This is a genomic window from Klebsiella sp. CN_Kp091 (assembly GCF_040065095.1).
Taxonomy (GTDB): Bacteria; Pseudomonadota; Gammaproteobacteria; order Enterobacterales; family Enterobacteriaceae; genus Klebsiella; species Klebsiella aerogenes.
This window is the reverse complement of the sequence record NZ_JBEAIO010000003.1, coordinates 170,188-261,523: the sequence shown is the minus strand read 5'-3', so window position 1 is coordinate 261,523 and position 91,336 is coordinate 170,188. Positions and strand designations below refer to the sequence as shown.

The 91,336-nt window shown below is 54.3% G+C and carries 88 protein-coding genes, 1 pseudogene and 1 other annotated feature (1 of these 90 cut by a window edge); of the genes and pseudogenes, 58 read left to right on the top strand and 31 right to left on the bottom strand.

Translation table 11 applies throughout. From position 1 onward, the window contains the following. The first annotated feature begins 405 nt into the window (after positions 1-405). Together ABLV17_RS03375 and mdtD are read left to right on the top strand one after the other, a co-directional pair. Entirely contained in the window at positions 406-1,107 is a 702-nt protein-coding gene (locus ABLV17_RS03375) for a FadR/GntR family transcriptional regulator (protein ID WP_087858855.1), read from the top strand. Positions 1,108-1,120: 13 nt separating this feature from the next. Then, positions 1,121-2,518 (top strand): multidrug transporter subunit MdtD, encoded by a 1,398-nt coding sequence (gene mdtD, locus ABLV17_RS03370; protein WP_087858856.1) that lies wholly within the window; start codon positions 1,121-1,123, stop codon positions 2,516-2,518. Here the strand turns inward: mdtD and rbsR are convergent. The 7 genes from rbsR to kup form a co-directional block, all read right to left on the bottom strand. After that, on the bottom strand, positions 2,515-3,507 hold the full coding sequence (gene rbsR, locus ABLV17_RS03365) for a ribose operon transcriptional repressor RbsR (RefSeq protein WP_087858857.1): 993 nt from the start codon (positions 3,505-3,507) through the stop codon (positions 2,515-2,517). The genes mdtD and rbsR overlap by 4 nt on opposite strands. 3 nt (positions 3,508-3,510) lie before the next feature. Then, a complete protein-coding gene (gene rbsK / locus ABLV17_RS03360) occupies positions 3,511-4,443 on the bottom strand; it encodes a ribokinase (RefSeq protein ID WP_183269082.1) in 933 nt (310 codons plus the stop codon). A gap of 98 nt (positions 4,444-4,541) precedes the next feature. Continuing rightward, positions 4,542-5,432 carry a ribose ABC transporter substrate-binding protein RbsB gene (gene rbsB / locus ABLV17_RS03355; protein WP_015368990.1) on the bottom strand — a complete coding sequence of 297 codons (891 nt, stop codon included), beginning with the start codon at positions 5,430-5,432 and terminating at the stop codon, positions 4,542-4,544. Positions 5,433-5,459: 27 nt separating this feature from the next. Beyond that, positions 5,460-6,425: a ribose ABC transporter permease gene (gene rbsC, locus ABLV17_RS03350; RefSeq protein ID WP_015368991.1), complete on the bottom strand. Its 966-nt coding sequence runs from the start codon at positions 6,423-6,425 to the stop codon at positions 5,460-5,462. A gap of 5 nt (positions 6,426-6,430) precedes the next feature. Further along, positions 6,431-7,936 (bottom strand): ribose ABC transporter ATP-binding protein RbsA, encoded by a 1,506-nt coding sequence (gene rbsA / locus ABLV17_RS03345; protein WP_015368992.1) that lies wholly within the window; start codon positions 7,934-7,936, stop codon positions 6,431-6,433. Between the two features lie 10 nt (positions 7,937-7,946). Next, on the bottom strand, positions 7,947-8,366 hold the full coding sequence (gene rbsD / locus ABLV17_RS03340; protein ID WP_087858858.1) for a D-ribose pyranase: 420 nt from the start codon (positions 8,364-8,366) through the stop codon (positions 7,947-7,949). Positions 8,367-8,552: 186 nt separating this feature from the next. Continuing rightward, complete coding sequence (kup, locus tag ABLV17_RS03335; protein WP_015368994.1) at positions 8,553-10,421, bottom strand: low affinity potassium transporter Kup; 1,869 nt, start codon at positions 10,419-10,421, stop codon at positions 8,553-8,555. A gap of 217 nt (positions 10,422-10,638) precedes the next feature. On the opposite strand from kup, the gene ravA reads away from it, so the two are divergent. Then, entirely contained in the window at positions 10,639-12,138 is a 1,500-nt protein-coding gene (gene ravA / locus ABLV17_RS03330; protein ID WP_087858859.1) for an ATPase RavA, read from the top strand. Then, positions 12,135-13,583, top strand: a complete 1,449-nt coding sequence (gene viaA / locus ABLV17_RS03325) for an ATPase RavA stimulator ViaA (RefSeq protein WP_015368996.1) — start codon at positions 12,135-12,137, stop codon at positions 13,581-13,583. The genes ravA and viaA overlap by 4 nt, the downstream gene beginning before the upstream one ends. Before the next feature lie 3 nt (positions 13,584-13,586). Here viaA and asnA read toward each other — a convergent pair whose 3' ends face one another. Beyond that, positions 13,587-14,579: an aspartate--ammonia ligase gene (gene asnA / locus ABLV17_RS03320; RefSeq protein WP_047044566.1), complete on the bottom strand. Its 993-nt coding sequence runs from the start codon at positions 14,577-14,579 to the stop codon at positions 13,587-13,589. A gap of 152 nt (positions 14,580-14,731) precedes the next feature. Here asnA and asnC point away from each other — a divergent pair, with 152 nt between their 5' ends. The 13 genes from asnC to ABLV17_RS03255 all read left to right on the top strand — a co-directional run bounded on the left by asnC (position 14,732) and on the right by ABLV17_RS03255 (position 26,237). After that, a complete protein-coding gene (gene asnC / locus ABLV17_RS03315; protein WP_015368998.1) occupies positions 14,732-15,190 on the top strand; it encodes a transcriptional regulator AsnC in 459 nt (152 codons plus the stop codon). A 98-nt stretch (positions 15,191-15,288) separates the two neighbouring features. Then, positions 15,289-15,729 (top strand): FMN-binding protein MioC, encoded by a 441-nt coding sequence (gene mioC, locus ABLV17_RS03310; RefSeq protein WP_087858860.1) that lies wholly within the window; start codon positions 15,289-15,291, stop codon positions 15,727-15,729. Positions 15,730-16,112: 383 nt separating this feature from the next. Then, the gene (gene mnmG / locus ABLV17_RS03305; RefSeq protein WP_015369000.1) at positions 16,113-18,002 is read left to right on the top strand and encodes a tRNA uridine-5-carboxymethylaminomethyl(34) synthesis enzyme MnmG; all 1,890 of its coding nucleotides are present in this window, start codon (positions 16,113-16,115) and stop codon (positions 18,000-18,002) included. Between the two features lie 112 nt (positions 18,003-18,114). After that, on the top strand, positions 18,115-18,738 hold the full coding sequence (rsmG, locus tag ABLV17_RS03300) for a 16S rRNA (guanine(527)-N(7))-methyltransferase RsmG (RefSeq protein WP_087858861.1): 624 nt from the start codon (positions 18,115-18,117) through the stop codon (positions 18,736-18,738). A gap of 616 nt (positions 18,739-19,354) precedes the next feature. Next, positions 19,355-19,735 (top strand): F0F1 ATP synthase subunit I, encoded by a 381-nt coding sequence (gene atpI, locus ABLV17_RS03295; RefSeq protein ID WP_015703918.1) that lies wholly within the window; start codon positions 19,355-19,357, stop codon positions 19,733-19,735. 8 nt (positions 19,736-19,743) lie between these two features. Further along, positions 19,744-20,559: a F0F1 ATP synthase subunit A gene (gene atpB, locus ABLV17_RS03290; RefSeq protein WP_015369004.1), complete on the top strand. Its 816-nt coding sequence runs from the start codon at positions 19,744-19,746 to the stop codon at positions 20,557-20,559. Between the two features lie 48 nt (positions 20,560-20,607). Beyond that, complete coding sequence (atpE, locus tag ABLV17_RS03285; RefSeq protein WP_000429386.1) at positions 20,608-20,847, top strand: F0F1 ATP synthase subunit C; 240 nt, start codon at positions 20,608-20,610, stop codon at positions 20,845-20,847. Between the two features lie 54 nt (positions 20,848-20,901). Next, the gene (atpF, locus tag ABLV17_RS03280; RefSeq protein ID WP_004107293.1) at positions 20,902-21,372 is read left to right on the top strand and encodes a F0F1 ATP synthase subunit B; all 471 of its coding nucleotides are present in this window, start codon (positions 20,902-20,904) and stop codon (positions 21,370-21,372) included. 14 nt (positions 21,373-21,386) lie between these two features. Then, the gene (gene atpH / locus ABLV17_RS03275; protein WP_015369005.1) at positions 21,387-21,920 is read left to right on the top strand and encodes a F0F1 ATP synthase subunit delta; all 534 of its coding nucleotides are present in this window, start codon (positions 21,387-21,389) and stop codon (positions 21,918-21,920) included. Positions 21,921-21,932: 12 nt separating this feature from the next. Next, positions 21,933-23,474 (top strand): F0F1 ATP synthase subunit alpha, encoded by a 1,542-nt coding sequence (atpA, locus tag ABLV17_RS03270; RefSeq protein WP_015369006.1) that lies wholly within the window; start codon positions 21,933-21,935, stop codon positions 23,472-23,474. Between the two features lie 50 nt (positions 23,475-23,524). Continuing rightward, positions 23,525-24,388 (top strand): F0F1 ATP synthase subunit gamma, encoded by an 864-nt coding sequence (gene atpG, locus ABLV17_RS03265; RefSeq protein WP_015369007.1) that lies wholly within the window; start codon positions 23,525-23,527, stop codon positions 24,386-24,388. Positions 24,389-24,414: 26 nt separating this feature from the next. Continuing rightward, entirely contained in the window at positions 24,415-25,797 is a 1,383-nt protein-coding gene (gene atpD, locus ABLV17_RS03260) for a F0F1 ATP synthase subunit beta (RefSeq protein ID WP_015369008.1), read from the top strand. 20 nt (positions 25,798-25,817) lie between these two features. After that, a complete protein-coding gene (locus tag ABLV17_RS03255) occupies positions 25,818-26,237 on the top strand; it encodes a F0F1 ATP synthase subunit epsilon (protein WP_015703917.1) in 420 nt (139 codons plus the stop codon). A gap of 71 nt (positions 26,238-26,308) precedes the next feature. Here ABLV17_RS03255 and ABLV17_RS03250 read toward each other — a convergent pair whose 3' ends face one another. Next, a complete protein-coding gene (locus tag ABLV17_RS03250) occupies positions 26,309-27,562 on the bottom strand; it encodes a TerD family protein (RefSeq protein ID WP_348854078.1) in 1,254 nt (417 codons plus the stop codon). A 591-nt stretch (positions 27,563-28,153) separates the two neighbouring features. Continuing rightward, positions 28,154-29,521 carry a DKNYY domain-containing protein gene (locus tag ABLV17_RS03245; RefSeq protein ID WP_348854077.1) on the bottom strand — a complete coding sequence of 456 codons (1,368 nt, stop codon included), beginning with the start codon at positions 29,519-29,521 and terminating at the stop codon, positions 28,154-28,156. 446 nt (positions 29,522-29,967) lie between these two features. On the opposite strand from ABLV17_RS03245, the gene glmU reads away from it, so the two are divergent. The 12 genes from glmU to ABLV17_RS03185 all read left to right on the top strand — a co-directional run bounded on the left by glmU (position 29,968) and on the right by ABLV17_RS03185 (position 43,025). Further along, the gene (gene glmU / locus ABLV17_RS03240) at positions 29,968-31,338 is read left to right on the top strand and encodes a bifunctional UDP-N-acetylglucosamine diphosphorylase/glucosamine-1-phosphate N-acetyltransferase GlmU (protein ID WP_271032420.1); all 1,371 of its coding nucleotides are present in this window, start codon (positions 29,968-29,970) and stop codon (positions 31,336-31,338) included. A gap of 185 nt (positions 31,339-31,523) precedes the next feature. Then, complete coding sequence (gene glmS, locus ABLV17_RS03235) at positions 31,524-33,353, top strand: glutamine--fructose-6-phosphate transaminase (isomerizing) (protein ID WP_087858862.1); 1,830 nt, start codon at positions 31,524-31,526, stop codon at positions 33,351-33,353. Positions 33,354-33,520: 167 nt separating this feature from the next. Continuing rightward, a complete protein-coding gene (locus ABLV17_RS03230; protein ID WP_032709505.1) occupies positions 33,521-34,099 on the top strand; it encodes a hypothetical protein in 579 nt (192 codons plus the stop codon). A 226-nt stretch (positions 34,100-34,325) separates the two neighbouring features. Continuing rightward, on the top strand, positions 34,326-35,366 hold the full coding sequence (pstS, locus tag ABLV17_RS03225) for a phosphate ABC transporter substrate-binding protein PstS (RefSeq protein WP_015369012.1): 1,041 nt from the start codon (positions 34,326-34,328) through the stop codon (positions 35,364-35,366). 125 nt (positions 35,367-35,491) lie between these two features. Beyond that, positions 35,492-36,451 (top strand): phosphate ABC transporter permease PstC, encoded by a 960-nt coding sequence (pstC, locus tag ABLV17_RS03220; protein ID WP_015703914.1) that lies wholly within the window; start codon positions 35,492-35,494, stop codon positions 36,449-36,451. Further along, positions 36,451-37,341, top strand: a complete 891-nt coding sequence (pstA, locus tag ABLV17_RS03215; RefSeq protein WP_045395998.1) for a phosphate ABC transporter permease PstA — start codon at positions 36,451-36,453, stop codon at positions 37,339-37,341. Before pstC ends, pstA begins: the two co-directional genes overlap by 1 nt. Before the next feature lie 46 nt (positions 37,342-37,387). Then, on the top strand, positions 37,388-38,161 hold the full coding sequence (pstB, locus tag ABLV17_RS03210; protein WP_015369015.1) for a phosphate ABC transporter ATP-binding protein PstB: 774 nt from the start codon (positions 37,388-37,390) through the stop codon (positions 38,159-38,161). Between the two features lie 49 nt (positions 38,162-38,210). Continuing rightward, a complete protein-coding gene (gene phoU / locus ABLV17_RS03205) occupies positions 38,211-38,936 on the top strand; it encodes a phosphate signaling complex protein PhoU (RefSeq protein ID WP_004145007.1) in 726 nt (241 codons plus the stop codon). 166 nt (positions 38,937-39,102) lie between these two features. Next, entirely contained in the window at positions 39,103-39,336 is a 234-nt protein-coding gene (locus ABLV17_RS03200) for a hypothetical protein (RefSeq protein WP_308958309.1), read from the top strand. A 76-nt stretch (positions 39,337-39,412) separates the two neighbouring features. Next, positions 39,413-41,047, top strand: a complete 1,635-nt coding sequence (locus ABLV17_RS03195) for a carbohydrate porin (RefSeq protein WP_087858866.1) — start codon at positions 39,413-39,415, stop codon at positions 41,045-41,047. Between the two features lie 42 nt (positions 41,048-41,089). Beyond that, entirely contained in the window at positions 41,090-42,256 is a 1,167-nt protein-coding gene (locus ABLV17_RS03190; protein WP_308958308.1) for an alpha/beta hydrolase-fold protein, read from the top strand. A 49-nt stretch (positions 42,257-42,305) separates the two neighbouring features. After that, entirely contained in the window at positions 42,306-43,025 is a 720-nt protein-coding gene (locus ABLV17_RS03185; RefSeq protein ID WP_308958307.1) for a glucosamine-6-phosphate deaminase, read from the top strand. A gap of 69 nt (positions 43,026-43,094) precedes the next feature. Here ABLV17_RS03185 and yieH read toward each other — a convergent pair whose 3' ends face one another. Continuing rightward, on the bottom strand, positions 43,095-43,760 hold the full coding sequence (gene yieH / locus ABLV17_RS03180; RefSeq protein ID WP_308958306.1) for a 6-phosphogluconate phosphatase: 666 nt from the start codon (positions 43,758-43,760) through the stop codon (positions 43,095-43,097). Between the two features lie 170 nt (positions 43,761-43,930). On the opposite strand from yieH, the gene ABLV17_RS03175 reads away from it, so the two are divergent. Next, positions 43,931-45,268: an NCS2 family permease gene (locus ABLV17_RS03175; protein ID WP_015369021.1), complete on the top strand. Its 1,338-nt coding sequence runs from the start codon at positions 43,931-43,933 to the stop codon at positions 45,266-45,268. Positions 45,269-45,313: 45 nt separating this feature from the next. Here ABLV17_RS03175 and ABLV17_RS03170 read toward each other — a convergent pair whose 3' ends face one another. The 9 genes from ABLV17_RS03170 to rpmH form a co-directional block, all read right to left on the bottom strand. Then, complete coding sequence (locus tag ABLV17_RS03170; RefSeq protein WP_045378124.1) at positions 45,314-45,880, bottom strand: NADPH-dependent FMN reductase; 567 nt, start codon at positions 45,878-45,880, stop codon at positions 45,314-45,316. Between the two features lie 37 nt (positions 45,881-45,917). Continuing rightward, the gene (locus ABLV17_RS03165; RefSeq protein WP_161798780.1) at positions 45,918-46,502 is read right to left on the bottom strand and encodes a hypothetical protein; all 585 of its coding nucleotides are present in this window, start codon (positions 46,500-46,502) and stop codon (positions 45,918-45,920) included. 309 nt (positions 46,503-46,811) lie between these two features. Beyond that, positions 46,812-47,771: an HTH-type transcriptional regulator YidZ gene (gene yidZ, locus ABLV17_RS03160; RefSeq protein ID WP_047044600.1), complete on the bottom strand. Its 960-nt coding sequence runs from the start codon at positions 47,769-47,771 to the stop codon at positions 46,812-46,814. Then, a complete protein-coding gene (locus ABLV17_RS03155) occupies positions 47,740-48,924 on the bottom strand; it encodes an MFS transporter (RefSeq protein ID WP_271032426.1) in 1,185 nt (394 codons plus the stop codon). Before ABLV17_RS03155 ends, yidZ begins: the two co-directional genes overlap by 32 nt. Positions 48,925-49,121: 197 nt before the next feature. Further along, entirely contained in the window at positions 49,122-50,486 is a 1,365-nt protein-coding gene (mnmE, locus tag ABLV17_RS03150) for a tRNA uridine-5-carboxymethylaminomethyl(34) synthesis GTPase MnmE (RefSeq protein ID WP_087858872.1), read from the bottom strand. Positions 50,487-50,626: 140 nt separating this feature from the next. Beyond that, complete coding sequence (gene yidC / locus ABLV17_RS03145) at positions 50,627-52,273, bottom strand: membrane protein insertase YidC (RefSeq protein WP_015369027.1); 1,647 nt, start codon at positions 52,271-52,273, stop codon at positions 50,627-50,629. A gap of 2 nt (positions 52,274-52,275) precedes the next feature. Continuing rightward, positions 52,276-52,533, bottom strand: coding sequence for a membrane protein insertion efficiency factor YidD (gene yidD, locus ABLV17_RS03140; RefSeq protein WP_015703903.1), 258 nt, complete (start codon positions 52,531-52,533; stop codon positions 52,276-52,278). Next, positions 52,497-52,856, bottom strand: coding sequence for a ribonuclease P protein component (rnpA, locus tag ABLV17_RS03135; protein WP_015703902.1), 360 nt, complete (start codon positions 52,854-52,856; stop codon positions 52,497-52,499). The genes yidD and rnpA overlap by 37 nt, the downstream gene beginning before the upstream one ends. A gap of 15 nt (positions 52,857-52,871) precedes the next feature. Then, positions 52,872-53,012 carry a 50S ribosomal protein L34 gene (rpmH, locus tag ABLV17_RS03130; protein ID WP_015369029.1) on the bottom strand — a complete coding sequence of 47 codons (141 nt, stop codon included), beginning with the start codon at positions 53,010-53,012 and terminating at the stop codon, positions 52,872-52,874. A 619-nt stretch (positions 53,013-53,631) separates the two neighbouring features. On the opposite strand from rpmH, the gene dnaA reads away from it, so the two are divergent. The 13 genes from dnaA to ABLV17_RS03065 all read left to right on the top strand — a co-directional run bounded on the left by dnaA (position 53,632) and on the right by ABLV17_RS03065 (position 69,609). Beyond that, the gene (gene dnaA / locus ABLV17_RS03125; protein WP_015703901.1) at positions 53,632-55,032 is read left to right on the top strand and encodes a chromosomal replication initiator protein DnaA; all 1,401 of its coding nucleotides are present in this window, start codon (positions 53,632-53,634) and stop codon (positions 55,030-55,032) included. Positions 55,033-55,036: 4 nt separating this feature from the next. Beyond that, positions 55,037-56,137 carry a DNA polymerase III subunit beta gene (dnaN, locus tag ABLV17_RS03120; protein WP_308958541.1) on the top strand — a complete coding sequence of 367 codons (1,101 nt, stop codon included), beginning with the start codon at positions 55,037-55,039 and terminating at the stop codon, positions 56,135-56,137. 138 nt (positions 56,138-56,275) lie between these two features. Further along, complete coding sequence (gene recF, locus ABLV17_RS03115; RefSeq protein WP_045378107.1) at positions 56,276-57,349, top strand: DNA replication/repair protein RecF; 1,074 nt, start codon at positions 56,276-56,278, stop codon at positions 57,347-57,349. A gap of 28 nt (positions 57,350-57,377) precedes the next feature. Then, positions 57,378-59,792 carry a DNA topoisomerase (ATP-hydrolyzing) subunit B gene (gene gyrB / locus ABLV17_RS03110; protein WP_087858873.1) on the top strand — a complete coding sequence of 805 codons (2,415 nt, stop codon included), beginning with the start codon at positions 57,378-57,380 and terminating at the stop codon, positions 59,790-59,792. Between the two features lie 202 nt (positions 59,793-59,994). Next, positions 59,995-60,807 carry a sugar-phosphatase gene (yidA, locus tag ABLV17_RS03105; protein ID WP_015369035.1) on the top strand — a complete coding sequence of 271 codons (813 nt, stop codon included), beginning with the start codon at positions 59,995-59,997 and terminating at the stop codon, positions 60,805-60,807. Positions 60,808-61,126: 319 nt separating this feature from the next. Then, on the top strand, positions 61,127-62,140 hold the full coding sequence (locus tag ABLV17_RS03100) for a hypothetical protein (RefSeq protein ID WP_087858874.1): 1,014 nt from the start codon (positions 61,127-61,129) through the stop codon (positions 62,138-62,140). 5 nt (positions 62,141-62,145) lie between these two features. Next, positions 62,146-63,273 carry a BamA/TamA family outer membrane protein gene (locus ABLV17_RS03095; RefSeq protein ID WP_162750194.1) on the top strand — a complete coding sequence of 376 codons (1,128 nt, stop codon included), beginning with the start codon at positions 62,146-62,148 and terminating at the stop codon, positions 63,271-63,273. Positions 63,274-63,505: 232 nt separating this feature from the next. Beyond that, positions 63,506-64,195, top strand: a complete 690-nt coding sequence (gene dgoR, locus ABLV17_RS03090) for a D-galactonate utilization transcriptional regulator DgoR (RefSeq protein WP_015369039.1) — start codon at positions 63,506-63,508, stop codon at positions 64,193-64,195. Further along, on the top strand, positions 64,192-65,070 hold the full coding sequence (locus tag ABLV17_RS03085) for a 2-dehydro-3-deoxygalactonokinase (RefSeq protein ID WP_308958540.1): 879 nt from the start codon (positions 64,192-64,194) through the stop codon (positions 65,068-65,070). The genes dgoR and ABLV17_RS03085 overlap by 4 nt, the downstream gene beginning before the upstream one ends. Next, positions 65,054-65,671: a 2-dehydro-3-deoxy-6-phosphogalactonate aldolase gene (locus ABLV17_RS03080; protein WP_004181595.1), complete on the top strand. Its 618-nt coding sequence runs from the start codon at positions 65,054-65,056 to the stop codon at positions 65,669-65,671. The genes ABLV17_RS03085 and ABLV17_RS03080 overlap by 17 nt, the downstream gene beginning before the upstream one ends. Continuing rightward, positions 65,668-66,816 (top strand): galactonate dehydratase, encoded by a 1,149-nt coding sequence (gene dgoD, locus ABLV17_RS03075; RefSeq protein ID WP_016946147.1) that lies wholly within the window; start codon positions 65,668-65,670, stop codon positions 66,814-66,816. Before ABLV17_RS03080 ends, dgoD begins: the two co-directional genes overlap by 4 nt. A 177-nt stretch (positions 66,817-66,993) precedes the next feature. Next, positions 66,994-68,331 carry an MFS transporter gene (locus tag ABLV17_RS03070; protein ID WP_047037691.1) on the top strand — a complete coding sequence of 446 codons (1,338 nt, stop codon included), beginning with the start codon at positions 66,994-66,996 and terminating at the stop codon, positions 68,329-68,331. Positions 68,332-68,382: 51 nt separating this feature from the next. Beyond that, positions 68,383-69,609: a DUF3748 domain-containing protein gene (locus ABLV17_RS03065; protein ID WP_308958539.1), complete on the top strand. Its 1,227-nt coding sequence runs from the start codon at positions 68,383-68,385 to the stop codon at positions 69,607-69,609. Between the two features lies 1 nt (position 69,610). Here the strand turns inward: ABLV17_RS03065 and ABLV17_RS03060 are convergent, their stop codons facing one another. After that, complete coding sequence (locus tag ABLV17_RS03060; RefSeq protein ID WP_162750188.1) at positions 69,611-69,940, bottom strand: YceK/YidQ family lipoprotein; 330 nt, start codon at positions 69,938-69,940, stop codon at positions 69,611-69,613. Positions 69,941-70,173: 233 nt separating this feature from the next. Continuing rightward, positions 70,174-70,248, top strand: a sequence feature (ROSE (Repression Of Heat Shock gene Expression) occurs in the 5'-region of heat shock genes and acts as an RNA thermometer to modulate expression.). On the opposite strand from ABLV17_RS03060, the gene ibpA reads away from it, so the two are divergent. The 6 genes from ibpA to ABLV17_RS03030 all read left to right on the top strand — a co-directional run bounded on the left by ibpA (position 70,242) and on the right by ABLV17_RS03030 (position 74,277). Further along, the gene (ibpA, locus tag ABLV17_RS03055; RefSeq protein ID WP_015703892.1) at positions 70,242-70,655 is read left to right on the top strand and encodes a small heat shock chaperone IbpA; all 414 of its coding nucleotides are present in this window, start codon (positions 70,242-70,244) and stop codon (positions 70,653-70,655) included. It overlaps the preceding feature by 7 nt. 116 nt (positions 70,656-70,771) lie before the next feature. Next, positions 70,772-71,200: a small heat shock chaperone IbpB gene (ibpB, locus tag ABLV17_RS03050; protein WP_015369047.1), complete on the top strand. Its 429-nt coding sequence runs from the start codon at positions 70,772-70,774 to the stop codon at positions 71,198-71,200. A gap of 123 nt (positions 71,201-71,323) precedes the next feature. Beyond that, complete coding sequence (locus ABLV17_RS03045) at positions 71,324-72,985, top strand: putative transporter (protein ID WP_308958538.1); 1,662 nt, start codon at positions 71,324-71,326, stop codon at positions 72,983-72,985. A gap of 107 nt (positions 72,986-73,092) precedes the next feature. After that, a complete protein-coding gene (locus tag ABLV17_RS03040; RefSeq protein WP_015369053.1) occupies positions 73,093-73,440 on the top strand; it encodes a DUF202 domain-containing protein in 348 nt (115 codons plus the stop codon). Then, on the top strand, positions 73,430-73,792 hold the full coding sequence (locus tag ABLV17_RS03035) for a DUF202 domain-containing protein (RefSeq protein WP_015703888.1): 363 nt from the start codon (positions 73,430-73,432) through the stop codon (positions 73,790-73,792). The genes ABLV17_RS03040 and ABLV17_RS03035 overlap by 11 nt, the downstream gene beginning before the upstream one ends. Continuing rightward, positions 73,789-74,277 (top strand): regulator, encoded by a 489-nt coding sequence (locus tag ABLV17_RS03030; protein ID WP_348854076.1) that lies wholly within the window; start codon positions 73,789-73,791, stop codon positions 74,275-74,277. The genes ABLV17_RS03035 and ABLV17_RS03030 overlap by 4 nt, the downstream gene beginning before the upstream one ends. Here ABLV17_RS03030 and dsdA read toward each other — a convergent pair. Both dsdA and dsdX read right to left on the bottom strand, forming a co-directional pair. Further along, positions 74,274-75,602, bottom strand: a complete 1,329-nt coding sequence (gene dsdA / locus ABLV17_RS03025; protein ID WP_308958536.1) for a D-serine ammonia-lyase — start codon at positions 75,600-75,602, stop codon at positions 74,274-74,276. The two genes, ABLV17_RS03030 and dsdA, sit on opposite strands and share 4 nt — an antisense overlap. A gap of 16 nt (positions 75,603-75,618) precedes the next feature. After that, positions 75,619-76,956: a D-serine transporter DsdX gene (dsdX, locus tag ABLV17_RS03020; protein WP_045389052.1), complete on the bottom strand. Its 1,338-nt coding sequence runs from the start codon at positions 76,954-76,956 to the stop codon at positions 75,619-75,621. Between the two features lie 223 nt (positions 76,957-77,179). Here dsdX and dsdC point away from each other — a divergent pair, with 223 nt between their 5' ends. Further along, entirely contained in the window at positions 77,180-78,103 is a 924-nt protein-coding gene (gene dsdC / locus ABLV17_RS03015) for a DNA-binding transcriptional regulator DsdC (protein ID WP_213794868.1), read from the top strand. A 143-nt stretch (positions 78,104-78,246) separates the two neighbouring features. Here dsdC and emrD read toward each other — a convergent pair whose 3' ends face one another. The 5 genes and pseudogenes from emrD to ABLV17_RS02990 form a co-directional block, all read right to left on the bottom strand. After that, complete coding sequence (gene emrD, locus ABLV17_RS03010; RefSeq protein WP_047044642.1) at positions 78,247-79,431, bottom strand: multidrug efflux MFS transporter EmrD; 1,185 nt, start codon at positions 79,429-79,431, stop codon at positions 78,247-78,249. Positions 79,432-79,606: 175 nt separating this feature from the next. Beyond that, complete coding sequence (locus ABLV17_RS03005) at positions 79,607-80,440, bottom strand: DMT family transporter (RefSeq protein ID WP_047046121.1); 834 nt, start codon at positions 80,438-80,440, stop codon at positions 79,607-79,609. A gap of 67 nt (positions 80,441-80,507) precedes the next feature. Next, the gene (locus ABLV17_RS03000; protein WP_308958079.1) at positions 80,508-80,954 is read right to left on the bottom strand and encodes a GNAT family N-acetyltransferase; all 447 of its coding nucleotides are present in this window, start codon (positions 80,952-80,954) and stop codon (positions 80,508-80,510) included. An 89-nt stretch (positions 80,955-81,043) separates the two neighbouring features. Next, positions 81,044-81,163 carry a type I toxin-antitoxin system toxin TisB gene (gene tisB, locus ABLV17_RS02995; RefSeq protein ID WP_004145059.1) on the bottom strand — a complete coding sequence of 40 codons (120 nt, stop codon included), beginning with the start codon at positions 81,161-81,163 and terminating at the stop codon, positions 81,044-81,046. 370 nt (positions 81,164-81,533) lie between these two features. Continuing rightward, a pseudogene (locus ABLV17_RS02990) lies at positions 81,534-81,702 on the bottom strand (hypothetical protein). A gap of 12 nt (positions 81,703-81,714) precedes the next feature. Between ABLV17_RS02990 and ivbL the strand changes: the two are divergent. The 7 genes from ivbL (at position 81,715) to uhpT (ending at position 89,017) form a co-directional block, all read left to right on the top strand. Next, complete coding sequence (gene ivbL, locus ABLV17_RS02985; RefSeq protein WP_016162016.1) at positions 81,715-81,810, top strand: ilvB operon leader peptide IvbL; 96 nt, start codon at positions 81,715-81,717, stop codon at positions 81,808-81,810. Between the two features lie 104 nt (positions 81,811-81,914). Continuing rightward, a complete protein-coding gene (gene ilvB, locus ABLV17_RS02980) occupies positions 81,915-83,603 on the top strand; it encodes an acetolactate synthase large subunit (RefSeq protein ID WP_087858887.1) in 1,689 nt (562 codons plus the stop codon). Positions 83,604-83,606: 3 nt separating this feature from the next. Next, positions 83,607-83,894 (top strand): acetolactate synthase small subunit, encoded by a 288-nt coding sequence (gene ilvN, locus ABLV17_RS02975; protein ID WP_016162014.1) that lies wholly within the window; start codon positions 83,607-83,609, stop codon positions 83,892-83,894. A 150-nt stretch (positions 83,895-84,044) separates the two neighbouring features. After that, complete coding sequence (uhpA, locus tag ABLV17_RS02970; RefSeq protein WP_015369064.1) at positions 84,045-84,638, top strand: transcriptional regulator UhpA; 594 nt, start codon at positions 84,045-84,047, stop codon at positions 84,636-84,638. Positions 84,639-84,655: 17 nt separating this feature from the next. Continuing rightward, positions 84,656-86,140 (top strand): signal transduction histidine-protein kinase/phosphatase UhpB, encoded by a 1,485-nt coding sequence (gene uhpB, locus ABLV17_RS02965; protein ID WP_213317703.1) that lies wholly within the window; start codon positions 84,656-84,658, stop codon positions 86,138-86,140. 11 nt (positions 86,141-86,151) lie between these two features. Beyond that, positions 86,152-87,480, top strand: coding sequence for an MFS transporter (locus ABLV17_RS02960; RefSeq protein WP_308958080.1), 1,329 nt, complete (start codon positions 86,152-86,154; stop codon positions 87,478-87,480). A gap of 145 nt (positions 87,481-87,625) precedes the next feature. After that, on the top strand, positions 87,626-89,017 hold the full coding sequence (uhpT, locus tag ABLV17_RS02955) for a hexose-6-phosphate:phosphate antiporter (RefSeq protein WP_015369067.1): 1,392 nt from the start codon (positions 87,626-87,628) through the stop codon (positions 89,015-89,017). An 80-nt stretch (positions 89,018-89,097) separates the two neighbouring features. Here uhpT and ABLV17_RS02950 read toward each other — a convergent pair whose 3' ends face one another. Then, complete coding sequence (locus tag ABLV17_RS02950; protein ID WP_308958081.1) at positions 89,098-89,946, bottom strand: DUF6708 domain-containing protein; 849 nt, start codon at positions 89,944-89,946, stop codon at positions 89,098-89,100. A gap of 270 nt (positions 89,947-90,216) precedes the next feature. On the opposite strand from ABLV17_RS02950, the gene ABLV17_RS02945 reads away from it, so the two are divergent. After that, positions 90,217-90,669: a DUF1198 family protein gene (locus ABLV17_RS02945; protein WP_004901545.1), complete on the top strand. Its 453-nt coding sequence runs from the start codon at positions 90,217-90,219 to the stop codon at positions 90,667-90,669. A gap of 90 nt (positions 90,670-90,759) precedes the next feature. Here ABLV17_RS02945 and ABLV17_RS02940 read toward each other — a convergent pair whose 3' ends face one another. Both ABLV17_RS02940 and ABLV17_RS02935 read right to left on the bottom strand, forming a co-directional pair. After that, the gene (locus tag ABLV17_RS02940; RefSeq protein WP_004173862.1) at positions 90,760-91,083 is read right to left on the bottom strand and encodes a DNA-binding transcriptional regulator; all 324 of its coding nucleotides are present in this window, start codon (positions 91,081-91,083) and stop codon (positions 90,760-90,762) included. Further along, a protein-coding gene (locus ABLV17_RS02935; RefSeq protein ID WP_087858890.1) for a type II toxin-antitoxin system RelE/ParE family toxin crosses the window boundary here: on the bottom strand, positions 91,067-91,336 show its 3' portion. Its footprint extends 90 nt past the window's final position; the window shows 270 of its 360 coding nt (coding positions 91-360); its start codon lies beyond the right edge, outside the window — the gene reads right to left on this strand; its stop codon occupies positions 91,067-91,069. Before ABLV17_RS02935 ends, ABLV17_RS02940 begins: the two co-directional genes overlap by 17 nt.

The window sequence follows — 91,336 nt, the reverse complement described above, 5'->3', positions numbered from 1 at the left end:
TCCATGTCACTTTGAGTGCCCACACAGATTGTCTGATAAATTGTTAAAGAGCAGTTGCAACGCGGCTTTCAGCTCACCGTTGCGAGGTCCCGTATATTACGTTTTCCTCATTCAGAGTCAAGCGTTTATTTTCACTTTTCTCTGTCGGTTTTCAGCGTTGTTATTTACCGCTGAAACCCTGCTGACCCGGCGGCTTGCTTGCCGTTGTTCCGTGTCAGTGGAGGCGCATTATAGGGAGTTCTGAGACGTTGACAAGCCCTGTTTTCAAAAAACTTTTCAACCGTCTCTTTTTTCGCCAAAGGCGGTGTTAAAACCGTAAAAAAACGCCCTTTTGCTGTTTTAACCACCGAAACAAGCCGCCAGATGGCATACTGATGAAGTAGAAAAGAGAAAGGAACGGCATTCATGTCTATAAGCGCACAGCAGCTGGCGGCACAAAAAAACATCTCCTGGGTCATCGCGGAGAAGATCGCCCAAAAAATCCTCACCGGCGAATATCCGCCAGAGAGCATCCTTCCTGGTGAAATGGAACTGGGTGAACAGTTTGGCGTGAGCCGGACGGCAGTGCGAGAAGCGGTAAAAACGCTGGCAGCTAAAGGCATGCTGCTTCCGCGTCCGCGTATCGGTACTCGCGTTCTGGCGCGCAGCAGCTGGAACTTTCTGGATAAAGAGCTGCTCGCCTGGTGGCTGACGGAAGATAATTTTGCCGAGGTGGTTAGCCATTTCCTGGTGATGCGCAGCAGCCTGGAGCCTCAGGCCTGTTTTCTGGCGGCGATAACCGGCACCTCCGAGCAGAAAGCGCAGCTCAATACGCTAATGGAAGAAATGATCGAACTAAAAAGGCATTTTATCCGCGAACGCTGGATTGAAGTTGATATGGCCTGGCATGAACATATCTATGCGATGAGCGGCAATCCGTTTCTCACCTCTTTCGCGTCATTATTCCATTCGGTATACCAGACCTATTTCACCTCGATTACGCAAAATGAAGTCGTTAAACTCGATCTGCACCAGGCTATTGTTGACGCCATTCAGGAAAGCGACGGCCCGCGCGCGCAGCTTGCCTGCCAGACATTATTGAATACCCCAAACCACACAGGTAAATAAAGAAGGAAATGGCATGACCGGGAAGAAAGGGCTGAGTATGGCCGGACTGCCGTGGATTGCGGCCATGGCTTTCTTTATGCAGGCGCTGGACGCCACTATTCTTAATACCGCGCTTCCCGCGATTGCGCATAGCCTCGGTCACTCCCCGCTGGCGATGCAATCAGCCATTATCAGCTACACCCTGACGGTAGCGATGCTGATTCCGGTGAGCGGCTGGTTAGCCGACCGCTTTGGCACCCGCAAGGTCTTTATCGTTGCCGTTAGCCTGTTTACCCTGGGCTCCCTCGCCTGCGCGCTTTCCACTTCGCTTCCCGAATTGGTTGTCTTCCGCGTTATCCAGGGGATCGGCGGCGCGATGATGATGCCGGTTGCGCGCCTGGCGCTGTTACGCGCCTATCCGCGTAGCGAACTGCTGCCGGTACTCAACTTCGTTACCATGCCCGGACTGGTCGGCCCCATCCTCGGTCCTGTACTTGGCGGCGTGTTAGTTACCTGGGCCAGTTGGCACTGGATTTTCTTGATTAATATCCCGATTGGCATCATCGGCATTCTCTACGCCCGCAAATATATGCCGGACTTCACCACGCCCCGCCGTCGTTTCGACACCAGCGGTTTTGTGCTTTTCGGTTTAAGCCTGGTGCTGTTCTCCAGCGGTATTGAGCTCTTTGGCGAGAAAATTGTCGCCAGCTGGCTAGCGCTGGCCGTCATCGCCCTGAGCGTCGTGCTCATGCTGGCCTATATTCGACATGCTCGTCGCCATCCCACTCCGCTGATTTCGCTCTCTCTATTTAAGACCCATACCTTCTCTGTCGGAATCGCCGGTAACCTGGCGACACGGTTAGGTACCGGCTGCGTGCCGTTCCTGATGCCGCTGATGCTACAAGTCGGTTTCGGCTACCCGGCCATTATCGCCGGCTGCATGATTGCGCCGACGGCCATCGGCTCAATTATAGCCAAGTCGACCGTCACGCAGATCCTGCGCTGGTTTGGTTATCGCAAAACATTGGTGGGAGTCACCATCTTTATTGGTCTGATGATCGCGCAGTTTGCGCTGCAGTCGCCGGGAATGCCGCTTTGGCTGCTACTACTGCCGCTATTTGTACTGGGGATGGCGATGTCCACGCAGTTCACCTCGATGAACACCATTACGCTTGCCGACTTAACCGATGACAATGCCAGCAGCGGCAACAGCCTGCTCGCGGTAACCCAGCAGCTGTCGATTAGCCTGGGCGTGGCCATCAGCGCGGCGGTCCTGCGCTTTTATGAAGGGTTTGATAACGCCAGCACCATCGAACAATTCCACTATACCTTTATCACGATGGGTGCGATCACCGTGGTGTCAGCGTTGATGTTTATGCTGCTCAGAGCCAAAGATGGCCGCAACCTGATAACGGAGCGGCACAAGCATTAAGCTGAACCGCGAATCACCAGCTCGGGGGTAAGCTGCACGCGCTGTTGTTTTTGCCCGGGTTCCGCCATGCGGTGAATCAGCACATCGATAGCCAACTCCCCCAGTTCATCTTTGGGTTGATGAATGGTGGTGAGCGGCGGGGTCATATAGCGCGCCAGTTCAATATCGTCATACCCCACCAGCGCCATATCCTGTGGAATACGCAACCCGGCCTGATACAGCGCCTGATAAGCGCCGACCGCCATCGCATCATTACCGACAAATACCGCCTGCGGCCGTGGCGTTAACGCCAGCAGTTGCTGCATCGCAGTAAAACCGCCGCCAAATTCAAAATCGCTGGTAATGACATAACCTTCGGCGACATCCAGCCCGGCGCGCGCCATCGCCGCATGATAACCTTCCAGGCGCAGTCGCGACGGCGTCTTATCCAGCGGCCCGGCAATGCAGGCAATACGGGTATGACCGCGATCGATCAGATACTGGGTCGCCATATCGCCACCGAGCAATGAATTATCCTGAATCAGATCGCTGTCGCCGTCGAAAGGCGCCCAATCCATCATCACCGTCGGCACCGACGGATAACGCTGCATGATCTCCTGGGAAGGTTGATGCGTTTCGGTGCACAGCAGCAGCAGACCATCGACGCGTTTTTGCATCAACGTTTCCAGATTGCGATTCATCCGCTGCTCATCGCCTTCGGTATTACATAGCACCAGGCTGTAGCCGCGCTCGAAACAGCTGCGTTCCACGCCGCGCACCAGCTCCGAATAAAACGGGTTAGTACTGGCGGTGATCAGCATGCCGATGGTTCGCGTCTGATTTAACTTGAGGCTGCGCGCCAGCGCCGAAGGCGCGTAGTTAAGACTTTTGATCGCCGCATCAACTTTGGCGGTAATCGCCTCGCTGACAAAGCGGTCTTTATTAATGACGTGAGAAACGGTCGAGGTGGAAACGCCCGCGACGCGGGCCACATCCTTCATGGTAGCCAAGCATTACCCCTGTTGACGCAAGAATTCGTCGATCTCTTTGCGCCACGGCACAGACGGTTGCGCCCCCTTACGGGTGACGGCAATCGCGGCGGCGGCATGGGCAAAACGGATGGCGTCTGACACTTCACGGCCTTCCAGCAGCGCGGTGACAAATGCGCCATTAAAAGTGTCGCCAGCGGCAATCGTATCGATGGCCTGAACTTTAAATCCTGGAACCCGGCGGCTTTCGCCCTCGCAGCTTAACCAAACGCCGCGGCTGCCGAGAGTAATCATCACCGTACCAATTCCCTTCGCATGAAGCGCACTGGCGGCTTTCGCGGCATCGTCGTCGCTCTCAACGCGAATACCGGTCAGCTTTTCCGCTTCGGTTTCATTGGGCGTAATGACATCCACCAGCGCCAATAGCTCATCCGAAAGTTCACGCGCCGGTGCGGGGTTGAGTACCACCGTCGTCTGATGCTGATGGGCGATTTTCGCGGCGGCCATCACGCTCTCCAGCGGCGACTCCAGCTGCATTAACAATGCCTGCGCGCTGGCGATACGTTCTTTCTCCGCCTCAACCTGAGAAACCGATAGCGCCGCATTAGCGCCGGCATGAATACCGATGACATTCTCACCTTCCGCGTTAACGAAAATTAACGCGACGCCAGTAGATTCACCAGCAACGGCGCGCACCGGCGCCACGTCGATATTATCGCTCGCTAGCTGGCGGCGGACGCGTTCGCCAATGTCGTCATCGCCGGTACAGGCAATGAAGGCAATATCCGCGCCGCTACGCCCGGCAGCCACCGCCTGGTTAGCGCCTTTACCGCCGAATGCGACCTGATAGTGGTTTCCGGTGACGGTCTCACCTGGAGTAGGGAAGGATTCAAGGTTAAGAATGTGATCGGCATTGATGCTGCCAAGGACGACAAGTTTGCCTGCGGTTTTCATCATCTTTATTCCCGGGAAAGCGCGCCACCGGACTCCGGTGGCGCATGCCCTGCTTTTCTTTTTATGTTGTCCCTCGGGCCGTTGCCGGCCCGAATCGCATTTTACTGCTTAATGACCAGTTTCAGCTCAACCGGATAGCTGGCATCCACTTTTTCGCCCTTCAGCACTTTATCAGCGGTTTCGACGCCTTTAACGCCGATCTGCTCCGGCAACTGGGCGATAGTCGCTGCCAGTTTGCCACTATTTACTGCTTTTTCGCCATCCGGAGTGCCGTCAAATCCAACCACCATCACATCAGATTTTCCTGCAGTCTGCAGCGCACGCAGCGCGCCCAGCGCCATTTCGTCGTTCTGCGCAAACACCGCCTGCACGTCCGGATGCGCCGTCAGCAGGTTCTGCATAACGTTCAGACCTTTAGTACGGTCGAAGTCAGCGGGCTGGCTGGCCAGTACGTTGAACTTATGCGCCGCCACGGCCTGTTTGAAACCTTCGCCGCGCTCGCGCGCCGCAGAGGTACCAGCAATACCTTGCAGCTCAATCACTTTCGCGCTTTCGCCGACTTTCTTCGCAATATAGTCGCCGGCCATTTTACCGCCCAGCACGTTATCGGAAGCAATATGGCTTACCACATCGCCTTTAGAAGCCTGGCGGTCAAGGGTAATGACCGGGATTTTAGCCTGGTTCGCCATCTTCACCGCATTGCCGACAGCATCGGAGTCGGTTGGGTTAATCAGCAGCAGCTTAGCGCCGCGCACCGTTAAGTCCTGTACGTTCGCCAGCTCTTTTGCCGGGTTATTTTGGGAATCCAGCACCACCAGGTTGTAACCCAGCTTATCGGCTTCTTTCTGCGCGCCGTCTTTCAGAGAAACGAAGAACGGGTTATTCAGGGTAGAGATAACCAGTGCGATGGTATCTTTCGCCATCGCGTTTGCGCTAACGGTCGCGCTTAGAGCAACAGCAGAGACCAGGGTCGCCAGTTTTTTCATATTCATAGTTAAGATGTCCTGTAGAGTTCTCAGTTACTGCTTTTTGTTATCTACCAGTACCGCCAGCAAAATCACCACCGCTTTGACGATCATCTGGTAATAGGAAGAAACGCCTAAAAGGTTCAGACCATTGTTCAGGAAGCCAAGGATCAACGCGCCAATCAGCGTGCCGACGATGCGCCCCTTACCACCGGCCAGGCTGGTGCCGCCAAGTACGACCGCTGCAATCGCGTCTAATTCATAGCCTGTCCCCGCCGTTGGCTGCGCAGAGGAAAGACGCGCCACTTCGATGATACCGGCCAGTGAAGCCAACATCCCGCACAGCGCATAGACGATGATTTTCACTCTATTCACGCTGATGCCGGAAAGCCGCGTCGCCGCTTCGTTACCGCCCAGCGCGTAAATATAACGGCCCAGGCGAGTATGGTGCAGCATGTACCAGGCCGCCAGGAAGACAATCGCCATAATCCATACCGGCGTCGGGATCCCCAGCGGGCGTCCGATACCGAACCAGCCAAATAGATCGGCGTTATCGCTAAAGCCGGTGTTGATCGGGCTGCCGTTGGTATAAACCATCGTCACGCCGCGCAGCAGCAGCATCATCACCAGGGTGGCGATAAACGCCTGCACGCGACCTTTCGCGACAATTACCCCGGTCACCGCGCCAATAGCCGCACCGAGCGCCAGCGCTGCGGCAACGGCCACCAGCGCATTCACTTCGATACCGACGATAGACGCCGCGACGGCGCCGGTCAATGCCAGCAGAGAACCGACGGACAGGTCGATTCCCGATGTCAGAATGACCAGCGTCATCCCGACCGCCATGATGGCGTTAACGGAAGTCTGCTGCAGAATATTGAACAGGTTATTGACGGTAAAAAAGTTGGGGCTCATGGTCGAAACGATCGCGATCAGCACCAGCAGGGCGATCAGCGACTTTTGCTCCATCAGCCACGCTTTAGTGAAATAGCGGCGACCAGTAACAGCCTGGGTAGTCATCTTTTTTACTCCTGATTCACACGGTTAAGCTTGCCCACAGCGGCAGCCATCAATACTTCCTGGGTGGCCTGCTCGCGTGTGAATTCACCGCCGAGATGCCCTTCATGCATCACAATGATGCGATCGCTCATGCCCAGCACTTCCGGCATCTCCGAAGAGACGAGAATGATGCTCAGGCCATCGGCTTTAAACTGGTTAATCAGCTGGTAGATCTCTTTCTTCGCCCCGACGTCGACGCCACGGGTTGGTTCATCAAGGATCAGCACTTTTGGCCGGGTCATCAGCCCGCGAGCGATAGCGACTTTTTGCTGGTTACCGCCGGAAAGCAGACCTATTGCCTGCTCCATTGAAGGCGTCTTCACATTAAACAGCCGAATGAAATCACTGACCGCCTGCTGTTCATCTTTATGCTTAAGGCTGCCGCCCGCCCGGCTGAAGTAGCGCAGCGCGGTCAATGACATGTTCTCTTTGACCGACATTCCGAGCACCAGGCCATCACGCTTACGGTCTTCGGAGATATAGACAATGCCGTTAGCCAGACCATCCTGCGGTGAACGGGTGACAACTTCATGGCCATCCAGCGTCACGGAACCGCTGCTACGCGGCAGCGCGCCGTACAGCACTTTCATCAGTTCAGTACGTCCGGCCCCCATCAGCCCAGCGACGCCAAGGATTTCGCCCTGACGCAGGGTAAACGTCACGTTTTCCACACCGGAGCCGCAGAGATTATCGACCTTCAGACGGACCGCGCCCGGCGCCTTATCGAGATGCGGATATTGATCTTCCAGCTTACGGCCAACCATCATCTCGATCAGTCGGTCTTCATCCAGCGAAGCCACTTCGCGCTCGGCAATAAATTGCCCGTCGCGGAATACGGTGACGTCATCGCAGATTTCGAAGATCTCTTTCATGCGGTGAGAGATATAGACAATGCCGCGCCCCTGCGATTTCAATTCGCGAATGACGCGGAACAGCGATTCGGTCTCGGTATCGGTCAGGGCATCGGTGGGCTCATCCATAATGATGACCTTCGATTCGAAGCTCAGCACTTTGGCGATTTCCACCATTTGCTGATCGCCAATCGAAAGATCGCCCACCAGCTTCTGGCTGTTAAAGCGTAAATTCAGCTTCGCCAGCAGCTTGTCCGCTTCGGCATACATCTTTTTCCAGTCGATTTTGCCAAAGCGGTTCACGAACTCGCGGCCGAGGAAGATGTTCTCGGCAATCGTTAATTGCGGGATCAGGTTGAGTTCCTGGTGAATGATGCCGATACCGGCTTCCTGTGAGGATTTTGGGCCGTTAAAGGTCGTTTCTTTACCTAACCACAGCAAAGAACCGGCATCACGGGTATAGATGCCGGTCAGTACCTTCATCATTGTAGATTTACCGGCGCCATTTTCCCCTACCAGCGCCATTACCCGGCCGGCATAGACATTCAGCGCCGCGCCCGAGAGCGCTTTGACGCCAGGGAACGCTTTATCGATCCCTTTCAGCTGTAATAAAGCTTCCATGACGGCGACCTCAGAAAGTGACGCCGGCACAGAGAATAATATTCGCAAACGGGGAACACTCCCCGCTGCGAATTACCGCCTGACTATCTGCGGTTTGTTTTTTGAACTGCTCATGACTGGTGTAACGAATTTCAATCGTATTTCCCTGGTGCTGCTGCAGCTGCTCAAGATGATTGAGCAACGTCGCGTGGAGTTGCGGATTATGGGTTTTAATCTCTTCCGCGATGACCGCCGCCTCAACCTGCATTTCCGTCGTTACGACTTCCAGTACCTGCATAAAAGAAGGTACGCCCTGAGTAAGCGCCATATCAATGCGCGCGCTGCTGCGGGGAACCGGCAACCCGGCATCGCAAACAACCAGCGTATCGGTATGACCGAGGCGGGAGATAACGGAAGAAATATCAGCGTTAAGTACGGTGCCTTTTTTCATTTTTTCTCTTTTGCTCCACTAGCGAAACGTTTCGCTGGACTAAGTATTGTCAATCAGCGAACAGAAAACCACCGGCAGAAGAGAGAAATGTGATCGCCATCGAAACGTTTCGCAAGACATGGACAAGAAGTTACATCAAGATGTGAGAGACAAAAAAGCCCTTCGTTATTGAAGGGCTTTTTAACATCAGATTTCCACCTGCGTACCGAGTTCGATAACCCGGTTCGGCGGGATTTCAAACTGATCCGGCGCGCGCAGAGCGTTACGCTGCAGCAACAGATACAGTTTGCCGCGCAGGCGCAGATACCATGGCCGTTTGCCGATAATCAGCGACTCGTGGGACATAAAGAACGACGTTTCCATCATTCGACAGCTCAACCCTTCCAGGCCGCAGCGATGGAACACCTCTTCGACGTTCGGCGTTTCACGCCAGCCATAGCTTGCCACGACTCGCCAGAACGACGGCGACAGTTGCTCAATCTGCACGCGGCGAACGTTATGCACATACGGAGCATCTTCGGTGCGCAGAGTCAGCAGGATCACGCGTTCATGCAACACCTTGTTGTGTTTCAGGTTATGCAGTAGAGCAAAAGGGATCACGTTCAGGGCGCGAGACATATAGACCGCGGTACCCGGCACGCGCACCGGCGGCGATTTTTCCAGCGAGGAGATCATCGCTTCCAGCGAGTTGCCATGCTCATGCATTCGGCGCAGCAGGCGGAAACGCTCGCTCTTCCAGGTAGTCATCACCGTAAACATCACCAGGCCCAGTGATAACGGCAACCAACCGCCGGAGACGATTTTATCGAGGTTCGCCGAGAACAGCGGAATATCGATACACAGGAAGGCCACCAGCATCAGGCCGACAAACAGCTTATTCCAGTGCCAGTTTTTGCGCGCCACGGTCGCCGACAGAATGGAGGTCAACACCATGGTGCCCGTTACCGCAATACCGTATGCCGCCGCAAGATTAGAAGAGTGCTCGAAGCTGACAATGACGATGACCACAGAAACGTACAGCAGCCAGTTAATGAACGGGATGTAAATCTGCCCGGACTCCATTTCCGAAGTATGGATAATGCGCATTGGCGACAGATAGCCCAGACGCACGGCCTGGCGAGTCAGCGAGAAGACCCCGGAAATCACCGCCTGCGAGGCGATAACCGTCGCCAGGGTCGCGATAATCAGCATCGGGATCAGCGCCCATTCCGGCGCCAGCAGGAAGAACGGGTTTTTAATGGCTTCCGGGTGCTTCAGCAGCAGCGCGCCCTGGCCAAAATAGTTAAGCACCAGTGATGGCAGCACCACCGAGAACCACGCAACGCGAATCGGTAGTTTGCCGAAGTGGCCCATATCGGCATACAGCGCTTCCACACCGGTAATCGACAGCACCACCGCGCCAAGCGCAATAAAGGATACCGTTTTGTACTGCAGGAAGAAATGTACCGCCCAGTAAGGGTTAAGCGCCTGCAGAACTTCCGGGTTATCGAGGATACTGCGCGCGCCAAGCACCGCCAGCAACAGGAACCAGATCAGCATAATTGGCGCGAACAGCTTGCCGACCATCCCGGTACCGTGTTTTTGAATAGCAAATAGCAGGGTTAGTACAATAATGGAAATGGGGACAATCCAGGTATCCAGCTGTGGGGCGATAATTTCCAACCCCTCTATCGCCGACATCACCGATATTGCCGGGGTTATCACTACTTCACCATAGAAGAAGCTACCGCCAATCAGGCCGAGTATCACCAATACGGAGGTCATCTTTGCCGAGGTGTTGCGCCCCGCCAGCGACATCAGCGTTAAGATCCCGCCCTCGCCGGCGTTATCCGCCCGCATCACGAAGGTGATGTATTTAATTGATACGGTGAAGATCAACAGCCAGAAAATCAGCGACAGAAAGCCAAACACCGCATCGCGTTCAACGCCAAAGCCAAACTGGCCTGACAGACATTCGCGAAGAGTATACAGTGGACTGGTACCGATATCGCCGTAAACCACGCCGATTGCCGCCAGCGTTATTGCCGGCAACGATTGTTTATTATCAGTGCTCATAGACTAGTCTTTTCGTTTATAAAACAAATGTGTGCCTAGTCCCTTGGCCCACAAAAAGCGCACAGTATGCACGATTATTTGCTGAATCGTACCCCTAACTGACACCATATTAACTTAGCTCAAAGAAAATAAATCGATTCTTCAGGCTATTACCACCCCTAATCAAACATCTATACTCGACGCAATAACGACACACGACAAAGCACGCAACTCTATTATGGCTCAATCACATTTACTGGCAGAAAGAATTTCCCGACTTAGCGCCGCTCTGGAAAAAGGACTCTTTGAACGCAGCCACGCAATACGTCTGTGCCTGCTGGCTGCGCTCAGCGGCGAGAGCGTATTCCTGCTGGGGCCGCCCGGCATCGCTAAAAGCCTGATCGCCCGTCGCCTTAAGTTCGCTTTCAAGCAGGCGCGCGCTTTTGAATATCTGATGACCCGCTTCTCCACCCCGGAAGAAGTTTTCGGCCCGCTGTCGATTCAGGCCCTCAAAGATGAAGGCCGCTATGAGCGTTTAACGGCAGGTTATCTGCCAGAAGCGGAAATAGTGTTCCTGGATGAAATCTGGAAAGCCGGCCCGGCTATCCTTAATACCCTGCTGACGGCCATCAACGAACGCCACTTCCGCAACGGCGCCCACGAAGAGAAAATCCCGATGCGCCTGCTGGTTGCGGCGTCGAACGAACTTCCCGAAGCGGACAACAGCCTTGAAGCCTTATATGACCGCATGCTGATCCGCCTGTGGCTGGATAAAGTGCAGGATAAAACTAACTTCCGCTCGATGCTGGTGAGCCAACAGGATGAAAACAGCAATCCGGTTCCCGAAAACCTGCAAATCAGCACCGAAGAGTTCACCCAGTGGCAGCATGACATTGGTACCGTGAAGTTGCCGGACAATGTCTTCGAGCTGGTTTTCCAGCTGCGCCAACAATTAGATGCCTTGCCGAATGCGCCTTACGTTTCCGATCGCCGCTGGAAAAAAGCCATCCGTCTGCTGCAGGCCAGCGCCTTCTTTAGCGGCCGAGACGCCATCGCGCCTATCGACTTGATCCTGCTGAAAGATTGCCTGTGGCATAACATCGAAAGTATGAATCTGATGTCACAGCAGTTGGAATCCCTGATGACCAGCCATGCCTGGGGCCAGCAGGCGATGCTGACTAAACTGGGCGCCATCATCCAACGCCGCATTCAAATCCAGCAACAGCACAGCGATAAAACCGCGCTTAAAGTCACGCGCGTTGGCGGCATGTTCAGCCGTAAGCCGCATTACGAACTGCCGGACGGAATTGAAGGCGAGACGTTGACGCTGCTTCTCCAGCAACCGCTGAAATTGCACGATCTCGAAGTCATTCATATCGCCTTCGAACGCGATGCGCTGGTCAACTGGCTGGAGAAAGGCGGCGAGATCCGCGGCAAGCTCAACGGTATCGGTTTTGCCCAGCCATTGACGATGGATGTCGATGCCAGCCAGCACCTGGTGGTGCGTGACGTCAGCCTGCAAGGCTCGCGCCTGTCGCTGCCCGGCAGCGAATCTCAGGAAAATATGCCTGCCGAGATCCGCCAGCAACTGGAAGCGCTGGATGACGAATGGCACCAGCAACACAACCGCTTTAGCGAACAGCAAAAATGCCTGTTTATTCCCGGCGACTGGCTGGGGCGTATCGAAGCCAGCTTGCAGGACGTCGGCGCGCAAATTAAACAGGCGCGCCAGCCATGACGCTCGACATGCTGAATGTCATGCTGGCGGTCAGCGAAGAAGGGATGATCGAGGAGATGCTGTTGGCGCTGCTGGCCTCTCCTCAACTGGCGGTGTTCTTTGAAAAATTTCCGCGGCTGAAAAATATCATCGCCGCCGATATTCCGCGCTGGCGAGAAGCGGTTCGCGCGCGGCTCAAAGAGACGCAGATCCCTCCCGAACTGGACGCCGAAGTACAGATCTATCAGCAGGCTCAGCTGCTTTCAACGTCGCAATTTATCGTGCAACTGCCGCAGATCCTCGGCAAGCTGCATAAGCTCCAGTCTCCCTTTGCCGCTCAGGCGCAGCAGCTGGTGGACGATAACGCGACCTTCACCCCAGCCCTACATACTCTGTTCTTACAACGCTGGCGCTTAAGCCTCGTGGTACAGACCACCACCCTCAACCAGCACCTATTAGACGATGAGCGCGATCAGTTGCTCAGCGAGGTGCAGGAACGAATGACGCTCAGCGGGCAGCTAGAGCCGGTGCTGGTGGAAAACGACAACGCCGCTGGCCGCCTGTGGGATATGAGCGCCGGCGAACTTAAACGTGGCGATTATCAGCTGATCGTGCGCTATGGTGATTTTCTCAGCCAACAGCCGGAACTGATGCAACTGGCTGAGCAGTTGGGCAGATCGCGGGAAGCCAAACTGGTGCCGAAGAAGGATGCGCCGATGGAGGCCTTCCGCGCAATGGTTCGTGAACCGGCAACGGTTCCAGAACAGGTCGATGGCCTGCAGCAAAGCGACGATATTCTGCGCCTGTTGCCACCAGAGCTGGCAACGCTCGGCATCACCGAACTGGAGTTCGAGTTCTACCGTAAGCTGGTGGAAAAACAGTTGCTAACCTATCGCCTGCACGGCGACGCATGGCGGGAGAAAATAACCGAACGCCCGGTAACCCGGCAGGATTTTGATGAGCAGCCGCGCGGGCCATTTATTGTCTGCGTAGATACCTCAGGTTCGATGGGCGGCTTTAACGAGCAATGCGCTAAAGCCTTTTGTCTGGCGCTGATGCGCGTCGCGCTAGCGGATAACCGCCGCTGCTACATTATGCTGTTCTCCAGCGAAGTGGTGCACTACGAGCTAACCGGCCCGCAGGGGCTGGAGCAGGCGATCCGTTTTTTAAGCCAGCGTTTTCGCGGCGGCACCGATCTGGCCAGCTGTTTTCGCGCGATCGTTGAGCGTTTGCAAAGCCCGCAATGGGTCGATGCCGATGCGGTGGTGATTTCCGATTTTATCGCCCAGCGGTTGCCGGATGAGGTGGTCAATAAGGTGGGGGAGCTGCAGCACAAACATCAGCACCGTTTTCACGCGGTGGCGATGTCGGTACACGGCAAACCCGGCATCATGCGCATCTTCGATCATATCTGGCGCTTTGATACCGGATTGCGTAGCCGTCTGCTGCGTCGCTGGCGGCGTTAATCTTTACAGCAGAGCGGCGACGCTTTCACGCACCTGCGCGGGCCATACGCCGCACTGTACCTGGCCGATATGGTCAAGCTGTAGCAACAGCATGGTTAAACGCGACTGGCCAATACCGCCGCCAATGGTCTGCGGCATTTCGCCGCGCAGCAGCGCCTGGTGCCATTCAAGTTGCAGACGGTCTTCATCGCCGGTCACCGCCAACTGGCGCTTCAGCGCCTCGGCGTCAACACGGATCCCCATAGAGGAAAGCTCAAAAGCGTCTTCCAGCACCGGGTTCCACACCAGGATATCGCCGTTCAGGCCGGCAAAACCTTCCGCTGATGGCGAGCTCCAGTCATCATAATCCGGCGCGCGAACATCGTGGCGCTTGCCGTCAGACAGTTTACCGCCGATACCGATTAAGAAGACGGCGCCAAGCTCTTTAGCGATCGCTCGCTCGCGACCTTTGGCGTCCAGATCCGGATAACGGCTCAACAGTTCCTGACTGTGAATAAAGTGGATCTGTTCCGGCAGGAATGGCGTCAGACCAAATTCCTGACTTACCGCCAGCTCAGTGGCTTTGATCCCGGCGTAGATCGCCTCAACCGTCGCTTTCAGCGTGCCGGTATGACGTTCGCCGTCGCCCATGACGCGTTCCCAGTCCCACTGGTCAACATAAACGGAGTGAATTGGGGTGAGGCGGTCTTCATCGGGGCGAAGGGCCTTCATGTGCGTGTACAGCCCTTCGCCCGCGCTGAAGTCGTGTTGTCCCAGGGTTTGACGCTTCCACTTCGCCAGTGAATGAACCACTTCGAATTGGGCGTCTGGCAGTGTTTTCACTTTTACCTGAACCGCTTTCTCGCAGCCGGATAAGTTGTCCTGCGTCCCATCACCGACGCGGCTTAAGATCGGCGCCTGCACTTCAATCAGGCCAAGCTTCTCTTCCAGCTGACGGGAAAAATGGGATTTAACGAAACTAATCTGGCGTTGTTTTGCGATGTATGCGGTTTTCATTTTTTATCACTCCTGCGTCCTGTTGATATTGATTAAGCAACAGAAATGGCACTGAATTCAATAATCAATCAATAAAAAGACGCCTTGAGTTTTGATTCATTAAATTAACAGGCTAAAATAGTAAGAATCATCAAACATCATAAGAAAAAACAATGGAAAATTATCAGATCGACAATCTGGACCGCGGCATTCTTGATGCCTTAATGGCGAATGCGCGCACTGCCTACGCCGAACTGGCCAAACAGTTCGGCGTTAGCCCAGGTACGATTCACGTACGCGTAGAGAAAATGAAACAGGCGGGCATTATTACGGGGGCAAGAATCGACGTCAGCCCGAAACAGCTCGGGTATGACGTCGGCTGTTTCATCGGCATTATTCTTAAGAGCGCCAAAGACTATCCTTCCGCTCTCGCCCGGCTGGAGAGCCTGGAAGAGGTGACAGAGGCTTACTACACCACCGGCCACTACAGCATCTTTATTAAGGTAATGTGCAAATCCATCGATGCCCTACAACAGGTACTTATCAACAAGATCCAAACAATCGATGAAATTCAGTCCACCGAAACCCTGATCGTGCTGCAGAACCCGATCATGCGTACCATCAAGCCCTGATCGCTTTTTTTAATCCCACATTTTTCCACAGGTAGATCCCAGCTCGCTCACAGCGTACAATACGCCACTCAGAATAGTTGAGCGAGCGATCGGCGATCATGGCAGACATTACACTTATCAGCGGCAGCACCCTGGGCAGTGCGGAATATGTAGCAGAACATCTGGCGGAAAAGCTGGAAGAAGCGGGCTACAGCACTGATATCCAGCACGGTCCGCTGATTGACGATCTGCAGGCTGAAGGGATCTGGTTAGTTATCTCTTCTACCCATGGCGCCGGCGATATTCCGGACAACCTGGTCCCCTTCTATGAAGCATTGCTGGAGAAGCAGGCCGATCTTTCCGCCGTTCGCTTTGGCGCGGTGGGCATCGGTAGCCGCGAATATGACACTTTTTGCGGCGCAATCGACAAATTAGAAGCGGCATTGAAAGCCAGCGGGGCAAAACAGATCGGCGAAACGCTGAAAATTAATGTCCTCGAACACGAGATTCCTGAAGATCCGGCCGAGGTTTGGGTGGGATCCTGGAAAGATTTACTCTGAGTTTTGTAAAGATCCACACTTTCTTCTGTGGATAAACCTGCTCAAAAGCTTGGATCAACCGGTAGTTATCCAAAGAATAACCGAAGTATGCTTTTTGAGCTGTGCATAACCCTTCATTCTGATCCCAGCTTATACGGAACAGGATCACCGATCATTCACAGATTGTGATCCTTCTTAAGCGTTTGATCTTAAATTGCGGATCCGACTTATCCACAAAGAGAGTCGATCCTAATAAGAGATCACAATAGAACAGATCTCTAAATAAAAGATCTTCTTTTTAATACTCAGGATCCCGGAGTCTTTCTCGAAAGAGCAAAGTTGAGTAGAATCCACGGCCCGGGCTTCAATCCATTTTCAAACCGCGTTATGCGAGGCAGATCACCATGTTTTATCAGGATCCTTTTGACGTCATCATCATTGGCGGGGGTCATGCAGGCACTGAGGCCGCGATGGCAGCAGCGCGAATGGGCCAACAAACCCTGCTTTTGACACACAATATCGACACGCTGGGGCAGATGAGCTGCAACCCGGCGATTGGCGGCATTGGGAAGGGACACCTGGTAAAAGAAGTGGATGCGCTCGGTGGTCTGATGGCGAAAGCGATCGATCAGGCAGGCATTCAGTTTAGGATACTAAACGGCAGCAAAGGCCCAGCAGTCCGTGCGACCCGCGCCCAGGCCGACCGGGTGTTGTATCGCCAGGCGGTACGCACCGCGCTGGAGAACCAGCCGAACCTGATGATCTTCCAACAGGCGGTGGAAGATCTGATTGTCGAAAACGATCGCGTCGTCGGTGCGGTAACCCAAATGGGTCTCAAGTTCCGTGCTAAGTCGGTGGTATTGACCGTCGGCACCTTCCTGGACGGTAAAATTCACATCGGCCTGGACAACTACAGCGGCGGTCGTGCCGGCGATCCGCCGTCGATCCCGTTGTCTCGCCGTCTGCGTGAACTGCCGCTGCGCGTAAGCCGCCTGAAAACCGGTACTCCCCCGCGTATCGACGCGCGCACCATCGATTTTAGCGTGCTGGCGCAACAGCACGGCGATAACCCGATGCCGGTCTTCTCGTTTATGGGATCCGCGGATCAACACCCGCGTCAGGTGCCGTGCTATATCACGCATACCAATGAGAAAACCCATGACGTGATCCGTAGTAACCTCGATCGCAGCCCAATGTACGCCGGGGTGATTGAAGGTATCGGCCCGCGTTACTGCCCGTCGATCGAAGACAAAGTCATGCGCTTTGCCGATCGCAATCAGCATCAGATCTTCCTTGAACCGGAAGGGCTGACTTCAAACGAAATTTATCCAAACGGTATCTCCACCAGCCTGCCGTTTGATGTGCAGATGCAAATCGTCCGCTCAATGCAGGGGATGGAAAACGCGAAGATCGTTCGTCCTGGCTACGCCATTGAGTACGATTTCTTTGACCCGCGCGACCTGAAGCCGACGCTGGAGAGCAAATACATTCAGGGTCTGTTCTTCGCCGGCCAGATCAACGGTACTACCGGGTATGAAGAAGCCGCCGCGCAGGGTCTGCTTGCCGGTCTTAATGCCGCCCGCTTCTCAGCGGAAAAAGAAGGCTGGGCGCCGCGTCGCGATCAGGCCTACCTTGGCGTGCTGGTGGACGATCTGTGCACACTTGGTACTAAAGAACCGTACCGCATGTTTACCTCCCGTGCGGAATATCGCCTGATGCTGCGTGAAGACAACGCCGATCTGCGCCTGACTGAACAGGGGCGTGAGCTGGGGCTGGTGGACGATGAGCGCTGGGCGCGTTTCAACGAGAAACTGGAAAGCATTGAGCGTGAACGCCAACGCCTGAAAACCAGCTGGGTTAACCCGCTGGCGGAAAGCGCAGCCGAAGTGAACGCTCACCTGACCGCGCCGCTATCGCGTGAAGCCAGCGGCGAAGATCTGCTGCGTCGTCCAGAAATGACCTACGAACAGCTGGTACAGCTTTCTCCGTTCGCACCGGGCCTGCAGGATCAGCAGGCGGCCGAGCAGGTTGAGATTCAGGTTAAGTACGAAGGCTATATCGCTCGTCAGCAGGACGAGATCGAAAAACAGCAGCGCAACGAGAATACTTTGCTGCCGGCAACGCTCGATTACCGTCAGGTATCCGGCCTGTCCAACGAGGTTATTGCCAAGCTGAACGACCATAAACCGTCATCGATCGGCCAGGCATCGCGTATTTCCGGAATTACTCCGGCGGCAATCTCTATTTTGCTGGTGTGGCTGAAAAAGCAGGGGATGCTGCGCCGCAGCGCCTGATAGCCGTCAGAGCGCGCAAATTTGGCGGATGCAAAATCAGCGATCGCCTTTATAATTCACAGCCCGGTAGCGTTAGCGCCTCCGGGCTCATTATTTTTAGAAGGTACTCACCGTGCTCAACAAACTTTCTCGTCTGCTGGACGAAGCGGGTATTTCGCTCACCGATCACCAGAAAAATCAGCTGGTGGCTTATGTCGGGCTGCTGGATAAGTGGAACAAAGCCTATAACCTGACCTCTGTTCGCGATCCTAACGAGATGCTGGTTCGCCATATCCTCGATAGCATTATCGTTGCGCCGTATCTACAGGGCTCACGTTTTATCGATGTGGGAACAGGTCCTGGCCTGCCGGGGATTCCGCTGGCTATCGTGCGCCCGGAATCTCATTTCACATTACTGGATAGTCTCGGCAAGCGTGTGCGCTTCCTGCGCCAGGTCCAGCATGAGCTAAAACTCGATAACATCGCGCCTGTGCAGAGCCGTGTGGAAGCGTTTCCCGCAGAGCCGCCGTTTGATGGCGTCATTAGCCGCGCTTTTGCCTCGCTGAACGACATGGTGAGCTGGTGCCACCACCTGCCGGCGGCTGATGGGCATTTCTACGCGTTGAAAGGGCAGGCGCAGGAAAGTGAAATGGCAGACCTGCCAGAAGGTTATCAGGTTTGCGACGTGATTAAACTCCATGTACCCCAGCTGGAAGGGGAGAGACATTTGGTGGTCATTAAGCCAAACGCCTTATAATTTTTATCAAAAAATGTGGAAAAAATGTGGCCTGCGCATGTTACAAAAATCAAAGTTACCTGCGGGTATTATCTGGCCACTTTTAACCTTGTTTTTACTATGGCTTTTCTAGCGTTTAACTTTAGCGTGGTGGTTTACTGGCAGAATAGTCAACTTTGAAAATATCAGGGTGCTAAAAATCGATGAACTGTCAGTTCATATTGATGTTAAATTTTTATTATAAATGTCAATAAAAGGTTTTTATTGTATGTGGGGTTGTTTTACAAAAAGACCTCACTTTTTATCTTGAATATCAAAAAGATGAAAACTTACTGATTCTGTACAGATTTAATTCGATTGCACCGAAAATGTTTATTATGTGATCTAATGCACGCTTTAATGGCCGCGTTTTCTCATTATTTGCACTTCTGGTTGATCCCTCACTGATTGACGAAATGCATGAAAAATTGCCGCTCAGAAAATAATTAAACATTTATTCACTATTTTGCTACTTAATGTTTGAAATCACGTGTTGTCACCGTATAATTTGTCCGCTTTTTGACGCTTGACTCTTGGTCTTAAAGAACGTTTTATACGACACGCGGCATACCTCGAAGGGAGCAGGAGTAAAAACGTGATGTCTATGTCGCTCGTGAGTCGAAACGTTGCTCGAAAGCTTCTGTTTATTCAGTTACTGGCAGTAATAGCAAGTGGACTGCTGTTCAGCCTCAAAGACCCCTTCTGGGGCATCTCCGCCATATGCGGAGGTTTGGCAGTCGTTTTGCCAAACGCGTTGTTTATGATTTTTGCCTGGCGCCATCAGGCGCATACACCAGCACAAGGCCGAGTGGCCTGGACCTTCGCCTTCGGTGAAGCATTCAAGGTGTTGCTGACCTTCGCCCTACTGGCGATGGCGCTGGCGGTTTTTGAAGTGGTATTTTTGCCGCTGATAGTGACGTGGGTTTTGGTGCTGGTGGTACAAATTCTGGCTCCAGCTGTAATTAACAACAAAGGGTAAAAGGCATCATGGCTTCAGAAAATATGACGCCGCAGGATTACATAGGACACCATCTGAACAACCTTCAGTTGGACCTACGTACATTCTCGCTGGTGGATCCGCACAACCCCCCAGCCACCTTCTGGACGCTCAATATTGACTCCATGTTTTTCTCGGTGGTTCTCGGTCTGCTGTTCCTTGCCATGTTCCGTAGCGTTGCTAAGAGAGCGACCAGCGGCGTACCAGGGAAATTCCAAACCTTCATCGAAATGATCATCGGCTTCGTCCATGGCAGCGTCAAAGACATGTACCATGGCAAGAGCAAGGTCATCGCGCCGCTGGCGCTTACCGTGTTCGTCTGGGTATTCCTGATGAACCTGATGGACCTGCTGCCAATCGACCTGATTCCTTATATCGGCGAACACATTTTCGGCCTGCCTGCACTGCGCGTGGTTCCGTCTGCTGACGTGAACATCACCCTGTCGATGGCGCTTGGCGTGTTCATCCTGATTATTTTCTACAGCATCAAAATGAAAGGCGTTGGTGGGTTCGTTAAAGAACTGACCATGCAGCCGTTCAATCACTGGGCGTTCATTCCTGTCAACTTAATCCTTGAAGGGGTAAGCCTGCTGTCCAAACCGGTTTCTCTCGGTCTGCGACTGTTCGGCAACATGTATGCCGGTGAGCTGATTTTCATTCTGATTGCTGGTCTGTTGCCGTGGTGGTCACAGTGGATTCTGAATGTGCCTTGGGCCATTTTCCACATCCTGATTATTACGCTGCAAGCCTTCATCTTCATGGTTCTGACGATTGTCTATCTGTCGATGGCATCCGAAGAGCATTGATTTTTACCAACACTACTACGTTTTAACTGAAACAAACTGGAGACTGTCATGGAAAACCTGAATATGGATCTGCTGTACATGGCTGCCGCTGTGATGATGGGTCTGGCGGCAATCGGTGCTGCGATCGGTATCGGCATCCTCGGGGGTAAATTCCTGGAAGGCGCAGCGCGTCAACCGGATCTGATTCCTCTGCTGCGTACTCAGTTCTTTATCGTTATGGGTCTGGTGGATGCTATCCCGATGATCGCTGTAGGTCTGGGTCTGTACGTGATGTTTGCTGTCGCGTAGTAAGTTGTTCGAAAGAAACCTAAGCCACAGAGTTAATTTAAGAGGTATTGTGCTGTGAACATGAACGCAACAATCCTCGGCCAGGCCATCGCGTTTGTTATCTTCGTATGGTTCTGCATGAAGTACGTATGGCCGCCGTTAATGGCTGCCATCGAAAAGCGCCAGAAAGAAATTTCTGACGGTTTAGCTTCTGCAGAACGCGCTAAGAAAGATTTGGACCTTGCACAGGCCAACGCGACCGACCAGCTGAAAAAAGCGAAAGCGGAAGCCCAGGTAATCATCGAGCAAGCGAACAAGCGTCGCTCTCAGATTCTGGACGAAGCTAAAGCTGAAGCAGAACAGGAACGCACCAAAATCGTCGCACAGGCGCAGGCTGAAATCGATGCCGAACGTAAACGTGCTCGCGAAGAACTGCGTAAGCAGGTTGCTATCCTGGCTGTTGCTGGCGCCGAGAAGATCATCGAACGTTCCGTGGATGAAGCTGCTAACAGCGACATCGTGGATAAACTTGTCGCTGAACTGTAAGGAGGGAGGGGCTGATGTCTGAATTTGTAACGGTAGCTCGCCCCTACGCCAAAGCAGCTTTTGACTTTGCCGTCGAACACAAAAGTGTTGAGCGCTGGCAGGATATGCTGGCGTTTGCCGCTGAAGTGACTAAAAACGAACAAATGGCAGAGCTTCTCTCCGGTGCCCTGGCGCCGGAAACGCTCTCAGATGCGTTTATCGCTATCTGCGGCGAGCAACTCGACGAAAATGGTCAGAACCTGATTCGGGTGATGGCTGAAAATGGTCGTTTGAAGGTGCTCCCGGATGTTCTTGAGCAGTTCATTCACCTGCGTGCGGCCAGCGAGGCCATCGCAGAGGTAGATGTTATTTCTGCCAACCAACTGAGTGAAGAACAGCTTGCGAAGATCTCCGGCGCGATGGAAAAGCGTCTGTCACGCAAAGTTAAGCTGAATTGCAAAATCGATAAGTCTGTTATGGCAGGAGTTATCATCCGTTCGGGTGATATGGTCATTGATGGTAGCGTACGCGGCCGTCTTGATCGCCTGGCAGACGTCTTGCAGTCTTAAGGGGACTGGAGCATGCAACTGAATTCCACCGAAATCAGCGAACTGATCAAGCAGCGCATTGCTCAGTTCAATGTTGTGAGTGAAGCTCACAACGAAGGTACTATTGTTTCTGTAAGTGACGGTGTTATCCGCATCCACGGCCTGGCCGATTGTATGCAGGGTGAAATGATCTCCCTGCCGGGTAACCGTTACGCTATCGCACTGAACCTGGAGCGCGACTCCGTTGGTGCGGTTGTGATGGGTCCGTATGCTGACCTCGCCGAAGGCATGAAGGTTAAGTGTACTGGCCGTATTCTGGAAGTTCCGGTCGGTCGTGGTCTGTTAGGCCGCGTGGTGAACACCCTGGGTGCGCCAATTGACGGTAAAGGTCCTGTTGAGCACGATGGTTTCTCGCCAATCGAAGTTATCGCTCCGGGCGTTATCGATCGTCAATCCGTAGACCAGCCGGTACAGACCGGTTACAAATCTGTTGATGCCATGATTCCAATCGGCCGTGGCCAGCGTGAGCTGATCATCGGTGACCGTCAGACCGGTAAAACCGCGATGGCAATCGATGCGATCATCAACCAGCGTGATTCCGGCATCAAATGCGTATACGTAGCTATCGGCCAGAAAGCGTCCACCATCTCTAACGTGGTGCGTAAACTGGAAGAGCACGGCGCGCTGTCCAACACTATCGTTGTTGTGGCTACCGCTTCTGAATCTGCTGCACTGCAATACCTGGCGCCGTATGCCGGTTGCGCAATGGGCGAATACTTCCGCGACCGCGGTGAAGATGCGCTGATCGTTTACGATGACCTGTCTAAACAGGCTGTTGCTTACCGTCAGGTTTCCCTGCTGCTCCGTCGTCCGCCAGGACGTGAAGCATTCCCGGGCGACGTGTTCTACCTCCACTCCCGTCTGCTGGAGCGCGCATCCCGCGTTAACGCGGAATACGTTGAGAAGTTCACCAATGGTGAAGTTAAAGGTAAAACCGGCTCCCTGACTGCGCTGCCGATTATCGAGACGCAAGCTGGTGACGTTTCCGCATTCGTTCCGACCAACGTAATTTCCATTACCGATGGTCAGATCTTCCTGGAAACCAACCTGTTCAACTCCGGTATTCGTCCGGCGGTAAACCCGGGTATCTCCGTATCCCGTGTTGGTGGTGCTGCTCAGACCAAGATCATCAAGAAACTGTCCGGTGGTATCCGTACCGCGCTGGCGCAGTATCGTGAACTGGCTGCGTTCTCTCAGTTCGCATCCGATCTGGACGAAGCGACTCGTAAGCAGCTGAGCCACGGTCAGAAAGTGACCGAACTGCTGAAACAGAAACAGTATGCACCTATGTCTGTAGCACAGCAGGGCCTGGTACTGTTCGCTGCTGAACGCGGTTACCTCGAAGATGTGGAACTGGCGAAAATCGGTAGTTTCGAAGCCGCTCTGCTGGCTTACGTTGACCGTGACCACGCTCCGCTGATGCAAGAGATTAACCAGACCGGTGGCTATAACGACGAGATCGAAGGCAAGCTGAAAGGCATCCTCGACTCCTTCAAAGCAACCCAGTCCTGGTAAAGTCTGGCGGCTTGCCTTAGGGCAGGCCGCAAGGCATTGAGGAGAAGCTCATGGCCGGCGCAAAAGAGATACGTAGTAAGATCGCAAGCGTCCAGAACACGCAAAAGATCACCAAAGCGATGGAGATGGTCGCCGCCTCCAAAATGCGTAAAACGCAGGATCGCATGGCGGCCAGCCGTCCATATGCAGATACTATGCGCAAAGTGATTGGTCACCTTGCGAACGGTAATCTGGAATATAAGCACCCGTACCTGGAAGAACGCGACGTTAAACGCGTGGGCTACCTGGTGGTGTCGACCGACCGTGGTCTGTGCGGTGGCTTGAACATTAACCTGTTCAAAAAACTGCTGGCGGATATGAAAGCATGGTCCGATAAAGGCGTTCAGTGCGACCTCGCAATGATCGGCTCTAAAGGCGTGTCTTTCTTTAACTCCGTGGGCGGCAATATTGTGGCCCAGGTGACCGGTATGGGTGATAACCCGTCCCTGTCCGAACTGATCGGCCCGGTAAAAGTGATGTTGCAGGCCTACGATGAAGGCCGTCTGGACAAGCTTTACGTTGTCAGCAACAAATTTATTAACACCATGTCTCAGGCTCCGACCATCACTCAGCTGCTGCCGTTACCGGCTTCAGAAGATGATGATCTGAAACGTAAGTCCTGGGATTACCTGTATGAGCCCGATCCGAAAGCGCTGCTGGATACCCTCCTGCGTCGTTATGTGGAATCTCAGGTTTATCAGGGCGTGGTAGAAAACCTGGCCAGCGAGCAGGCCGCCCGTATGGTGGCGATGAAAGCCGCGACCGATAATGGCGGCAGCCTGATTAAAGAGCTGCAGTTGGTATACAACAAAGCTCGTCAGGCCAGCATTACTCAGGAACTCACCGAGATCGTCTCGGGGGCCGCCGCGGTTTAACCAGGTTATTTCGTAGAGGATTTAAGATGGCTACTGGAAAGATTGTCCAGGTAATCGGCGCCGTGGTCGACGTCGAGTTCCCTCAGGATGCCGTACCACGCGTGTACGATGCCCTTGAGGTACAGAATGGTAATGAGAGCCTGGTGCTGGAAGTTCAGCAGCAGCTCGGCGGTGGCGTAGTTCGTGCTATCGCCATGGGTTCTTCCGACGGTCTGCGTCGTGGTCTGGAAGTTAAAGACCTCGAGCACCCGATCGAAGTCCCGGTAGGTAAAGCGACTCTGGGCCGTATCATGAACGTCCTGGGTCAGCCGATCGACATGAAAGGCGACATCGGCGAAGAAGAACGTTGGGCTATCCACCGCGCGGCGCCTTCCTATGAAGAGCTGTCCAGCTCTCAGGAACTGCTGGAAACCGGTATCAAAGTTATCGACCTGATGTGTCCGTTCGCTAAGGGCGGTAAAGTTGGTCTGTTCGGTGGTGCGGGTGTAGGTAAAACCGTAAACATGATGGAGCTGATCCGTAACATCGCGATCGAGCACTCCGGTTACTCCGTGTTTGCGGGCGTAGGTGAGCGTACTCGTGAGGGTAACGACTTCTACCACGAAATGACCGACTCCAACGTTCTGGATAAAGTATCCCTGGTTTACGGCCAGATGAACGAGCCGCCGGGAAACCGTCTGCGCGTTGCGCTGACCGGTCTGACCATGGCTGAGAAATTCCGTGACGAAGGTCGTGACGTTCTGCTGTTCGTCGATAACATCTATCGTTACACCCTGGCCGGTACCGAAGTATCTGCACTGCTGGGCCGTATGCCTTCAGCGGTAGGTTATCAGCCGACTCTGGCGGAAGAGATGGGCGTTCTGCAGGAACGTATCACCTCCACCAAAACCGGCTCTATCACCTCCGTTCAGGCGGTATACGTTCCTGCGGATGACTTGACTGACCCGTCCCCAGCAACCACCTTTGCGCACCTTGACGCAACCGTGGTACTGAGCCGTCAGATCGCGTCTCTGGGTATCTACCCGGCCGTTGACCCGCTGGATTCCACCAGCCGTCAGCTGGATCCGCTGGTTGTTGGTCAGGAACACTACGACACCGCGCGTGGCGTACAGTCCCTGCTGCAGCGTTATCAGGAACTGAAAGACATCATCGCCATCCTGGGTATGGATGAACTGTCTGAAGAAGATAAACTGGTGGTAGCTCGCGCTCGTAAGATCCAGCGCTTCCTGTCCCAGCCGTTCTTCGTAGCAGAAGTATTTACCGGTTCCCCGGGCAAATACGTTTCGCTGAAAGACACCATCCGTGGCTTTAAAGGCATCATGGAAGGCGAATACGATCACCTGCCGGAGCAGGCGTTCTACATGGTCGGTTCCATCGAAGAAGCCGTGGAAAAAGCCAAAAAACTTTAACGCCTTAATCGGAGGGTGATATGGCAATGACTTACCACCTGGATGTCGTCAGCGCAGAGAAACAAATGTTCTCTGGCCTGGTCGAGAAAATCCAGGTAACGGGTAGCGAAGGTGAACTGGGTATTTTCCCGGGTCACGCCCCGCTGCTCACCGCCATTAAGCCTGGTATGATTCGCATCGTTAAACAGTTCGGTCACGAAGAGTTTATCTATCTGTCCGGCGGCATTCTTGAAGTGCAACCGGGCAACGTGATCGTTCTGGCCGATACGGCAATTCGCGGTCAGGACCTCGACGAAGCGCGAGCCCTGGAAGCGAAACGTAAAGCGGAAGAGCACATCAAGAGCTCTCACGGCGACGTGGATTACGCTCAGGCGTCCGCGGAACTGGCCAAAGCGATCGCTAAACTGCGCGTTATCGAATTGACCAAAAAAGCGATGTAACACCGGCTTGAAAGCTAAAAGCCAGTCTGGCAACAGACTGGCTTTTTTTATGTTTATGACCCGTCCTGAGTTTAGAATCCGATATATTGTTTGCTTCCGCTACGTTTGTTAGGTCTGCCTTTAAATACGGCAGGGCCATTCATCGTGATTTCCAGGCTGTTGTCTTGTCGGCAGGTTAACCATGGAGTAGATTCACTCATCGGTTTAGATGTCATACCTGATGGATATAATTCGATAGCATCCTGATCTATTTCAATCAGGCCAATAACGTAGGTATAAATACAGTTACTGAAGAAACCTTTCTTTTTAGTGAAATCAAAAGAGCATTCTACAATCTTGTCCCCATACTCCATGCGCATTTTCGGTTTTAATGACGCTACGGCTACCACACCATTACTGACGGCGGAATAGACACTACATACCAGCGCAATTTTCCCACCCGCCAGTCGGGAAATTTCAGGGTTAATTTCTACCTTTTCAACGCCAGGCGCAGAAAGACTTGCGCTAACGACGTCACCCGTATGGTAAACCCAGGGTTTTTTATTAAACGCACCTGATTTATCCGGCGCCTGAATGAGGGACATATTTCCATCAGGCCACAGAATTCCTACTCGTAAATCCAGGTCATCATTATCACGACCATCGCCGTTATCTACCCATGTGGCGCTAATCGTAATTTTTTGGGGGGCATCGCTTCCCTTTATAAGCGAAACACGGTGTTTATCTTCTGGTTTTTTGAGCGAAACTACCGCATTGTTTATACTAGGTTTTTGTACGTCCGCTGTTGCTGGCGCCGGTTCACTTTCTACCTCGACACCATACATATTACAAAGCCCGGCCAGGCCGGAGGAAAATCCCTGCCATACGGATCGGGCTTTGAACTGACCATTATGCACATATAATTCCAGCACGATAATCCCGGTCTCCTGATTAAATGAACCGGGAGCTAGTTCCAGTATTTGTTCACCCGCTTTTATTTGTGCCTGCAGATCGTTAACAGTAGAAAATCCCCCAGCACTTCCGTCTTGAGTCAATGTGATGGCTATTTTCGTGATGCCAGCTGGTAGCTTTGATAAATCAAAATGAATGCTATGGGATATCACATTATTTTGTAGTTCAGGTTGTATAAACATAGCACAACCGGAGCTATGCTTTTGAGCGTTAAAAAACACCATGCCGCTATCATCCACCGTCTTTCCTGATGCAGTCAGCAGAAAAGCGGTAAGGTTGATATCCAGCCCATTGCCAGTTCGATGGGAAACGGTGACCAATCCAGTTGGCGCGTTTAAAGACGAGTTTTCGCCAGGTGTGAGGTATTTATGCATGGTTAATTGTCCTTAATTATTGTGGCATGTTTTTTGGAGTCTACACTTTTTATTTTTTCTTGGCTTTTGATTTTGTTATTGAACTGGGTTATGTGTTTTCTGAATTTATTTAATGTATTTATTTAATTATCTATTATTTTTAATAATCGAGCCGGGATAATTAAATATAGAGAGACCTCCTGGTTCCTGTCGTAGCATAAAAAGTGCGAAGGCCTCCTTCATTGTTATTGATTAGTTAAATGATGAGGTGTAGACTCTTTTTTGTGACCTGTGTCACAAAAAAACTAGCAAACCACACCTGCAATCTGGAAATCATCATGAAACTGTTTCATAAAATCATCGCCAAATTTAGCGCCCTGAGCTTCTAATCGCTGCGCTATCGCCCATCGGGAGTCAATGCGGTATCACTCGCTCATTCAAACGACAACATATGCGATGTGAAACCGTGGACAAGAGGTCGCATGAGGGGGGATGCTGGTCACTTAAGGCGATCGGCATTTTTGCCAGGGTACGGTACGTCACTGCGGTGAGTATCCTGGGAGAATTTGTCCCCTCAATTCTCTTTTTCATTTCAGTAGAACAAAGGTCAGGTCATTTTGAACAATCACCTTTGTTATTGTCGATGAACTGCTTTGTTTTTTTATCCTGAACTTTGGCTAATTTACCCTTAACTATAAAGTAACGGTATTCTTTATCGCTCAGTATATATGTTCCTGGGATTGTTTTTTTATCTTTCTCCCAATGTAATCTTTTCTTGTTTTTTTTACCACATTTAAACAATGTCCTACGATTATCGATGCTTTGATTCGCTTCATCATAAATAACTCCGTAGCGATCAACAAACATGAAATTATAAGACATTAGGAAATCCGAAAAAACGACGGGGTCACGGCTATAATATTTATCGCTTATATTATAGTTTCCGAGGTTGTATAATGTATGGTTAATAATGAGATAAGCGTTTCCGTAATCATCTCCTTTAATAAAAAAATAGATTTTATCTTGCGGTCTTATGTTTATTTTATATACTCCTCGCTGCAACTGCCTGCGTGATTGTACCCAAATGCTGTTTCCGGTTCGAATGACAGTATTACCTTCATTTTTCATGCGGTCAGAAAGATTGTTATCAGGAAGGTGACATTCCAGATGAGGAAAGCCGGGGACCGGGCAAACTGGCGTTACGAGAGTCGGAGGGATACCCGGTAGCGTCTCAAAAGCCCTCCCATAGTAAAAAAGGTTCCGATTATCTGTAGATAACCCCAGACCACCTGGCAGCGCATAGAGATTGGGAGAGATGTCGTTACGAGGCGTGAATATTAATTTGTCCTGTTGCTTTTCTATTTCAAAAATTTGTTTTCCAGTGCTTATTAATGATTCATTGATCAGATTGACTTCACCGGTTACCTGAACACTCAGGGGTTTACCAAATTGATATATACTGTTCTTGTCCCATGCCAGATTACATCCCAAAGAGGCTATGTCATTATATTTCATTTCATATATTTTGAATGATTGAGGATCGGCGTTTTTTATTTTTGTTTTACCGTAGTAAACGTTGTTGTTATCTGCTATGTAATTTGTGCTTTTATATCCGCAATTTTTATTTGGTTGATTTATTACATGTGCACTATTGATATCAAGGTTGAGAGAGTAAAAATATTTTTTTTCACGTTCAATTTGTGGGCGTATATTAAGTTTCGGTGCCCCACAGATGACACCTGCACAACCAGGCCCTCCATCATAGTTCCGGTAAGAATGAGTCTCAACAAGCCAGGCTTTATTATTTTTTAATACATAGGGGCTATCTGGTATTGATTTGTAACTGCTGTTGCATGATTTTTTCTCAATCTTGCCATCATCGTTCCAATATTCCTTGCATGAATAAAATTTCGCATAGCATACTGAAGTGTTAATAAATAACAATGAAGTAAGGATAATTCCGAATTTTAATTTATGCATTGTATTATGCTTCCTGTGCGGATTAACGAGCAGCCTGTTCCTGGCTAACGGCATAGTGAAATAAAAATGAGCTAGCTCAGCGTAAACCAAAATGCCCATAGAGACTATTGAAATAGAACCTTCACTGCTTCACTGGCTAAACCAGACTCACCCATCCATTTGCATAAATGATAAAATGCACACTAATCATAAGATGGTTTCCATTTGTTCATGCTTTATTTATGTATCAAAAAAACAGCAAAAGCAGTGAGATAGAAGACTATCTCCCTCACTATCATCGTTTTTCAGCGTTAAACTGATTTGCGATGGTGAAAAATAGCGCCCTAAAATGGTGTATAGCATTGAGCCTGGACGTTTTCTCCGCGTCTCGTTTCATGATGAAAAATATGTAGCAATTTCAACGTGAAAGGCTTTTACTTTTCGTTCTAACAGCTGTCAGGATGCGTATGTCAAACAGTGCGATGAGCGTGGTTATCCTTGCCGCAGGCAAAGGGACCCGCATGTATTCCGATCTTCCTAAGGTGCTGCATACTCTGGCCGGGAAGCCAATGGTTCAGCACGTCATTGATGCGGCTAAAGATTTAGGCGCTGCTGCGGTACACCTGGTGTACGGCCACGGCGGCGATCTGCTGCGTCAAACGTTGCATGAAGATAACCTCAACTGGGTGCTGCAAGCAGAGCAGCTCGGTACCGGCCATGCAATGCAGCAGGCGGCGCCGTTCTTCAATGATAATGAAGATATCTTGATGCTCTATGGCGATGTGCCGCTGATTTCGGTTGAAACGCTACAGCGCCTGCGCGCCGCAAAACCGCAGGGCGGTATCGGCCTGTTAACGGTGAAGCTGGATGATCCAACCGGTTATGGGCGCATCACGCGAGAAAATGGCCTGGTGACAGGCATCGTTGAGCATAAAGACGCCAGCGAAGCGCAGCGCCAGATTCAGGAGATCAATACCGGGATTCTGGTCGCTAACGGCGCGGACCTGAAACGCTGGTTGGCGAAGCTCACTAACAATAACGCCCAGGGCGAATACTACATCACCGATATTATCGCGATGGCCCATCAGGAAGGTCATGAGATCGTTGCGGTGCATCCTCAGCGTCTGAGCGAAGTTGAAGGGGTGAACAACCGCCTGCAACTCGCGCGTCTGGAACGAGTATATCAGTCAGAGCAGGCGGAAAAGCTGCTGCTGGCGGGCGTGATGCTGCGCGACCCGGCGCGTTTCGATCTGCGCGGCGTGCTGAAACACGGGCGCGATGTCGAAATTGATACTAACGTTATTCTGCAAGGTCATGTCGTGCTGGGCGATCGCGTGAAGATCGGCGCCGGCTGCGTCATCAAAGACAGCGTCATCGGTGATGACTGCGAAATCAGCCCGTATAGCGTGGTTGAAGATGCGCAGTTGCAGGCCGCCTGCACCATCGGCCCGTTTGCGCGTCTGCGTCCGGGGGCTGAGCTGCTGGAAGGCGCTCACGTCGGCAACTTTGTCGAAATGAAGAAAGCGCGTCTGGGCAAAGGTTCGAAGGCAGGTCATCTCTCCTACCTCGGCGATGCTGAAATTGGCGACAACGTTAATATCGGCGCGGGTACTATCACCTGTAACTATGATGGCGCAAATAAGCATAAAACGATCATCGGCGATGATGTGTTTGTCGGTTCTGATACGCAACTGGTCGCGCCGGTCAGCGTCGGTAATGGCGTGACGATTGCCGCGGGCACCACCGTCACGCGTAATATAGCTGACAACGAACTGGTGCTAAGTCGCGTGCCGCAGGTCCACAAACAGGGCTGGCAGCGTCCGGTGAAGAAAAAGTAGTGATTAGATTGTCGCCGGGTGAGAGATCGCCCGGCGAACCAGGATGAGAGGATCAATATAGGTCCCCGTCCGCAGGCAGTACCATAAAAATAACCCCACTCTCTACAAGGCTCGGGGCGCCCGTAAAGGGCAAATACAGGTCAGCGACAACGCATGGCATATCGCCATTATCAGGAAATTTAACTATGTGTGGAATTGTTGGCGCAGTCGCGCAGCGTGATATTGCTGAAATCCTTCTCGAAGGTTTACGTCGTCTGGAATACCGTGGCTATGACTCTGCCGGTCTGGCTGTGGTCGATAACGAAGGTCATATGACCCGCGTTCGTCGTCTCGGTAAAGTTCAGATGCTGGCTCAGGCGGTAGAAGAGCAACCGTTACACGGCGGTACCGGGATTGCCCATACCCGTTGGGCGACGCACGGCGAGCCGTCTGAGAGCAATGCGCATCCGCATGTTTCTGAACACATTGCGGTGGTCCATAACGGGATCATCGAGAACCATGAGCCGCTGCGCGTCCTGCTGCAGTCCCGCGGCTATGTCTTCGTCTCTGAGACCGATACCGAAGTTATCGCGCATCTGGTGCACTGGGAGCTGGAACAGGGCGGCACTTTGCGTGAAGCCGTGCTGCGCGCAATCCCGCAGCTGCGCGGCGCCTATGGTACGGTGATCATGGATACCCGCGATCCGGGGACGCTGCTAGCGGCACGTTCAGGCAGCCCGCTGGTCATTGGCCTGGGCATGGGCGAAAACTTTATCGCTTCTGACCAACTGGCGCTGCTGCCGGTGACCCGCCGCTTTATCTTCCTCGAAGAGGGCGATATTGCCGAAGTTACCCGTCGTACGGTGGTGATTTTCGATAAATCCGGCGCGGAAGTGAATCGCCAGGAGATCGAATCTAATCTGCAGTATGACGCCGGTGATAAGGGGATTTATCGCCACTATATGCAGAAAGAGATTTACGAGCAGCCGAACGCGATTAAGAACACCCTGACCGGGCGCATCAGCCATGGCGAGGTCGATCTCAGCGAACTGGGGCCGAATGCCAACGCGCTGCTGTCGCAGGTTGAGCATATCCAGATTGTTGCCTGCGGAACCTCGTATAACTCCGGGATGGTCTCCCGTTACTGGTTCGAAGCGTTAGCCGGCGTGCCGTGCGATGTCGAAATTGCTTCGGAATTCCGCTACCGCAAATCCGCGGTGCGCCGCAACAGCCTGATGATCACCCTCTCCCAGTCAGGTGAGACGGCGGATACCCTGGCGGCGCTGCGCCTCTCTAAAGAGCTCGGCTATCTGGGTTCGTTGGCCATCTGCAACGTTCCTGGCTCCTCGCTGGTGCGCGAGTCCGATCTGGCGTTGATGACCAAAGCCGGTACCGAAATCGGCGTGGCATCGACCAAGGCCTTTACCACTCAGCTGACCGTGCTGTTGATGCTGGTGGCGAAACTGGCGCGTCTCAAGGGCCAGGATGCGGCTATTGAGCAGGATATCGTGCATGGCCTGCAGGCGCTGCCGAACCGTATCGAGCAGATGCTGTCGCAGGATAAGCGCATCGAACAGCTGGCGGAACGTTTCTCCGATAAGCAGCACGCGCTGTTCCTTGGCCGCGGCGATCAGTACCCGATCGCGCTGGAAGGGGCGCTGAAGCTGAAAGAGATCTCCTACATTCATGCTGAAGCTTATGCGGCGGGCGAGCTGAAACACGGTCCGCTGGCGCTGATTGATGCCGAAATGCCGGTCATCGTTGTGGCGCCGAACAACGAATTGTTGGAAAAACTGAAATCCAATATTGAAGAAGTTCGCGCCCGCGGCGGTGAACTGTACGTCTTCGCCGATGGAGACGCCGGTTTCAGCGGCAGCGACAACATGCACATCATCGAGATGCCCCATGTCGAAGAGGTGATTGCGCCGATCTTCTTTACCGTGCCGCTGCAGCTACTGGCTTATCACGTTGCGCTGATCAAAGGCACCGACGTTGACCAGCCGCGTAACCTGGCGAAATCGGTGACCGTAGAGTAATCAGGCTGTACGGACCGAAACTCTTTTGAGTGACGCTATAATCCGGTATTTCTGCAAAGGGATACCGGATTTTTTATCTGCTATCAACGGTTGATTGTGTGTTTGCGGATAGAGTTACCGCCATTGCTTATAGAAACCAATGAAATTTACTCAGTGGCGATTCTAAAATGAAAAACTTATGTGGTAATAATTTCTTAGCGCTTCTCAAGCATGGTGTGGAAATCGATCAACTTATCAAGCGAAGAGATAGAGATGAGATCGCGCAGCATACAACAACAGATATGATGAGTTTGTCTCATGGGCAACGCTTATCACCTTCTCCGCTAGTTCCTGCTTGTATTTATTTGATATTAATTGTTATTTTTTCAGTTAATGCGGCTTTTATATTGCAGAGTCTCCAACTTACTCCGCCCCGTTTTCTGGCTTTCTACTTTCCGCTGCTATTAGGGGTTATTGTTATAACCAGCTTAGCTGCAGGGTTAGTAGGTCGAGGTCATGCTGTTGGATTACGTATTTTTATGTACCTGTATCTCGCCAATTTGTTTGTTTTTTGTCTAGTCCTGGCGCTTGCCGTCATCGCAGATGAAGCTATTGCTGCCAATAAGGTCATTCTTTTTATGTGTGAGATAGCCGTACTCTGGTTAGGCCGTAGATTGATGAATGGAACGGCTTTTACACTGTTTACGCTTTATCGCCGTACGATCAGGCTTGCTATGGTTGCCCAACATCTCAATGTTGCCAGATGATTTTACGCTATCCATAATCATGTAATAAAAGCAAAAACTTCCTGTCATATGACCAAAAGATAAAAGTGTAATCAATTGATTTAATTAATTTTATTTTAGGTTTTCTTACTTTACCCTGGTGTGTCATAAAACTGTCATAATTCGTACATTTTACTGTCACCTGTTTGTCCTATTTTGCTCACCATAGCTTCGAAACAACGGTTTACGAATCCCAGCAGGAGACATTATGAACGTTATGCGTACCACCGTCGCAACAGTTGTCGCCGCGACCTTATCGATGAGCGCTTTCTCTGCTTTCGCAGCAGCAAGCCTGACTGGCGCAGGTGCAACTTTCCCTGCTCCGGTGTATGCCAAATGGGCTGATACCTATCAGAAAGAAACGGGCAATAAAGTTAACTACCAGGGTATCGGTTCCTCTGGCGGCGTTAAACAGATTATTGCCAACACCGTGGATTTTGGTGCTTCTGATGCTCCTCTGGCTGATGACAAACTGGCGCAGGAAGGCCTGTTCCAGTTCCCGACCGTTATCGGTGGCGTGGTGCTGGCGGTTAACCTGCCGGGCGTTAAATCCGGCGAGCTGGTGCTCGATGGTAAAACCCTTGGCGACATCTATCTGGGCAAAATCAAAAAATGGGATGACGAAGCGATCGCTAAACTCAACCCTGGCCTGAAGCTGCCGGCTCAGAACATCGCCGTGGTTCGCCGCGCGGATGGTTCCGGTACTTCTTTCGTCTTCACCAGCTATCTGGCGAAAGTGAACGAAGAGTGGAAATCTAAAATTGGCGCAGGCTCTACCGTAAACTGGCCGACCGGTCTGGGCGGTAAAGGCAACGACGGTATCGCGGCCTTCGTTCAGCGTCTGCCGGGCGCTATCGGCTATGTCGAGTATGCTTACGCTAAGCAGAATAACCTGGCCTACACCAAACTGCTGTCCGCTGACGGCAAGCCGGTCAGCCCGACGGAAGATAACTTCGCTAATGCGGCGAAAGGTATCGACTGGAGCAAGTCCTTCGCTCAGGACCTGACTAACCAGAAAGGTGAAAATGCATGGCCGATCACCTCAACCACTTTCATCCTCGTCCACAAGGCCTCCAATAAGCCGGAGAATACCGCGGAAGTGCTGAAGTTCTTCGACTGGGCATATAAAAACGGCGGCAAAGAAGCGAATGCGCTGGATTACGCCAGCCTGCCGGATAGCGTGGTTGAGCAGGTACGCGCCGCATGGAAAACCAACGTGAAAGACAGCAGCGGTAAAGCGCTGTACTAATACCCGCGGAATGTCGAGCTGCCGGCGAGCTTCCTGCAGCTCGAATTATTTCGGGTATAGCATTACCTTTGCCCGTAAGCTCAGTAAAATGCTGGGTTTTTGGGCCCGAACTTAAAGAGTAACCTATGGCTGCAACCAAGCCGGCATTCAACCCTCCGGGGAAAAAGGGTGACATGATCTTCAGCGCGCTGGTAAAACTGGCTGCGCTGATTGTGCTATTGATGCTGGGTGGCATCATCGTCTCCCTCATCATCTCTTCATGGCCAAGTATTCAGAAATTTGGCTTTTCCTTTTTGTGGACCAAAGAGTGGGATGCGCCGAATGAGATCTTCGGTGCGCTGGTACCGATTTACGGGACCCTGGTTACCTCAATTATCGCGTTGTTGATCGCCGTTCCGGTGAGCTTCGGCATCGCGCTGTTCCTGACTGAACTCTCCCCAGCCTGGCTAAAACGCCCGCTGGGTATTGCTATTGAGCTGCTGGCGGCGATCCCGAGTATCGTATACGGCATGTGGGGCCTGTTTATTTTCGCCCCGCTGTTTGCGACTTACTTCCAGGAACCAGTCGGCAACGTCCTTTCGACGATCCCCTTTGTCGGCGCGCTGTTTGCCGGCCCGGCATTCGGTATTGGCATCCTGGCGGCCGGCGTCATTCTGGCCATCATGATCATTCCTTATATCGCCGCCGTAATGCGCGATGTCTTCGAGCAGACTCCGGTGATGATGAAAGAGTCCGCATATGGGATTGGCTGCACCACGTGGGAGGTGATTTGGCGCATCGTGCTGCCGTTCACCAAAAACGGGGTGATCGGCGGCGTCATGCTCGGCCTGGGGCGCGCGCTGGGTGAAACCATGGCCGTCACCTTTATCATCGGTAACACCTATCAGCTAGACAGCGCTTCGTTGTATATGCCGGGCAACAGTATTACCTCGGCGCTGGCCAATGAATTCGCGGAAGCGGAAAGCGGCCTGCACGTAGCGGCGCTGATGGAACTGGGTCTGATCCTGTTCGTTATCACCTTTATCGTTCTGGCCGCGTCGAAGTTCATGATTATGCGTCTCGCTAAGAACGAGGGGGCTCGCTAATGGCAACGATCGAATTGCAAACCACCGCTGAACTGGCGGAATCCCGTCGCAAGATGCAGGCTAAACGCCGCCTGAAGAACCGCATTGCCCTGACCCTGTCGATGGCAACTATGGCGTTTGGTCTCTTCTGGCTTATCTGGATCCTGATGTCGACCATCACGCGTGGCATCGACGGCATGAGTCTGGCGCTGTTTACCGAAATGACGCCGCCGCCGAATACCGCGGGCGGCGGTCTGGCGAATGCCCTGGCGGGCAGCGGCCTGCTGATCCTGTGGGCGACCGTTTTTGGTACGCCGCTTGGCATCATGGCCGGTATCTATCTGGCGGAGTACGGCAGAAAGTCGGTACTGGCGGAAATCATCCGCTTTATCAACGATATTCTGCTTTCCGCGCCATCTATCGTCGTGGGGCTGTTCGTCTACACCATCGTAGTGGCGCAGATGCAGCACTTCTCCGGCTGGGCGGGCGTTATCGCGCTGGCGCTGCTGCAGGTGCCAATCGTGATTCGTACCACTGAAAACATGCTGAAACTGGTGCCGGATAGCCTGCGTGAAGCAGCCTATGCGCTGGGGACGCCGAAGTGGAAGATGATTTCCGCGATCACCCTTAAGGCGTCGGTATCCGGCATTATGACCGGTATCCTGCTGGCCATTGCCCGTATCGCCGGGGAGACGGCGCCGCTGCTGTTCACCGCGCTCTCCAACCAGTTCTGGAGCACCGATATGATGCAGCCGATCGCCAACCTGCCGGTGACCATTTTTAAATTTGCCATGAGTCCGTTCGCGGAATGGCAGCAACTGGCTTGGGCCGGGGTATTGATTATCACCCTGTGCGTCTTGCTGCTGAATATTCTGGCGCGCGTTGTCTTCGCGAAGAAGAAACACGGTTAATTTTTGCGGCGCGGCCTAAGCGGCGCCGAATGAGGAAGAGATTGAGATGAGTATGGTGAACGCGAATCCGGGTAAAATTTCAGTTCGTGACCTGAACTTCTACTACGGCAAATTCCATGCCCTGAAGAACATCAACCTGGATATTGCTAAGAACCAGGTGACGGCGTTTATCGGCCCGTCAGGCTGCGGTAAATCCACTCTGCTGCGTACGTTCAACAAGATGTTTGAGCTGTACCCGGAGCAGCGTGCGGAAGGCGAAATTCTGCTGGATGGCGACAATATTCTCACCAATACCCAGGATATCGCCCTGCTGCGCGCGAAAGTAGGGATGGTATTCCAGAAGCCGACGCCGTTCCCGATGTCCATCTACGACAACATCGCCTTCGGCGTGCGCCTGTTTGAGAAGCTGTCGCGCGCCGATATGGACGAGCGCGTGCAGTGGGCGTTGACCAAAGCCGCATTATGGAATGAAACCAAAGATAAACTGCACCAGAGCGGGTATTCTCTCTCCGGTGGTCAGCAGCAGCGTCTGTGTATTGCCCGCGGTATCGCGATTCGCCCGGAAGTGCTGCTACTCGATGAACCTTGCTCAGCGCTGGATCCCATCTCCACCGGGCGTATTGAGGAGCTTATCACCGAGCTGAAGCAGGATTACACCGTCGTTATCGTTACCCACAACATGCAGCAGGCTGCGCGTTGTTCCGACCATACGGCATTTATGTATCTTGGCGAGCTGATTGAATTCAGCAACACGGACGATCTGTTTACCAAGCCCGCTAAGAAGCAAACTGAAGATTATATTACTGGCCGCTACGGTTGATTGCCCTTCTGCTTTCAGGTGCTAACCCGATGGGCAATCAGGAGACATCATGGATAACTTAAATCTTAATAAACATATTTCCGGCCAGTTCAACGCAGAGCTGGAGTACATTCGCACCCAGGTGATGACCATGGGTGGGCTGGTGGAGCAGCAGCTTTCTGATGCGATCACCGCGATGCATAATCAGGACAGCGATCTGGCGAAGCGCGTAATCGACGGCGACAAGCAGGTCAATATGATGGAAGTGGCGATCGACGAGGCCTGTGTGCGCATCATCGCTAAACGTCAGCCGACCGCCAGCGACCTGCGGCTGGTGATGGCGATCATCAAGACTATCGCCGAGCTGGAACGTATTGGCGACGTGGCGGATAAAATCTGCCGCACCGCGCTGGAGAAGTTTTCCCAGCAGCACCAGCCGCTGCTGGTGAGCCTGGAGTCGCTGGGCCGCCATACCGTGCAGATGCTGCATGATGTACTGGATGCCTTTGCGCGTATGGATCTCGATGAAGCGGTACGTATCTATCGTGAAGACAAGAAAGTCGACCAGGAGTATGAAGGCATCGTGCGTCAACTGATGACCTATATGATGGAAGATTCACGTACCATTCCGAGCGTCCTGACCGCGCTGTTCTGCGCGCGCTCCATCGAACGTATCGGCGATCGCTGCCAGAATATCTGCGAATATATTTTCTACTTCGTTAAAGGCCAGGATTTCCGTCACGTAGGCGGCGACGAACTGGATAAGCTGCTCGCGGGTAAAGATCCGAAAGAGTAAAGATCACGATGGTTGATTCTGGTAAAGGAAATTATCAGAATCAACTATGATTTTGCGCATAGCAGACATATTGCTGCGATTATCGTCACAATTAATACTCTGACTATTTGAGTTTTAAATTTTCTCGCGTAACAATCCCTCTCACTGACTGAGCGCTGAAGCTCAGATGGTTAAAATGGATTGTTACTGCGACAGCAGGCAAAACCTGATATTGCTCCAGGCGGCGATGTCAGGTTTTTTTGTTTTAGACGCTGAATGGTTTGCTGATAAGGGTTGTTACCGCGATGAGCGGGCAAAACCTGAAGAGGATTATCTGTTAATGCAGATGGTCTCCTTCAGGTTTTTTTTGCCACTTATTCGGCATGAAAATAAAAGCTGCAGTTACGTGGAATGGTATTAATGCAGTTTATTAAAAACATAACGCCATTTATTAATTACGTGTTTCATTTACGCCAATGCTTATATAAGGGATTATTATGATTAGAAGAAATATGATCGCTTCGGCGATGGTTTTGCTGGCGCCGCTTTCTTATTCAACAAATCTTATTGCCGGGCAACTTACGGTTGAACAACGGCTGGAGCTTCTGGAAAAAGCGCTTCAGGACACACAAAAAGAACTCAAGAAATATCAGGATCAGGAGAAAAAAAGGAACCAGGTCTGGGCCGCCTGGTCGCAACCGGTAAATAGCCAGAAGAGCCGGAGCGCGGAAGCGCCCACGGCGACCAAAGCGGACGCTAAGCCGGATGCGGTGCTGGTCAAAAATGAACAATCCGAGCAGGGCGGTGAGCCTGCCTATAGCGCCATGACGCTGAAAGATTTTAGCAAATTCGTGAAAGATGAAATTGGCTTTAGCTATAACGGCTATTACCGTTCTGGCTGGGGAACTGCCTCGCACGGCTCGCCAAAATCGTGGGCCATCGGCTCGCTTGGCCGTTTGGGTAACGAGTATTCCGGCTGGTTTGATTTACAGCTTAAACAGCGCGTTTTTCAGGAAGGCGATAAACGTGTGGACGCCATCGTGATGCTCGATGGCAACGTGGGTCAGCAATATTCTACCGGCTGGTTTGGTGACAATGCCGGCGGCGAAAACTACCTTCAGTTCTCGGATATGTACGTCAACACCAAAGGCTTTCTACCGTTTGCCCCGGAAGCGGATTTCTGGGTCGGTAAGCACGGCGCGCCGAAAATCGAGATCCAGATGCTGGACTGGAAAACGCAAAGAACCGATGCGGCAGCTGGCGTAGGGCTTGAAAACTGGAAGGTGGGCGCCGGTAAATTTGATATCGCGCTGGTGCGCGAAGACATCGATGACTACGACCGCTCTTTGACCAATAAGCAGCAAATTAATACCAATACCCTGGATGTACGTTACAAAGATATTCCGCTGTGGGATAAAGCCTCGCTGATGGTGAGCGGGCGCTATGTCGCTGCGAATCAGAGTTCATCAGAGAAATATAAAGAGGGGAATGAAGGTTACTATCAATGGAAAGATACCTGGATGGTGGGAACTTCGTTAACGCAGAAATTTGATAACGGCGGCTTTAACGAATTCTCATTATTACTGGCGAACAACTCCATCGCCAGCAGCTTCTCGCGCTATGCCGGATCGAGCCCGTATACCACCAATAATGGGCGCTATTATGGCGATCATACCAACGGCACCGCCGTACGCTTAACCTCACAGGGGGAAACCTATCTGCGCGATGATGTCATTATGGCTAATGCGATCGTTTATTCATTTGGTAATGACGTTTATAGCTATGAAACCGGCGCCCATTCAGATTTTGAATCTATTCGCGCCGTGGTTCGTCCGGCATATATCTGGAATAAATATAATCAGACCGGCGTTGAGCTGGGATACTTCAAACAGCAGAACAAAGATGTGACGGGTAAGAAATATAACGAATCCGGTTATAAGACCACCTTATTCCATACCTTCAAAGTAAATACCAGTATGCTGACCTCGCGCCCGGAAATCCGTTTTTATGCGACTTATATTAAAGCCGAAGATATCGATCTGGATAAGGCTGCTAACAATACCACCGCGGTTTTTGAAGATGGCAAGAACGACCAATTCGCCCTCGGCGCGCAGGCCGAAATTTGGTGGTAAGGCCGCAAGCGCCTGCTAATAAAAACGTAAAAAGGAATCAAAATGAAACGACATGCAATTTACTTCGCCCTGGCGCTGGCTGGCGCCACATTTACGGCGCACGCCGCACCGCTGCCGACGATGCCTGATGCCGCTATTCCTGTCAGCCAATATATTACTCAGGTGAATACGGATAACAGCGTGACTTTCCGGTTATTTGCCCCCGATGCCAGGCGCGTTTCCGTCGTCACGGGGTCGACGCCGGATACCTTTGTCTCTCATGACATGACCAAAGACACCCAGGGCGTATGGACGTGGAAAAGCGATCGCCTGGCCGCCAATCTTTATGAGTACTACTTCGATGTGGACGGTTTTCGTTCCGTCGATACCGGTAGCCGCTACCAGAAACCGCAGCGCCAGGTGAATACCAGCCTGATCCTGGTGCCCGGCAGCATTCTTGACGATCGGGCAGTCCCGCACGGCGATCTGCGTACCGTCACCTACCATTCGACGGCGCTTAAGTCAGAACGCCGCGTCTATGTCTGGACGCCGCCGGGTTATAACGGCAGCGGCGAACCGTTGCCGGTGCTCTACTTCTACCACGGTTTTGGCGATAGCGGTCTGTCGGCCATCGACCAGGGACGCATCCCGCAAATGATGGATAACCTGCTGGCGGAGGGCAAAATCAAGCCGATGCTGGTGGTGGTGCCGGATACCGAAACCGATATTCCACAAGCGATCGCGGAAAACTTCCCGCCGCAGGAGCGGCGTAAAAATTTCTATCCACTCAATGCGAAAGCCGCAGACAACGAATTAATGCACGACATCATTCCGCTGATCGATTCCCGATTTAGCGTGCGTAAAGATGCCGACGGCCGGGCGCTGGCGGGGTTGTCGCAGGGCGGTTATCAGGCGCTGGTGTCCGGGATGAACCATCTTGAGAGCTTCGGGTGGCTTGCCACCTTTAGCGGGGTTACGACAACCACGGTTCCCGATGCTGGCGTGGAGGCGCAGTTGAATAATCCTGACGCCATCAATAAGCAACTGCGTAACTTTACGCTGGTGGTTGGCGAAAAAGACGCCGTCACTGGCAAAGATATTGCCGGCCTGAAAAGCGAACTGGAAAAGCAGAAGATCAAATTTGATTACCACTCTTATCCCGGCCTGAATCATGAAATGGACGTCTGGCGTCCGGCCTATGCCGAGTTTGTGCAAAAGCTCTTTAAATAACCGTCAGGAGGCATGGCGCCCCCTGTCTCAACCAGTAAAGGAAGATGAGATGAAATTGATTGTGACGGATGATTATGAAGAGATGAGCCTGGTCGCCTGCCATCATCTTTTAGGCTATATCACGATGCCGCGACGGATGAATCTGGCGGTGACGGCGGGGAGTACGCCAAAGCGCATGTATGAGCATTTGACCGCCGCCATCAAAGGTAAATCATTCTATGATCGGGTTCACTATTACAACTTTGATGAGATACCTTTTCGCGGCCAGCAGCGTGAAGGGGTGACGATTTCCAACCTGCGCCAGCTGTTTTTTACCCCAGCGCAGATCAAAGAAGAGAATATTCACAAATTGACGCTGGAGAACGCGGCTCAACACGATCGCCGCCTCGAAGAGGCCGGCGGTCTTGACCTGGTCGTGCTGGGGCTGGGCGCCGACGGTCATTTTTGCGGCAACCTGCCGAACACCACACGTTTTCATGATGAGACGGTTGAAGTACCGATTCATGGGGATCTGGTTGGCATTGTCGCGAATGGTGAGATGGGGGGCGATTTCAACGTGGTGCCGGATAGCTATGTCACCATGGGGCCGAAAAGCGTGATGGCGGCAAAAAACCTGCTGCTGATTGTCAGCGGCGCGGCGAAGGCGCAAGCGCTAAAGCAGGTGGTGGAGGGCCCGGTCAGCGAACAGGTGCCGGCCTCTGTGCTCAAGTTGCACCCTTCGTTAGTGATTATTGCGGATAAAGCGGCAGCGGCGGAATTGCAGCACTAAAAAGCCGCTGGCCAGCGGGGCTACCGTTGTGACCAACCGTAGCCCGGCCGAGCGTAGCTACGCCGGGTCTTAACGAGTAATATCCCAGCCACGCGCTCTCCACAATGCCGGCAGCTCAGCTAAATCGGTAAAGGTCGTTACTTTTGGATGATTGATCGGTTGGTTGTGCGGGTCGGCGCAGAAGTAAAAGACTTCCATACCCGCGGCGATCCCTGATTGGGCTCCCGCGCTGGAATCATCGACCAGAATACAGTTTTCGACTTGTACCTGCATGGCCTCTGCCGCATGGAACATCAGCGCCGGGTCGGGTTTCCAGCGCTGAATGTCGTAACCGCTGTACAGCCGGTCTGGGAAGTGGTGCAGCATCTGCGTTCTACCGAGCGAATGCTGCATTTTACTGACCGGGCCATTCGACACCACGCACATGGGGATCTTCACCGCGTCCAGCAGCGCAGCGGCGCCGGGAATGATCTCCAGCTCGCTATCGAACAGACGGGCGACTTCGGCGCGATACACCGGCTCCAGAGTCTCTTTCTGCAGGTTAACGCCATATTCAGCGTTGATGGTGTCGATAATCTCGTACAGCTTAACGCCCTTGAAGCGCTTAAAAATTTCGGCTAAATCCAGCGTAATACCGAATTCCTGAAACATGTGAACATAGGCGCGTGAGCAAATCACCTCGCTATCGACCAGCGTGCCGTCACAATCGAAAAATACTGCTTGTGGTTGGGTCATACTTTTTCCAGTTTAACAAGTTTAACGTTTTCGTAATGCTCAATGCCGCGACGCAATCGTTGCCGTATAAGCAAAATAAATGAAAAAAATTACCATACAACCGCGCCTGGTGCCGTAATTTGGTATAGGATAGCCTCGAATTTTCCCTCCTTTACGTTCGGAAACCGATAATGAGTCAACAACCAACCAGCCAGTCTTCTGGCCAGGGTCTGCTGGAGCGCGTATTTAAACTGCGCGAGCACGGCACCACGGTGCGCACTGAAGCGATCGCCGGTTTCACCACGTTCCTGACGATGGTCTACATCGTCTTCGTGAACCCACAAATTCTTGGCGTGGCGGGTATGGATACCAGCGCTGTCTTTGTGACCACCTGTCTGATCGCGGCCTTCGGCAGCATCCTGATGGGGCTGTTCGCGAATCTGCCGGTGGCGCTGGCGCCAGCGATGGGTCTGAATGCCTTCTTTGCCTTCGTGGTGGTTCAGGCGATGGGCCTGCCGTGGCAGGTGGGAATGGGCGCGATTTTCTGGGGCGCCGTCGGCCTGCTGCTGCTGACCCTCTTCCGCGTTCGCTACTGGATGATTGCCAATATCCCGGTGAGCCTGCGCGTCGGTATCACCAGCGGTATCGGGCTGTTTATCGGCATGATGGGCCTGAAGAACGCTGGCGTTATCGTGGCGAACCAGGACACGTTGGTCAGCATTGGCAACCTGACTTCCCATAGCGTGCTGCTGGGCGTTCTCGGGTTCTTTATTATCGCTATCCTGGCATCGCGTAATATTCATGCCGCCGTTCTGGTCTCTATCGTCGTTACCACCCTGTTGGGCTGGATGCTCGGCGATGTGCACTACACCGGTATCGTCTCCGCGCCGCCGAGCGTAACCTCGGTTGTGGGTCAGGTCGATCTGGCCGGTTCGCTGAACCTTGGCCTGGCGGGCGTGATCTTCTCGTTCATGCTGGTTAACCTGTTCGACTCCTCCGGCACCCTGATTGGCGTCACCGATAAAGCCGGGCTGGCGGATGCGCAGGGTAAATTCCCGCGCATGAAGCAGGCGCTGTTTGTCGATAGCGTGTCGTCCGTCGCCGGCTCCTTTATTGGCACCTCTTCGGTTACGGCCTATATCGAATCCTCCTCCGGTGTTTCCGTTGGCGGGCGTACCGGCCTGACCGCCGTTGTCGTGGGTATCCTGTTCCTGCTGGTCATCTTCCTGTCGCCGCTGGCGGGGATGGTTCCGGCCTATGCTGCCGCCGGGGCGCTGATTTACGTTGGCGTGCTGATGACCTCAAGTCTGGCGCGCGTGAAGTGGGATGACCTGACGGAAGCGGTACCGGCGTTTATCACCGCGGTGATGATGCCGTTCAGCTTCTCGATTACCGAAGGTATCGCCCTGGGCTTTATTTCCTACTGCGTGATGAAGATTGGTACCGGCCGTCTGCGTGAACTCAGCCCGTGCGTGATTATCGTTTCGCTGCTGTTCGTGCTGAAAATTGTCTTTATCGATGCGCATTGATCCGCACACATGATGAGAAAGCCCGGCATCGCTGCCGGGCTTTTTTTATGCTTTAACCCGCTGAATATAATCGCCAAAGGCGGTCAATTGGCCGCGCAGATGGTCCAGCGTGCTCTGATCGACCACTTCCCCTGCCTGCGGATCGACTTTGTTCTGAATCACGCCGCCCATAAACTCCGGCTTGTTCATCACCATCGCATCGAGGAAGACCAGAATCTGGCGCAGATGATACTGACAACGCGCCCCGCCGATAGCGCCCATTGAGCTGGTCTGGATCAGCACCGGCTTACCGGCCAGCGGCTGTTCCGGCAGACGTGAGAGCCAGTCGATGGCGTTCTTCAGGCCGCCGGGTACCGAGTAGTTGTATTCCGGGGTAACGATCACCACGCCGTCCGCTTCGCGGATTTGTTTCGCGATCTCCTGCACGCTCTGCGGGAACCCCTCTTCCTGTTGGATATCGGCATCGTACAGCGGGATATCGCCGATCGACGGCAGCGCGGAGATTTCCATGCCCGCAGGCGCAATGCCTGGCAGCGTACGCGCAACCATGGCATTAAAAGAACCTTTGCGCAGACTTCCGAGTAACGTAACAACTTTCAACGTATCAGACATGAGTGCTCCTTTGCATCATGATGGCCGGCTAAACCGGTCAGTTGAGGGAGAATACTTTTTCTACCGGTAAGCTGGTAAAGCGCATCAGGCGCGCGTCAGTCTCTTTGGCGCGTGTTTGCGCATCAGGCAGGCAGCGCCAGCCCTCTTTACTATCGAATTCCCAGACCTTCAGCGGCCCGATATTCGGGGTGACGGCAATTGACCACACCAGCAGCGTTTCGGCATCACAGATGGCTTCAATCGATTGGGTGCCAGCGGTACGCAGGCGACCAGACCCCGGCAGCAGTTGTACTCGTACCGGGGCTTCACCGGTGAGCTTCAGCACGCTGCGGCGCAGCGCGACCAGTTGGGCGCGGGCTTCATCCGGATCGTGCTGGATGTTAATCCATAAATTCTCATTGCTATTGAAGACATAGCGATCGGCGGCATGTAGCGGATGGACGCCACGCGAGGCGTGCTGCAGTTCCATATCGAGACCGCAGTCACCTTCGGTCGTTAGCGCTACGCCGACGATATTCCCGGCATAAGAGATGGAAAAGCGGGGAAGGTGGGGATCGCGAAATACGGGCCGTCCATTGGGTTCGCTGATGATTTCCGGCAGCTCGCCGATACCATAAAGCATGAAAAGCAGTTCAGCGAGCAGCGAACGCGAGGCGCGATAGCGGCTCTGTCGGTATTCGGGTAGGTTACGTGCGGATTGATGACATGCCGCCGACAAACGCGTCGATAGCGGCTCCCTGGTGTTGAGTATCCCTCTTGCAAAATGCGTTGCCATTCGTCGCTCCGTGATTAATGGTCAGAGATAAAAATTGTGAATGATATTATCGCTCACAATGAGCAGGTTTTAATGCGGAAATTCTTCCTTGAGAAGGGATAATGTCTGACTTTTACAATTTCTTGCGCAACAACGTGAGGATGATGGGCAAATTCCCTACAGCGTATTGGAATAGAGTTGTTTAAGGGTCTCTCTGAGCCATACGATCTTTGGATTATAGCTATTACGCTTATGCCACAGCAGGGTGAACGGCACGCGCATTTTTTCCAGTAGCTGCGGCTCCAGCGGCAGCGGGCGCGATACCAGCGGCAGATGGTGTTGCTGATTATAGTGCTGACAATAGCGCGGCGCGGTGGCTATCATGGTGTGATTCGGCTGCGCCGCCATAAACAATGACTGTTCAAAGCCGGGTAAGGTTAGCGCGACGGTGCGCTTGTAGCCCAGATCATGTAACACATCATCCAGCGCCCAGGTATCGCTCTGTTCCCAGCAGATGTTGATGTGCGGATAGCGCAGGAATGTTTCCAGATTCCACTCTTCATTAAGCGCCGGATGATCGGCGCGCAGCCACACCTGCGGCAGGTCGCTAAACAGGACATCAAAATCGATATACCACGGCAGCAGGCTCAACTGTTCGCGCGAACGCGGATGGGTTTCCCGGCCGCAAAAACCGATATCAACCTCGCCGCGAATAATGGCATCCAGCGAGTCGTAATCCCAGTTGCGTAAACGGATCAGCGCCTGTGGATAACGTTGATAAATTTGCTGGGAGAGGGTGTTGAACAGGATCATCAGCAGCGGCGATTCCGCCGCCAGCTCGAACTTCAGGCCGCTTGGCATGGTATGGTGCGGTTTATCGAGGATCTGATTGCCCATCTGCATCCAGTCAGCAAGATCCTGCTCCATGCTGCTCATTAACGGCGTTGGCGCCAGCCCTAGTGGGGTTTTAACAAATAGCGGATCGTCAAACCAGGCGCGTAGCTTGGCCAGTGATTTACTCACCGCCGACGGCGAAACGTTCATCCGTTTCGCCGTGCGGGTGACGCTGCGCTCCTGGGTCAGAAGCTGCAGACATAGCAGTAAGTTAAGATCGAGACTCGACAGGGATTTCTTCATTATCTTGCGTCGCGCGCGCCGGCGAGACGACCAGTATCAGAACAATACTGACTATGCTACAGGCAATGAGTATCCCGATCAGCATATTCATGGCGCTCAGCCCGATGATAGCCGCCAGCCAAATCCACAGCGAAGAACCACAGACCTGAGCGATGCCGAGAGCGGAGCTGGCGACGCCCGCCCGCAACGTGAAAGGCCCCAACGCCTGGCTCATCGCGACGCCAAAGCCAACCGAGAAACCCGCGCAGATCATGCCTAATCCCAGCATGGTGATGGGCTGGCTGGCGGCGAGGCTCAATACCACGCCAGCGACAAGGAACAACGTCTGCGAGGTCAGCATCAGGGTGCGCGGTTTAAACAGCGTCAGGGCAAACGGCGTGGAGAACGACACGGCCATGCTGACCATTGCCATCAGCGCCATCGCCATTGAATAAGTTCCGCGGTCGAAACCCATTTCTTCCATCATCAGTACCGGTGAGACGTTTACGTAGGTCAGAATTGCGGTGACGCTGAGAGTCGTAATGACTATACGGCTGAGGAAAAAACGGTTTAGCAGCGACTCTGCGGCGCCATTGTGCTGTGCGCCTGCCTGAAAATGCGTTGCCGGGCGCGTCTCGCGCAGGATAAACACCGACAATAATCCCACCATTATCCCCATGCCTGTCATGGTGTAGAACAGGCTCTGCCACGGATATTTCAACATGATCAGATGGCCAAGTACCGGCGCGAGGACGGGAATAATGCAGGTAATGCCATTAAGCAGCGACAGTACCTTGGCGCGGCGGCGCTCGTCCAGCGTATCGCGCAGAACGGCAAAGGCGACGACGTAGCAGCTTCCCGCGCCGATCCCCTGGATAAAGCGGCCGATCAGGAAATGCGTGCTGTTATGCGCCTGCGAGCACAGTAGCGAGGCCAGTATGAAGGTGATGGCGCCGAAAATCGCGACCGGTTTACGCCCGGATTTATCCGCCGCGCGCCCGGCAAAAAGCATCGCGGTAGCCATGCCGGCTAAATAGACCGAGAAGGCGATATGCAGCTGCGCCTCGCTGGCGCCAAGATCCTGGGCGATACGCGGTAGGCCGACCAGATACATATCAATGCCGGATGGATAGAGCAGTACCAATGCGAAACTGCAGATAAGAAAGCGTGCCATAGGACCCTCGCAATAAGAATGGCGTACAGCATAGTGGCTAGCGCCAGGGAGTACGAGTTGCCATTTGGACAACACTCTTTTCCTGAAAGGAAAAACGGGTTATTGCCTCACAGAGTTGATGTGATTAAGGCAATCAAATAAAAAAAACCGCCATAACAGAACGTTATGGCGGGTTAGTAGATGCTTACCAGTAACGCTTATTTACCGATACAGAAACTGGAGAAGATGCGGCCCAGCAGGTCGTCAGAGGTAAATTCGCCGGTGATTTCGCTTAATGCCTGTTGCGACAGACGCAGCTCCTCCGCCAGCAGCTCCCCGGCCCACGCGCCCAGCAGCTGGGCCTTGCCCTGCTGCAGATGGTTCGCCGCCGCTTCCAGCGCCTGCAGGTGGCGACGACGGGCGAGGAAACCGCCTTCCATGTTGGTATCGAAGCCCATGCTCTGCTTAAGGTGGTTGCGTAGCACCTCGACCCCTTCACCGGTACGCGCCGACAGGCGGATCAGTGAGTGGCCATTTACTTCGCTGAGCCCCAGCGCTTCGCCGGTGACGTCGGCTTTATTACGCACCACGGTAATCGGCAGCTTAGCCGGCAGGCGCTCGATAAAGTCCGGCCAGATCTCCGCCGGGTCAACGGCGCTGGTGGTGGTGCCGTCGACCATAAACAGCACCCGATCCGCCTGCTCGATCTCCTGCCAGGCGCGTTCGATGCCGATGCGCTCCACTTCATCGCTGGCGTCACGCAGGCCTGCGGTATCGATGATATGCAGCGGCATACCGTCGATATGAATATGCTCGCGCAGTACGTCGCGGGTGGTGCCGGCGATATCGGTGACGATCGCCGCTTCACGGCCGGCCAGCGCGTTGAGCAGGCTGGATTTACCGGCGTTAGGCCGTCCGGCGATCACCACTTTCATCCCTTCACGCAGCAGGCTGCCCTGACGGGCTTCGGCGCGGACGGCGTCGAGATCGGCGATCACGTCGTTCAGTTGGGCTTCAATTTTACCGTCGGAGAGGAAATCAATTTCTTCATCCGGGAAATCAATCGCCGCTTCCACGTAGATGCGCAGGTGAGTGAGCGCTTCCACAAGATGGTTCACACGCGCGGAGAAGGCCCCTTGCAAGGAGTTCAACGCCGAACGGGCCGCCTGCTCTGAGCTGGCGTCGATAAGGTCGGCGATGGCCTCTGCCTGCGCCAGGTCGAGCTTGTCGTTGAGGAACGCGCGCTCGGAAAACTCGCCCGGATTGGCGATGCGAACGCCGGGCAACGTCAGAATACGTTTGAGCAGCAGATCCAGAATGACCGGGCCGCCGTGGCCCTGCAGTTCGAGGACATCTTCGCCGGTAAAGGAGTTGGGTCCCGGGAACCACAGCGCAATCCCCTGGTCCAGCGGCGTACCGTCGGCGTCTTTGAACGGCAGATAGTCGGCATAGCGCGGCTTCGGCAGCTTGCCGAGTACCGCCTGCGCGACGTCGCGCGCCTTAAGGCCGGAGATACGCAGGATGCCCACACCCCCGCGTCCCGGAGGGGTTGCCTGGGCGACGATAGTGTCGTTATGGCTCATGATATGTCTCTTCAAATCGCAATAAAAAAAGGCGGTCATTCGACCGCCTTTTGATTGTAGGCCTGATAAGCGTTAGCGCCATCAGGCAACCCGGCGCGCATTGCCGGATGGCGGCTTCGCCTTATCCGGCCTACACCGAATCAGGATTTTTTCTTCTCGCGGCTATGCAGGCCACGCTTCTCCAGACCACGGTAAATCAGCTGCTGCTGAATAATGGTTACCAGGTTGCTGACGATGTAGTACACCACCAGACCAGACGGGAACCACAGGAAGAACACCGTGAAGATGACCGGCATAAAGGTCATGATCTTCTGCTGCATCGGGTCGGTCACGGTGGTCGGCGACATCTTCTGGATGAAGAACATGGTCGCGCCCATGATGATCGGCAGGATGTAGTACGGGTCTTGCGCGGACAGGTCGTGGATCCACAGGATAAACGGCGCATGACGCAGTTCAACCGAGGCGCTCAGCATGTAGTACAGCGCAAGGAAGATTGGCATCTGAATAATCAGCGGGAAGCAGCCACCCAGCGGGTTAACTTTTTCTGCTTTATACAGCGCCATCATTTCCTGGCTTTGACGTTGTTTATCGTCGCCCAGACGCTCGCGCATTGCCTGAATCTTCGGCTGCAGCATACGCATCTTCGCCATGGAGGTGTACTGCGCTTTAGTCAGCGGGTACATGATGCCACGAACGATAAAGGTGATGACGATAATTGAGAAACCCCAGTTGCCGAGGAAGCCGTGGATGAATTTCAGCAGCTTAAACAGCGGTTGGGAGATGAACCACAACCAGCCGTAGTCGACGGTCAGATCCAGGTGCGGCGCGACGGCAGCCATTTTATCCTGCAGAGCCGGGCCGACCCACAGCACGCTTTCCAGCTTGTCGGTTTGACCTGGCTGCACCAGTACCGGCTGCGATTTGTAGCCGATAGCGACAACGCCATTACCGAGGTTAGCGGTATAGAAGTTGTTGGTGCCGTTGTTATGCGGAACCCACGCGGTGGTGAAGTACTGCTGCAACATCGCCACCCAACCGTCTTTAGTGCTGACGTTCAGGTTTTCGTTGTCGACGATAGTATCGAATTTATATTTTTCGTATTTCGAATCAGCAGTGGAGTACGCCGCGCCACGGAAGGTGTGCATGGTAGACAGACCGCCGGTTTGCGTATCGCGGCTCGATGGCAGCGCTGCTGTTTGCTTGAGCTGACCGAAGGAGGAGATCTCCAGCGGTTTTTCGCCGACGTTTTTCACGTTGTAGCCAACGTTCACCGCATAATCACCGCGTTTCAGGGTGAAGGTTTTGGTGAAGACGTTGCCCGCTTTGTCGGTGTAGGTCAGCGGAATAACGATTTCGTTCTGGCCGTCTGCCAGTACATACGCATCTTTATCAGCGTTATACAGCGGACGCGGGCCGTTAGCCGGGTTATCCGGGCCGTCACGACCGGTTAAGCCGCTCTGTGCCTGATAGATAAACTGTGGCGTGGTTTCCAGTAACTGGAACGGTTCAGTAGATTTCAGCGCTTTCGGGTAAGCCGGAAGCAGCGCTTGCTCAACATCACCACCGCTGGTGTTGATGGTCAGATCAAGCACATCAGTTTTAACCGTAATCAGTTTCCCCTGGCCACTGGCCGGTACGCCCTGGTCTGCGGCGCTACCCGCTGCTGTGGTCGTAGTCTGCGTGGTCTGCTGCTGGGTTTGCGGATTTTTGTCCTGCTCCCAGGCTTGCCAGATCATGAAAGACACGAACAACAAAGCGATGATAAGAAGATTGCGTTGCGAATCCATCGTTAGTGTTCTCTGGTATCAAATGGTCCAGGCGGGACGGGGTCGTCACCACCAGGGTGTAAAGGGTGGCATTTTAATACGCGTTTCACCGTCAACCAACTGCCTTTTATCACTCCAAACCTGCGCAATGCCTCAATTCCGTATTGAGAACAGGTTGGCGTGAAACGACAGTGCGGCCCGAGTAGCGGACTAATCAGGCGCTGATAGACCCTGATAAGGCCTATCAGGACCCGCGAGCCAGGCGACAATGGCGGCGCCATAATTTTTCCAACGCTTCCGAGAGAGCACGGTTATCGAGGTCGGCAACCCCTTTCTTTGCCACCACCACGAAATCCATTGGCGGGAGTTCATGTTGACGTAAACGGAAGCTTTCACGCGTCAGACGTTTAATCCGATTGCGTTCATGCGCGCGCTTAACGTTTTTCTTGGCGACGGTAAGACCGATGCGGGGATGCCCCAGCGAATTCAGGCGGCCGAGGATGGTGATTTGCGGCGTGCCAGCCCGTTGTGGCTGCTGGAAGACGAAAGTGAAATGACTGGGAGTTAACAAACGTAACTCCCTGGGAAATGCTAGCTTAACCACGCAGGGTTAGCTTTATTACTTGGAAACGGTCAGACGAGCGCGGCCTTTAGCACGACGACGTGCCAGAACCTGACGACCATTTTTATTAGCCATACGAGCACGGAAGCCGTGAGAACGGTTGCGCTTCAGTACAGACGGTTGAAAAGTGCGTTTCATGGCGATTTCTACCTAAACTTGAATAAATTCACTGACTTTTGCGTAGACCCGAACGAACTTCGAACGACTTACGCCTCAGCGTGGGTGATTAAAGAGGCCGGATTGTAATAATTGTACACTCCGGAGTCAATTCTCTTTCCTTATTTCTCGCACCTTGCCGCACAAAAAATAAGCTGAGACGAGTTGCGAAAACGGGCGTTACGCGCCGGGTGGGGGATTATACGGCCTGGCGGGTAAAGCGCAAGGATCGTAAAGGATCTTTGTTAGATCAATTCTATCCAAAACCGGCATAGCTCATTAATTTTTCCAATATGCGGGCGAAATCGTGCCGCACTCTCGCCAGGATCGATTACACTTACCCGGTTTCGATCCTCCTGTGGATAAATCGGGAAGAATCTGTTGAGAAACACAAGATCTCTTTCTCAGTTTAGGCTATGATCCCCGGTCCCGATCGCGATCCACGGATCCGTCCCGGGTAAAACCGCAAATAGCGGTTCGCACGTCACCCCTTTTGCGCAGGGGCTTTTTCGGCTTATGCAGGGTCTTGCGACGTGTGCCAACAATCACGATTGTTTCAGTTTTTCTTTTATATCGATTTTATGTTCGAGTGGAGTCCGCCGTGTCACTTTCGCTTTGGCAGCAGTGTCTTGCCCGATTGCAGGATGAGTTACCAGCCACAGAATTCAGCATGTGGATCCGCCCATTGCAGGCGGAACTGAGCGATAACACGCTGGCACTGTATGCGCCAAACCGTTTTGTGCTCGATTGGGTAAGGGACAAATACCTTAATAATATCAATGGGCTCCTCAATGACTTTTGTGGCGCGGACGCCCCACAACTGCGCTTTGAAGTGGGCGCGAAGCCTGCGGCGCCGTCCCACCAGGGGACGGCCAACGTCGCCACGGCGATCCCGGCCGCTCAGGTGCAAACCGCGCGCGTCGCGCCTGCTGTCGCCCGTCAGGGCTGGGATAACGTTCCGGCGCCGGCAGAGCCAACCTACCGTTCCAACGTCAACGTCAAGCATACGTTTGATAACTTCGTCGAAGGTAAATCTAACCAGCTGGCACGCGCGGCGGCGCGTCAGGTGGCCGATAACCCTGGCGGCGCGTATAACCCGCTGTTCCTTTATGGCGGCACCGGTCTGGGGAAAACCCACCTGTTACACGCCGTCGGCAACGGCATTGTGGCGCGTAAGCCAAATGCTAAAGTGGTTTATATGCACTCCGAGCGTTTCGTGCAGGACATGGTTAAAGCCCTGCAGAACAACGCCATCGAAGAATTTAAACGCTATTACCGCTCCGTTGACGCCCTGCTGATCGATGATATTCAGTTCTTCGCCAATAAAGAGCGTTCACAGGAAGAGTTCTTCCACACCTTCAACGCCTTGCTGGAAGGTAATCAGCAGATCATCCTCACTTCGGATCGTTATCCAAAAGAGATCAACGGCGTAGAGGATCGTCTGAAATCGCGCTTTGGCTGGGGCCTGACGGTGGCGATCGAGCCGCCTGAACTGGAAACCCGTGTTGCGATCCTGATGAAAAAAGCCGATGAAAACGACATCCGCCTGCCGGGCGAAGTCGCGTTCTTTATCGCCAAGCGTCTGCGTTCGAATGTGCGTGAGCTGGAAGGGGCGCTGAACCGCGTCATTGCTAACGCCAACTTTACCGGCCGGGCTATCACTATTGATTTCGTGCGCGAAGCGCTGCGCGATTTACTGGCGCTGCAGGAAAAATTAGTCACCATCGACAATATTCAAAAGACGGTGGCGGAGTATTACAAGATTAAGGTAGCGGACCTGCTGTCCAAACGCCGCTCCCGTTCGGTGGCGCGCCCACGCCAGATGGCGATGGCGCTGGCCAAAGAGCTGACCAACCACAGCCTGCCGGAAATCGGCGATGCGTTTGGCGGCCGCGACCATACCACCGTGCTGCACGCCTGCCGTAAGATTGAGCAGTTGCGTGAAGAAAGCCACGATATTAAAGAAGATTTTTCCAATTTAATCAGAACATTATCCTCGTGACGCTATGAAATTTACCGTAGAACGTGAACATTTATTAAAACCGCTGCAACAGGTGAGCGGTCCGTTAGGTGGTCGTCCGACGCTGCCGATTCTCGGTAACCTGCTGCTTCAGGTCGCGGACAGCACGCTGTCGCTAACCGGTACCGATCTGGAAATGGAAATGGTCGCGCGCGTGTCGCTGATTCAGCCGCACGAAGCGGGCGCCACCACCGTTCCGGCGCGTAAATTCTTTGATATCTGCCGCGGCCTGCCTGAAGGCGCGGAGATCGCCGTGCAGCTTGAAGGCGACCGTATGCTGGTGCGCTCCGGCCGCAGCCGCTTCTCGCTGTCGACCCTGCCAGCCGCCGATTTCCCGAATCTCGACGACTGGCAGAGCGAAGTGGAATTTACCCTGCCGCAGGCGACGATGAAGCGCCTGATTGAAGCCACCCAGTTTTCGATGGCGCACCAGGACGTTCGTTACTACTTAAACGGCATGCTGTTTGAAACCGAAGGTAGCGAACTGCGCACCGTCGCCACCGACGGCCACCGCCTGGCGGTTTGTTCAATGCCGCTGGAAGAGTCGCTGCCGAACCATTCGGTGATTGTGCCGCGTAAAGGGGTGATTGAGCTGATGCGTATGCTCGACGGCGGCGATACGCCGCTGCGCGTGCAGATCGGCAGCAACAATATCCGCGCTCACGTCGGCGATTTTATCTTCACCTCGAAGCTGGTTGATGGCCGTTTCCCGGACTATCGCCGCGTATTGCCGAAAAACCCGGATAAACACCTTGATGCCGGCTGCGACATTCTCAAGCAGGCTTTCGCCCGCGCGGCAATCCTCTCGAATGAGAAATTCCGCGGCGTGCGGCTGTACGTCAGCGAGAACCAGCTGAAAATCACCGCGAATAACCCGGAACAGGAAGAGGCGGAAGAGATCCTTGACGTGACTTACGCCGGAACGGAGATGGAGATTGGCTTCAACGTTAGCTATGTGCTGGATGTGCTCAATGCGCTGAAATGCGAGAATGTGCGCATACTGCTGACGGATTCCGTATCGAGCGTGCAGATTGAGGATGCGGCTTCACAATCCGCCGCCTATGTCGTCATGCCTATGCGGCTGTAGAAAATATCGGGCTATCTTGCTTGTTATTCTGGCTCCGGGCAGTGCTCGCAATCCTCACGTACTTTAGTACGCTCCGGTTGCTGCGCGCTGGCCGAAACCAGACTAACTGCGCCGATAACGCCCTGGTTATGAGCTGATATGTCGCTATCCCGACTCCTAATCAAAGATTTTCGCAATATCGAAAATGCGGATCTCGCTTTATCCCCCAGCTTTAACTTCCTGGTTGGCGCAAACGGCAGCGGCAAAACCAGCGTGCTGGAAGCTATCTATACGCTCGGCCACGGCCGGGCGTTTCGCAGTTTGCAAATTGGCCGGGTGATTCGTCACGAGCAGGATTCGTTTGTCCTGCACGGGCGTTTACAGGGCGAAGAGCGCGAAACCGCCATTGGCCTGACCAAAGACAAACAGGGCGACAGCAAGGTGCGTATCGACGGCACCGACGGCCACAAGGTGGCAGAACTGGCGCACCTGATGCCGATGCAGCTAATCACGCCGGAGGGGTTTACTTTACTCAACGGCGGCCCCAAATACAGAAGAGCGTTCATTGATTGGGGATGCTTTCATAACGAAGCCGGATTCTTCACCGCCTGGAGCAACCTGAAGCGCCTGCTGAAACAGCGCAACGCCGCGCTGCGCCAGGTGAGCCGTTATGCGCAACTGCGGCCGTGGGATCTGGAATTAATTCCGCTGGCGGAACAAATCAGCCGCTGGCGTGCCGAATACAGCGCCGCTATTGTCGAAGACATGGCGGATACCTGTCAGCAATTTTTACCGGAATTCACCCTCACCTTCTCTTTCCAGCGCGGCTGGGAAAAAGAAACGGACTACGCCGAGGTGCTGGAGCGGAATTTCGAACGCGACAGAATGTTAACCTACACCGCCCACGGCCCGCATAAAGCGGATTTTCGCATTCGCGCCGATGGGGCGCCGGTGGAAGACACCTTGTCGCGCGGGCAGCTTAAGCTGCTGATGTGCGCCCTACGACTGGCGCAGGGCGAGTTCCTGACCCGCGAAAGCGGGCGGCGCTGCCTGTACCTGATAGATGATTTTGCCTCGGAGCTTGACGATGCCCGGCGCGGGCTGCTTGCCAGCCGCTTAAAAGCCACGCAATCGCAGGTTTTCGTCAGCGCGATCAGCGCTGAACACGTAATGGACATGTCGGACAAAAATTCGAAGATGTTCACCGTGGAAAAGGGTAAAATAACGGATTAACCCAAGATTAAATGAGCGAGAAACGTTGATGTCGAATTCTTATGACTCCTCCAGTATCAAAGTCCTGAAAGGGCTGGATGCGGTGCGTAAGCGCCCGGGTATGTATATCGGCGACACGGATGACGGCACCGGTCTGCACCACATGGTATTCGAGGTTGTGGATAACGCTATCGACGAAGCGCTCGCAGGTTACTGTAAAGACATCGTTGTTACTATCCACAGCGATAACTCCGTCTCCGTACAGGATGACGGTCGCGGCATCCCAACCGGCATTCACCCAGAAGAGGGCGTCTCCGCGGCGGAAGTTATCATGACCGTCCTGCACGCCGGCGGTAAATTCGATGATAACTCCTATAAAGTGTCCGGCGGTCTGCACGGCGTAGGCGTCTCGGTGGTTAACGCCCTGTCGCAGAAGCTGGAGCTGGTTATCCAACGCGATAACAAAGTCCACAAACAAATTTATGAGCACGGCGTGCCGCAGGCGCCGCTGGCGGTAACCGGCGAAACAGAAAGCACCGGTACCATGGTGCGTTTCTGGCCAAGCCTGGAAACCTTCACCAACGTCACTGAATTCGAATACGAAATCCTGGCGAAACGTCTGCGCGAGCTGTCGTTCCTGAACTCCGGGGTCTCTATCCGCCTGCGCGATAAGCGCGATGGCAAAGAAGACCATTTCCACTACGAAGGCGGCATCAAGGCGTTTGTTGAGTATCTCAACAAGAACAAAACGCCGATCCACCCGAATATCTTCTATTTCTCCACCGAAAAAGACGGTATCGGCGTTGAAGTGGCGCTGCAGTGGAACGACGGTTTCCAGGAAAACATCTACTGCTTTACCAACAACATTCCGCAGCGTGACGGCGGTACTCACCTGGCGGGCTTCCGCGCGGCGATGACCCGTACCCTGAACGCCTACATGGATAAAGAAGGCTACAGCAAAAAAGCGAAAGTCAGCGCCACCGGCGACGATGCGCGTGAAGGCCTGATTGCCGTGGTTTCCGTGAAGGTGCCGGATCCGAAGTTCTCCTCTCAGACCAAAGACAAGCTGGTCTCCTCTGAGGTGAAATCGGCGGTTGAGCAGCAGATGAACGAACTGCTGAGCGAATACCTGCTGGAAAACCCGTCCGATGCGAAGATCGTGGTCGGCAAAATTATCGACGCCGCGCGTGCGCGTGAAGCCGCGCGTCGCGCCCGTGAAATGACCCGTCGTAAAGGCGCGCTTGACCTGGCAGGCCTGCCGGGCAAACTGGCGGATTGCCAGGAACGCGACCCGGCGCTGTCTGAACTGTACCTCGTGGAAGGGGACTCCGCGGGCGGCTCTGCGAAACAGGGCCGTAACCGTAAGAACCAGGCTATCCTGCCGCTGAAGGGTAAAATCCTTAACGTCGAGAAAGCCCGCTTCGATAAAATGCTCTCTTCTCAGGAAGTGGCCACGCTTATCACCGCGCTGGGCTGCGGCATCGGCCGCGATGAGTACAACCCGGATAAACTGCGTTATCACAGCATCATCATCATGACCGATGCGGACGTCGACGGCTCGCACATTCGTACCCTGCTGTTGACCTTCTTCTATCGTCAGATGCCGGAAATCGTGGAACGCGGCCACGTTTACATTGCTCAGCCGCCGCTGTACAAAGTGAAGAAAGGCAAGCAGGAACAGTACATTAAAGACGACGAAGCGATGGATCAGTACCAGATCTCCATCGCGCTCGACGGCGCGACCCTGCACACCAACGCCAGCGCACCGGCCTTAGCCGGCGAGTCACTGGAAAAACTGGTGGCCGAGTACAACGCGACGCAGAAAATGATTGGCCGCATGGAGCGCCGTTTCCCGAAAGCGATGCTCAAAGAGCTTATCTATCAGCCGACGCTGGCCGAAGCCGATCTGAGCAACGAGCAGACCGTCACCCGCTGGATTAACCAGCTGATCAGCGAGCTGAACGAAAAAGAGCAGCACGGCAGCCAGTGGAAGTTTGATGTTCGTGAAAACAGCGAGCTGCAGCAGTTCGAGCCGATCGTGCGCGTGCGTACCCACGGCGTCGATACCGACTACCCGCTGGATAACGAGTTCATCACCGGCGCGGAATACCGCCGTATCTGCACCCTCGGCGAGAAGCTGCGCGGGCTTATCGAAGACGACGCGTTTATCGAACGCGGCGAGCGCCGCCAGCCGGTAGCCAGCTTCGAACAGGCGCTCGACTGGCTGGTTAAAGAGTCGCGTCGCGGCCTCTCTATCCAGCGTTATAAAGGACTGGGCGAGATGAACCCGGATCAGCTGTGGGAAACCACCATGGATCCGGACAGCCGCCGCATGCTGCGCGTCACCGTGAAGGATGCGATTGCCGCCGACCAGCTGTTCACCACCCTGATGGGCGATGCCGTTGAACCGCGTCGCGCCTTTATCGAAGAGAACGCCCTGAAAGCGGCGAACATCGATATCTAAGCCTGTATTTCCCCGGTGACATGATGTCTATCGGGGCTACGGTTTTGCTAAACCCGGTACGCGTTGCGCTGCCGGGTTTTTCTTTTGCGGCAAAAGGGGAATCCGCCTGCGCAATCCATCCTCGTTTTCTCCCGCTGCGAGAGCTGTTTTTTGAGCGGAATCGCGTTAGCATGAGTGAAGACTCATCTTACCCGGGGATCCCATGGCTATTAAACTGATTGCAATTGATATGGACGGCACGCTGTTGCTGCCTGACCATACCATTTCTCCGGCGGTGAAAACCGCCATCGCGGCAGCGCGCGCCCGCGGCGTTAACGTGGTGCTGACGACCGGCCGCCCCTACGCTGGTGTCCATAGCTACCTGAAAGAGCTGCACATGGAACAGCCGGGCGACTACTGCATCACCTATAACGGCGCGCTGGTTCAGAAAGCCAGCGACGGCAGCACCGTGGCGCAAACGGCGTTAAGCTACGATGATTATCGCTTCCTTGAGCAACTCTCTCGCGACGTTGGCTCGCACTTCCACGCGCTCGATCGTAATACGCTTTATACCGCGAACCGCGATATCAGCTACTACACGGTGCATGAATCCTACGTGGCGACCATTCCGCTGGTATTCTGCGAAGCAGAAAAGATGGACCGTAATATTCAGCTGCTGAAGGTGATGATGATCGATGAGCCTGCCGTTCTCGATCGGGCCATCGCCCGTATTCCGGCGGAAGTGAAAGAGAAGTATACCGTGCTGAAAAGTGCGCCGTACTTCCTCGAAATCCTCGATAAACGCGTCAATAAAGGCACCGGCGTGAAGTCGCTGGCCGATACGCTGGGCATCAAGCCGGAAGAAATTATGGCGATTGGCGATCAGGAAAATGATATCGCGATGATTGAATTCGCCGGCGTCGGCGTGGCGATGGATAACGCCATCCCGACGGTGAAAGAAGCGGCGAATTTCGTCACTAAATCGAACCTTGAAGATGGCGTCGCCTTCGCCATTGAAAAATACGTCTTAGCCTAAGCGCATTTCGGGCCCGGAATTCTCCGGGCCTCAGACTGCTGACAAAGAAGGAAAAAGCGTGGTTTTTCCTTCTTTGTGGTTATCAGCCGAAAATCAATAAATTGATTTTCCATGTTTTTTGTCTGGTGCAATCTGTAAGTGCAACGGTTGCATGAGGTTTGTCATCAATCTCAGGCCCGGAATTCTCCGGGCCTGTCTTCTCTTTTTTCATGAATAGATGTTAATCCGCATTTAAATCCCTTAATCAGAGCAGGGGATTCTATAAGCTACCCGCCCCATTTTATGAATTCTGTTCTTAAGAACTAACATCATATTTCCTATGAATAAAAATCACTTTTTGATGTTGGTTGCGCTGCCTTTTCTCTCTTTTCAGGCCTGCGCGGCCGCAGAACCAACGACTCAACTTGAACCCGTATACGCCTGGCACGGTAGCGAACCGGCGGATCTGCCCGCGCCTGACAATAGCCAGGTCGCTGCGCCGGAATCGACGTCGGTCTTGCCTTTTTTAGGCGATGAAGCCAGAAAGCACGGCTACGTCCTGCCGCTGCCGTTTGGCGTCGGTGTTAACTATATGGATATGCGGCAAAATATTAATGTCGATAGCATTAATTTTACCGGTTTATCGTTAGGTAATTTTTCACTGGATAACGCCTTCCAGATTGGCGTCGGTAATACGCGGGAAAGCAGTAAAACCGAGACCCTTAAGCTGGATGCCTGGCTGCTGCCGTTTATGAACGTCTATGGCCTGGTTGGACATACTAAAGGCCATTCAATCTCGCAAATCGCCGTCGGTCTGAAAGGGCCGAATGGTAAAGTAGTGCCCATGCCAGGTATGCAGGATCTTGATTTTCGCCTTGATTTTAAAGGCACGACTTACGGCGTTGGCACCACGCTGGTGGGCGGCGTCGGCAACTGGTTCACGGTATTAGACGCCAACTATACGCAGACGCGTTTTGATATTCTCGACGGCAGCATTGATGCTTTTACCTTTTCGCCGCGTTTGGGCTATCGTTTCAATACCCCCTCGGTAGATGCGCTGCATCTGCCCAACGGGAAGCTGAATATCTGGGTTGGCAGCATGTATCAGGATGTGCAGCAGGAATTTAAGGGCAGCCTGAACGATCTGTCGATGCCGTCGACGATGCTGCAAAACATGGTCAATCTGGCTAACAAGAACGGTAACGGTCGCTTTGATGTGAAACAGCATCTGCAGTCGCCGTGGAACGTGCTGGTGGGCGCGCAGTATGAGATGACCCGGAACTTTAATATCACTACGGAGTTTGGTTTTGCCGAACGTAACAGTTTCTTTATCGCCGGCGAGTATCGCTTTTGAGACGACTGTTTAGCGCCATCCTGCTGCTAACATGCCTTGTTATTGGGCAGGCGCAGGCGCAGGCGCTCAGCCGCGAAAAAATCGACGGCTGGTTGCAAAACCTTGGTGCCAGCGACAAGTTCGACGCCAGCAAAGGCATCGACTGGGGCGTCATGCCAGGGCCATTTTATACGCCGGAGCTGGGGCTTGGATTGGGTACGGCCGTTGTGGGCATGTATCGCCCGGACCCAAATGACACCATCAGCCAGAACTCCACGCTGACGCTTAGCGGCTACGTTAGCTCCACCGGCGCGTTTGGCCTCAGCGTTAAAAACTATGCTTTTTTCGACAACGATTTGTGGCGGGTATTTGTTGAAGGCTCGATGGCCAACACGCCGACTTACTACTGGGGACAGGGTTTTCACGCCGGCGACAAAGACAATGAGAAAGAAAAATATACCGCCCAGGTGCTGACTCTGCGCCCGATGGTCTACCGGCAGCTCGTCGATAATGTCTACCTGGGGGCGGGGTGGTCGCTGGCGGCGCAAAATGCCGATGAGATGGACCATGACGATCTGCCGAAAATAGAAAACACCCCGCAGGGGCCGTCGGTATTCAGCTCCGGCGCCAGTATTGATATCAACTGGGACGATCGCGATTTTGTTCCCAACCCACGCAAGGGCCAGTACGCCGATTTTCGCTATACCCATTATGCGCCGGGACTCGGCAGCGATACGCGTTTTGATGAGTTTCGCCTGCACTATAGCCGCTATCAGGCCCTGAGCGATAAAAGCGTGCTGGCCTGGGAAGCGGATGGCACCTTCACCCAGGGCGATGTGCCGTGGAGCATGATGCCGCTGCTCGGCAGCGATGAACGTATGCGCGGCTACTACCAGGGGCGCTACCGCGATAAAAACGTGGTCAGCTCTCAGCTGGAATACCGTCGTCAGTTGACGTGGCGACACGGCGTTGTTGCCTGGGTCGGCGCGGGCACCATGGGGCCATCCATTGATTCACTGAATGATGGACGCTGGCTACCTTCGGCGGGCGTCGGCTACCGCTTTGAATTCAAACCTCGCGTTAATATTCGCCTCGACTACGGTATCGGTAAGGGCAGCAGCGGCTTTTACTTCCAGGTCGGCGAAGCGTTCTAACTCTTATTTACCTCCTTTCCTGCTTTGACGGCGCCATCTGTCGTGGTCACAGGCATTTTTATTTTTATGGATTGTTCTTTTTGTGATCTAAATTGTAGTACAACACAATAATGTTGTACTACATTTAGCTCATGACGACGACGTCTGACATCACGCTAGTAGTACAAAAGTGAGGCGAAATTCGACAGCGACGGTAAAGTAGAGCAGTACACATAGAGCATAAGGACTCTCCATGACTCTCAATAAAACCGATCGCATCGTGATCACGCTGGGCAAACAGATTGTCAGCGGTAAGTACGTACCGGGTTCGGCGCTACCGGCCGAAGCAGAACTGTGTGAAGAGTTTGAAACTTCGCGCAACATCATCCGCGAAGTGTTTCGCTCGCTAATGGCGAAGCGGCTGATCGAAATGAAGCGTTATCGCGGCGCGTTTGTCGCTCCCAGAAACCAGTGGAACTACCTCGATACTGAGGTTCTGCAGTGGGTACTGGAAAATGATTATGACCCGCGTCTTATCAGCGCGATGAGTGAAGTGCGTAATCTGGTAGAGCCCGCCATTGCACGCTGGGCGGCGGAACGCGCCACCTCAAGCGATCTGGCGGAAATCGAGTCGGCGCTCAATGACATGATCGCCAACAACCAAAACCGGGATGCCTTTAACGAGGCCGATATTCGTTACCACGAAGCGGTGCTGCAGTCAGTACATAACCCGGTTTTGCAGCAGCTTAGCGTGGCGATCAGTTCGCTGCAGCGGGCGGTATTTGAACGGACCTGGATGGGTGATGAAGGCAACATGCCGAAAACCCTGCAGGAACATAAAGCGCTATTTGACGCCATTCGGCATCAGGATAGCGACGCGGCGGAGCAGGCGGCGTTGACGATGATCGCCAGCTCGACACGAAGGCTCAAGGAAATCACATGACGGCTCGCTACATCGCAATAGATTGGGGATCGACGAATTTACGCGCCTGGCTTTATCAGGGCGAAGAATGCCTGGAAAGCAGGCAATCTGAAGCGGGCGTAACGCGCCTGAACGGTCGCTCTCCCGCTGCGGTGTTAGCGGAAATTACCCAACACTGGCGCGATGGCGCCACACCGGTGGTGATGGCAGGGATGGTCGGCAGCAACGTGGGCTGGAAAATCTCCCCCTATTTGCCGCTTCCTGCCGCTTTCTCGGACATTGGCCAGCAGTTAACTGCCGTTGGCGACAATATCTGGATAATTCCCGGCCTTTGCGTTTCCCGTGACGATAACCATAACGTCATGCGCGGAGAAGAAACGCAACTGCTGGGCGCACGCGCCTTAGCCCCTTCGTCTGTCTACGTGATGCCGGGAACCCACTGCAAATGGGTACTGGCCGATCGCCTGCAAATTCACGATTTTCGTACCGTTTTGACCGGTGAGTTGCATCATCTGTTGCTTCAGCACTCGCTGGTGGGCGCCGGCTTACCGCCGCAGGAGACGTCCGCCGACGCATTCGTGGCCGGTCTGCAGCGCGGTATCAACAACCCCGCCGTCCTGCCGCAGCTGTTTGAAGTGCGCGCTTCGCACGTGCTGGGCGCGCTGCCTCGCGAGCAGGTTAGCGAATTTCTTTCCGGCCTGCTGATTGGCGCTGAAGTTGCCACCCTCAGCGACACGTTCGCCGGGAAGCAGGCTATTAGCCTCGTCGCCGGATCATCGTTAACGTCCCGCTATCAGCAGGCATTCGCCGCCATTGGCCGCGAAGTCACCGCGGTTGCGGGCGATACGGCATTTCAGACAGGAATAAGGAGCATCGCTTATGCAGTGGCAAACTAACCTTCCGCTTATCGCTATCCTGCGCGGTATTACGCCAGACGAGGCGCTGGCTCACGTTGGCGCCGTTATCGACGCCGGTTTCGACGCGGTCGAAATCCCGCTGAACTCGCCGCAGTGGGAGAAGAGTATTCCGCAGGTCGTCGATGCTTACGGCGAGCAGGCGCTTATCGGCGCGGGCACCGTGCTGCAACCGGAGCAGGTCGACAGGCTGGCGGCCATGGGCTGTCGGCTGATCGTGACGCCAAACATTCAGCCGGAAGTGATCCGGCGGGCGGTGGGTTACGGCATGACCGTGTGTCCAGGCTGCGCCACCGCCAGCGAAGCCTTTAGCGCGCTCGATGCCGGCGCGCAGGCGCTGAAAATCTTCCCGTCATCGGCTTTTGGACCGGATTACATCAAAGCGTTGAAAGCCGTGCTGCCGCCGGAGGTTCCGGTCTTTGCCGTTGGCGGCGTGACGCCGGAAAACCTGGCGCAGTGGATTAATGCCGGTTGTGTGGGGGCTGGGCTGGGTAGCGATCTCTATCGCGCCGGCCAGCCGGTTGAACGTACCGCGCAACAGGCAGCCGCATTCGTAAAAGCGTATCGAGAGGCAGTGAAATGAAAATAACCAATATCACCACGTACCGTTTACCTCCGCGTTGGATGTTCCTGAAGATTGAAACCGATGAAGGCATTGTCGGCTGGGGCGAACCGGTGATTGAAGGGCGCGCCCGCACGGTGGAGGCGGCCGTTCATGAATTTGGCGACTACCTGATTGGCCAGGATCCGGCGCGGATTAACGACCTGTGGCAGGTGATGTACCGCGGCGGCTTTTATCGCGGCGGCCCGATTATGATGAGCGCCATCGCCGGTATTGACCAGGCGCTATGGGATATTAAAGGTAAGGTCCTGAATGCCCCGGTCTGGCAACTGATGGGCGGGCTGGTGCGCGACAAAATTAAAGCCTACAGCTGGGTGGGCGGCGACCGCCCCGCCGAAGTAATTGACGGGATTAAGAAGCTGCGCGGTATTGGTTTCGACACCTTTAAATTAAACGGCTGCGAAGAGATGGGGCTCATCGATAATTCCCGTGCGGTTGATGCGGCGGTGAATACCGTAGCGCAAATCCGCGAAGCGTTTGGCAATGAAATTGAGTTTGGTCTCGATTTTCATGGCCGCGTTAGCGCGCCGATGGCTAAGGTATTAATTAAAGAGCTGGAGCCATATCGCCCATTATTTATTGAGGAGCCGGTATTAGCCGAGCAGGCGGAATATTATCCGCGGCTGGCGGCGCAAACGCATATTCCAATTGCCGCCGGCGAACGTATGTTCTCGCGCTTTGAATTTAAACGGGTACTGGAAGCGGGCGGGGTGGCTATTTTACAGCCCGATTTGTCGCACGCAGGCGGTATTACCGAATGCTATAAAATTGCCGGAATGGCGGAAGCCTATGACGTTGGGCTGGCGCCGCACTGCCCGCTGGGGCCGATCGCGCTGGCCGCATGTCTGCACGTCGATTTCGTTTCACATAACGCGGTTTTCCAGGAACAGAGCATGGGGATCCACTACAACAAAGGCGCAGAACTTCTTGATTTTGTGAAAAATAAAGAAGATTTCAATATGGAAGGCGGCTTCTTTAAACCTCTGATGAAGCCGGGGCTGGGCGTGGAAATTGATGAGGCCCGCGTGATTGAGTTAAGTAAAAATGCGCCGGACTGGCGAAATCCGTTGTGGCGGTATGAGGATGGCTCTGTCGCCGAATGGTAAATGCGCGTCATACTTCGCACTGGTGATGCGTTGGCTGCATTTTCTTACCCTGGTCACATACTATTGTATGCTCCCAGGGATGCGAAAATTTGCCGCCTTTCCCCAGCACGAATTATTTAGCGCATCGCAACATAGTTATTAATAAAAAACAAAAACACCCTCTGTAAATTACCGGGCATGGTGAGCGGCTTCGCTATGCCCAAAATCTGGAGACAGATTGCGATGGATATTTCAGTTACCGCTGTAAAACCCGGGCGTCGCCGTTATCTGACGCTCATCATGATCTTTATTACCGTGGTTATTTGCTATGTTGACCGCGCCAACCTCGCCGTCGCCTCGGCGCATATTCAGGAGGAGTTTGGTATTAGCAAAGCGGAAATGGGCTATGTATTTTCCGCCTTTGCCTGGCTGTATACCCTCTGCCAGATCCCAGGCGGTTGGTTTCTTGACCGCGTAGGATCCAGGCTTACCTACTTTATCGCTATATTTGGCTGGTCCGTCGCGACGTTGCTACAAGGCTTCGCCACCGGCTTAATGTCGCTGATTGGTTTACGCGCCATTACCGGCATCTTCGAAGCGCCAGCTTTCCCGACCAACAACCGCATGGTGACCAGCTGGTTCCCGGAACACGAACGCGCCTCTGCCGTTGGGTTTTATACCTCGGGGCAATTTGTGGGTCTGGCCTTCCTCACGCCGCTACTGATCTGGATCCAGGAGCTATTAAGCTGGCACTGGGTATTTATCGTTACCGGCGGTATCGGCATTATCTGGTCGTTAATCTGGTTTAAGGTTTATCAACCGCCGCGCCTGACTAAAAGCATCAGCAAAGCCGAACTCGACTATATCCGCGACGGCGGCGGCCTGGTGGATGGCGATGCGCCGCTGAAGAAAGAGGCGCGTCAACCATTATCCAGAGCGGACTGGAAGCTGGTCTTTCACCGTAAGCTGGTTGGCGTTTACCTTGGGCAGTTCGCGGTTACCTCGACGCTGTGGTTTTTCCTGACCTGGTTCCCGAATTACTTAACCCAGGAAAAAGGCATCACCGCGCTGAAGGCCGGCTTTATGACCACGGTGCCCTTCCTCGCCGCGTTTTTTGGCGTCCTGCTCTCCGGCTGGTTGGCGGATAAGCTGGTGAAAAAAGGCTACTCGCTGGGCGTGGCGCGCAAAACGCCGATTATCTGCGGGCTGCTGATCTCCACCTGCATCATGGGGGCGAACTATACCAACGACCCCGTCTGGATCATGGCGCTGATGGCGCTGGCATTCTTCGGCAACGGCTTTGCGTCTATCACCTGGTCGCTGGTCTCCTCCCTGGCGCCGATGCGCCTGATCGGCCTGACCGGCGGGGTCTTTAACTTCGTTGGCGGACTGGGTGGCATCACCGTCCCGCTGGTGATTGGCTATCTGGCGCAGGATTACGGCTTTGGCCCGGCGCTGGTTTATATCTCCGTAGTGGCGCTGATAGGCGCGCTGTCTTATATCCTGCTGGTCGGCGATGTGAAACGTGTAGGCTAAATTTTGGCGATACGCTACCCTGATGCGTAAGTCTCGCATCAGGGTATCGTCATGAAACAAGTCACTTTTGCTCCCCGTCACCATCAGCTTACCAATATCAATACCTGGACCCCGGACAGCCAGTGGCTGGTTTTCGACGTCCGCCCGTCGGGGGCCTCTTTCACCGGCGAGACCATTGAGCGGGTGAATATCCATAGCGGCGCCGTTGAGACGCTCTATCGCGCCGCTGACGGTGCCTGCGTTGGTGTGGTCACCGTACACCCGACGCAAGATAAATACGTTTTTATTCACGGCCCGGAACACCCGGATGCCAACTGGCATTACGATTTTCATCACCGCCGCGGGGTGGTGAACTGGCAGGGTGAAACCCGCAATCTTGATGCGCTGGATATTACCGCGCCTTATACCCCCGGCGCGCTGCGCGGCGGCAGCCATGTTCATGTCTTCAGCCCTGACGGCCAGTTTGTTAGCTTCACCTATAACGACCACGTACTGCACGAGTACGATCCGGCGCTGGATCTGCGCAACGTTGGCGTGGCCGCGCCCTATGGCCCGGTGAGCCCGCAGGGCACGCATCCCCGTGAATATGCCGGCAGCCACTGGTGCGTGCTGGTAAGCCGTACCACGGCGAACCCAGGACCCGGCAGCGATGAGATCAATCGCGCTTATGAAGAGGGGTGGGTCGGCAATCATGCATTAGCGTTTATCGGCGATACGCTGGCGGAAAACGGCGACAAAGTGCCTGAACTGTTTATGGTGACGCTGCCGCGGGATGAGGCGGGCTGGAAGCGGCAGGGCGATATGCCGCTGGCCGGTACTGCAACGACGCTGCCCGCGCCGCCGGCAGGCATTAACCAGCGTCGCTTGACCTTTACCCACCAGCGCCGCTATCCGGGGCTGGTGAATGTACCGCGCCATTGGGTACGCGCCAATCCGCAGGCCACCGAGATCGCCTTTCTGATGCGTGATGACGCAGGCGTTGTACAGCTGTGGCTTATCGCGCCTGCGGGCGGCGAGCCGCGTCAGTTAACACATACTGCTACGGGGATTCAGTCGGCGTTTAACTGGCATCCATCGGGCGCGTGGCTGGGATGCGTGGTGGAAAACAAAATTGCGCTCTGCGATGCCCGCAGCGGCGCGGTAAGTTATTTGACGACCGATCGCGAAAATCCGCCGTCCGCGGATGCCGTCGTATTTTCGCCGGATGGCAAATACCTGGCGTGGATGGAAGACGTCGACGGTTATCGCCAGTTGTGGATAACCGAAACGCAGCGCTAGCTTAGCGCGAAGGCATTGGCGCTGGCGGGATCACGGAGTTGGTCGCCAGCGTCTCCTGCTCGCTTTTCTCGACGCGCGATTTTACCGAGCTGTCGGTGCGGAACATATCCCACGGCAGCAGCAGCGTGTCCATGACCGCGGTGAACGGCATATCGAGGGCCACCAGCGATTTCACGCCCCAGTTGGTGTCGTCGTCGCCCAGCGTATGGGCGCTGGAGCGCGTGCCTGGGTAGGTTCCTTCCTTGCCGCCGGTATGCGACATCACGCTGGAGCAACCGCCCATACTAATCATCCCGCTGAACAGGACCAGCTTTAACAATCCGCTTTTCATCACTCTTCCGTCATTTTATCGGGGTTACTTCGGTTATAACGAGCCGTCCCGTGAATGCCTAGCGTTATTGCACTGCACTGTGGCGAGTATCGCACTTTGCCTTTTGTGCTTTGCAACCAGTCTAAGCATTCGCCAGCAAACTGCAAAAAAATTTGGCTGAAAAGGGCTTGAAAAGCGTCGGGGCACACCCATTTTAGTAGTGTCACCCAATGAGGATACGCCTGAGGGGTATTCCGGGTCATAACGGCTTGTCCATGATGGAAAGCCATTGAATTCTCGCTGATTTCAGGAGCTATTTACTATGCGTAATTTCGATCTCTCCCCGCTTTATCGTTCTGCTATTGGTTTCGACCGTCTGTTCAACCTGTTAGAAAATAATCAAAGCCAGGGCAACGGCGGCTACCCTCCGTATAACGTTGAATTAGTGGATGAAAACAATTACCGCATCGCGATTGCCGTCGCCGGTTTTGCGGAAAGCGAATTAGAGATAACCGCGCAAGACAATCTTCTGGTGGTGAAAGGCTCCCATGCCGCCGAGCAGAAAGAGCGCACCTACCTGTACCAGGGGATCGCGGAACGCAACTTCGAGCGTAAATTCCAGCTCGCCGATAACATTCATATTCGCGGCGCTAACCTGGTCAACGGCCTGCTGTATATCGATCTGGAACGCGTGATTCCGGAAGCGAACAAACCGCGCCGTATCGAAATTAACTAATTTTCCGCTTCAGGCCGCGCGGCGGCCTGAATAAACAACTTGCTTGCCGTCAGGGAGCAAATGCGAATTCGCTGAATTCGCAGGTACTTACTCGCTTCTCAGAAGGAGAAAACACTATGCGTAACTACGATTTATCCCCACTGCTGCGTCAATGGATCGGTTTTGACAAACTGGCTAATGCCCTGCAAACCGCCGGTGAAAGCCAAACCTTCCCGCCCTATAACATCGAAAAAAGCGACGATAACCATTACCGCATTACCCTCGCGGTAGCCGGGTTCCGTCAGGAAGATTTGGATATTCAGCTGGAAGGTACGCGTCTGACCGTTAAAGGCACGCCGCAGGCCGCTGAAAAAGAGACCAAATGGTTGCACCAGGGGCTGGTGAATCAGGCCTTCAGCCTGAGTTTCACCCTCGCGGACAATATGGAAGTCTCCGGCGCCACCTTTACCAATGGCTTATTGCATATCGACTTAACCCGCCACGAGCCGGAAGTCGCGGCCCCGCAGCGTATCGCCATTAGCGAGCGCCCGGCACTGAATAGTTAATTAAGCCACATCGCTTTCAAGCCCTGATAACTCGGGGCTTTTTTGTGCGCGGGACTACATACAGTATTCCCGCCTTCAGTCATAATCCCTGTTAATAATAATGTTATTCACAGGGAAAATAGTATGAGTGATATAGCATTGACCGTCAGCGTGTTGGCGCTGGTTGCGGTGGTGGGATTGTGGATCGGTAATGTCAAAATCCGCGGCGTTGGATTTGGTATCGGCGGCGTGCTGTTTGGCGGCATTATCGTGGGCCACTTTGTGGATCAGGCAGGGATTACGCTGAGCAGCCCGATGCTGCATTTCATCCAGGAATTTGGCCTTATTCTCTTCGTTTATACCATCGGTATTCAGGTCGGTCCGGGCTTTTTTGCCTCGTTACGCGTCTCCGGGCTTAAGCTCAATCTGTTCGCGATCCTTATCGTCGTACTTGGCGGACTGGTGACGGCGATCCTGCATAAGCTGTTCAATATTCCGCTTCCGGTCGTTCTCGGCATCTTCTCTGGGGCGGTCACTAATACGCCCGCGCTTGGCGCCGGGCAGCAAATCCTGCGCGATCTTGGCCTGCCGTTTGATGTCGTCGATCAGATGGGGATGAGTTACGCGATGGCCTACCCGTTTGGTATCTGCGGCATTTTGCTGACCATGTGGCTGGTGCGGCTGTTCTTTCGCATCAATGTGGAAAAAGAGGCGCAGCAGTTTGATGAGAGCAGCGGTAACGGGCACGCTCATTTGCATACCATTAACGTGCGGGTGGAAAACCCGAATCTAAATAATATGGCGATTCAGGATGTGCCAATGCTCAACAGCGACAAAATTATCTGCTCGCGGTTGAAGCGCGATGAGCTATTGATGGTGCCGGCGCCGGGTACGCTTATCCAGCATGGCGATCTGCTGCACCTGGTCGGGCGGCTGGAAGATTTACACAACGCGCAGTTGGTGATTGGTAAAGAAGTGGCGACTTCGCTCTCAACGCGCGGTACCGATCTCAAAGTGGAACGCGTGGTGGTCACTAACGAGAAGGTATTAGGGAAGAAAATCCGCGATCTGCACTTTAAACAACGCTATGACGTCGTGATCTCGCGGCTTAATCGCGCCGGGGTGGAGCTGGTGGCCAGCAGCCATGCCAGCCTGCAGTTTGGCGACATTCTTAACCTGGTTGGACGTCCACAGGCCATTGACGCGGTGGCCAATGAACTCGGCAACGCGCAGCAAAAGCTGCAGCAGGTTCAAATGCTACCGGTGTTTATCGGCATTGGTCTCGGGGTCCTGCTGGGGTCTATTCCGCTGTTTATTCCCGGTTTCCCGGCGGCGTTGAAACTGGGGCTAGCCGGCGGGCCGCTGATTATGGCGCTGATCCTCGGGCGTATCGGCAGCATCGGCAAGCTGTACTGGTTTATGCCGCCGAGCGCCAACCTGGCGCTGCGCGAACTCGGTATCGTGCTGTTTCTGGCGGTGGTGGGGCTGAAGTCCGGCGGCGATTTTGTCGACACCCTGCTCCACGGCGAGGGACTTAGCTGGATAGCCTACGGTATTTTCATCACCGCTATCCCGCTGCTGACGGTGGGTATACTGGCGCGGATACTGGCGAAGATGAACTATCTGACCCTCTGCGGCATGCTGGCCGGCTCAATGACCGACCCGCCGGCGCTGGCCTTCGCCAACAATCTTCACGCCACCAGCGGCGCGGCGGCGCTCTCCTACGCCACGGTTTATCCGCTGGTGATGTTCCTGCGGATAATCACTCCTCAGCTACTGGCCGTGCTGTTCTGGGGGCTGAGTTAGCGAATTCCGAATACCGAATACCGGCATCCATCGGGTGCCGGTTCTTCTCTCCTGTTCGTGATTTAGGCTATGCTGTGGCCTGTTTGCGTGACGAACAAGGACTGCTGATGAAAATTTCCCGCATTGGCGAAGCGCCGGATTACCGCTTTTCGCTGGCCAATGAACGCACCTTTCTGGCGTGGATCCGTACGGCGCTCGGTTTTCTCGCCGCGGGCGTCGGGCTCGATCAGCTGGCGCCGGATTTTGCCACTCCGCTTATTCGCGAAGTGCTTGCGTTGCTACTATGCCTGTTTGCCGGTGGGCTGGCAGTGTACGGCTATCTGCGCTGGCTGAGCAACGAAAAGGCGATGCGCCTGAAGCAGGATCTCCCCTATACCCGTACGCTACTGGTGATTAGCGTCCTGCTGCTGGCGGTCGTGGCGGCGGTGATGCTGCTGGTGCTGTATGGCGGATAAACGCCGGGCGCGGCGGGAGAGCGATCCCGGTCTGCAGCCGGAGCGCACCTCGCTGGCGTGGTTTCGTACTCTGCTGGGCTACGGGGCGCTGATGGCGCTGGCGATTAAACATAACTGGCATAGCGCCGGGCTGGCGTTCTGGATATCGATTGGCGTACTGGCTGTGGTGGCGATCATTCTCTGGCGCTACACCCGCAGCCGCCATTTAATGGATGTCGGCGAGAGCGATTTTTTGCAGCCGGGAGCAGTTCGTGACAAATTTTTGATCTCCCTCGCAGTGCTTTCGCTGTCATTATTGTTTGCTGTAACGCATCTACGGCAGATCATTTTATTTCTTAAGGATGTGACATGACAGGATGTCGGACAGAATGCCACTCCCTCGCTCATAACGAACCGGCAGTTCAGGAGGTGAAAGTTTATCGCCACCATTGCCAGCAACCGCTGCAGTTCTATCGGGAGCTACGCTCGCAGGGCGTGCGCGCCGTTCGTTTTATTCCACAGCTCAGAGCGGAAGATGCCAATGCATGGGGAAACTTCCTTTGCGCCATTTTCCACATCTGGGCGCGGGAAGATATTGGCCGCATAACGATTACGTTGTTTGAGGAAACCCTGCGTATCTGGTGTGGCGAACCGCTGCGCGAACAACGGCAGGTGGCCGCCAATAGCGCCTGTTTTGTCTGTGCATGGCGGAGGCTGTGCACGGGCGACGACGATCCGCTCTGTGAAGGCTACCGCCAGTTCTATGTCGCCAGCGCTCCCTGTATGCGGGTTATGCGCGATCTGCGTAAACAGCAGCGGTCACCGGGCGAACTGATGCCGCTGCTGCGGGCGATTTAACGCCCCTTCGCCAGATACTGCGCCATCTCTTCTTCCGGCACCATACCGCCGCCGGTCGCCCATACCAGGTGGGTGGCCTGACGTAGCTGTTCGTCGCTCAGTCCTTGTAGCTGATGATACGCTTTACTGGCGCAGACGCGCTGCGGCCCGGCCATACCGGCCAGCGCGGACGGCTCAAGGCGAATGTTTTCCGCCGTTGCCAGCCAGCCCAGCATGTCGTACATCGTTTGATCGTCGAGGGTATACAGGCCGTCGAGCAGGCGTTCCATCGCCCGGCCAACGAAGCCGGAAGCGCGGCCGACCGCCAGACCATCGGCGGCGGTCAGGTTATCAATCCCTAAATCCTGCACCGCAATCTGGTCATGGAGCCCGGTGTAAATGCCGAGCAGCATGCATGGGGAATGGGTCGGTTCGGCGAACAGACAGTGAACGTGGTCGCCAAACGCCAGTTTCAGGCCGAATGCGACGCCGCCGGGGCCGCCGCCAACGCCGCATGGCAGATAGACAAACAGCGGGTGATCGGCATCGACCACGCGTCCTGACCGGGCAAACTGCGCTTTCAGGCGTTCGCCGGCCACGGCATAGCCGAGGAACAGCGTGCGCGAGTTTTCATCGTCGATGAAAAAGCAGTTCGGGTCGGATTCCGCCGCCTTGCGCCCCTGTTCGACCGCCACGCCGTAATCTTCTTCATACTCAACAACCGTTACGCCGTGGCTGCGCAGTTTGGCCTTTTTCCATGCGCGGGCATCGGCAGACATATGTACCGTGACCTTAAAACCAATGCGCGCGCTCATGATGCCGATCGACATACCGAGGTTGCCGGTAGAACCAACGGCGATGCTGTACTGGCTGAAGAACTGCTTGAATTCTGGTGTCAGCAATTTGCGATAATCATCTGAGGTGGTGAGCAGCCCGGCTTCCAGCGCCAGCTTTTCCGCATGGGTCAGCACTTCATAAATGCCGCCGCGCGCCTTAATGGAGCCCGAAATCGGCAGGTGGCTATCTTTTTTCAGTAACAGTTCGCCGTGAATCGGCTGGTTGAATTGTTGCTCGAGGAGGCGTTTCATTGCCGGAATGGCAACCACTTCTGATTCGATAATCCCGCCGGTGGCGGCCGTTTCCGGGAAGGCTTCCGCCAGATACGGCGCGAAGCGCTGAAGGCGTTCGTGAGCGTCTTTTACATCTTCGGCGGTCAAGCCGACATAGGGCAACCCTTGCGCCAGCGTCGTGGTCGCCGGGTTAAACCAGGTGGTTTCTTTCAGAGCGATCAGCTCCTGCACAAGCGGGAAAGTCGCGGTTAATTGGGTCAGTTCAGCGTTTTTCATATTACGTCTCGTTCGCTTAGATGATGAAAGAAAGCAGGAAGGTGGCGGCGAGTGCAAGTAAAGAAGCGATAAATGTCGCCGTCGTATAATACTTGAACGTTTCGCTGAGGCTTGCGCCACAGTATTGTTTCACCAGCCAGAACAGGGAATCCGTCACGATCGTGCAGCCAATCGCGCCGGAACCGATGGCAATAGCGATGATCTCCGGACTTACGCCGGGATATAGCGGTAGCATCGGCGCGACGATAGCGGTGGCGCCCATCATGGCCACGGTAGCGGAGCCGACGGCGGCGTGAAGGATCAGGGCCACCAGCCAGGCCAGCAGAATCGGATGCATATGCAGATTCGAGAGGATCACCGCCAGGCTATCGGCCAGGCCGCTGGATTTCAAAATCGCGTTGAACGCGCCGCCCGCGCCAATAATCAGCAGAATATTAGCAATCGATCCGAAACCATTTTCAGTATGGGTCAGCAGGACGCCCATCCCCATCTGCCGACGAATACCAAGAATGTAATAAGCGACAAAGACGGCAATAAACATCGCGGTGATGGGGTTGCCGATAAACTCCAGCAGCATATACAGCGTGCCGCCTTTAGCCATATTCAATTCAGCGACGGTTTTCACCAGCATCAGCCCAATCGGCAGCAGCACGGTAAATAGCGTAGCGCCGAGCGAGGGCAGCGTCGATTCTTCGCGTACTTCAAGGTTAGAAAACTCGGTCGGCACCGGTTTAAACGGCAGGCGGTTGCCGAGCAGCTTGAGGAACAATGGGCCGCCTACCAGCGAGGCAATCAGGCCAACCAGCAGGCCGTAGACGATGACCGTGCCGATATCCGCGCCGAGTTTATTCGCCACGAACAGCGCGGCCGGATGCGGCGGCACCACGCAATGCACCGCCATCAGCGCGGTACACAGGGGGATGGCCAGCTTCAGCAGCGAGGTATTGGTTTTTTTTGCAATGGAAAAGGCCAGCGGGATCAGCAGCACCACGCCAACCTCAACAAACAGCGTAATGCCGCAGATCAGGCCAACCAGCACCATGATCACGTCTGCCGACAACCAGCGACAGCGCTGCAGCGCCAGGCCGATGCGTTCAGCCGCGCCGGAGACTTCCATCATCTTCCCGAGGATGGTACCGAGACCGATCACCGCCGCCAGGAAGCCAAGCGTACCGCCAATACCGCTCTCAATGGCGTTGACCATATCAAGCGGCCCCATGCCCATCATCGCGCCGACGAAAAAGCTTGCCAGCAGGAGCGCCAGAAACGGATGAAACTTCAGTTTGACGATCGTTAAAACGATTAGCACGATACTGATAAACAGCGTGCCTACCACCCAGATTTGAGATTCCATATCCCACCTCGCCGTAAATAACGCGTGGTTATTGAACAGAAAAGCGACATAGGCTGACAAACGATATAAATCGCTTTTCAGATGAGCCAAATTGATGCAAATGCGTGATTTGGTTCTTAAATAGCCCGTTAAATGTGTGTTGAGTCACTTTTATTCATCTTTCAGGCGCGCTCCGGCTGCGTTTTTTTTACACTTACCGGCAAAGAAAAGGCGGGGAATCGTGATGGATGTAATGAAAGAGATAGGTAATCGCCTGCTGAACGGCTGGCAGTTGTCAAAGCTGTATACCTTTGAAGTTGCGGCTCGCCATGAGTCCTTTGCACTGGCGGCGGAAGAGCTGTCGCTGACCCCGAGCGCCGTTAGCCATCGCATCAACCAGCTGGAAGAAGAGCTGGGTATTCAGCTATTTATACGTTCGCACCGCAAGGTGGAGTTGACGCGCGAGGGGCGGCGGGTATTCTGGGCGTTGAAATCCTCGCTGGATAGCCTTAATCAGGAGATTCTGGATATTAAAAATCAGGAGCTCTCCGGCACGCTGACGGTGTACTCGCGCCCGTCGATCGCCCAATGCTGGCTGGTGCCGGCGCTGGGCGATTTCACCCGCCGCTACCCATCCATCTCGCTGACTGTGCTCACCGGCAACGATAACGTCAATCTACAGCGTGCGGGTATCGATCTGGCGATCTATTTTGATGATGCGCCGTCATCACAGCTAAGCCATCATTTTCTGATGGATGAAGCGATCGTGCCGGTATGTACGCCGAAATACGCACAGCAGCAGCAGATAATCCGCAATCCAGGCAATCTGCGCTACTGCACGTTACTACATGACCGTCAGGCATGGAGCAATGATTCCGGTACCGATGAGTGGTTCAGTTGGGCGCAGCAATTTGCAATTGAATTGCCGCAATCATCGGGTATCGGCTTCGATCGTTCTGATTTAGCGGTGATTGCGGCGATGAATCACGTCGGAGTAGCGATGGGGCGTAAACGGCTGGTGCAGAAGCGGTTAGAAAGCGGGGAGCTTATCGCGCCGTTCGGCGAGATGACGCTAAAGTGTCACCAGCATTACTATGTGACGACCCTGCCGGGCCGTCAGTGGCCGAAAATCGACGCTTTTATTGAATGGCTGCACAGCCTGACATAAGGCAAAAGCCGCTATCCGGGGATTTCCCTGCTTGCGCTACGCTTAGCAGGGCTACGGTTCTACGGAGCCCACCGCCGGAGCCTTCATCAGAACGGTAGCCCGGATAAGGCGTAAGCCGCTATCCGGGGGAGCGCCAGCGGCGCTTAGACAGGCTGCTGGTGGCTGGTAAAGCGCGAGGCCAGCGGCAGCCAGCACAGCAGAATCAACAGCCCCATTAACATCATTAGCAGGCCGAGGCTGCTTTGCCCCGTTTGCGGCATCATCGCCGACAGCCAGGCCAGCACGCCGGAGCCGATATTCTGCAAGCCGCCAACCAGCGCGCCAGCGGTACCGGCGAGGAACGGAAATGGCTCCATCGCGCCGCTGGTAGCCAGCGGGAACAACATACCCGCGCCGAAGAAGAACAGCGCCGCAGGCACCAGCAGTGTCCAGACGGTCATAACGCCGAATAGCCCCGGCAACCACATCATAACTCCCGCCAGCAGGCAGCAGATAACCGACTGCCACATCAGCGTTGAGAAGCGTTTATTCGGACGGCCAGCGAACCACGCGCCGAAGAACGCCGCCGGGATCGGCAGAATAAACAGAATACTGACCGCCATACTGCTCAGGCCGAGGACCGCGCCCATCAGCACGCCGGAACAGGCTTCGAACACCGCAATCCCGGCCAACCCGCCCACCAGCATCAGCAGGTAACAGTTAAAGGCGCCGGTACCGAACAGCGTTTTGTAGCTGGCCAGTAGTTTCGTCCGCGGCGCGCCTTGCGGGCGCGTTTCCGGCATCCATTTCGCCATGCTGAAGGTTACGCCCGCGCACAGCACTAGCAGGAAGGCGTAACAGGCACGCCAGTTCCACAGGGTATCAAGGATACCGCCGAGCAGCGGCGCAATCAGCGGGCTGACCAGTATTCCCATATTTAACAAACTGTTGGCGTGACGCAGCTGCGCGCCTTCGTAAAGATCGCGCGGCAGGGTTCGCGCCATCACGCCGCCGACGCCGGTGCCCATCCCCTGCATGGCGCTGGCGGCGATCAATACCGGCAGGCTATGGGTGGTGATGGCAACCAGCGTTGCCAGCATAAAAATAGACATCCCGACAAGGATCACCGGGCGGCGGCCCACGCGGTCGGAGAGCGGGCCGTAGAACAGCTGCGAAATGCCGTACGTCAGGAGGTAGGCCGCCATCACGCTCTGTACCGCCCCTTCGCGGACGTTAAGCGATACCGCCATGTCGGCGATAGCCGGAATATAAATGGTCTGCGCCATCTGGCCAACGGCCACCAGCAGTACCAGCATCAACAACAAATTGAAGTTCTTATGCCGTTTCATGTCGATGAATACTTCGTGAGCAATGAGAAATGAAGAATATGTGACTGGCACATCCCTTAAACGATGGAGGAATCTACCACAATAAAATGACAGAACAACTACATAGGACCGATTGTTGGGGAAAATTCAGGCAGGTTTTGTAAACAGGATCGGCAACTAATGTTGCCATTTTAATCTATGAGAGACGCAGCAGGATTGCTCCGGCGGCAATACCGCAGGCGGCAACGATGCGCAGCGCTACCACTTGTTCCTTAAGGACGATAAACGCGATCAGCGCGCCGAACAGAATGGAGGTTTCACGCAGCGCGGCGACCACCGCCAGCGGCGCCTGAGTCATCGCCCATAGCGCCAGGCCGTAGGATCCCATGGTGCCGACGCCGCCGAGGATGCCCTTTTTCCAGTGCTGGCGTAAATAACGGCTGGCTTCGCGCCGCCGTGCCGCCATGGCCCAGCACAGCAGGCAGCAACCGTTCATAAAAAAGGTCCACAGGGTATAGCCGAGCGCCGATCCCGCCAGCCGTACCCCGGTGCCGTCTACCAGCGTATAGCCCGCGATAAAACAGGCGTTGATCAGCGCCAGCATGATGCCTTTACGGGAACTGACGCGGCCGTTAAAGGCCATCGCCAGAATCGCCAGGCAAATGACGCCAATACCCAACCAGGCCAACGGCGATAAGCGATCGCCGAGAAATATCACGCTGATAGCCGCGACCAGCAGCGGTGCGGTGCCGCGCATTAGCGGATAGGTCTGGCTCATATCCGACACCTGATAGGTCTTCGCCACCAGTACCGTATACACCACCTGCAACGCACATGACGCCACCAGATAGGGGGCGCTGGCCAGCGTCGGCTGCGGCGCGAAGGGGAGCATCACCAGGGCAATCAGCGAGGCCGACCCGCTGACGCTTATCGCCGCGTACATTTTATCGCCGCTGGCTTTGACGATAGCGTTCCAGCTGGCGTGCAGCAGTGCAGCGAAAAGCAAAATGCAGAATACGGTGATGGTCATCGCAGGCAGATTCAGCAGTTAAGGTCAGCGGACTGTAACATGCGCCCGCTGCGCCAACCAGCCGCGCTTACAGCGAGCAGAACAGGCGATGCGTAACCCGAGGCTCATCGTATACCGGGCGGAAACCAAAGCGTTCATAAAAGGGCCAGGCCTGCGCCGGGGCATGAGTGTTAAGGAAATCGAACCAGGCGCCGGAATGCGTGATGACTGAGATCAGCAGCTGCTGGCCAATTCCCTGGCGGCGATGGCTATCGCGAATATAGAGATGGCGAATGCGCCCGGCCCGCGGCTGCTGGCTGAAGGGGTCGACGTTCAGACCGCAGACCCCAACCAACTGGCCACGGACAAACGCGCCCAGCAGCTTTTCACCAGGGGCGTTAAAGCGGTTTTTGCCGCTTTGCCAGTTTTCCGCCAGACGGCGCAGCATATTGAAATGCTGTTCAAGGCTTTCGGTGCGCAGCGCGACGAACCCCGGATCCTCCGGCGTCGTTGCGGCAATTAATAGCGGTGGCATGGTTCCTCCATCAAGTCTTCCCGGAACGCCCGAAGGACGCCTGTAGGGGGGCGGTTTCCCGCCCCCCTCAGGTGCGACTTGAACCTGAATCAGCGGAACTGTTTCAGGACTGCATCAAGTAGTTGCAACACAGCAACCATGAGTTTCAGGATTAAAATAATAATATCCATTCCGCCCATACGCGCGTCTCCTGTGGTTAAGGAGCACAATAAGCTGACGTACCTTTCCGCTGCCTGTTGCCAGCTTATCCCTGTTCTCACAGGGGTTGCGCAGTGGTGGCCGTACGGGCCGGACACGACGCATTGTTGACGTAACACAGTGTGCTCTCTCGGGGTTAAGGCACTGACGGCACCACCCGTTTCAGCCAGGACTTCGTTGCGCCGGTCAAACTTGCGGCCCCCGAATGGCACAAAGTGAACACATCCAGTATAGATAAATACTGTATGTATGAACAGTATTTTTTGGACAAATTCGCACCCGTCGTACATACTCTATGACAGAGAAATTTCGACCTTAAATTGCGCGAATTGCAGCGATCGCGTATACTTTTGTCGTTGACGTAATACAGTGTGCTTACGGCTACCACCCGTAAAAATGCTGATAAAAACCTCGCTCCGGCGGGGTTTTTTGTTTTCTGCCGCTGATGTCGCAAATTGTGATCTTTCGCGCAAATTCTCGTGGATGAAAATAAATCCATTGTGAAAACGCAAAACCTGTGTTTGTATAAATTCAGCTTATTTTTCGACACAACAGGTCCCTAATGAACGCTGCCATGATGACTTCGACCCTACTAAAAACCGCGCCTGCCGCGGTGGTCGTCGTGTCTGTGGTGGTCGTCGTCGGCAATGCGCCGTAGGGTCCGGAACAACACGAATTCCAAACCCCGCCGGCGCAAACCGAGCGGGGTTTTTTGTTGGCGAGCCCCCCGGTAAAGTCGGCCCAGAATAAAAGGACTGGAGCATGGCAAGTTCGGGCACCACATCAAACACAATGCGCTTTACCGGCGCGCAGCTGGTTGTTCATTTACTGGAACGCCAGGGTATCACTATGGTCAGCGGCATTCCGGGCGGCTCCATTCTGCCTATCTATGATGCCTTGAGCCAAAGCACGCAGATCCGCCACATCCTGGCGCGCCACGAGCAGGGGGCGGGTTTTATCGCTCAGGGGATGGCGCGTACCGAAGGTAAACCCGCAGTCTGTATGGCCTGTAGCGGCCCTGGCGCCACCAACCTGATTACCGCCATCGCCGATGCCCGCCTCGATTCTATTCCACTGGTCTGCATCACCGGACAGGTTCCGGCCTCAATGATCGGCACCGATGCCTTCCAGGAAGTCGATACCTACGGCATCTCTATCCCCATCACCAAGCATAACTACCTGGTGCGCGACATCGCCGAGCTGCCGCAGGTGATGAGCGACGCCTTCCGTATTGCCCAGTCCGGGCGCCCCGGGCCGGTGTGGATAGATATTCCTAAGGACGTACAGTCGGCAACCATTGAACTGGAAACGCTCCCAGAGCCCGGCGAGCGCGCCCCGGCACCGGCATTCGCGCCTGAAAGCGTGCGTGAAGCGGCGGCAATGATCAACGCGGCGAAACGCCCGGTACTGTATCTGGGGGGCGGCGTAATTAACGCGCCGCAGCCGATTCGGGACCTGGCGGAAAAAGCCAACCTGCCGACCACTATGACCTTAATGGCGCTGGGTATGCTGCCGAAGGCGCATCCTTTGTCGCTGGGGATGCTGGGGATGCACGGCGCGCGCAGCACTAACTTTATTCTGCAAGAAGCTGATTTACTGATTGTTTTAGGGGCTCGTTTTGATGATCGGGCGATTGGCAAGACCGAGCAGTTCTGCCCGAACGCGAAGATTATTCACGTCGATATCGATCGCTCGGAGCTTGGCAAAATTAAGCAACCGCACGTAGCGATTCAGGGCGACGTGGCGGAGGTCTTAGCCCAGCTTATTCCGCAGATTGAGGCGCAGCCGCGTGATGAGTGGCGCCAACTGGTGGCTGATTTGCAAAGAGAATTCCCCTGCGCCATTCCGCAGGAAAGCGATCCGCTCTCCCATTACGGCCTGATTAACGCCGTGGCCGCCTGCGTTGATGATGAGGCGATCATCACCACCGATGTGGGTCAGCATCAGATGTGGACGGCGCAGGCCTATCCACTCAACCGTCCCCGCCAGTGGCTGACTTCCGGCGGTCTCGGCACCATGGGCTTCGGCCTGCCGGCGGCCATCGGCGCGGCGCTGGCCAATCCGCAACGTAAGGTTATTTGTTTCTCCGGTGACGGCAGCCTGATGATGAATATTCAGGAGATGGCCACCGCCGCCGAAAATCAGCTGGATGTAAAAATTATCCTGATGAACAACGAAGCGCTGGGGCTGGTGCACCAGCAGCAGAGCCTGTTCTATCAGCAGGGTGTCTTCGCCGCAACCTATCCGGGGATGATTAACTTTATGCAGATCGCCGCCGGTTTTGGTCTGCAAACCTGTGATTTAAATAACGAAGCCGATCCGCAAGCGGCGCTGCAGGCGATTATCGACCGTCCCGGCCCGGCGCTGATCCACGTGCGTATCGACGCGCAGCAGAAAGTGTATCCGATGGTACCGCCGGGTGCGGCCAATACTGAGATGGTGGGGGAATAAGCCATGCAAAAGCAACACGATAACGTCATTCTGGAACTCACCGTCCGCAACCACCCTGGCGTCATGACCCACGTCTGCGGGCTATTTGCCCGCCGCGCGTTTAACGTTGAAGGCATTCTCTGCTTGCCGATCCAGGGCAGCGAGCATAGCCGCATCTGGCTGCTGGTAAATGATGACCAGCGACTGGGGCAGATGATTAGTCAGATTGAAAAGCTGGAAGATGTCACCAATGTGGCGCGTAACCAGTCCGATCCCACCATGTTTAACAAAATTGCGGTGTTCTTCGAATAGTGCTCAAGGCTTGAACGGTAAGGTGCTTATGGTTAAGGTAAGCGCCTTTGCCGGATGGCGCTGCGCTTATCCGGCCTACAGGGAGTGAATCCGTAGGCCGGATAAGGCGTTTACGCCGCCATCCGGCGCTTTCAGGCACCAGGAAACACCATGACTACCATCGCCCTTATTGACGATCATTTGATTGTCCGCTCCGGTTTTGCTCAGCTACTGGGGCTGGAAGCTGATTTTCAGGTTGTCGCTGAATTCGGCTGTGGACGCGAGGCGCTGGCGGGGCTACCGGGGCGCGGTGTACAGGTTTGTATCTGCGATATCTCAATGCCGGATATTTCCGGGCTGGAGCTGTTAAGCCAGTTGCCTAAGGGGATGGCGACCATCATGCTGTCGGTGCATGATAGCCCGGCGCTGATCGAGCAGGCGCTGAACGCCGGCGCGCGCGGCTTCCTGTCGAAACGCTGCAGTCCGGATGAACTGATCGCCGCGGTCCGCACGGTGGCAGCGGGCGGTTGCTATCTCACGCCGGATATCGCCATGAAGCTGGCCGCCGGGCGCCAGGATCCGCTCACCAAACGCGAGCGCCAGGTGGCGGAAAAGCTGGCGCAGGGTATGGCGGTGAAAGAGATCGCCGCTGAGCTCGGTCTGTCGCCGAAAACCGTTCACGTTCATCGCGCCAACCTGCTGGAAAAACTGGGCGTCAGCAACGACGTCGAGCTGGCGCGCCGCATGTTCGATAGCTGGCAATGAACACCGTCGTTTCACGATTGCTGTCGGTGATCGGCTGCGCCTTTATCTTCTCAGCCGCCTGGTTCTGCCTGTGGAGTATCAGTCTGCATCTGGTGGAACGCGCGGATTTAGCGGTGTTGCTGTTTCCCTTTGGCCTGCGTTTAGGGCTGATGCTGCAATGCCCGCGTGGCTACTGGCCGGTGCTGCTGGGAGCCGAGTGGCTGCTTATCTTCTGGCTGGCGCAGGAAGTGGCGCTGGCGCATCCGATAATATTGATGACCGGAAGTCTGCTGACCCTGCTGCCGGTGGCATTGATTTCACGCTATCGCCAGCAGCGAGACTGGTTGACATTGTTGCGCCAGGGCGGGGCACTGATCGCCGCCTCGCTGCTGCAATCGCTGCCGTGGCTGGCGCAAGAAGGCAGTGAGGGACTGACCGCGCTGTTGTTGACGCTGACCGGCGGCCTGACGCTGGCGCCGACCTGCCTGGTTATCTGGCATTATCTGACCAGTACCGTCTGGCGGCCGTTGGGGCCGTCGCTGGTGTCGCAGCCGGTTAACTGGCGTGGCCGGCATCTGATCTGGTACCTGCTGCTGTTTACCGTCAGCCTGTGGCTACAGCTCGGGTTGCCCGCCGAACTCTCCCGCTTTACCCCTTTTTGTCTGGCGCTGCCGATTATCGCTCTCGCCTGGCACTACGGCTGGCAGGGGGCGCTGATCGCCACCCTGATGAACGCCATTGCGCTGATTGCCAGCCAGACCTGGCACGATCACCCGGTTGATTTATTGCTTTCACTGCTGGCGCAGAGCCTGACCGGACTGCTGCTGGGCGCGGGGATCCAGCGATTGCGCGAGCTTAACCTGTCGCTACAGAACGAGCTGGCGCGTAATCGGCGGCTGGCGGAACGCCTGCTGGAAACGGAAGAGAGCGTGCGGCGTGACGTGGCGCGCGAGCTCCACGATGATATTGGCCAGACTATCACGGCAATTCGCACCCAGGCGGGGATCGTGCAGCGTCTGGCGCCAAACAACGCCAGCGTACGGCAGAGCGGCCAGTTGATAGAACAGCTGTCGCTGGGGGTTTACGACTCTGTGCGAAGACTGCTTGGTCGTCTGCGGCCGCGCCAGCTTGACGATCTGCCGCTTGAACAGGCGGTACGTTCGTTGATGCGCGAAATGGAACTGGAAGACCGCGGCATCGTCAGCCACCTTGAATGGCGGATTAACGAGGCGGGGCTGAGCGAAAACCAGCGCGTGACGCTGTTTCGCGTTTGCCAGGAGGGACTGAATAATATCGTTAAGCACGCCAGCGCCAGCGCCGTCACCCTCCAGGGCTGGCAGCAGGATGGGCGATTGATGCTGGTGCTGGAAGATGACGGCTGCGGCCTGCCGCCGGGGTCGAATCTGCAGGGGTTCGGCCTGACCGGCATGCGTGAGCGCGTAACCGCGCTGGGCGGTACGTTAACTATCTCCTGCACACACGGTACCCGCGTGTGCGTCAATTTACCGCTGCGTTACGTCTGAGAGGAGCGCCGATGTTTGCCTTTTTAAAAGCGCCGCCGGACGCCGCGCCGATTAGCGATAAACGCGAGCTGGACGAGCGTTATCGTTACTGGCGTCGCCATATCCTGCTTACCATCTGGCTTGGTTACGCGCTGTTTTATTTCACCCGCAAAAGCTTTAATGCCGCGGTGCCTGAAATTCTGGCCAGCAATGTACTGACTCGTAGCGATATTGGCCTGCTGGCCACGCTGTTCTACATCACTTACGGGCTGTCGAAATTTTTCTCCGGTATCGTCAGCGACCGCTCCGACGCCCGCTATTTTATGGGACTGGGGCTGATTGCCACCGGGGTGGTGAATATTCTGTTCGGTTTTTCCACCTCGCTGTGGGCTTTCGCGCTGCTGTGGGCGCTGAATGCCTTCTTCCAGGGCTGGGGCTCGCCGGTATGCGCCCGGCTGCTGACGGCCTGGTATTCGCGGACCGAACGCGGCGGCTGGTGGGCGCTATGGAATACGGCTCATAACGTCGGCGGCGCGCTGATCCCGATGGTCGTGGGGGCAGCGGCGCTGCATTACGGCTGGCGCGCGGGGATGACGATTGCCGGTTGCCTGGCGATTCTCGCCGGACTGTATCTGTGCTGGCGGCTGCGCGATCGCCCGCAGGCGGTGGGGTTACCCGCCGTAGGCGACTGGCGTCACGATGCGCTGGAAATCGCCCAGCAGCAGGAAGGCGCAGGGCTGACGCGTAAAGAGATACTGACCCGCTACGTGCTGGCCAATCCCTATATCTGGCTGCTGTCGTTGTGCTATGTGCTGGTGTACGTGGTGCGGGCGGCGATTAACGACTGGGGCAATCTGTATATGTCGGAGACGCTTGGCGTCGATCTGGTGACCGCTAACTCGGCGGTGACCATGTTTGAGCTGGGCGGTTTTATCGGCGCGCTGGTGGCGGGGTGGGGCTCGGATAAGCTGTTTAACGGCAATCGCGGGCCGATGAACCTGATTTTCGCCGCCGGAATTTTGCTGTCGGTTGGCGGGCTGTGGCTGATGCCGTTCGCCAGCTACGTCATGCAGGCGGCCTGCTTCTTCACCACCGGGTTCTTCGTTTTCGGCCCGCAGATGCTGATCGGTATGGCGGCGGCGGAATGTTCGCATAAAGAAGCCGCCGGGGCGGCCACCGGGTTTGTCGGCCTGTTCGCTTATCTTGGCGCCTCGCTTTCCGGCTGGCCGCTGGCGCAGGTGATGGATATCTGGCACTGGACCGGATTCTTCGTGGTGATTGCGATTGCCGCCGGCATTTCCGCGCTGCTGCTGCTGCCGTTTTTAAACGCGCAGGCGCCGCGTACCGTCAGCGAAGCGTGATGTAGCTCACCCTTTCGCCGCGAACGGGGCAAAACTAAGAAATTTTCCCGGTTTTACCTGGAAGCCGTCTCAGGCCAGACAGCGCGCGGGTTTTTACAATGCCTGGTTATTACGCAGGCATAAAAAATCAGCTCAGGAGATACCCATGCTGGCCTTTCTGAATCAGGTGCGCAAGCCGACCCTGGATCTGCCGCTCGACGTGCGGCGCAAAATGTGGTTCAAACCTTTCATGCAGTCCTATCTGGTGGTCTTCATCGGCTACCTGACCATGTACCTGATCCGCAAGAACTTTAACATCGCGCAGAACGACATGATCTCCACCTACGGGTTGAGCATGACGCAGCTGGGGATGATTGGCCTGGGCTTCTCCATCACCTACGGCGTGGGCAAGACACTGGTCTCTTATTATGCCGACGGTAAAAACACCAAGCAGTTCCTGCCGTTTATGCTGATCCTCTCCGCCATCTGTATGCTGGGCTTTAGCGCCAGCATGGGGGCGGGTTCAACCAGCCTGTTCCTGATGATCGCCTTCTATGCGCTGAGCGGCTTCTTCCAGAGTACCGGCGGCTCGTGCAGCTATTCCACCATCACCAAGTGGACGCCCAGACGCAAACGCGGCACCTTCCTCGGCTTCTGGAATATCTCCCACAACCTCGGCGGCGCGGGCGCGGCGGGCGTGGCGCTGTTTGGCGCCAACTATCTGTTCGACGGTCACGTGATCGGCATGTTTATCTTCCCGTCGATTATTGCGCTGATCGTCGGCTTTATTGGCCTGCGTTACGGTAGCGACTCTCCGGAATCCTACGGCCTTGGCACGGCGGAAGAGCTGTTTGGCGAAGCGATTAGCGAAGAGGACAAAGAAACCGAAGAAAATGCGATGACCAAGTGGCAGATCTTTGTTGAGTACGTGCTGAAAAACAAAGTGATCTGGCTGCTGTGCTTCTCCAACATCTTCCTCTACGTGGTGCGTATCGGTATCGATCAGTGGTCCACCGTGTATGCTTTCCAGGAGCTGAAGCTGTCTAAAGAGGTGGCGATTCAGGGCTTTACCCTGTTTGAAGTCGGCGCGCTGGTTGGCACGCTACTGTGGGGCTGGTTGTCGGACTTGGCCAACGGCCGCCGCGCGCTGGTGGCCTGCGTCGCGCTGGCGCTGATTATCGCCACCCTCGGGGTTTACCAACATGCCAGCAACCAGTACGTCTATCTGGCCTCGTTGTTTGCGCTGGGCTTCCTGGTGTTTGGTCCGCAGCTGTTGATCGGCGTCGCTGCCGTCGGCTTTGTGCCGAAAAAAGCGATCGGCGCTGCCGATGGAATCAAGGGCACCTTCGCCTATCTGATCGGCGATAGCTTCGCCAAACTGGGTCTCGGGATGATCGCCGACGGCACGCCGGTCTTCGGCCTGACCGGCTGGGCCGGCACCTTTGCGGCGCTGGACGCCGCCGCCATCGGCTGTATCTGCCTGATGGCCATCGTGGCTATCTTCGAAGAGCGTAAAATTCGCCGCGAGAAAAAGAATCGAGTTTTGCAGACTGCCTGATTCACCAGGTATTTGGTAACCTTGCCCGGCCATTGCGCCGGGCTTTTTTATAGGGTTTTCTGGGCGGCAAACGCATTAAATTAGCCGGTGATTTTTTCATATTCTTCTAACGATGACGCGGTAGATTTTTTAAGCATCTCCTCAGGCCATTCGACTTTGCGCCCGTAAATGCCCACGTTAGGATTGACGGTCATATCTAACATCTCGTCTTTGAAATCCATATAGCTACTGATCCACAGCCATAGTTTATAGTTATTCATCAACATCGTTTCAGTTCCTGTATCATCCGAGGTGAGGATGAAGGAGTCAACGATGCTGTGGTTTTCATATACGTGACAGTTTATTATTGCGTTATAAGTTAGAGAATAGCTCCCTTTTATATCACTCCAGTCAAATTCCTTGTATTCTGGTTTTGGTCTTTTATAAAAAGGGCTGTGAAGGAAAAATGTATAGGGTTGCCTCTTAATTAAACCAGACAGAATATACTCGTAAACATAGATTTTTCCTGTTTTACGGTTAAAGCGAATTGGATAATGGCGAGGTGCGAAAAAAGCGTAATTTACGATGGCCGAGAAAATAAAGGATAAGGCTATTGAAAGTAAAATTGCAAAATGAAAAAGGAGTGTGCTATTTAATTCCTGCTCATTTCCCCAATATGCGTTAATATACCATTCAAAATCAAAAATTATTTCATATAAAAAAACAATGACTCCGATAACCATCACAAGAATAATGGGAGAGAATAACGCAACTAATAAAATGTTAGCGCCATAAGATGATGAGTAGTTACGGGTTATTTCGCAATAATCATCATTTACATAAACAAGTTTACCCGCGTGCGTGAGTTTATCTGTATTACTTCTCGTCTCAGCATTAATTCTGGCAAGACCATCGTTATCGATATGCTTTGCTAAATAATCGAATTGCATAATATACATTCCATTGCTTGATAAGGGTAGCGAATCCATTAAAGCATAACATGCTTAATTATTACTGTGCAAAAATAGCAATTCATAGATTAAGCTAATTACCTTAGTATGAATATTAGTTTTTAATATATTGTTTCTTTATGCCAGTGTGATTGATTAATTCGTTAAAAGTATAAAGTAACGCGATAAGTCACATTATGGTTCGTCCGACAGTCGACAGCAGGCAAATTCCCATTATGATAGTGAGGCCGCGATTGGATGAGAGGATGCATGATCTGGATAGGACTGGCCACCCTGGTAGTGGTATTTGTTGTGGGATTTCGGGTGCTTACCTCTGATTCACGCCGCGCGATTCGCCGCCTGAGCGAACGCCTTGGCATTACGCCTGTTCCGTTGGAATCGATGATCGATCAGCTGGGAAAAACCGCCGGTAATGAGTATTTGCGTTACCTGGAGCGGCCCAATGAAGCACATCTGCAGAACGCCGCGCAGGTGCTGCTTATCTGGCAGGTCGCGATTGTCGACGCCAGCGAGAAAAACCTGCACTACTGGTATCGCCTGATGCAAAAAGCGCGATTAGCGGCGCCGATTACCGACGCACAGATCCGCCTGGCGCAAGGTTTTCTGCGCGAACTGGACCCGGATGTAAGCGATTTACATAACCTACAGCAGCGCTACAACGACCTGTTTCTCCCGGAAGACGGCGTGCACTGGTTGCACTGATCTCATTGTTATCCGGCCTACGGCTCAAACCTATATCTCCCTTGGGTTCCTTGTAGGCCGGATAAGCGTAAGCGCCATCCGGCAGAATATCTACAGTAGGATTTTCAGGCCGTGTTTTTGTACGACGCTAAGCAATTTTAATGACATTCCGCTCGGTCGTTTAGCGCCAGTCTCCCATTTTTGCACGGTAGACACGCTGGTATTCAGATAACGAGCGAACACGGGTTGGCTAACATTGAGTTGTTCACGTAGCGCTTTAATTTCAATGGGTTGAAGTGCGGCTACGCTACCGAGACATGATTCATCAAAATGGCGCATTGTTTCCTGTGGGATTGCGCCAACGCTGAATAGCCCCGACGCAGCGCTATGGATCGCTTCGAAAGCCGGGCTTTTGTATTTATTTTTTGCTGTCATCGCAAATCTCCACCAGTTCTTTACTTTTAACTAAGGCCGTCGTTTTCTCTTCAGAGAGATTGGCATAGTGTTTTGCTAACTCACGAAACCCCATTAATTCGCGATGGTTGATATTGGCTATATCCTGTTTGGCATATAGAAAGGTATAAAACCAATACCCTGCGCTTTTGGTAAGGATGATTGCGCGATCGCGATTCTTGTTGAGTCGCTTTTTATAAACCCCTCCTCCTAAATCAACCACTTTGCCCTGAAG

Excerpts from the sequence above, each read along its gene's own strand:
- ABLV17_RS03375 (WP_087858855.1), top strand. The coding sequence starts at position 406 with ATGTCTATAAGCGCACAGCAGCTGGCGGCACAAAAAAACATCTCCTGG.
- mdtD (WP_087858856.1), top strand. The coding sequence starts at position 1,121 with ATGACCGGGAAGAAAGGGCTGAGTATGGCCGGACTGCCGTGGATTGCG.
- rbsK (WP_183269082.1), bottom strand. The coding sequence starts at position 4,443 with ATGATGAAAACCGCAGGCAAACTTGTCGTCCTTGGCAGCATCAATGCC.
- rbsB (WP_015368990.1), bottom strand. The coding sequence starts at position 5,432 with ATGAATATGAAAAAACTGGCGACCCTGGTCTCTGCTGTTGCTCTAAGC.
- rbsC (WP_015368991.1), bottom strand. The coding sequence starts at position 6,425 with ATGACTACCCAGGCTGTTACTGGTCGCCGCTATTTCACTAAAGCGTGG.
- rbsA (WP_015368992.1), bottom strand. The coding sequence starts at position 7,936 with ATGGAAGCTTTATTACAGCTGAAAGGGATCGATAAAGCGTTCCCTGGC.
- rbsD (WP_087858858.1), bottom strand. The coding sequence starts at position 8,366 with ATGAAAAAAGGCACCGTACTTAACGCTGATATTTCTTCCGTTATCTCC.
- kup (WP_015368994.1), bottom strand. The coding sequence starts at position 10,421 with ATGAGCACTGATAATAAACAATCGTTGCCGGCAATAACGCTGGCGGCA.
- ravA (WP_087858859.1), top strand. The coding sequence starts at position 10,639 with ATGGCTCAATCACATTTACTGGCAGAAAGAATTTCCCGACTTAGCGCC.
- viaA (WP_015368996.1), top strand. The coding sequence starts at position 12,135 with ATGACGCTCGACATGCTGAATGTCATGCTGGCGGTCAGCGAAGAAGGG.
- asnA (WP_047044566.1), bottom strand. The coding sequence starts at position 14,579 with ATGAAAACCGCATACATCGCAAAACAACGCCAGATTAGTTTCGTTAAA.
- asnC (WP_015368998.1), top strand. The coding sequence starts at position 14,732 with ATGGAAAATTATCAGATCGACAATCTGGACCGCGGCATTCTTGATGCC.
- mioC (WP_087858860.1), top strand. The coding sequence starts at position 15,289 with ATGGCAGACATTACACTTATCAGCGGCAGCACCCTGGGCAGTGCGGAA.
- mnmG (WP_015369000.1), top strand. The coding sequence starts at position 16,113 with ATGTTTTATCAGGATCCTTTTGACGTCATCATCATTGGCGGGGGTCAT.
- atpI (WP_015703918.1), top strand. The coding sequence starts at position 19,355 with ATGTCTATGTCGCTCGTGAGTCGAAACGTTGCTCGAAAGCTTCTGTTT.
- atpB (WP_015369004.1), top strand. The coding sequence starts at position 19,744 with ATGGCTTCAGAAAATATGACGCCGCAGGATTACATAGGACACCATCTG.
- atpE (WP_000429386.1), top strand. The coding sequence starts at position 20,608 with ATGGAAAACCTGAATATGGATCTGCTGTACATGGCTGCCGCTGTGATG.
- atpH (WP_015369005.1), top strand. The coding sequence starts at position 21,387 with ATGTCTGAATTTGTAACGGTAGCTCGCCCCTACGCCAAAGCAGCTTTT.
- atpA (WP_015369006.1), top strand. The coding sequence starts at position 21,933 with ATGCAACTGAATTCCACCGAAATCAGCGAACTGATCAAGCAGCGCATT.
- atpG (WP_015369007.1), top strand. The coding sequence starts at position 23,525 with ATGGCCGGCGCAAAAGAGATACGTAGTAAGATCGCAAGCGTCCAGAAC.
- atpD (WP_015369008.1), top strand. The coding sequence starts at position 24,415 with ATGGCTACTGGAAAGATTGTCCAGGTAATCGGCGCCGTGGTCGACGTC.
- ABLV17_RS03255 (WP_015703917.1), top strand. The coding sequence starts at position 25,818 with ATGGCAATGACTTACCACCTGGATGTCGTCAGCGCAGAGAAACAAATG.
- ABLV17_RS03250 (WP_348854078.1), bottom strand. The coding sequence starts at position 27,562 with ATGCATAAATACCTCACACCTGGCGAAAACTCGTCTTTAAACGCGCCA.
- ABLV17_RS03245 (WP_348854077.1), bottom strand. The coding sequence starts at position 29,521 with ATGCATAAATTAAAATTCGGAATTATCCTTACTTCATTGTTATTTATT.
- glmU (WP_271032420.1), top strand. The coding sequence starts at position 29,968 with ATGTCAAACAGTGCGATGAGCGTGGTTATCCTTGCCGCAGGCAAAGGG.
- glmS (WP_087858862.1), top strand. The coding sequence starts at position 31,524 with ATGTGTGGAATTGTTGGCGCAGTCGCGCAGCGTGATATTGCTGAAATC.
- ABLV17_RS03230 (WP_032709505.1), top strand. The coding sequence starts at position 33,521 with ATGAAAAACTTATGTGGTAATAATTTCTTAGCGCTTCTCAAGCATGGT.
- pstS (WP_015369012.1), top strand. The coding sequence starts at position 34,326 with ATGAACGTTATGCGTACCACCGTCGCAACAGTTGTCGCCGCGACCTTA.
- pstC (WP_015703914.1), top strand. The coding sequence starts at position 35,492 with ATGGCTGCAACCAAGCCGGCATTCAACCCTCCGGGGAAAAAGGGTGAC.
- pstA (WP_045395998.1), top strand. The coding sequence starts at position 36,451 with ATGGCAACGATCGAATTGCAAACCACCGCTGAACTGGCGGAATCCCGT.
- pstB (WP_015369015.1), top strand. The coding sequence starts at position 37,388 with ATGAGTATGGTGAACGCGAATCCGGGTAAAATTTCAGTTCGTGACCTG.
- phoU (WP_004145007.1), top strand. The coding sequence starts at position 38,211 with ATGGATAACTTAAATCTTAATAAACATATTTCCGGCCAGTTCAACGCA.
- ABLV17_RS03200 (WP_308958309.1), top strand. The coding sequence starts at position 39,103 with ATGGTTAAAATGGATTGTTACTGCGACAGCAGGCAAAACCTGATATTG.
- ABLV17_RS03195 (WP_087858866.1), top strand. The coding sequence starts at position 39,413 with ATGATTAGAAGAAATATGATCGCTTCGGCGATGGTTTTGCTGGCGCCG.
- ABLV17_RS03190 (WP_308958308.1), top strand. The coding sequence starts at position 41,090 with ATGAAACGACATGCAATTTACTTCGCCCTGGCGCTGGCTGGCGCCACA.
- ABLV17_RS03185 (WP_308958307.1), top strand. The coding sequence starts at position 42,306 with ATGAAATTGATTGTGACGGATGATTATGAAGAGATGAGCCTGGTCGCC.
- yieH (WP_308958306.1), bottom strand. The coding sequence starts at position 43,760 with ATGACCCAACCACAAGCAGTATTTTTCGATTGTGACGGCACGCTGGTC.
- ABLV17_RS03175 (WP_015369021.1), top strand. The coding sequence starts at position 43,931 with ATGAGTCAACAACCAACCAGCCAGTCTTCTGGCCAGGGTCTGCTGGAG.
- ABLV17_RS03170 (WP_045378124.1), bottom strand. The coding sequence starts at position 45,880 with ATGTCTGATACGTTGAAAGTTGTTACGTTACTCGGAAGTCTGCGCAAA.
- ABLV17_RS03165 (WP_161798780.1), bottom strand. The coding sequence starts at position 46,502 with ATGCTTTATGGTATCGGCGAGCTGCCGGAAATCATCAGCGAACCCAAT.
- yidZ (WP_047044600.1), bottom strand. The coding sequence starts at position 47,771 with ATGAAGAAATCCCTGTCGAGTCTCGATCTTAACTTACTGCTATGTCTG.
- ABLV17_RS03155 (WP_271032426.1), bottom strand. The coding sequence starts at position 48,924 with ATGGCACGCTTTCTTATCTGCAGTTTCGCATTGGTACTGCTCTATCCA.
- mnmE (WP_087858872.1), bottom strand. The coding sequence starts at position 50,486 with ATGAGCCATAACGACACTATCGTCGCCCAGGCAACCCCTCCGGGACGC.
- yidC (WP_015369027.1), bottom strand. The coding sequence starts at position 52,273 with ATGGATTCGCAACGCAATCTTCTTATCATCGCTTTGTTGTTCGTGTCT.
- yidD (WP_015703903.1), bottom strand. The coding sequence starts at position 52,533 with ATGGCGCCGCCATTGTCGCCTGGCTCGCGGGTCCTGATAGGCCTTATC.
- rpmH (WP_015369029.1), bottom strand. The coding sequence starts at position 53,012 with ATGAAACGCACTTTTCAACCGTCTGTACTGAAGCGCAACCGTTCTCAC.
- dnaN (WP_308958541.1), top strand. The coding sequence starts at position 55,037 with ATGAAATTTACCGTAGAACGTGAACATTTATTAAAACCGCTGCAACAG.
- recF (WP_045378107.1), top strand. The coding sequence starts at position 56,276 with ATGTCGCTATCCCGACTCCTAATCAAAGATTTTCGCAATATCGAAAAT.
- gyrB (WP_087858873.1), top strand. The coding sequence starts at position 57,378 with ATGTCGAATTCTTATGACTCCTCCAGTATCAAAGTCCTGAAAGGGCTG.
- yidA (WP_015369035.1), top strand. The coding sequence starts at position 59,995 with ATGGCTATTAAACTGATTGCAATTGATATGGACGGCACGCTGTTGCTG.
- ABLV17_RS03100 (WP_087858874.1), top strand. The coding sequence starts at position 61,127 with ATGAATAAAAATCACTTTTTGATGTTGGTTGCGCTGCCTTTTCTCTCT.
- dgoR (WP_015369039.1), top strand. The coding sequence starts at position 63,506 with ATGACTCTCAATAAAACCGATCGCATCGTGATCACGCTGGGCAAACAG.
- ABLV17_RS03085 (WP_308958540.1), top strand. The coding sequence starts at position 64,192 with ATGACGGCTCGCTACATCGCAATAGATTGGGGATCGACGAATTTACGC.
- ABLV17_RS03080 (WP_004181595.1), top strand. The coding sequence starts at position 65,054 with ATGCAGTGGCAAACTAACCTTCCGCTTATCGCTATCCTGCGCGGTATT.
- dgoD (WP_016946147.1), top strand. The coding sequence starts at position 65,668 with ATGAAAATAACCAATATCACCACGTACCGTTTACCTCCGCGTTGGATG.
- ABLV17_RS03070 (WP_047037691.1), top strand. The coding sequence starts at position 66,994 with ATGGTGAGCGGCTTCGCTATGCCCAAAATCTGGAGACAGATTGCGATG.
- ABLV17_RS03065 (WP_308958539.1), top strand. The coding sequence starts at position 68,383 with ATGAAACAAGTCACTTTTGCTCCCCGTCACCATCAGCTTACCAATATC.
- ABLV17_RS03060 (WP_162750188.1), bottom strand. The coding sequence starts at position 69,940 with ATGAAAAGCGGATTGTTAAAGCTGGTCCTGTTCAGCGGGATGATTAGT.
- ibpA (WP_015703892.1), top strand. The coding sequence starts at position 70,242 with ATGCGTAATTTCGATCTCTCCCCGCTTTATCGTTCTGCTATTGGTTTC.
- ibpB (WP_015369047.1), top strand. The coding sequence starts at position 70,772 with ATGCGTAACTACGATTTATCCCCACTGCTGCGTCAATGGATCGGTTTT.
- ABLV17_RS03045 (WP_308958538.1), top strand. The coding sequence starts at position 71,324 with ATGAGTGATATAGCATTGACCGTCAGCGTGTTGGCGCTGGTTGCGGTG.
- ABLV17_RS03040 (WP_015369053.1), top strand. The coding sequence starts at position 73,093 with ATGAAAATTTCCCGCATTGGCGAAGCGCCGGATTACCGCTTTTCGCTG.
- ABLV17_RS03035 (WP_015703888.1), top strand. The coding sequence starts at position 73,430 with ATGGCGGATAAACGCCGGGCGCGGCGGGAGAGCGATCCCGGTCTGCAG.
- ABLV17_RS03030 (WP_348854076.1), top strand. The coding sequence starts at position 73,789 with ATGACAGGATGTCGGACAGAATGCCACTCCCTCGCTCATAACGAACCG.
- dsdA (WP_308958536.1), bottom strand. The coding sequence starts at position 75,602 with ATGAAAAACGCTGAACTGACCCAATTAACCGCGACTTTCCCGCTTGTG.
- dsdX (WP_045389052.1), bottom strand. The coding sequence starts at position 76,956 with ATGGAATCTCAAATCTGGGTGGTAGGCACGCTGTTTATCAGTATCGTG.
- dsdC (WP_213794868.1), top strand. The coding sequence starts at position 77,180 with ATGGATGTAATGAAAGAGATAGGTAATCGCCTGCTGAACGGCTGGCAG.
- emrD (WP_047044642.1), bottom strand. The coding sequence starts at position 79,431 with ATGAAACGGCATAAGAACTTCAATTTGTTGTTGATGCTGGTACTGCTG.
- ABLV17_RS03005 (WP_047046121.1), bottom strand. The coding sequence starts at position 80,440 with ATGACCATCACCGTATTCTGCATTTTGCTTTTCGCTGCACTGCTGCAC.
- ABLV17_RS03000 (WP_308958079.1), bottom strand. The coding sequence starts at position 80,954 with ATGCCACCGCTATTAATTGCCGCAACGACGCCGGAGGATCCGGGGTTC.
- ivbL (WP_016162016.1), top strand. The coding sequence starts at position 81,715 with ATGAACGCTGCCATGATGACTTCGACCCTACTAAAAACCGCGCCTGCC.
- ilvB (WP_087858887.1), top strand. The coding sequence starts at position 81,915 with ATGGCAAGTTCGGGCACCACATCAAACACAATGCGCTTTACCGGCGCG.
- ilvN (WP_016162014.1), top strand. The coding sequence starts at position 83,607 with ATGCAAAAGCAACACGATAACGTCATTCTGGAACTCACCGTCCGCAAC.
- uhpA (WP_015369064.1), top strand. The coding sequence starts at position 84,045 with ATGACTACCATCGCCCTTATTGACGATCATTTGATTGTCCGCTCCGGT.
- ABLV17_RS02960 (WP_308958080.1), top strand. The coding sequence starts at position 86,152 with ATGTTTGCCTTTTTAAAAGCGCCGCCGGACGCCGCGCCGATTAGCGAT.
- uhpT (WP_015369067.1), top strand. The coding sequence starts at position 87,626 with ATGCTGGCCTTTCTGAATCAGGTGCGCAAGCCGACCCTGGATCTGCCG.
- ABLV17_RS02950 (WP_308958081.1), bottom strand. The coding sequence starts at position 89,946 with ATGCAATTCGATTATTTAGCAAAGCATATCGATAACGATGGTCTTGCC.
- ABLV17_RS02945 (WP_004901545.1), top strand. The coding sequence starts at position 90,217 with ATGATCTGGATAGGACTGGCCACCCTGGTAGTGGTATTTGTTGTGGGA.
- ABLV17_RS02940 (WP_004173862.1), bottom strand. The coding sequence starts at position 91,083 with ATGACAGCAAAAAATAAATACAAAAGCCCGGCTTTCGAAGCGATCCAT.